Origin of the sequence: Arcicella rosea (assembly GCF_014204325.1) — a bacterium.
In the GTDB taxonomy this organism is placed as follows: Bacteria; Bacteroidota; Bacteroidia; order Cytophagales; family Spirosomataceae; genus Arcicella; species Arcicella rosea_A.
On record NZ_JACHKT010000024.1, the window covers coordinates 1 to 83,987 of the forward strand.

77 protein-coding genes and 3 tRNA genes are annotated in these 83,987 nt (G+C 33.1%); 37 read left to right on the plus strand and 43 right to left on the minus strand.

Annotated features, from left to right (window positions below; all coding sequences use genetic code 11):
* Positions 1 to 242: 242 nt before the first annotated feature.
* On the plus strand, positions 243 to 893 hold the full coding sequence (locus HNP25_RS15145) for a SanA/YdcF family protein (protein ID WP_229202884.1): 651 nt from the start codon (positions 243 to 245) through the stop codon (positions 891 to 893).
* On the opposite strand, the gene HNP25_RS15150 is transcribed toward HNP25_RS15145, so the two are convergent.
* The 3 genes from HNP25_RS15150 to HNP25_RS15160 all read right to left on the minus strand — a co-directional run bounded on the left by HNP25_RS15150 (position 872) and on the right by HNP25_RS15160 (position 4,156).
* Positions 872 to 1,636, minus strand: a complete 765-nt coding sequence (locus tag HNP25_RS15150) for an ABC transporter ATP-binding protein (RefSeq protein WP_184135440.1) — start codon at positions 1,634 to 1,636, stop codon at positions 872 to 874. The two genes, HNP25_RS15145 and HNP25_RS15150, sit on opposite strands and share 22 nt — an antisense overlap.
* 85 nt (positions 1,637 to 1,721) lie before the next feature.
* Positions 1,722 to 3,365, minus strand: a complete 1,644-nt coding sequence (locus HNP25_RS15155) for a hypothetical protein (protein ID WP_184135441.1) — start codon at positions 3,363 to 3,365, stop codon at positions 1,722 to 1,724.
* A 2-nt stretch (positions 3,366 to 3,367) separates the two neighbouring features.
* Complete coding sequence (locus HNP25_RS15160) at positions 3,368 to 4,156, minus strand: ABC transporter ATP-binding protein (protein WP_184135443.1); 789 nt, start codon at positions 4,154 to 4,156, stop codon at positions 3,368 to 3,370.
* A gap of 141 nt (positions 4,157 to 4,297) precedes the next feature.
* Here HNP25_RS15160 and HNP25_RS15165 point away from each other — a divergent pair, with 141 nt between their 5' ends.
* The 5 genes from HNP25_RS15165 (at position 4,298) to HNP25_RS15185 (ending at position 8,628) form a co-directional block, all read left to right on the plus strand.
* Positions 4,298 to 5,791 carry a xylulokinase gene (locus HNP25_RS15165; RefSeq protein WP_184135445.1) on the plus strand — a complete coding sequence of 498 codons (1,494 nt, stop codon included), beginning with the start codon at positions 4,298 to 4,300 and terminating at the stop codon, positions 5,789 to 5,791.
* A gap of 129 nt (positions 5,792 to 5,920) precedes the next feature.
* On the plus strand, positions 5,921 to 6,073 hold the full coding sequence (locus HNP25_RS22100; RefSeq protein ID WP_184135567.1) for a T9SS type A sorting domain-containing protein: 153 nt from the start codon (positions 5,921 to 5,923) through the stop codon (positions 6,071 to 6,073).
* A 16-nt stretch (positions 6,074 to 6,089) separates the two neighbouring features.
* Positions 6,090 to 6,878 carry an undecaprenyl-diphosphate phosphatase gene (locus HNP25_RS15175; RefSeq protein ID WP_184135446.1) on the plus strand — a complete coding sequence of 263 codons (789 nt, stop codon included), beginning with the start codon at positions 6,090 to 6,092 and terminating at the stop codon, positions 6,876 to 6,878.
* A gap of 2 nt (positions 6,879 to 6,880) precedes the next feature.
* Positions 6,881 to 7,594, plus strand: a complete 714-nt coding sequence (truB, locus tag HNP25_RS15180) for a tRNA pseudouridine(55) synthase TruB (protein ID WP_184135448.1) — start codon at positions 6,881 to 6,883, stop codon at positions 7,592 to 7,594.
* Positions 7,595 to 7,689: 95 nt separating this feature from the next.
* Positions 7,690 to 8,628 carry a bifunctional riboflavin kinase/FAD synthetase gene (locus tag HNP25_RS15185; protein ID WP_184135450.1) on the plus strand — a complete coding sequence of 313 codons (939 nt, stop codon included), beginning with the start codon at positions 7,690 to 7,692 and terminating at the stop codon, positions 8,626 to 8,628.
* An 87-nt stretch (positions 8,629 to 8,715) separates the two neighbouring features.
* On the opposite strand, the gene HNP25_RS15190 is transcribed toward HNP25_RS15185, so the two are convergent.
* Complete coding sequence (locus HNP25_RS15190) at positions 8,716 to 11,259, minus strand: ATP-dependent Clp protease ATP-binding subunit (protein ID WP_184135451.1); 2,544 nt, start codon at positions 11,257 to 11,259, stop codon at positions 8,716 to 8,718.
* A gap of 158 nt (positions 11,260 to 11,417) precedes the next feature.
* A complete protein-coding gene (locus HNP25_RS15195) occupies positions 11,418 to 12,044 on the minus strand; it encodes a WbqC family protein (protein WP_184135453.1) in 627 nt (208 codons plus the stop codon).
* A gap of 51 nt (positions 12,045 to 12,095) precedes the next feature.
* On the opposite strand from HNP25_RS15195, the gene HNP25_RS15200 reads away from it, so the two are divergent.
* Positions 12,096 to 12,998, plus strand: coding sequence for a lysophospholipid acyltransferase family protein (locus HNP25_RS15200; protein ID WP_310587175.1), 903 nt, complete (start codon positions 12,096 to 12,098; stop codon positions 12,996 to 12,998).
* Positions 12,999 to 13,020: 22 nt separating this feature from the next.
* Here the strand turns inward: HNP25_RS15200 and HNP25_RS15205 are convergent, their stop codons facing one another.
* On the minus strand, positions 13,021 to 13,605 hold the full coding sequence (locus HNP25_RS15205; RefSeq protein ID WP_310587174.1) for an L-threonylcarbamoyladenylate synthase: 585 nt from the start codon (positions 13,603 to 13,605) through the stop codon (positions 13,021 to 13,023).
* An 83-nt stretch (positions 13,606 to 13,688) separates the two neighbouring features.
* Here HNP25_RS15205 and HNP25_RS15210 point away from each other — a divergent pair, with 83 nt between their 5' ends.
* Positions 13,689 to 14,816 (plus strand): glycosyltransferase, encoded by a 1,128-nt coding sequence (locus tag HNP25_RS15210; protein WP_184135458.1) that lies wholly within the window; start codon positions 13,689 to 13,691, stop codon positions 14,814 to 14,816.
* Here the strand turns inward: HNP25_RS15210 and HNP25_RS15215 are convergent.
* From HNP25_RS15215 to HNP25_RS15240, 6 genes are all read right to left on the minus strand, one after another.
* Positions 14,813 to 15,760 carry a glycosyltransferase family 2 protein gene (locus HNP25_RS15215; protein ID WP_184135460.1) on the minus strand — a complete coding sequence of 316 codons (948 nt, stop codon included), beginning with the start codon at positions 15,758 to 15,760 and terminating at the stop codon, positions 14,813 to 14,815. The genes HNP25_RS15210 and HNP25_RS15215 overlap by 4 nt on opposite strands.
* A 21-nt stretch (positions 15,761 to 15,781) precedes the next feature.
* On the minus strand, positions 15,782 to 16,723 hold the full coding sequence (locus tag HNP25_RS15220; protein ID WP_184135462.1) for a YihY/virulence factor BrkB family protein: 942 nt from the start codon (positions 16,721 to 16,723) through the stop codon (positions 15,782 to 15,784).
* 19 nt (positions 16,724 to 16,742) lie between these two features.
* Positions 16,743 to 17,150 carry an acyl-CoA thioesterase gene (locus HNP25_RS15225; protein WP_184135463.1) on the minus strand — a complete coding sequence of 136 codons (408 nt, stop codon included), beginning with the start codon at positions 17,148 to 17,150 and terminating at the stop codon, positions 16,743 to 16,745.
* Between the two features lie 172 nt (positions 17,151 to 17,322).
* Complete coding sequence (gene mltG, locus HNP25_RS15230) at positions 17,323 to 18,363, minus strand: endolytic transglycosylase MltG (RefSeq protein WP_184135465.1); 1,041 nt, start codon at positions 18,361 to 18,363, stop codon at positions 17,323 to 17,325.
* A 140-nt stretch (positions 18,364 to 18,503) separates the two neighbouring features.
* On the minus strand, positions 18,504 to 18,752 hold the full coding sequence (locus HNP25_RS15235; protein WP_184135467.1) for a hypothetical protein: 249 nt from the start codon (positions 18,750 to 18,752) through the stop codon (positions 18,504 to 18,506).
* Positions 18,753 to 18,854: 102 nt separating this feature from the next.
* On the minus strand, positions 18,855 to 19,925 hold the full coding sequence (locus HNP25_RS15240) for an Ldh family oxidoreductase (RefSeq protein WP_184135468.1): 1,071 nt from the start codon (positions 19,923 to 19,925) through the stop codon (positions 18,855 to 18,857).
* Positions 19,926 to 20,277: 352 nt separating this feature from the next.
* On the opposite strand from HNP25_RS15240, the gene HNP25_RS15245 reads away from it, so the two are divergent.
* The 4 genes from HNP25_RS15245 to HNP25_RS15260 all read left to right on the plus strand — a co-directional run bounded on the left by HNP25_RS15245 (position 20,278) and on the right by HNP25_RS15260 (position 26,371).
* A complete protein-coding gene (locus HNP25_RS15245; protein WP_184135470.1) occupies positions 20,278 to 20,853 on the plus strand; it encodes a DUF502 domain-containing protein in 576 nt (191 codons plus the stop codon).
* Positions 20,854 to 21,002: 149 nt separating this feature from the next.
* Entirely contained in the window at positions 21,003 to 22,562 is a 1,560-nt protein-coding gene (locus HNP25_RS15250) for an FMN-binding glutamate synthase family protein (protein ID WP_184135472.1), read from the plus strand.
* 428 nt (positions 22,563 to 22,990) lie between these two features.
* On the plus strand, positions 22,991 to 24,883 hold the full coding sequence (locus HNP25_RS15255) for an ABC-F family ATP-binding cassette domain-containing protein (protein WP_409012522.1): 1,893 nt from the start codon (positions 22,991 to 22,993) through the stop codon (positions 24,881 to 24,883).
* Positions 24,884 to 25,072: 189 nt separating this feature from the next.
* Positions 25,073 to 26,371 (plus strand): type IX secretion system plug protein, encoded by a 1,299-nt coding sequence (locus HNP25_RS15260; protein WP_184135476.1) that lies wholly within the window; start codon positions 25,073 to 25,075, stop codon positions 26,369 to 26,371.
* Between the two features lie 54 nt (positions 26,372 to 26,425).
* Here the strand turns inward: HNP25_RS15260 and ychF are convergent, their stop codons facing one another.
* The 4 genes from ychF to HNP25_RS15280 all read right to left on the minus strand — a co-directional run bounded on the left by ychF (position 26,426) and on the right by HNP25_RS15280 (position 28,876).
* On the minus strand, positions 26,426 to 27,532 hold the full coding sequence (gene ychF, locus HNP25_RS15265; protein ID WP_184135477.1) for a redox-regulated ATPase YchF: 1,107 nt from the start codon (positions 27,530 to 27,532) through the stop codon (positions 26,426 to 26,428).
* A 5-nt stretch (positions 27,533 to 27,537) separates the two neighbouring features.
* Complete coding sequence (locus HNP25_RS15270) at positions 27,538 to 28,170, minus strand: Shedu anti-phage system protein SduA domain-containing protein (protein ID WP_184135479.1); 633 nt, start codon at positions 28,168 to 28,170, stop codon at positions 27,538 to 27,540.
* A gap of 14 nt (positions 28,171 to 28,184) precedes the next feature.
* Positions 28,185 to 28,451, minus strand: a complete 267-nt coding sequence (locus HNP25_RS15275; protein WP_184135480.1) for a hypothetical protein — start codon at positions 28,449 to 28,451, stop codon at positions 28,185 to 28,187.
* A 98-nt stretch (positions 28,452 to 28,549) separates the two neighbouring features.
* Positions 28,550 to 28,876, minus strand: a complete 327-nt coding sequence (locus tag HNP25_RS15280) for a DUF3276 family protein (protein WP_184135482.1) — start codon at positions 28,874 to 28,876, stop codon at positions 28,550 to 28,552.
* 330 nt (positions 28,877 to 29,206) lie between these two features.
* Here HNP25_RS15280 and HNP25_RS15285 point away from each other — a divergent pair, with 330 nt between their 5' ends.
* The gene (locus tag HNP25_RS15285) at positions 29,207 to 29,836 is read left to right on the plus strand and encodes a septal ring lytic transglycosylase RlpA family protein (RefSeq protein WP_184135484.1); all 630 of its coding nucleotides are present in this window, start codon (positions 29,207 to 29,209) and stop codon (positions 29,834 to 29,836) included.
* A gap of 26 nt (positions 29,837 to 29,862) precedes the next feature.
* Positions 29,863 to 30,762, plus strand: coding sequence for a DUF58 domain-containing protein (locus tag HNP25_RS15290; RefSeq protein ID WP_184135485.1), 900 nt, complete (start codon positions 29,863 to 29,865; stop codon positions 30,760 to 30,762).
* A gap of 12 nt (positions 30,763 to 30,774) precedes the next feature.
* On the opposite strand, the gene HNP25_RS15295 is transcribed toward HNP25_RS15290, so the two are convergent.
* The 3 genes from HNP25_RS15295 to HNP25_RS15305 form a co-directional block, all read right to left on the minus strand.
* Positions 30,775 to 34,449: a sensor histidine kinase gene (locus tag HNP25_RS15295; RefSeq protein ID WP_184135487.1), complete on the minus strand. Its 3,675-nt coding sequence runs from the start codon at positions 34,447 to 34,449 to the stop codon at positions 30,775 to 30,777.
* A gap of 301 nt (positions 34,450 to 34,750) precedes the next feature.
* Complete coding sequence (locus tag HNP25_RS15300; RefSeq protein ID WP_184135488.1) at positions 34,751 to 35,704, minus strand: methylenetetrahydrofolate reductase; 954 nt, start codon at positions 35,702 to 35,704, stop codon at positions 34,751 to 34,753.
* Between the two features lie 93 nt (positions 35,705 to 35,797).
* Positions 35,798 to 36,103: a hypothetical protein gene (locus HNP25_RS15305; protein WP_409012521.1), complete on the minus strand. Its 306-nt coding sequence runs from the start codon at positions 36,101 to 36,103 to the stop codon at positions 35,798 to 35,800.
* A gap of 231 nt (positions 36,104 to 36,334) precedes the next feature.
* Here HNP25_RS15305 and HNP25_RS15310 point away from each other — a divergent pair, with 231 nt between their 5' ends.
* A complete protein-coding gene (locus HNP25_RS15310; RefSeq protein ID WP_184135490.1) occupies positions 36,335 to 36,730 on the plus strand; it encodes an Hsp20 family protein in 396 nt (131 codons plus the stop codon).
* Between the two features lie 67 nt (positions 36,731 to 36,797).
* On the opposite strand, the gene HNP25_RS15315 is transcribed toward HNP25_RS15310, so the two are convergent.
* The gene (locus HNP25_RS15315; protein WP_184135492.1) at positions 36,798 to 37,274 is read right to left on the minus strand and encodes a hypothetical protein; all 477 of its coding nucleotides are present in this window, start codon (positions 37,272 to 37,274) and stop codon (positions 36,798 to 36,800) included.
* A gap of 221 nt (positions 37,275 to 37,495) precedes the next feature.
* On the opposite strand from HNP25_RS15315, the gene HNP25_RS15320 reads away from it, so the two are divergent.
* On the plus strand, positions 37,496 to 38,641 hold the full coding sequence (locus tag HNP25_RS15320) for a lactonase family protein (RefSeq protein ID WP_184135493.1): 1,146 nt from the start codon (positions 37,496 to 37,498) through the stop codon (positions 38,639 to 38,641).
* Between the two features lie 546 nt (positions 38,642 to 39,187).
* On the opposite strand, the gene HNP25_RS15325 is transcribed toward HNP25_RS15320, so the two are convergent.
* The 5 genes from HNP25_RS15325 to HNP25_RS15345 form a co-directional block, all read right to left on the minus strand.
* The gene (locus HNP25_RS15325) at positions 39,188 to 39,391 is read right to left on the minus strand and encodes a DUF3098 domain-containing protein (RefSeq protein ID WP_184135495.1); all 204 of its coding nucleotides are present in this window, start codon (positions 39,389 to 39,391) and stop codon (positions 39,188 to 39,190) included.
* A gap of 46 nt (positions 39,392 to 39,437) precedes the next feature.
* The gene (locus HNP25_RS15330; protein ID WP_184135496.1) at positions 39,438 to 40,319 is read right to left on the minus strand and encodes a cell division protein FtsX; all 882 of its coding nucleotides are present in this window, start codon (positions 40,317 to 40,319) and stop codon (positions 39,438 to 39,440) included.
* Positions 40,320 to 40,439: 120 nt separating this feature from the next.
* A complete protein-coding gene (locus HNP25_RS15335) occupies positions 40,440 to 41,030 on the minus strand; it encodes a bifunctional nuclease domain-containing protein (RefSeq protein ID WP_184135498.1) in 591 nt (196 codons plus the stop codon).
* Positions 41,031 to 41,192: 162 nt separating this feature from the next.
* Positions 41,193 to 42,158: an electron transfer flavoprotein subunit alpha/FixB family protein gene (locus tag HNP25_RS15340; RefSeq protein ID WP_184135500.1), complete on the minus strand. Its 966-nt coding sequence runs from the start codon at positions 42,156 to 42,158 to the stop codon at positions 41,193 to 41,195.
* Positions 42,159 to 42,258: 100 nt separating this feature from the next.
* Complete coding sequence (locus HNP25_RS15345) at positions 42,259 to 42,993, minus strand: electron transfer flavoprotein subunit beta/FixA family protein (RefSeq protein ID WP_184135501.1); 735 nt, start codon at positions 42,991 to 42,993, stop codon at positions 42,259 to 42,261.
* Between the two features lie 167 nt (positions 42,994 to 43,160).
* Between HNP25_RS15345 and HNP25_RS15350 the strand changes: the two genes are divergently transcribed.
* Complete coding sequence (locus tag HNP25_RS15350) at positions 43,161 to 43,487, plus strand: tetratricopeptide repeat protein (protein WP_184135503.1); 327 nt, start codon at positions 43,161 to 43,163, stop codon at positions 43,485 to 43,487.
* 147 nt (positions 43,488 to 43,634) lie between these two features.
* Here the strand turns inward: HNP25_RS15350 and HNP25_RS15355 are convergent, their stop codons facing one another.
* Together HNP25_RS15355 and HNP25_RS15360 are read right to left on the minus strand one after the other, a co-directional pair.
* Positions 43,635 to 44,456, minus strand: coding sequence for a purine-nucleoside phosphorylase (locus HNP25_RS15355; RefSeq protein WP_184135505.1), 822 nt, complete (start codon positions 44,454 to 44,456; stop codon positions 43,635 to 43,637).
* A gap of 75 nt (positions 44,457 to 44,531) precedes the next feature.
* Entirely contained in the window at positions 44,532 to 45,752 is a 1,221-nt protein-coding gene (locus HNP25_RS15360) for a BaiN/RdsA family NAD(P)/FAD-dependent oxidoreductase (protein WP_184135507.1), read from the minus strand.
* Positions 45,753 to 45,887: 135 nt separating this feature from the next.
* Here HNP25_RS15360 and HNP25_RS15365 point away from each other — a divergent pair, with 135 nt between their 5' ends.
* From HNP25_RS15365 to HNP25_RS15380, 4 genes are all read left to right on the plus strand, one after another.
* Complete coding sequence (locus tag HNP25_RS15365) at positions 45,888 to 46,865, plus strand: DNA/RNA non-specific endonuclease (RefSeq protein WP_184135509.1); 978 nt, start codon at positions 45,888 to 45,890, stop codon at positions 46,863 to 46,865.
* 221 nt (positions 46,866 to 47,086) lie between these two features.
* Complete coding sequence (locus tag HNP25_RS15370) at positions 47,087 to 48,064, plus strand: glycosyl transferase (protein WP_184135510.1); 978 nt, start codon at positions 47,087 to 47,089, stop codon at positions 48,062 to 48,064.
* A gap of 57 nt (positions 48,065 to 48,121) precedes the next feature.
* The gene (locus HNP25_RS15375; RefSeq protein WP_184135512.1) at positions 48,122 to 49,288 is read left to right on the plus strand and encodes a glycosyltransferase family 9 protein; all 1,167 of its coding nucleotides are present in this window, start codon (positions 48,122 to 48,124) and stop codon (positions 49,286 to 49,288) included.
* A gap of 222 nt (positions 49,289 to 49,510) precedes the next feature.
* Positions 49,511 to 50,581, plus strand: coding sequence for a hypothetical protein (locus HNP25_RS15380; RefSeq protein WP_184135514.1), 1,071 nt, complete (start codon positions 49,511 to 49,513; stop codon positions 50,579 to 50,581).
* Here HNP25_RS15380 and HNP25_RS15385 read toward each other — a convergent pair.
* The 11 genes from HNP25_RS15385 to HNP25_RS15435 form a co-directional block, all read right to left on the minus strand.
* The gene (locus HNP25_RS15385) at positions 50,578 to 51,750 is read right to left on the minus strand and encodes a glycosyltransferase family 4 protein (protein WP_184135516.1); all 1,173 of its coding nucleotides are present in this window, start codon (positions 51,748 to 51,750) and stop codon (positions 50,578 to 50,580) included. The genes HNP25_RS15380 and HNP25_RS15385 overlap by 4 nt on opposite strands.
* 115 nt (positions 51,751 to 51,865) lie before the next feature.
* Positions 51,866 to 52,420 (minus strand): WcaF family extracellular polysaccharide biosynthesis acetyltransferase, encoded by a 555-nt coding sequence (locus HNP25_RS15390; protein WP_184135518.1) that lies wholly within the window; start codon positions 52,418 to 52,420, stop codon positions 51,866 to 51,868.
* Entirely contained in the window at positions 52,417 to 53,322 is a 906-nt protein-coding gene (locus tag HNP25_RS15395; protein ID WP_184135519.1) for a glycosyltransferase family 2 protein, read from the minus strand. Before HNP25_RS15395 ends, HNP25_RS15390 begins: the two co-directional genes overlap by 4 nt.
* Before the next feature lie 6 nt (positions 53,323 to 53,328).
* Positions 53,329 to 54,471: a glycosyltransferase gene (locus tag HNP25_RS15400; protein WP_184135521.1), complete on the minus strand. Its 1,143-nt coding sequence runs from the start codon at positions 54,469 to 54,471 to the stop codon at positions 53,329 to 53,331.
* A gap of 2 nt (positions 54,472 to 54,473) precedes the next feature.
* Positions 54,474 to 55,526 carry an acyltransferase family protein gene (locus HNP25_RS15405; RefSeq protein ID WP_184135523.1) on the minus strand — a complete coding sequence of 351 codons (1,053 nt, stop codon included), beginning with the start codon at positions 55,524 to 55,526 and terminating at the stop codon, positions 54,474 to 54,476.
* A complete protein-coding gene (locus HNP25_RS15410; RefSeq protein ID WP_184135525.1) occupies positions 55,508 to 56,662 on the minus strand; it encodes a glycosyltransferase in 1,155 nt (384 codons plus the stop codon). Before HNP25_RS15410 ends, HNP25_RS15405 begins: the two co-directional genes overlap by 19 nt.
* Before the next feature lie 2 nt (positions 56,663 to 56,664).
* Positions 56,665 to 57,957: a hypothetical protein gene (locus HNP25_RS15415; protein WP_184135527.1), complete on the minus strand. Its 1,293-nt coding sequence runs from the start codon at positions 57,955 to 57,957 to the stop codon at positions 56,665 to 56,667.
* 87 nt (positions 57,958 to 58,044) lie between these two features.
* Complete coding sequence (locus HNP25_RS15420; protein ID WP_184135529.1) at positions 58,045 to 59,787, minus strand: hypothetical protein; 1,743 nt, start codon at positions 59,785 to 59,787, stop codon at positions 58,045 to 58,047.
* Positions 59,788 to 59,868: 81 nt separating this feature from the next.
* Positions 59,869 to 59,942 (minus strand) — tRNA-Arg (locus tag HNP25_RS15425).
* A 94-nt stretch (positions 59,943 to 60,036) separates the two neighbouring features.
* Positions 60,037 to 60,110: transfer RNA gene (locus tag HNP25_RS15430), tRNA-Pro, on the minus strand.
* Positions 60,111 to 60,147: 37 nt separating this feature from the next.
* A tRNA-Ser gene (locus tag HNP25_RS15435) sits at positions 60,148 to 60,235 on the minus strand.
* Between the two features lie 385 nt (positions 60,236 to 60,620).
* Between HNP25_RS15435 and HNP25_RS15440 the strand changes: the two genes are divergently transcribed.
* From HNP25_RS15440 to HNP25_RS15450, 3 genes are all read left to right on the plus strand, one after another.
* Positions 60,621 to 61,304: a hypothetical protein gene (locus tag HNP25_RS15440; RefSeq protein ID WP_184135530.1), complete on the plus strand. Its 684-nt coding sequence runs from the start codon at positions 60,621 to 60,623 to the stop codon at positions 61,302 to 61,304.
* A gap of 193 nt (positions 61,305 to 61,497) precedes the next feature.
* Positions 61,498 to 62,712 carry a pyridoxal phosphate-dependent aminotransferase gene (locus HNP25_RS15445; protein WP_184135532.1) on the plus strand — a complete coding sequence of 405 codons (1,215 nt, stop codon included), beginning with the start codon at positions 61,498 to 61,500 and terminating at the stop codon, positions 62,710 to 62,712.
* 182 nt (positions 62,713 to 62,894) lie between these two features.
* Positions 62,895 to 63,674 carry a queuosine precursor transporter gene (locus HNP25_RS15450; protein WP_184135534.1) on the plus strand — a complete coding sequence of 260 codons (780 nt, stop codon included), beginning with the start codon at positions 62,895 to 62,897 and terminating at the stop codon, positions 63,672 to 63,674.
* A gap of 102 nt (positions 63,675 to 63,776) precedes the next feature.
* Here HNP25_RS15450 and HNP25_RS15455 read toward each other — a convergent pair whose 3' ends face one another.
* From HNP25_RS15455 to HNP25_RS15465, 3 genes are all read right to left on the minus strand, one after another.
* Complete coding sequence (locus HNP25_RS15455; protein ID WP_184135536.1) at positions 63,777 to 64,505, minus strand: esterase family protein; 729 nt, start codon at positions 64,503 to 64,505, stop codon at positions 63,777 to 63,779.
* Between the two features lie 125 nt (positions 64,506 to 64,630).
* Complete coding sequence (locus HNP25_RS15460) at positions 64,631 to 65,236, minus strand: GDSL-type esterase/lipase family protein (protein ID WP_184135538.1); 606 nt, start codon at positions 65,234 to 65,236, stop codon at positions 64,631 to 64,633.
* Positions 65,237 to 65,400: 164 nt separating this feature from the next.
* Positions 65,401 to 66,144: a TrmH family RNA methyltransferase gene (locus HNP25_RS15465; RefSeq protein WP_184135539.1), complete on the minus strand. Its 744-nt coding sequence runs from the start codon at positions 66,142 to 66,144 to the stop codon at positions 65,401 to 65,403.
* A gap of 77 nt (positions 66,145 to 66,221) precedes the next feature.
* Between HNP25_RS15465 and tamL the strand changes: the two genes are divergently transcribed.
* From tamL to lptE, 4 genes are all read left to right on the plus strand, one after another.
* Positions 66,222 to 68,660, plus strand: a complete 2,439-nt coding sequence (gene tamL, locus HNP25_RS15470) for a translocation and assembly module lipoprotein TamL (RefSeq protein WP_476375297.1) — start codon at positions 66,222 to 66,224, stop codon at positions 68,658 to 68,660.
* 144 nt (positions 68,661 to 68,804) lie between these two features.
* Positions 68,805 to 70,220, plus strand: coding sequence for a tRNA (N6-isopentenyl adenosine(37)-C2)-methylthiotransferase MiaB (miaB, locus tag HNP25_RS15475; RefSeq protein ID WP_184135543.1), 1,416 nt, complete (start codon positions 68,805 to 68,807; stop codon positions 70,218 to 70,220).
* A gap of 59 nt (positions 70,221 to 70,279) precedes the next feature.
* The gene (locus HNP25_RS15480; RefSeq protein WP_184135544.1) at positions 70,280 to 71,623 is read left to right on the plus strand and encodes a sigma-54 interaction domain-containing protein; all 1,344 of its coding nucleotides are present in this window, start codon (positions 70,280 to 70,282) and stop codon (positions 71,621 to 71,623) included.
* Positions 71,604 to 72,116, plus strand: coding sequence for an LPS assembly lipoprotein LptE (lptE, locus tag HNP25_RS15485; RefSeq protein WP_229202885.1), 513 nt, complete (start codon positions 71,604 to 71,606; stop codon positions 72,114 to 72,116). The genes HNP25_RS15480 and lptE overlap by 20 nt, the downstream gene beginning before the upstream one ends.
* Positions 72,117 to 72,159: 43 nt before the next feature.
* On the opposite strand, the gene HNP25_RS15490 is transcribed toward lptE, so the two are convergent.
* Positions 72,160 to 72,519, minus strand: a complete 360-nt coding sequence (locus HNP25_RS15490; RefSeq protein ID WP_184135546.1) for a hypothetical protein — start codon at positions 72,517 to 72,519, stop codon at positions 72,160 to 72,162.
* Between the two features lie 76 nt (positions 72,520 to 72,595).
* On the opposite strand from HNP25_RS15490, the gene HNP25_RS15495 reads away from it, so the two are divergent.
* From HNP25_RS15495 to HNP25_RS15505, 3 genes are all read left to right on the plus strand, one after another.
* Complete coding sequence (locus HNP25_RS15495) at positions 72,596 to 73,303, plus strand: hypothetical protein (protein WP_184135548.1); 708 nt, start codon at positions 72,596 to 72,598, stop codon at positions 73,301 to 73,303.
* Between the two features lie 93 nt (positions 73,304 to 73,396).
* Positions 73,397 to 73,738 (plus strand): preprotein translocase subunit SecG, encoded by a 342-nt coding sequence (gene secG / locus HNP25_RS15500; protein WP_184135550.1) that lies wholly within the window; start codon positions 73,397 to 73,399, stop codon positions 73,736 to 73,738.
* 146 nt (positions 73,739 to 73,884) lie between these two features.
* Complete coding sequence (locus tag HNP25_RS15505) at positions 73,885 to 75,576, plus strand: glycosyltransferase family 39 protein (protein ID WP_184135551.1); 1,692 nt, start codon at positions 73,885 to 73,887, stop codon at positions 75,574 to 75,576.
* A 56-nt stretch (positions 75,577 to 75,632) separates the two neighbouring features.
* Here HNP25_RS15505 and HNP25_RS15510 read toward each other — a convergent pair whose 3' ends face one another.
* The gene (locus tag HNP25_RS15510; protein WP_184135553.1) at positions 75,633 to 76,346 is read right to left on the minus strand and encodes a hypothetical protein; all 714 of its coding nucleotides are present in this window, start codon (positions 76,344 to 76,346) and stop codon (positions 75,633 to 75,635) included.
* A gap of 347 nt (positions 76,347 to 76,693) precedes the next feature.
* Here HNP25_RS15510 and HNP25_RS15515 point away from each other — a divergent pair, with 347 nt between their 5' ends.
* From HNP25_RS15515 to HNP25_RS15540, 6 genes are all read left to right on the plus strand, one after another.
* The gene (locus tag HNP25_RS15515) at positions 76,694 to 76,972 is read left to right on the plus strand and encodes a co-chaperone GroES (RefSeq protein ID WP_184135555.1); all 279 of its coding nucleotides are present in this window, start codon (positions 76,694 to 76,696) and stop codon (positions 76,970 to 76,972) included.
* A gap of 168 nt (positions 76,973 to 77,140) precedes the next feature.
* The gene (groL, locus tag HNP25_RS15520) at positions 77,141 to 78,769 is read left to right on the plus strand and encodes a chaperonin GroEL (RefSeq protein WP_184135557.1); all 1,629 of its coding nucleotides are present in this window, start codon (positions 77,141 to 77,143) and stop codon (positions 78,767 to 78,769) included.
* A 228-nt stretch (positions 78,770 to 78,997) separates the two neighbouring features.
* Positions 78,998 to 80,251, plus strand: a complete 1,254-nt coding sequence (locus HNP25_RS15525) for an ATP-binding cassette domain-containing protein (protein ID WP_184135558.1) — start codon at positions 78,998 to 79,000, stop codon at positions 80,249 to 80,251.
* Between the two features lie 24 nt (positions 80,252 to 80,275).
* Positions 80,276 to 80,437 (plus strand): hypothetical protein, encoded by a 162-nt coding sequence (locus HNP25_RS15530; RefSeq protein WP_184135560.1) that lies wholly within the window; start codon positions 80,276 to 80,278, stop codon positions 80,435 to 80,437.
* Between the two features lie 244 nt (positions 80,438 to 80,681).
* On the plus strand, positions 80,682 to 81,512 hold the full coding sequence (locus HNP25_RS15535; protein ID WP_184135561.1) for a hypothetical protein: 831 nt from the start codon (positions 80,682 to 80,684) through the stop codon (positions 81,510 to 81,512).
* Positions 81,513 to 81,518: 6 nt separating this feature from the next.
* The gene (locus HNP25_RS15540) at positions 81,519 to 83,807 is read left to right on the plus strand and encodes a UvrD-helicase domain-containing protein (RefSeq protein WP_184135563.1); all 2,289 of its coding nucleotides are present in this window, start codon (positions 81,519 to 81,521) and stop codon (positions 83,805 to 83,807) included.
* Positions 83,808 to 83,987: the final 180 nt, after the last annotated feature.

Consider the following 83,987-nt stretch of genomic DNA (forward strand, 5'->3'; position numbering starts at 1 on the left):
AAGTAAATCACCTCAAATAAAATGAAAAATCCACCCAGAATATGAGTGGATTTTATTATGAATGAATATTGAAAAACAATTTTCAAGGAAAGCCAAAAAAGATAACAAAAGATATTTTATGAGTGTTTCACAAATTTTAAGTAAACACTTATTTTTAAATCTGACAATTACTTAATATATTTATAATCAGCAACTTCCACAATAAATGATTATTAGCACTGAAAAATACCTATGAAATATCATTGAGTGAACCATTAGATTTCACAACATCAGTAAAATGGTTCTTCAAAGGAATCATCGCATTGATTTTCTTTGCGTTGATTGGTATTTTAATGTGTAATATCTGGATTGTCTATTCTACTGATGACCGTAATTATTACAGTCTCGATAAATTACCTTCAAATGACGTTGGCTTAGTATTGGGTACAAGTAAAGCTGTACAAGGCGGAAAAACGAATTTATTTTACAAATACAGAATGGAAGCGGCAGCTCGTTTGTACAAAGAAGGTAAAGTAAAGTTTTTGATTCTTAGTGGCAATCACGACTCTGTTTTTTACAACGAACCCAACGACATGAAAAAATCTTTGATGCGTTTGGGGGTTCCTGAAAACGTGTTAATCCTTGATTATGCTGGTTACCGTACCTATGATTCTATCATTCGTTGCAAAGAAGTATTTAATCAGCAAAAATTTACGATTATTTCTCAACCTACACATAATGCCAGAGCCTTGTTTCTTGCCAATAATTTAGGACTGGATGCTGTAGCTTTTGCGGCTCAAGACGTACAATCGGGTTATAAAACTTACTTTAGAGAATATCTTGCTCGCCCAAAAGCGATTCTTGATGTCTATGTATTTGACAGAGCCAAGTATCAGGAAGCGGAAGAAGAATAATATCTTTCTTCAAACATTTTAATAGGCTCAATAGCACTTTTTACAAAATGTTTGATGTACTCATCTTCTTTTTCTTGAAAAATCTTTTCAGGCGTATCAATCTTTAATATTTTTCCTTGACGCATAATCGCAATTTTATCTGCCACTAAAAAGGCATCTAGTAAATCATGCGTTACCAATACGCAAGCAATACTTTCTTTTTTAATAATCTCGACAATTTTCGAACGTAAATGACTTCTATTGATAGAATCTAAATTACTAAAAGGTTCGTCTAACAATAAAGCTTTGGGTTCTTCAGCAATGGCACGAGCGATGGCAGTTCTTTGCTTTTCTCCACCAGATACTTCTCTTGGCTTTTTATCTTTAATCGCAGTAATTCCACAAAGTTCTAATAATTCGCTTACTCGCTTTTTTCGATATTCATGCGTATATTCAGTAAGAGCAAGGTCAATATTTTCCCAAATTTTATGTTCAGGTTTTAGTCGATAGTCTTGAGGGACGAGCTTAATATTAGGAAAATCTCTAATCAATCGGTTAAAAAATAAATCTATAGCTTCTTCATCCAGCCAAAGCTTACCAGCATCAGGCATGATATTGCCTGAAATAATGTTTAAAAAAGTCGTTTTTCCAGAACCACTCTCTCCTACTATTGCCAATATTTCACCCGCCAATACTTCTATGGAAAGATCATCAACAACAATTCTATTTTCGTACTTTTTGGTAATATTTTCTAATTTAAGCATCTATTACGTTAAATAAAATTCGGCTTAAGATTATTACAATCCTAAGCCGAAAATGATATTTTCAATATTTGATAAAGCGTTAGAATCACTCTTTAATCCTATCCCAGCCTATTTTTCGGTATTCTTTCAGCAAAAGTAAGGCAATTATTAGTAAGATGGGCGTTAAAGTAATTAAACCGTAGGTGGTTTTTCCAATAAAGTAATGAACAAAACCTAATATCGGAGCTACCAAAAACAAGAATAGAAACTTCAACCATTGATTCCCTTTTACTTTAGCATTAGCCATTTCCATTGAAAAAGGCAATGAAAATTCCCCCGTTAAGACATTTAAACTGATAAATAAAAGTGTACTTGACATCGCAAAAAGAATATCGTCAATCATTCCAAAACCAGCTTTTCCAATCAAAATAGCTCCAATAATAATAAAAATAGGAAGACCAACTTTAACTAATATTGATTTCAAAGAACCCAATAATACTTCTCCAGGATTTGTCAGTGGAGCAACACGATAAGCCCAAGAGGCTTTCCAGTCGTCGGAAATGTAGATTTGTTGAGAAAAAATCCAAATGAGGAACATGGTATAATATAAAATCATCAAGACATTTACATCTTCTTTTTGGCTTTGCGTAAAATAATTGTAGATAAAATAAATCAGCATTCCGAAGATTGGATAAGCTCTTACTTTAAATTTTCGGTCACGAGCGGTGATAATCCAAACCAATTCAAATGCTGATTTCTCCAAAGTTGTTTTTGTAAAAATTCCAGAAAGTACATTCAAAAAAGTACTTTTTTTCGCTGTTTTCACAGCTCTTTTTTCTGTAATTTCTGGCGTTCCTAAACCTGATAAACTTTTGGCAAAAAGTGGCGATAAGTAATTATTGATGATGTACAAAGAAGCAAAAGGCACTATTAATACCAAAAGAGTAAAAATCATGTAAGGCAATTCAAAGTGTTTTGCCACAAAAGCCTCCATCACACCAGCAAACCAAGCTGGAGGCACTAGATAATGCCACCATTTTATGACAATTTCTTGTGTTTCTGTGCCAATCAATTTATCTGTTCTTGCTATAAACTGATAGCCAACCGCTATAAAAACTGAAAAAGCAATTTGTGCATAACCAATAATATCTTTTAGTTTTTCTTCAGAAACTACTTTTGTCAATAATAAATATAAAATACTTGTCAGAAAAATGGTAATCAAGCAAAGTAAAATCACACAAATGAAGAAGAGTAAACCTGCTTGCCAACCAAATTTGAAAGTTGTAAAAACGATTGAACCTAAAGAATTAGCCAAGGTCAAAGCACCTAAAAATACAATAATATGAATCAAGCGAGCCATCCAAATTACTTTTCCCTCTACGGGGCGAGGAAGTAAAATAACATTATCACTTGTATCAAAAAGTACTTCAGCAAAATCTGAAATCATGTTGAAAGCTACCATAAACATGATAAAAGCGAAGCTCAACATCATCACTAAATAAACTGGTTGCTTGATGAAAAGTATCATCAGCCCATAAATAAAACTAAAAATTGCTTGAAAGAGTAATGATTTCAAAAATGTATTACTTTGCTCTTTTTTCTGTACTTGATTTCTTTGTAAACCATGAACTCGGCGGTTTTCCATCATCAATTTTACTTCAACGATGGCTCTTAATGAATGATAATCTACCGCCAGCCATTTGAAAAGCCATTGAAGTTTATCAAGAATATAAAGAATAAATTTTGTCATAATTATTGAGAAGATAAAGCTTGAATAAAATCGTCGGCACGGGTTTGATTTTCTTGATTTCCACCTGTCAAACTTCCAAAAACACTTTCAAGCGAAGCCACGGAACCTTGTGTTTTTAGTTCTTCAAAAGTACCATTAGCGACAATTTCACCATTATTGATGATTACGATACGGTCAGATAATTTTTCAACAACATCCATAATGTGCGAAGAATACAAAATTGTTTTACCAGCTTCTTTCAATTTTGCTAGAATCTCTTTTACCAAAATCACTGCATTAGCATCCAAACCAGAAAGTGGTTCATCCAAGAAAACAATTTCAGGATTATGAATCAAACCCGAAATCAATAATACTTTTTGTCGCATTCCTTTTGAAAATGTACTCATTCTGGTATCAATTACTTCACTCAATCCAAACAAAGAAAGTAGTTCTGTCGCTCTTTTTTCAATCTGAACATCTTCTAAATGATACAAGCGACCGATAAATAAAAGATATTCCATTGGCGTAAGTACTTCATAAAGCATGGCGTTTTCAGGTACATAACCAATGTGTTTCTTGACTTCCATTGCATCTTTGGTAACATCATAGCCCAAAATTGAAACTTCGCCAGAAAAATCGCCTAAAGTGCCAATTAAGATTTTTAAAGTAGTACTTTTACCTGCACCATTTGGACCAATGTAGCCAATAATTTCGCCTCTGTAAATATCAAGATTGATGCCTTTCAAGACTTCTTTTTCGCCATAGCTTTTTCGTAGATTTCGGATCGAAATAACGGGTTTAAGTTCTTCCATTTTTTTGTTTTGGTTTAATTTATGATTTAAAATAAAATATAACTAGAACACTATAGAACATTAGCGGTTTTTTCTATATTTTTGCAACAAGGTAGTCAATAAAAATTACCAAATAATCTCAATTACTTACAAACTCTGATTATGTTACTTTTAGGCTTAGATTTAGGTACTTCTTCCATCAAGGCATCTGTTGTAGATGGCTCAACAGGCAAGCTAGTTGCCTCCGCACAATATCCAGACACTGAAAACACCATTTCATCTCCTTTTGATGGCTGGGCAGAACAAGATCCAGAAATGTGGTGGACTTGCGTGCAAGAAGCGATTCAAAGATGTAATTCGTCAGGGAAATACAATCCTAAAGATATTCAAGCGGTCGGAATTGCGTATCAAATGCACGGATTAGTAATTGTAGATAGAAATCTAAGTGTTTTACGTCCTTCAATTATTTGGTGCGATAGCCGTGCTGTTGAAATAGGCAAAAAAGCTTTTGATAAAATTGGGCATGAAAAATGTCTTTCTAATTTACTGAATTCTCCTGGAAATTTCACGGCTTCTAAGTTAGCTTGGGTAAAAGAAAACGAACCTAAAATTTATGGCTCTATTTATAAAATCATGCTTCCAGGCGATTTTATTGCCATGAAACTCACAGGAGAGATTACTACTTCAAATTCAGCACTTTCGGAAGGTATCTTCTGGGATTTTCAAACCAATGGCGTTTCTGAAGATGTGATGAAATGTTACGGTTTTCCTGCTACAATTTTACCAGAAATTCGTCCATTGTTTTCAAATCATGGAGAAGTAAAAAGTTCAATTGCAGATGCTTTAGGTTTAAAAGCTGGAATTCCAGTTACTTATAAATCAGGTGACCAACCCAATAATGCACTTTCATTAAACGTCCTTGACCCAGGTGAAGTAGCTGCTACAGCAGGAACTTCAGGTGTGATTTACTCAGTTTCAGACAAAGTAAGTTATGATCCAAAATCAAGAGTAAATACTTTTGCCCATGTGAATCATGAATTAAATGGGCTTAATCGCTTAGGAACGCTATTATGTATCAATGGAACAGGAATTTTAAATCGTTGGGTTCGTGATAATGTAGCAAGTGGATTAAGCTATCAAGAAATGAATGCCCTTGCTTCAAAAGTAAATGAAGGTGCTGATGGTTTAAGAATTTTACCATTTGGCAATGGAGCTGAAAGAGTACTTGAAAATAAAGTAATTGGTGCTACTTTCCAACGTTTAAATTTGAATGCTCATGCAAATGCTCATATTATTCGTGCAGCACAAGAAGGAATCGCTTATTCTTTAAAATACGGCATGGACATCATGGCAGAGAATGGTACTTCTCCATCAGTCATCAGAGCAGGAAAAGCCAATATGTTTTTAAGTGATATTTTCTCGCAAACATTGGTAAATGTAACTGGCGTTGCTGTAGAATTATATGATACTGATGGTGCAAAAGGAGCCGCTTTAGGTTCAGGTATTGGGGTGAGATACTTTTCAAATCCAAAAGATGCTTTTGTGAATATGGAAAAAATAGGTGTTGTTGAGCCAGAAACTCAAAAAGCTTCAACCTATCAAGATATTTATCAAGATTGGAAAAATATTCTTGATAATCAATTGGCTAATGATTAATTGCTAGTTTGATAATTTCCCAGGACGCTTCACTATTTTTCAAAAAATAGTGAAGCGTTTTTTTATGACTTAAATCAAATGAGTGTACTCGTTTTTTAATCATACTATTGAAAGCAAAAGCTTGTATCCATCTTAGATTTTTTAGGAAATAAAGTATTTGAGCAACCTTTTTCAAATCAAGATTTAATTTCTTTGGATTTATCAGGCTTGAAAAAAGGGCTTTATCTTGTGATAATCAACAATAATCAAGAGATTTACAGTCAGAAATTTATTTTAGAATAAAATATCCCTTAAACCAATGTCAACAATTCAAGCAATTATACTTGCAATTATCGAAGGCTTAACTGAATTCCTTCCAATTTCTTCTACAGGACACATGGTATTGATGAGTTCTTATCTAGGCATTGAGAATGACAAATTCACCAAACTTTTTGAAGTTTGTATTCAACTTGGAGCTATTTTGGCTGTAGTAGTGTTGTACTGGAAAAAGTTTTTTGACTTTTCTAAATGGCAGTTTTATGTAAAACTTGCTTTAGCCGTTGTTCCTGCTTTAATTTTCGGAAAATTATTTGACGATCTTATTGATGAACATTTGGGTAGTCCTGTTTTTATTGCTACAGTATTGTTAGTTGGTGGTATCATTTTATTATTTGTAGATAATTGGTTCAAAAATCCAGTAATTACAGAAGAACCAGATATTAATAATGTAACAGCGATTAAAATCGGAGCGTATCAATGTTTAGCCATAATGTTTCCTGGTTTAAGTAGAAGTGCTGCTACAATTATTGGAGGAATGCAACAAAAATTAAGCAGAAGTTTAGCAGCAGAATTCTCTTTCTTCTTGGCAGTTCCAACAATGACAGCGGCAACTGGGTATAAGTTATTAAAATTCATCTCTGATGAGGGAAGTATTACAGGAGATCAAATTAAACTTTTAGCCATCGGAAATGTTGTTGCATTTATCGTTGCTGTTTTAGCCATCAAATTTTTCATTACTATTTTGAACAAATATGGTTTTAAATATTTTGGCATTTATCGTATCATCGTCGGAATCGTCATTTTAGCTTTGACGGTAGGCTCACATTAATAATGAATCAAGAAGAAATTATACAAAAGAATATCAATCAGACCTCTCCAGACCCTGGGGAGGTTTTATTGATTGATAAACCCCTTACTTGGACATCTTTTGATGTCGTTAAGAAATTAAAATTTGCTGGTAAATTCAAAAAAATCGGTCATGCTGGTACACTAGACCCACTAGCAACTGGTTTATTAATCCTTTGCACAGGAAAAATGACCAAGCAAATTGATTCTTTCCAAGCACAAGAAAAAGAATATTCAGGCACTTTTGTTTTAGGAAAAACAACGCCCTCGATAGACTTAGAAACAGCATTTGAAGAAGAGTTACCAATTGAACATATCAACGAAAATCTACTTCAAGATGCTTTAAGTAAATTTCAAGGGAAAATTTTACAGATTCCTCCGATTTACTCTGCCATTCAAGTAAATGGCAAAAGGCTTTACGAATTAGCCAGAAAAGGAAAAACAGATGCTGATATTGAAATCAAATCAAGAGAAGTAGAAATTTTTAAATTTGACATTGATAGCAGTAATTTTCCAGAAATTAGCTTCACAATCGTTTGCTCAAAAGGTACGTACATCAGAAGTTTGGTGCGTGATTTTGGCTTGGCTTGCCAATCAGGCGCTTATTTAAGTTCATTACGTAGAGAAAAAATTGGTAAATTTGATGTTAAAAATGCACTAACGATTCAGGAATTTATTGAGCAAAGAAAGGTAGATTAATAATTTAAAAATTATTGTAATAAGTAATAATGTAAAGAATAAAACGCTGTTTTCGTCCAACTCACAAAAAGACTTTGAACAGAGCAAATATAAAAATGCAAGTTTATCACGGAATACAGGAATTCAAAAAATTAGACCATGCGGTAGTCACTAGCGGAACATTTGATGGTGTACATCTTGGACATCAAAAAATATTAAATCGCTTGAATGAAGTAGCTTTACAGACCCAAGGAGAAAGTGTTGTCATTACTTTTTATCCACATCCACGAAGCGTTATTTCGTCTGATAATCAAACCATTAAGTTACTTTCTATACTTGATGAAAAAATTGAACTCTTAGAACAAAATGGTGTACAACATCTTTTGATAATTCCGTTCACCAGAGAATTTTCAGAGCTTTCATCCGAAGAATTTATCCAAAAAATTCTTATTGAAACCATTGGTACTAAAACGCTAGTGATTGGCTACGACCATCGTTTTGGAAAAAATCGTGAGGGAGGATTCGATTACTTAAAAACCAATGCTTCAAGATATGGCTTTTCAATAGAAGAAATTGCCCGTCGAGATATTGATAACGTTGGCATAAGTTCTTCAAAAATCAGGAAAGCATTATTAGAAGGAAATGTTCAATCTGCCGATCATCTTTTGGGTAGAAATTACTCTATTTCTGGGCTCATTGTAAAAGGCAAACAATTAGGTAGAACAATTGGCTTTCCAACTGCTAATATTCAAGTAAGGGAAGTTGCTAAATTAATTCCTACAGATGGTGTTTATGCCGTGAAAGTACATTACAACGATGAAACTTTTGGAGGGATGTTAAATATTGGTAATCGCCCGACGGTAGATGGTACTTATCAGACAATCGAAGTGAATATTTTCGATTTCAATCGAGAAATTTATGGAGAAAACCTTAGTGTAGAATTTATTACGAAAGTCCGAAACGAGCAAAAATTCAGTGGTTTAGATGCCCTAAAAGCACAAATAGCCAAAGACCAAGAGGTAATTAAAGATATATTACAAAGTACTAGAATTTAAACGACAAACAAAATATTATTTTTGCATACCAACAAAAAAGGTCGATTCAAATAAATGAACCGACCTTTTTCTATTTAAGATTACTCTTTATTCCTCTGTTGCAGTAGTTGCAAGAATTCTTGAAAGTGTTAATGTATCGCCTTCACCAGAGTAATCTGCTAAGATTACATCGCCATTGGCTAAATCACCTTTTAAAATTTCTTCAGCTACTGGATCCTCCAAATAACGTTGAATAGCACGATTTAGCGGTCTTGCACCATATTGAGAATCATAACCTTTTTCAGCAATAAAGTCTTTTGCTTTTTCGGTCAATTCAACCGTATATCCAAGATTTGTAATACGAACAAACAACTTATTCAACATCAAGTCGATGATTTGGTGAATATGTTCACGTTCTAATGAATTAAACACAATTACATCATCCAAACGGTTCAAGAACTCTGGAGAGAAAGCCTTTTTCAAAGCATTCTGAATAGTTCCTTTCATCGCTTCATCTACTCCATCAACTTTAGTTTTTGTAGAAAAACCAATGCCAGTTCCGAAGTCTTTCAAATCTCTTGCACCGATATTTGAAGTCATGATAATGATTGTATTTCGGAAATCTACTCTTCTTCCCAAACCATCAGTCAAAATACCATCATCTAATACTTGCAACAAGATATTAAATACATCTGGGTGAGCTTTCTCGATTTCATCTAATAATACAACCGCATAAGGTTTACGACGAATCTTTTCTGTCAATTGTCCACCTTCTTCATAACCAACGTATCCCGGAGGAGCTCCAACTAAACGAGATACACTGAATTTCTCCATGTACTCACTCATGTCAATTCTCACTAAGGCATCATCTTTATCAAATAAATATGTTGCTAAAACCTTCGCTAATTCTGTTTTACCTACACCTGTTGGTCCCAAGAAAATAAATGAACCGATTGGTTTTTTAGGATCTTTTAAGCCAACTCTAGTACGTTGAATCGCTTTTACAAGTTTAGCAATCGCAGGATTTTGTCCGATTACTTTTCCTTGTAATTCTTCATTCATGTTCAAAAGTTTTTGTCCTTCCGTAGCTGCTACACGATTTACTGGAATACCAGTCATTTGTGCAATTACTTCGGCAACACTTTCTTCTGACACTGTATAACGACGACGTTTGGTATCTTCTTCCCAATCACGTTTTGCACGGTCTAATTGGTCTAACAAACGTTTTTCACGGTCACGTAATTGAGCAGCTTCTTCGTATTTCTGCGATTTCACTACTGCATTTTTCTCTTTCTTGATATTTTCGATGGCTTCTTCCAAACGAACAATATCTTCAGGAACAGTAATATTTGAAATATGAACTCTCGCTCCTACTTCATCCATTACATCAATCGCTTTATCTGGCAAGAATCTATCAGAAATATAACGTTCAGATAATTTTACTGCTTGTTCAATTGCCTCATCTGTATAAGATACGTGGTGATGATCTTCGTACTTATCTTTGATGTTATTCAAAATTTCAATGGTTTCTTCAATAGAAGTTGCATCTACCATTACTGTTTGGAAACGACGAGCCAAAGCACCATCTTTCTCAATGTATTGACGATACTCATCTAAAGTAGTAGCTCCGATAACTTGAATATCACCACGAGCCAAAGCTGGTTTGAACATATTTGAAGCATCCAAAGAACCCGAAGCTCCACCAGCACCGACAATCGTATGCAATTCATCAATGAACAAAATCACATCTGGTGATTTTTCCAATTCATTCATTACTGCTTTCATTCTTTCTTCAAACTGACCACGGTATTTTGTACCAGCCACTAACGAAGCCAAATCTAGCGTAACAACTCTTTTTCCAAATAAAACACGAGATACTTTTTTCTGAACAATTCTTAATGCTAGACCTTCAGCAATAGCAGTTTTACCAACACCAGGCTCACCAATCAAGATTGGGTTGTTTTTCTTTCTACGAGAAAGAATTTGAGCTACTCTTTCTATTTCTTTTTCACGCCCAACAATTGGGTCTAATTTACCAGCTTCAGCAACTTTTGTTAAATCTCTACCAAAATTATCTAAAACAGGAGTTTTAGACTTTTCTGTTCCTTTATTAGTAGTAGAACTTCCTCCAGCTGCATTCCCACTCGCAAACATTCTTGCATCATCATCGTTGTCATCTGTATCAGATGGCCCAGATTTGATATTAGGGTTTGATTGATATTCCACCATATCCTTAATTAATTCATAATGTATCTGGAACTTCTCAAGAATTTGCTTAGCCAAATTATCCTCATCTCTGAGAATCGCCATTAATAAATGTTCCGTTCCAACAAGGTTAGTTTTAAAAATTCTTGCTTCCAAGTAGGTGACTCTCAACACTTTTTCGCATTGGCGAGAAAGCGGAATATCTTGCTTGTTTTTGATAGTGTACGTAGATCGAACCGTACTCTTTGTAGCTTGTTCTATAGTAACACGTAAATCATCAAGGCTTGTTCCACATTTTTTAATCAAATCAAGAGCAATGCCTTCGCCTTCTCTGATCATTCCTAAAATAAGATGTTCCGTCCCGATGTAATCATGCCCAAGCCTGATTGCCTCCTCACGTGCGAGTGAGATAACCTCTTTTACTCTGTTTGAAAATTTTGCCTCCATGCTTAGAGTTTTTGAGTTATAGCGTTATAAAACCTCAGAGTTCAGTTGGTAAGAGTGATGGGAAATTCCAATTATTCTTTACACTGAGGCTGAAGGTAATCTCTGTCTTTACTTAATAATTACTTTCAGTAAATATCTTCCAAATTAAATCTTTAACACTAATTGATTATTGTTTGTTCATTTACGATTGAGCTTTGAAGTATCTTTAAAGATTGGCTTCCCTGACAAAATAGTAAATCGAGAATGGATAAATTGGGTACAAATTCACTGCCAAAGTTCTGCCGATAAGCGATTGGTTGGTAAATCCCATTCTCCAAAAAATTGGTTTTGGGATGAATTTTACTCCTAAAATCCCCTTCTACATTCTTTTCGTATTTTTCTGTAAATATAATCTTTTTTTCGAGACGTAAAAGTTTAAGACAAATTGACAGTAATTCCAAATTCAAATCGAACAAAAAGTCAGGCTTTTTTTCGATAATATTTTTAAAATATTCTGAATAATATTCAAAAAAAGGGGATTTCCCGTAGGCTGAATGAATTGCTCCCCAATGGCGGCGAATCCAATCTTGATGATATTCTATCTTTAAATCCCGAATTAATACTTTCGAATTTCCATTTTTTACTGGGATAGACAGCGTATCAATCTTATTAGTTGTCTGAATTATACAACGATTTCGGTAACTTTGTTTTTCGTAATACTCGTGTGCTTCAATAACAATATTGTCGTGTTGAAGTAAACTCACAAAATATTCGAGGCTGGGTAAATATTGTAAATCAATTATCATTTCTCTAAAATACAGTAGAATGATTTAATTTCAAATTTTTATAACAAAATCATTCTATTTTCCAAGAAAAAATACAAATTCACAAAGGTTAATATGCTTTTCTTCAAGATTCTTTCTGTTTTACCATTTTGGGTGCTTTATGGCATTTCGGACTTTGCTTATTTTTTATTATTTAAAGTAATTAAGTACCGTAAAAAAATAGTAATCGAAAACCTTAGAAACTCTTTTCCTGAAAAAACAGCAGATGAAATCAATGAAATTGCTAAAGGCTTTTATCATCACTTAGCTGATGTTTTTATTGAATTCTTCAAAGGTATAAGTATTTCAGCAGAAGAAGTAACAGAGCGAGTGCAAGTAAATAATATTGAAGTTGTAAAAAAGTACTTGGATAATAACATTCCTATCATTTTTGTTGGCGGACACCAAGGAAATTGGGAATGGGCTATTCATTCTGTTAGCTTACAGGGCGTTAATTTAGATGTAGTTTATCAAAAACTTAGCAGCCCTTTTTTTGATAAACTTACTTATCAAATCAGAAGTCGTTTTGGAGCTTTTTTAGTAGAAAGAAAAGATACTATAAAAATAACGATTGAAAGGAAAGACAAAATCAGAGCTATTTGTTTAGCTGCCGACCAAATTCCTAGTCATTTGAAATCGGCATATTGGACAAACTTTCTAAATCAAGATTCTGCCTTTTTTACTGGACCAGAACGTATTGCTAGGAAGTTTGAATATCCAGTAATTTTTATGGAGTTTGTCAGGAAAAAGCGAGGATATTATGATATGAATCTTTCGGAAATTGCAAGTCCTCCCTACGAAAATCTTACTCCAAATGAAATTCTTGAGCGTTTTGTTCAAACACTAGATGCTTCGATTAAACAAAATCCGTCTTCTTACTTATGGTCGCATCGAAGATGGAAGCATAAAAGAAATCAAAACGATATAAACGCTTGATTCATCAAAAGCTTTTTCATTTTTACAAGAATAGCGATAAATCACCAAGTCCTTGACGAATAATTTCAAAATCATCAGAAGTAGCATCCACAATTGTTGAAGGCATATTATTGCCATAACCGCCATCAATCACAATATCAACCTGATTTTGAAATTTCTCAAAAATCAATTCTGGATCAGTAGAGTATTCTACGATATTGTCATCATCATAAATTGATGATGTAATAATAGGATTACCAAGTTCTTGAACAATTAACCTCGGAATTTCATTGTCGGGAATTCTAACTCCAACTGTTTTTTTACTTTGTGATAATACTTTCGGTACTTTATTATTTCCTTCTAAAACAAAAGTAAATGGACCCGGCAACGCCTTTTTCATTAATTTAAAGCAAGTATTAGATACTTTAGCATAATCTGCAATGTGGCTCAAATCATTACAAATAAATGAAAAATTATTCTTGCTTGGTTTTATTCCCTTGATTTGGCAAATTCTCTCAACAGCACGAGTATTGTGAATATCGCAACCCATTCCATAAACAGTATCGGTAGGATAAATAATTACGCCACCATTTTTTAGGCAGTCAACAATATGATTTATTCTTTTCATATCGGTGCCTTTTTCGTATAATTTTATAAATTCAGCCATAGTTTTTATCAGATTGTTTAATTTCTTGTACCTAAAATAACAAAATGTTCGCCTCTAAAACATCAAATAAAATAATAAAAGTACTTCATATTGCAACGGGAAACTATTCTCCCAGAGTCATTAAAGAAGTAAGCACCTTATCTGAAGACTATGAAGTATATGTAATTCAAGCTGTTAGGCTTGATGACGATGAACCAAAAGCCCATTTTTACCACATCAATTATTATCCGCAACTTTGGAAAAGAATCTGTTTTAATTTCCCTAAAATCCTGTTTTGGTATTTTAAAGTTCGTCCCAAAATCGTTCACATTCATGTGATTGAGTTAATTCCGATTGCTTATCTATTTTCTTTACTCAAGACAAAAATCATTTTTGACATCTATGAAGATTTTCATAAAAAGCTTCCAACAAAGCTGAAAAGCAAGATTCTTATATCATTGTTTTCATATTTTGACAAACTTGCTTCCAAACATTTCAACCTAATTTTTGCTGAAAACACTTATCTGACAAGTTATCTCAACATCAGAAAAAATCATGAAGTCATTTTAAATTATCCTAGAAAAGATGATTTTGAATTTATCCATTTCCAATTTAATATTTTAGAACCAGAGATTTTTTACATCGGACAAATCTCCGTTAATCGATGTATTGAACAACTCTTGGAGTCAATCTATCTATTAAAAAAGCTTTACCCAAACATCAAATTGAATTTGTTTGGATATTTTTCAAGCAATGATTTCCCTAAAAAACTGGAAGTTTTAATAAAAGAGTATGATTTAGAAGGAAATATTTTAGTGTATGGAATGACGTCCTTTAAAGAAGCAGCCGAAATTGCTAAAAATGCTTTTGTTGGAATCGCTTTACTCAAAGATATTGGTGATTACAGTATTTCCTATCCTACCAAAATGTTTGAATACATGGCTTCGGGTTTGCCTGTAATTACTTCAAATTTTGAACATTGTTTATCGGTAATTAATTCCACAAAATCAGGATTCAGTGTAAATCCTGAAAGTACTCAAGAGATTTTTGAAGCCATTCATTGGTTTATTCAAAACCCAAAAGAAGCGAAAGAAATGGGGAATTTAGGTAAAGAAGCGATCCGAAAACAATATAATTGGGAAAGCGAAGCTAAAAAGCTAGTAGAGTTCTATCATAAAGTATTAATTGATTAAGCTCTGAATTGGTTGTATTTCAAATATATAAAATTCAATGGAATCCTTTTTTGAATTATTACAGAAAGCAATTTACTCTTAAAAGTATGTCCTTTTAATTCAATCAACATTTTTATTACTTCTTCTCCTGCCTCAAAATCCTCTGTAAAAACACATTGTTTTAACACTAAATGAAGTCTTTTGATAAGTACTTTATTTTCAGTTTCATTGCGATTTAAGCTTAATATTTTAGCACAAACTTTTACGGTTGAAACAACCAAAGGATTCTCTTTTTGAACAAATCTGGAAGAAAGTGAAGTAGATACTTTTCGTTGAAAAGTTAAGATTTCTGGCAAATAAGCATACTCCCAATTTCTTGATGACCGAATCCAAAAATCGAAATCTTCGTAGGATAATGTTTCATCATAGCCATTCAAACTATCTAATACCTCGTTTTTTATCATCATCGTAGAAGGTAAAATAAAAGATTGTTCAATCAATTTTGAATAAATATTTCCTTCTGGAATACTTTGGTTTTTATCATATAAAGTGCTCAAAGTTTTTCCTTGCTCATCTATAAAAATGGCATTTGAAAACACTACACCATACGAATTACTCAATGATTCAAAATACCTTACTTGCTTTTCTATTCTGGTCTTTTCTAAGACATCATCAGTCGATAAATCAATGATATACTTCCCTTTAGCCAATAAAAGTGCTTGATTGAATGATTTACAATTGCCAATATTTTTTTCATTAAAAATCCATTGAACAGATGGATAATCTTGCATAAAAGCAAGTAGTTTTTGCTGACTATCATCTTCGCTCGCATCATCAACTACAATTAATTGAATAGCTTGATAAGTTTGATGAACTACTGAAGTAAGCGATTCTAGAAGAAATGCGGAATGATTATAACAGATGGCAATGACAGTAACAATAGGTTGTTTTTCAGGATTTTCCATCGTGTAGAAGTAACTGTTTAATTATGTTTCTGTTTCAATGACTTTTTTAGATTCGGTTGAACCGTATAAAGTTTCTGCAATACTTGCATTGATTTCAAAACCTAAAATCAAAACTAAAGCAACCAAATACAGCCAAACCATTAAGGCGATAAAAGTACCAATTGCACCATAAAGTTTATTGTACGTTGCAAAGTTTGAAAGGTAATAAGAAAACAAATTTGAAATAAGTATCGTAAGAATTGAAGCCGTGATAGAACCTGCATTGATAAATTTCCATTTTTTATGTATGGCAGGTGCCCAATAATAAATGATGGAAATCGTGATAAAGAACACTAAAAATATTACCAGATATGTAAGTAATTGTAAGGCGTAAAAAGTAAAATCTCGATTCATAATTCCTTCATCAAACAAGAAATCTACCATCAATCGACCCACAATCAAGAATCCTATCGCTACAATTAATACAAAAGTGAGTAGGAAATTCAACATCACTGCTATCAGCCTTGCTTGAATAAAACCACGTTGTTCTGAGGTTTTATACGTCAAATTAAAAGCCCGCATCAAAGCCATCATTCCACTTGTAGAAGCGTATAATGCAAAAATAAATCCCAGCGAAAGTACTCCTCCACGTGGTTTACTTACTATCTCAATAATGGTTTCTTGTGCTTCGTGGAAAATTCCTTTGGGCAATACTTCTGAAAGTAAAGCAATAATTTTTAAATCAAGATGATTGACAGGAATATAGGGAATTAGTGAGAAAAGGAAAATTATCGTCGGGAAAATCGCTAAAGTAAAATTATAAGCCACAGCCGCAGCACGAACATCAATATCAAACTGAAGAATTTTATTAATTAGTACTTCTAATACTTGATACAAAGTTTTTGCTGCATTTTCTAAATGATAAATCTTTAAGAAAAGGCGAAAACGGTAATAGAGTTCTGTATGTTTTATTTTTTCTAGCATTTATAATTTTTATAACCAACTAAGCAAAAAATGGGCTTAATCGGTCTAACAATTCTTTCGGGGCTGTTGTTAATCTATTATTTTCCATCTTTACAAAGACCAAAGTAGTTTCACCTTTGTGTACCAAAGTACCTTTGCTATTGAGAATTTCATAAAAGAAAACTACTCTAGCTGCTGGAATGTTTTTAATAGTAGTGCGTATAGTCAACAAATCATCGTACAAAGCAGGAGCAATAAACTTAGAAGTATTTTCATAAACGGGCATCATCACGCCAGAATCCTCCATTTCTTTATAGCTAAAGCCCAAACTTCTTAATGCCTCTACCCTACCTATTTCATAAAGTCTTGCATAGTTTCCATAATATACATAACCCATTTGGTCGGTATCTGCGTAGCGTACTCTGTATTGATAATCGTGTTGGTACATTGTTTGATTTTTTATTAGCTGTGAGGAATTAGCTTTGAGCTTTGAGTTGTGAGCAATGAGCTTTGGGCTAATTAGCTAGCTTTCTGCATTGCCCAAAAGCTATAATTGTTTAGTCTTCAACTATCTTTTGCTCAAAGCTCATAGCTCACAACTCAAAGCTGACAGCTCTCAGCTATTTCCTAATATTCAATTTATTCAAAGCTTCCTGATAAATGCGAGCATTGTTCAAATGGTCTTTGAATGTTTCGGCAAAATTATGGTAGCCAGAAAAATCTTCTTTAGCACAGAAGTACATATACTTATGATGCTCATAATTCAAGACGGCATCAATAGATGCTAAGTCTGGCAAGTTGATTGGACCGGGAGGCAAACCAACAACACGGTAAGTATTGTAAGGTGAATTTATTTGCAATAATGTCTTAGTTACTCTTTTAATAGAAAAATCTTGATGGGCAAAAATAACGGTAGGGTCTGCCCCTAATGGCATATTGGTATTCAAACGATTCATGTAAACCCCTGCTACTCTTGGCTTTTCATCTGCTTTTTTTGTTTCAGCCTCTACAATCGAAGCCATGATTTGTGCTCTGATTGGGTCTAAACCAATGGCTGTTGCTTTTCTCTTGCGTTCTTCCGTCCAAAATTTATCATACCAAGTTTTCATGGTATTCATTAACTCATCGGGACTTGTATTCCAATATACTTCATACGTATTTGGCAAGAACATACACATAATTGTTTCTTTGGTAAATCCGTACTTTCTCGCAACGGCAGTATCTTCTAACATTGTTGCCAAAGCGGTAGAATCAAATTCAAAACGATTACCAATTTTATGCACTAAATCTTTTTTCAAACGAATGTTATTAAAAGTAAGTTTAATGGCATCTTGGTTTCCAGAACGAAGTTTTTTGATTACTTCATAATTGCCCATGTCGGCTTTAATGACGTAACGTCCTTCACGAACATTATCTTTATACTTCAATAATTTTGCTAAAAACTTGAATGACAATTCGTCTTTAACAATCTTATGTTTACTCAAAGAATCCCAAACGGTTTCAAAAGTTGCTCCTTTCGGAATCAAAAGGGCAAAGCCTTTTTTCTCATCTACTTCGTAATTAGGCGTTTTTGTAATTTGCCAAATGTAATATGAAAACATTGTCGCAAATAAGGCGAATGCGAGAAAGAAGTAGCGTAATAATTTATTGTTTTGTTGCATTGTAATGATAATGAAGTAAACGAAAGCGTTTTTTTAAATGATTGTTTTATTTTAATGATATGTTTTTTTAGAATTGCGGTAACTTAATCTATCCAATTCTCATAGACTAGTCTTTCAATCCTCATCATCTAATAAATACTTTATTCTGCCCATGAAGTATCAATGTCTTTATTTGTTCTTGATTCTTCAATTATTTTTATCAATTCATCGCTTGTCTCTGGTAAATCAAGGCTTCCTGCTAAAGCATAAAAAGCCTTTTCATCCGAAACTTTATCAGTTGTATCTATTTCACTAGCACTAATTCTAAATTTAGCTTTCAACCTTTTAGCCAAATCTATAAAAAGCTGATAATCTGCCTGAGAACTTGGTTCAATGATGATTGTATTCATATTTTTAAAATAATGTTGTTTTTCAATAAAGTTACAATACTGTAATTATTGCAAAAGAAACCCTAAAACCACCATTAAAGATAAAACATTTTACCGCTATCCTTAAAACGCTATTCCAAATCTATCTGCTAAAGCTTGCAAATCTTTCACTACTGGTTCTAAAAGATTAATTCCATTGGCTTTGCGTTCAGCTTCTATTTCTCTTTCTGGGTCACCCGGTACTAATACTTTTTTACCTTCTACTGCTTCAGCTGCATGGAAACGGTCAATCCATTTATCCATATCTGCTTTAAATTCTTCTGCGGGACGGAAAGCATCAATTCTCATTGCTCCTAAGAAATGCCCTGTACCTTTTCCTACTTGTTCACCTGCGGTCATAAAGCCTGCGGTTGCAAATGGTGGAACCCAAGGGCCAAAGTTTGCTCCTGATAATACGCCTGAGAAAATATCTACAATCGCTCCTAAACCATAACCTTTATGCGAACCATGCTCACGGTCGCCTCCAAGTGGTAATAATGCACCACCATTTTTTACTGCATTTGAATCGTCAGTAGGATTTCCTTCTTTATCTTGAACCCAACCAATTGGTGCAGGTGAACCTTTTCTTTGTAAAATCTCCATTTTCCCATAAGCTACTGCGGTACTGGCAAAGTCTGCAACGAAAGCAGGGTTGTTCTTTGCTGGAACTGCTACTGCAATGGGATTAGTTCCTAAAAGTTTTTCTTTTGAAAAAGTTGGAGTTACCAACGGTGCGGCGTTTGTCATTGCCCAGCCAATCATATCATTGTCTGAAGCCATCATTGCATGATAACCTGCAATACCAAAGTGATTTGAGTTTTGTACCGAAATCCAGCCTGAACCTACATTAGTCGCTTTTTCCATTGCAATTTTCATTGCATAAGGTGCTACCACCAAACCTAAACCTTTGTCTCCATCAATTACTGCTGTTGAAGGGGTTTCATGAACAATTTTGATCTTTGGCGTTGGATTCAATCTTCCATTATCATACAAACGAACGTAGCCACTTAGTCTTGCTGTTCCGTGTGAATCTACGCCTCGTAAGTCAGCAGAAATTAATACTTTCGAGGCCAAATCGGCATCTGTTTCAGAACAACCTATCGAAAGAAATACATTTTTAATAAAGTTTTGCAGGTAGCTATATTCGTAAATCATAAATGAAATTGAGATTATTTTCTAAAAATTGAATGAATTTATGCTAATTCAAGGTCGGCAAAATTACGAATAATTGTTCGATGAAAGTCTTTTTTCGAGTAAAAAGCAGAAATATCACTAGGATTATCCAGTAAATCTGTCCAAACTTGCTTCGTTCAGGATGATTAATAAATGAAGATTTTGTATATTCTGTGTGAAATAAATACTTTCCTTTAGTAGAATCTCAATCAATACTTACTTTTGTGAGAAATTGAATAATAATAATAATATATCTGTTTCTTTTTAATCAAAGAACCCAGCTATCTGGTAAAACGTTAATCAAGTATCCATTGAGCATATAAATTTTAATAAAATGTCTTTCAGATTCAAAAGTATTACTGCCAGACTTTTTGGCTACTTCGTAAAAGGTTTATTTTTACTCGCTCCTGTTTACATAACAGGGTATATCATTTTCAACCTACTGAATTCATTAGACCAAGAATTTTACTTTTATTTCCGTGGAACTGGCTTAGTAATTATGGTAGCCATTATCATGATTGTGGGCTTTTTAGGTTCTACGTTCATTTCATTGCCTTTGATTCAAATTTTGGAAGAAGGTGTTTCCAAACTTCCTCTGGTTGGTTTAATTTACTTCTCTTTAAAAGACCTCATCGGTGCTTTTGTGGGCGATAAAAAGAAGTTTAATCAACCTGTAAAGTTTATCTTGAACAAAGAAAATGGTATTTTAAAGTTAGGTTTTATTACCCAAACCGACTTGTCTTTTTTAGATATTCAAGATGCAGTATTGGTTTACTGCCCACATTCTTATGCTTTCTCAGGTGAAATCTTTGTTGTGCCTGTTGCCAATGTTACTTTATTGAATATTCCTGCTTCTGATGCCATGAAAATGATAGTTTCTGGTGGAGTATCTCTATCTAGTGCCTCTTAATTTTTGGGCATTTCTATACAACATAAAGCTGCTTATTCAGTTAAATAATTTCAATGCATAATTGACTTTTAGTAATACTATGTTTTCTAATTTATCGTTTTCTAACATTCAAATAAAGTTTTTATCATTTTAAATTACTCTTATCATTTATGGTTCTCATAAGTATTTTTTCAAGTTTTTCTTGGTGGTTTATTATCCCAATTGCCTTACTCATTTTGGCACTTCGTGACATTCTTCAAAATCGTCATACCATCCAGCATAATTACCCTGTGGTCGGTCATATTCGATATATGCTCGAAAAAATTGGACCTGAACTCCGACAATATATTGTTGCTAACAACCGAGAAGAACTCCCTTTTAACAGAGGTGAAAGAGCTTGGGTGTATGCTTCTTCCAAAAAAGAAAATAATTTACAAGGCTTTGGTTCTGACCAAGACTTTAGTGCTGTAGGTTATATTTTTATTAAACATGCAATGCTCGGACACAAACTCTCGGCTAATCACCCCAATGAAAAAGACCCAAGTGCAGTGCCTTGCTCAAAAACTATTGGTGAATATCATAAACGTAAGCGTCCCTACAAGCCTTATTCTGTGGTAAATATTTCTGGAATGAGTTACGGTTCTTTGTCTGCTAAAGCCATTGAATCTTTAAACAAAGGAGCTTTAAAATTTGGTTGTTATCATAATACTGGAGAAGGTTCGCTTTCTCCATATCATAAATATGGTGCTGATGTAGTAGTAAATATTGGTACTGCATACTTTGGTGTAAGAGATGATGATGGTAATTTTTCGATGGAGAAATTGATAAAAATGACTTCGGAGAATCAATTCATCAGAGCATTGGAATTAAAGCTTTCGCAAGGAGCAAAACCAGGAAAAGGTGGAATGTTACCTGCTGCTAAAATCACGAAGGAAATCTCTGAAATCAGACATATCCCAATGGGTAAAGATGCCCTCTCTCCTGCATTTCACTCAGAGTTTTCAACGATTCCTGAAATGGTTAATTTCATTGAATCAATGGCCAATAAAACGGGATTACCTGTAGGAATTAAGTCGGCAGTAGGGAAATTAGAAATGTGGGAAGAACTTGCACAGTATATGGTAAAAACTGGAAAAGGACCAGACTTTATTACTATTGATGGTGGCGAAGGTGGAACGGGTGCTGCACCTCATGCTTTTGCTGATCACGTTTCTTTACCCTTTAATTATGGTTTTACAAGGGTTTATAAGATTTTTCAGAAGTATGAATTGACAGATAAGATTGTATTTATTGGTTCTGGTAAATTAGGTTTTCCTGAAAAGGCAATGATGGCATTTGCCATGGGTTGCGACTTAATCAACGTTGCTCGTGAAGCCATGATGTCTATTGGTTGTATTCAAGCACAGGTTTGTCATACCAATCGTTGTCCAGCAGGTGTTGCTACTTCAAGCCCTTGGCTACAAGGTGGAATCGACCCTGCCCTAAAAAGCGAGCGTTTTTATAATTATGTAAAGACATTAAACAAAGAAATTCTGGAGATTACTCATGCCTGTGGTTATGAACACCCTAGCCAGATGACGATGCAAGACGTTGATATGGTTATGGGCGATAATAATAAAACACAATCATTAGCAACAACTTTTGGATATAATAAAACTAAAGTACCCTTTGAAAGTGTAGAGCAACTATTACAAAGCCCTCATTTGGGGGGAGGGAAAGCGAGAGCTTAATTAATAATTGTAAAAGGGATGGTCTAACACCATCCTTTTTTATTGTTGAAGTACAAATTAGTATTGGCAACCTGACTGTTTGAATTATGAACTACAATCTGTAAATTAACAACCCAACTTCTTGAATTGACTGCACGACTGTTTGAATTAACAGCTTGACTGTTTGAATTAACAGCTTGACTGCTTGAATTAACGACTCAACTGTTAGAATTAATAACACGACTCTTTGAATTGACGACTGCACGACCATAATTAATAAAATCTATCACAAAATATTAAAAACGACGATGTGTTTTTTTGAGTTAATCCAATAAATATCGTTCATTCATCTTTCCATAACCTCAATTGACGGCTCTTTCGGCAATTTTCATTATCTTTGTAGTATGTTATCTATCAATAATCTTTCGTTTTATTTCGGTTCTCGCCCAATGTATGATGGGGCGAACTTACATATTAAGCCTAAAGACAAAATCGGTCTTATCGGGGCAAATGGTACTGGTAAATCTACCTTACTTCGTATAATAGATGGTGAATACTTACCCGATGGTGGCAGTATTTCTAAGTCAGGCGACTGTACCATTGGTTTTTTAAATCAAGACTTACTTTCATATCAGAGTGATGATTCTATTCTTTCAGTAGCCATGCAGGCTTTTGAAAGACAGAACTTTTTACAAGCTGAAATTGATAAGGTTTTACATAAGATGGAAACCAATTTTGAAGATGATGATGTCAATAAACTGGCTCGTTTTCAAGATGAATTTGATGCTTTAGGTGGATATACCATTCAATCAGAAGCAGAAGCCATTCTGGAAGGTTTAGGATTCAGCACTGATGACTTATCACAGCCATTACAGAAGTTTTCTGGAGGTTGGAGAATGCGTGTAATGTTAGCCAAATTGCTTTTACAACGCCCCTCGCTATTGATGCTTGATGAGCCTACCAACCACTTGGACTTACCGTCTATTGAATGGGTAGAAAACTATATTAATACCTATGAAGGAGCAATCATTGTCGTTTCTCATGATAGATTCTTCTTGGATAACACCGTCACAACAATTGTTGAAGTAGCAGGTGCAAAGCTGATTCCATATTCAGGCAATTACTCTTTCTATATGGAAGAAAAAGCTTTGAGAAATGAAGTGCAGAAAGGTGCTTATGAAAACCAACAACAAGCAATAAAGCAAACTGAAAAGTTTATTACTCGCTTCAAAGCAAAAGCGACTAAAGCACGTCAGGTACAATCAAGAGTAAAAGCTTTAGAGAGATTAGAATTGATTGATGACGTTTTAGACGAAAATGCGAAAGTAAACTTTAAGTTCAATTTCGGTACTCAGCCCGGTCGTTTTATCATGCACTTGGAAGATATTACAAAGGCTTATGGACCAAAAAGAATTCTTACCAGTACAAACGCAGTTATTGAAAGAGGTGATAAAATCGCTTTGATTGGTGCCAACGGTAAAGGTAAATCTACTGTATTAAGAATCATAGATGGTTCAGAGCAATTTGAAGGTGAACGCAAATTGGGGCATAATGTTATCGACTCATTTTATGCACAGCATCAGTTAGAAAGCTTAGACGTAAATAATACCCTGTTGGATGAATTGAAAATGACAGGAACAGGGAAGTTAGAAACAGAATTAAGAAGTATCTTAGGTTGTTTCTTGTTCTCAGGCGATGATGCTTTCAAGAAAATCAAAGTACTTTCAGGGGGCGAGAAATCAAGAGTAGCCTTGGCTAAAGTATTAATCTCTGAAGCTAACTTTTTGCTACTTGATGAGCCAACTAACCACTTGGACATGATGTCTGTAAACATCTTGATTCAAGCTTTACAACAGTACGAAGGTACTTATGTAGTGGTTTCTCACGATAGATTCTTCGTTTCTGAAATTGCTAATAAGATTTGGTATATTGAAGACGAAGAGATAAAAGTATATCCAGGCACTTATGATGAATATGAAACTTGGATGGAACAACGTAGAATAGATGGCACACTTCCAAAAGAAGGTTCTCCTAAAAAGACTGTTGAGAAAGTTGTAGAGAAAAAGCCAGTTTTAGATGATTTTGCCAAAAAGGAAGCACAAAAGAACCTGAAGAAGTTAAACCTTAAGTTGACTGATGCAGAAAGCTTAATCGCAAAATTAGAAGCAGAGAAAGTCGAGAAAGAGAAAACCCTTGCCGACCCAATTACGTTTAACAATGCTGATACTTTGAAAAAAGAGAATATTGCTTACCAAAAGATTCTTAATTCACTAGAAGAAGCAAATGATACTTGGGAAGCTGTAATGTTGGAGATTGAGGAAACAGAAAGTGTGCTTCAGTAAAATTCAATTATTAGCGACAAGCTTTGAATAATAATTTTCTAAAAACGCAAATAAACGGTACTCCCTGTTTTATTTGCGTTTTTGATTTTAAACCTTTGTTCCTTTACTTTCAGAATAATTTTAGTAGCCTTTCGTTATAACAAACATCTTTCTTTATCACTTAAACGCTCAATCCATTAGCTATTCTTTATGAAAATTTTAACTTCAATTTTCTTATTATTGATGTCATTTACCTTTTTTGCACAAAGAAAGAAAGCTGTACAATACGAGTCCAAAAAGATTATTTATGACAACCATACTTACGAACCTTACATTCGTACTGTTCAATTATATCCTTCTTTAAGTGCGACAAAAACACCTCAAGAAACATTAAACCCGCCTGTAATCAATTTACAGGAAAATCAAATTTTGAAACTAGAGTTTGATTGTTTAGCTCCTGAATTTCAGAGTTTCAGAGTAAAGGTATTTCATTGTAATGCAGATTGGACGCCTTCAGTATTAAATGACATTGAATATTTAACAGAATTCAACGATTTCCCAATTAACGATTATAGAAATTCATTTGCTACCAAAATTCCATATACCCATTTTGCTGTAGAAATCCCTAAGACCAAATTAGCAGGCAACTATTTGGTAATGGTTTACAAAAACCGTAGTGAAGATGACATTGTGCTTACTCGTAGATTTATGGTTTTTCAAAATCGTGTAGGCGTTGCTGGCAATGTTACTTTCCCGAACAATGTTCAGAAAAGGCGTACTCATCAACAAGTAAACTTTAGTATAAATTATAGTGGCTACGAAATTATTGACCCCAAGCAAGATTTGAAAATTATAATTCGTCAGAATTTTAGAGACAATAAGACACTTACTAATCTTAAACCTTTCATGATTGATTCCTACAATCGTAAAATGGATTACCAGTTTTTTGAAGGAGAAAACCAATTAGAAGGCAGCAATGAATTTAGGATGTTTGATGGAAGAAGTACTCAACAAAAATTAGTGAATATTGCTAGAATTGTTCAAGCAGAAAAAGAAAGTATCATAGAGGTTCGTCCCGAAAAACCACAAAATGGTTTGGCTTATGTAGCGACGAATGATTTCAATGGAATGTATGTGATAGATAATTATGAAACCAATCATGGTGATACTGAATCTGATTATGTAAGAGTAAGTTTTTTATTGAAAACGGATTCATTAGAAAACAAAAAAGTATTCATTAACGGTGCTTTCAACGACTGGAATCTTAACGAAGTAAACCAAATGCACTATGTACCTGAAAGTGGCGCTTATGAAGCTTTCATTCAGTTAAAACAGGGAGTTTACAATTATTTGTACATAACAAAAGACAATGAAGGAAATATCAGCGAAGCAGAACTAGAAGGCACACATTCACAAACTGAAAATGTGTATGAAATTTTGATATACCATCGCTCAATAGGAACAAGAGCAGATGCTTTAGTAGGTTATACTTTGATAAAAAACCAATAAAAAAAGCCTTCCAATCAATGTTGGAAGGCTTTTTCCTATCACTATATATTGTTATTACACGTTAAAACGGAAGTGCATAATGTCCCCATCAATTACAACGTATTCTTTACCTTCAACCGATAGTTTACCTGCCTCTTTACAAGCATTTTCAGATTTGTATTGTCGGTAATCAGCAAATTTAATTACTTCTGCACGGATAAAACCACGTTCAAAATCTGAGTGAATAACACCCGCAGCAGCAGGAGCTTTCCAACCTTTTTGGATAGTCCAAGCACGCACTTCTTTCACACCAGCCGTAAAATAAGTAATCAAATTTAACAAGTAATATGAACTACGAATTAATTTATCTAAACCTGATTCTGTTAAATTATACTCTTCCAAAAACATTTGACGGTCATCTTCATCTTCCATTTCAGCAATTTGAGACTCCAATGCTGCACAGATTACTACAACCTCCGCTCCTTCTTCAGCTACCGCAGCTTTCAATTGCTCAACGTATTCATTCGTGCCTTTAGCGATTGAACCTTCGTCAACATTGGCTACATAAATAACAGGTTTATCAGTCAATAAACATAAATCACCGATTGCTTCAAATTTAGCATCTGGCTCTAAACCTTGAACAGTTCTAGCAGATTTACCAGCTTCTAAAGTAGCTTTGTATTGTTGAAGAATAGCTAATTGTGCTCTAGATTTCGCATCACCAGCTTTGGCAGCACGTTCTACTTTTTGGATTTTTTTATCGACAGATTCTAAATCTTTTAATTGTAATTCATAGTCGATAATTTCTTTATCCGAAACAGGATTTACTCTTCCCTCTACGTGAACGATGTTATCATCTGAAAAACAACGAACTACGTGCAAGATAGCATCTACTTCACGAATGTTTGCCAAGAATTTGTTTCCTAAACCTGCACCTTGCGATGCTCCTTTTACCAAACCTGCAATATCCATAAACTCAATAACGGTTGGTAAAACTCTTTGAGGGTTTACCAATTGTTCTAGAATATTAAGACGTTCGTCAGGTACTGTAACGATACCAACATTAGGTTCAATTGTACAGAAAGGATAATTGGCGGCTTCCGCCTTATTTGAAGAAATTGCACTAAATAAAGTAGATTTTCCAACATTTGGTAAACCTACAATTCCACATTGAAGACCCATTTATATTATTTAATAAATTGCAAATATTTGATAAGTTGTTTTAAATCCTCTAAAAGTTCATCATAAGTGATACAATGAATCTTTTTTGAATTAATGATAGTGTTGCTTCTACGCCAATCAAGCCTTTCTCTATCAATTATATTGTCTAACGATGTTGCTCTGCCAACTATTAAAATTCCATTGTAACTTCTAATACGAGTACCGAATTTTCCTTCGAGAGAGCTTGTCTGTCTTAAATCTTCTAACTTCCAAAACCAATCTATTATTTGACTATAACCATGTTCAAATCTAACAGACCATTCTTTTTGATACTTTCCTTTCTTTTTCTTAAAAATACTATCTGACTTTCCATCTTCAAACTCCACAAATATAAATGAAGCTTTTTTGGCATCACCAATAACTAAATCGGCTTTGAAGTCACCGAAAAAATCAAATTCATAAGAAATTCTATTGATTTCAGCTAAGTCAGGAAAGTAACATTTACCAATTAATGCAGATAAGTTAGGTGATTGTTTGAAAAATGGCAAAAGCTGAGAGGATTCCTCCAATTCTTGATAAGTAGTTAATAGGTTTTCTAAAGTAAGTAATTCTTTTTCTACTGCTTTCCAGTCGATATTAATTTCTCTAAAGTCTTTCATTAACGCTCATTTTTCTATTTGCCAAAGCTTCCATTCAAAATAGCATGCACATGAAGCATATCAGGCTCTCTCTCAAAAATGACCTTATACTTACTTACATTCATTACATAGTATTTTTTTGAATCTCCTTCAATAGGTAACAATTCATAGCTTTGTTTTGGATTATTAGCCAAAACACTGTTTAATGAATGGTCTATTTCATTACGAGAGCTTTTTTTTAAGCTATCATAAGCAATTTCAGCAGCACGTTCCAGCTCAATATTTTTCAACAATCTTTCCATAACTGTCTAACATTAATTTAAACAAAGTTACAAGTTTAATCCTACAACAACAAAAAAGCCTCTGAAAATTCAGAGGCTTATACAATTCTTCAATTAGTTTATTCCCATTTCAAATCACTACCAAAACCACCTACCGCATCTTCATCTTCACGATTAAATTGTGTAAAATCTACATCTGGCAATAATTCATTTTTAACATGATTAACAGCTTCTTGTAGTCCTTCAACAAATTTATCAAAATCTTCTTTGTACAAGAACATTTTATGTTTTTCGTAAGCAAATCCATCATCTTTTTGATAACGGCGACTTTCAGTAATAGTAATGTAGTAGTCGTTTGAGCGGGTCGATTTCACATCAAAAAAATACGTTCGCTTTCCTGCTCTGATACGTTTCGAAAACAATTCTTCTCTTTCTCTTTCTTCCACTGTGCTATGACAATTTAGGGTTTACGGATTGGTAAAAATATAAATTTTCTGAATGTTTCAAAAGTTAATCATAAAAAATAATTTCTATTTCTTCATTTATCGTTTATATATCAAGTTTTGATGGTTTCATGCTTATAAATGTAAAATGTCTTTTATTTAAATCTATTGAAAGTAAAATTTTATAATTTTCTATGTTTGATTGCTGTTTTTCAAATTTCCAAACGATAAAATTAATATTTTTATTTCTCCCGAAAAAAGCTAGTTTTGTATTCCAGTTTTGGTAGAAAATGTGTAGAAAGCCACTCAATTTAATCCACTAAATCACACAAAATGTCAAAACCACTTCTAGGAATAATTATAACGCTCTGTATTTTCTGTTCTGTTGGTCATGGACAAAAATTAGGAGACGAATCTTACGGCATTTCCTCTTTTTACGCTCAGTATTTCTATCAAAAACCTACTTCAACGGGCGAAATACTTCAAAGAAATCAATACACTGCTGCCCACATGACTTTGCCCTTCGGAACGATGGTCGAAGTAACAAACCTTGCCAACAAACGTTTTGTGATTGTTAGAATCAATGACAGAGGACCATTTAAGCCTGGCAGGATTATTGATTTAACAGAAAATCCTGCAAAATGGTTAAAAATGACGAACAAAGGGCTCACAAAAGTTCGCCTGAAAGTAGTTGGTTTTGATGGAGACATCATGCTTGAACCTTACGATTCTTTGAGACTGGTTGCTCCTCCGCATTTTGAGCCTAAATTCTATCAAAATACTAAATTAAAATATCATCGTTATTATCGCCTCAAAAAAAATTGGCAAAAACGTAAATACCCAAATCTCAAACATAGACGTTTAAAAGTAAATTCTTATTTAAGGAAACTTTCAAAACAAAAAATAAAGGCTAAAAAAGAAGCACAAAAAACAAAAGTGATTCCTCCTAAAAAGAGTAAATAATTAGTTCAATCAACAATTTAAAAATCATGGATTTAGCACAAATACGCCAATATGGAAATATAGAATTCTTGGCCAAGCAAATGGTAGAAGGCTTTATTACTGGTCTTCATAAATCGCCATTTCATGGTTTTTCTGTGGAATTTGCCGAACATCGTTTATACAATAACGGCGAAAGTACTAGGCATATCGACTGGAAAGTATTTGCTAAAACAGATAGAATTTATACCAAACGCTATGAAGAAGAGACAAATTTACGTTGCCATTTAATTATTGACACTTCATCGTCGATGTATTATCCTGAAAAAACGAATGGAAAAATTGTATTTTCCACAATGGCTGCTGCGGCTTTGGCTTACATGCTTCAAAAACAAAAAGATGCAATTAGTTTAATTACTTTTTCTGATACAGTTGAAATCCAAACGCCAGTAAAATCAACACCATCGCACATTCATAAAATATTTCTGGATTTAGAAAACTTACTTCAAAAACCGAAGGAATATAAAAAAACGGAGGTTGCTTCGGTGATTCATCAAATTGCTGAAAATATTCATAAACGCTCGTTAGTCATTCTTTTCAGCGATATGTTTGATGATATTGACAATGCTGAAAAGGTTTTTTCTTCCTTACAACACCTCAAACATAATCTTCATGAAGTATTGATTTTTCATGTTACAGACAAAAAAACTGAATCAGATTTTGATTTTGAAGACCGTCCTTATGAATTCATTGATTTAGAAAGTAACGAAAGCATCAAGCTGAATCCTGCACAAGTAAAAGTGGATTATCAGAAAACTTTGCATCAATTTTACAAAGAACTAAAACTGCGTTGTGGACAATATAAAATAGATTTCATTGAAGCCGATATTGCCGAAGGCTTTGAACAAATCCTTTCAGCTTATTTGGTAAAAAGAGGAAAGATGAAGTAATTACTCCATCTTTTAAATTGCTAAAGGCAGCGTAAAGAAAAACTTAGTACCTTCATTTTCAACTGTTTCAAACCAAATACTTCCTTTAGCATTATCAACAACCCATTTTGCCAAAGCCAAACCAACACCAGAACCCTGTACTTTCGTTGAATAATCTAACATAAATATTTTTCCTTGGTTTGCCTCAGGAATTCCAATACCATTATCTTCTATACTGAAAGTTACTGCTTCAAGACCAACATTTACACCAATAATTACTGCTGCAATTCTATTTTCAGGAACAGATTGAATGGCATTCATGATTAAATTCTTAATGATGTTCCCTGTTAATTGGCGGTCTCCAACTACTTTTACTGGCTTTTCGGGAACTATCATCCGAATATGTTGTAGGGTATCGTCTTTGAAAAGATTAACTACTTTTTTGGTTTCATGGGCAAAATCAAATATTTCACTTTTGGGAATTGGCAATCTTGCAAAGTCTGAAAAAGAAGTAGCAATGTATGACAGATTATCAATTTGTCCTGTCAAAGATTCAATTTGGTCTTTTACTTGCGACATATCTAATTCTGTACCTCTTGAAATTTTACGCAATAATAACTGTAAAGACAATTTCATTGGCGTTAATGGATTTTTAATTTCATGAGCTACCTGTTTTGCCATTTGTTGCCAAGCAGATTGTTTGTTAGCATCAGTCAAGGCTACTTTAGATTCTTCTAATTTCACTAACATTTCGTTATAAGCCTTTACCAAAACACCAATTTCATCATCAGAACGCCAAGAAAGTGGTTCGCTAGGTTTGCTTAAATCTATTTTTCGTAATTTATTGGTAATCATCTGTAATGGAACAACCAAAAGGTTAGAAGCCAAGTAAGAAAACCATAATAATACCAAGAAAATAGTGGTGAAAGTATTCAATAAAGAGCCAATTACAGCACTTACTTCTTTAGTAAAATAAGTTTTTGAATCATAGAAAGGAATACAAACGATTCCTAATAACTTACCTTCATTTGATTTTAATTCTAAGTAAGAAGTTTTAAAAGATAAATCCCCGATGGCTTCATCTAAAATTACTTTCTTCTCTTTTTCTTCCATCAATTGTGTATATGCAATTGGATTAATATATGAAGCGATAAAACCTTGTTCAAAACTTAAAGGTTTGTTACTTGCTAATAATTGTCCTCTTGTATCAAAAACGCTGATGTACTTTTTAGTACTTACCGCAATACTGTTGATGGTATCAGACAAAAATTGTTTACTCATTTTCCCCTGAACATACCTATCAACTGCAGGCATCAGATTGATGCCTATGCTTTCTGTTTGGTTCAAATAACTATTCTCCTGGCTTTCCGAGAATTTTGTTCCGATAATACTAAGCGTAATACTTACTACCAAAATCAGTGGAAGTAGAAAAGCAATATTAAGGTAGATTTGAATCTTACTGGCAATATTGATATTCATCTTCGAGAACCCATATCTTAAAGCGTAAAAGAAAATAACGACGATAATCGTAAATACTAGTATTAAAAAAAGAAAAGAAAAATTGGCATAAATGGATGTAATACTTTGAGTTTCGGAAGAAACTACAATTGCTCTGCCATTTTTTCCAATAAAACCTACGTGTTTATAGCCATTTTCTTCAACACCCTCTTGAATAATTTCTTTTCCTAGTAAAGCCTCTTTAGACAATTTACTTTCATAATTGAATCCTTCTCCTCCTGTTTTTACAATTTTTCCATTTTCATAAATCGCAAAGCTATAATTATTAGCCTTCAATTTATCTCCTGAAATAATTGGCGATTCTCCATCAATTGAGCTTTCAGCAAATCCTTTCTTCTTTTTTAAATCTAAAATCACATAGCCAGTTGCTAAGTCTTCTTTATTTAAAAGTGGAATAAAATTAAAATATTGTTTCCCTGAATAAACCTCTAAATCATTTACAAAATATACACTGGCATTTTTTGTTTGGTATTTAGGAAGTTTGAAAATCTTTTCAAAGGTTTCATAATTCTCTATTTCATCTGTATTATCAAGTGATTTCCCTGTGTAATCAAACACAAAAACGCTAACGTCGTAATAAGAAAAATAACTATCTAATAAATTATGTTTGATATAATTTTCAACTTGCTCTTTCGGCAAAAAGTCTGATTTCAACAAACTCATTACTGTTGAATCTCTACTTATTACAAGACTTGCTTTACTTAGAAGGAATTCTGCTTTTTCATCATTTTCATCAAAATAACGTTTGGCAAATTGCTTTTTTTGAATAAAATCCTCTTCCACATTTTGTTGGCTAACTACATAATTTCCAATCCCAGCACATACTAATGCTGCACTAAAGAAATAAATGGAAGTTTGATAACGAAAAGTGTATAAATAATGCGGAAAGGAAGTAAAAAACAGGACAAACACATAAATACCGTGAATCCCAAAAACAATTAAATTGAAATCGGAGAAAATAATACAAATCAAACTAGCAAAGACAAAGGCCAATAATAAGGATGGATAAACCCATTTTGTGTTTTGTCTATTTAGCTTTATGACTAAAATGATAAAAAAATGACAGGTCAAGAAGTATGTTAATGAAATTAAAACATAAATCAACAATGAATAGAAAACTAGCGGTTTTTCCCAAATATCAATATTCAATGCCAAGCTCAATTCATTATTTGACTTTTGATAAATATCCAGCAGCACACCGTACATTAATTGGCTTAATCCAAAACTACCAATAAGAAGTACCACAGAAATAATGCGCTTGATAGGCTTCTGTAAATTCATTAACCATAAATACACACTCATTTTATAGAAGTAATTTATCAAATAAAACAAGATAATTACGATAACTATTAAATTGAGTATTAAGTCGCCCAAAGAAGGTGAGAAAATGGATACATTGAAGCATTCTGAATTAAAAAGTTCCGATTCGCTGAATATAGACGGAATTGAAAAAAACAACATGGCTATTCTTAAGAATAAAAAGAAAGCCACTAAAATGAAAAAAGCTACACTGTATTGACGACTATTATTGAAGTACCAAATCCAAGTAAATAAATATATTACCGTGAAGAGTAAACACAAAAGACCTGCGATAATAACTACTTCTGGAATGATAAAATGTTGGAAATTATCTGATTTATCAGATAATACTGAAAATAAAAATGTTTTAGAAGGCGTATAAATATTGAGTTGTACATTAGAAGCTGGAACGATACTAACCTCTTTCGGATCTACTTTAAAAACACTTTCATTGAAAACAGTTTTTTGTCCTTTTCCTCTGTACTCTTTTGAATAAGAGAGATTAATCATCGAAAAAACCTCGAAAGTATTAGCACCTACCGTCACCAAACGTCGATTCAAAATAAACTTTCCTGTTTCTAATTCTAAAGTTTTGGAGCTGTAATTCCCTTTGATAAAAGTATAATCGGGTACAAATTGGTAATCAGACCAAAAAATGATTTTACCATTTCTAAAAACAAAATATGGATATACAGTTGTGGTTTTAAAAGCACTAAATCTATTGCTTTTGGCATTGTTGAGTGTTGTGTAAACTTTATCTAAATCCGAATCTGATTGCTTGATTGCTTGATTTACTTTGTTTTGAACATCAAACAGATATTTTTCTTCAAATGTTTTACCAATTCCGTTCCCAACTACAACATATAAAAATGCTGCTATTCCAAAACACATAAAAGCAAAACTTAAAAAGATATTTCTTTTAAGGAAAAATGAGATAAGAAATTTAGTAAACGTATTATTCATAACATTTTACTTGTGGGCAATCTATTATTTTATCTTAATCGTAATCTTATTCAGACAAAAAATAGCACAAACATGGATTTAAAAATTTTATTTGACAAAGAAGATTTACTCATTTTATCAAAAATACTTTATTTTTTTAAAATAAATGTTTTTGGTGAAACAAAAAGAAGAGTCTATTTTTCAAAAGACTCTTCTTTTTTAAAATTAAAATATTTTTGGATGAAATTACTTAAAAAATCGCCTCAGCAATCTTCTTGGTACTTTCTGATTTGCTCATGGTATAAAAGTGTAAAATTGGGGCTTCAAAAGCCATCAATTCTTTACATTGTTGAATACACCATTCTATCCCAACTTGTTTAACGTCTTTATCAGTTTTACAATTTGTTACGGCTGTCACCAAATCTTCTGGCATATCTAAATGGAAAATTCGTGGCAAAACTGTCAATTGCTTCTTGGTTGCCAAAGGCTTTAAACCCGGAATAATTGGCACATTAATACCTTCTTCACGACATTTCTTCACAAAATCAAAGTACTTCTGATTGTCAAAAAACATTTGTGTTACGATATAATCAGCACCTAGTGCTACTTTTTTCTTTAAATAATTAAAATCGGTATTGAAGTTTGGTGCTTCAAAATGTTTTTCTGGATAACCTGCTACACCAATACAAAAGTTAGTTGGCGACGCTTGTGTTTCTTCATGCAAAAGTTCTCCATTATTCATGCTTACTACTTGTTGTAATAAATCGCTTGCAAAAGCATGACCGCCTTTTTCAGGTGTAAAAGCTGGATTTCCTTTCACTGGGTCACCACGAAGTACTAATACATTATCAATGCCCAAATAGTGTAAATCAAACAAAAAATCTTCCGTTTCTTCTTTTGTAAATCCTCCGCAAATTACATGAGGTACTGCATCAACATTGAAACGGTTCATCAAACTTGCACAAATACCTACCGTACCCGGACGTTTACGAATTGGAATTCTATCAATCTGACCGTTCACTATTTTTTCTAAATATTCTTCACGGTGATAGGTTACCTCAATAAAAGGCGGTTTAAATTCCATTAAAGGCTCAATGTTACTCATTAACGCTTGAATACTATCACCTTTTACTGGTGGAATAATCTCTATTGAAAACAAGGTTTTACCTTTTGCTTGCTCGATGTATTGGGTAATTTTGGTCATAATTAAGATAATAAATCTCCGTACTTACAGTGAATTACTTCAACAAAGTATCGTAGATAGCATTAATTTATTTTTTACAAAGGTAGGCAAAACTTACAGAGTCAAAAACTGCTTGACTAACATTTCCCACTCATCTGCCAATGAACCTACAAAAACTGACGTTTTTGCACGGGTGTACCAATATTTGGCATTCCAATTATCGCCTTCTTTCCTATGCAAGTAAGCGTGCAATTGGTCATAATGTTTTAATCCTTCATTGCTTTGGGCTACTTCATGTGCTTGCTCCCAATCGTCATTAGCATCGTACCAAAGTGCGACGAGTAATTCATGAACAGAAGAAGGCGGAGCAGGTTGAGCGAGCGTTGCTTTAAATTCAGCGTAAGTCATCGAATCTAACATTTTAAATGAACCATAAAGTTACATACTAAGTAGGTTCAAATAAAAAGTCGTTCGTCTATTTCTTTACAAAATGGCTTATTACTCTTTCTTAAAAAGGAAAAAAGAGACATAATGGCTGAACGACATTTAAAAACAAGCCGTTTTGTCTGATAAAATCCACTGGTATAAGTTTTGAAAGAAGATAGACAATCCAAAAAGAAATCTATACAAACCTTTAATAAATAAATGAAGATGAACAAGAAAATAGAAATTCCGAGAAATATATTAGCAGACATTGATTTCAACAATACTTTAAATGGCGGTAGAACAGAACCAAATATTGAGGTAAATCAAACTGAAAATGCTTATGAAGTTTTTGTTAAAGTAGCAGGTTTAAGTGCAGACCATTTACAAATGGATGTTCAAGATAACCGACTTTGGTTATATGCTTTACAACCTGTTTTGAAAAAAGCAGAAGATGATGAAGTACAGAATTTTGTACCACAAACCATCGGACAAATTATGTTGCCCAATTTTGTTGACCTAGAAAATATTTCAGCGAAGTATTATAACCATCAATGGAAAATTGTAATGCCAATTGATGAACACAGAAAAGGATTCAAGAAGAGAATTGATGTAGAAATCTAAGCAAATAAAAAGCTATATATAAGCCCTACGATTACGCTTCCGTAGGGCTTTTCTTTTTCTTTGAATCTTAGAAAGTATATCTTACAGATAAGGCAATTTCATCTGCCCAAAAACTACTGTAATTAATGATATTGATTGCTGGTTTCCAGTCTAAACTGACAGCCAAAGGAATAGTTCTAGCATAAGCTTCTAAGCCTAAAATCCCGTCCAAACCTAATACAGTTGTTTGGTTTCTATCCAAAAAGCCTGGACGTTTGTCACCCCAAACATACACGTGACCACCACCACCAATGAACCAGTTGAAATCTCTGGAATTGAAAGCCCTACCATGTACTTCATAAAGTCCAGTTAAGCCAAAACCATCATAACGGAATGAACCAATTACTTCGACTGCATCTTTGTTGTTTACAAAAGTTTTGAATGTAATACCATTAGTATTACCCAAACGAATACCTAAAGCTGACTTGTACTGCCCTTGAGCTTTTACCGAAGTACTTACACCCAATAAAACGAGTATAAAAGCACTGAATAAGAGTTTTTTCATGTAAATGTTGTTAATAATTTAATCAAAAAGCATTTGTAAATAATTATACCAAAGAGAATAATACTTTTTTGTGGAAAATAATCCTCAATAAATCTACAAAGGCAAATTCAAAAACATTTTGTTGAAATAGAGTAAAATCTATCCTTACAATACTCTACAAGTAAAGACTTGAAAATACTTATCTTTCAGCCATAATCGAATTCATCCTAAATCTCCTCATTATGAATATTAAAACTAAACTGCTATTAGTACTTTTTGTACTGTTCCAAAGCTTTGCTTTTGCTACTGTAGCGTACAATCAACCTCCCTCAAAAGAATTTTATTTATTAGTAGGCACTTATACTTCTGGAAAAAGCGAAGGAATTTATGTCTATAAATTCAATAGTGAAACAGGTAATTTCCAAGCAATTAGTATTGCTAAAAATCTAAAAAATCCAGCGTTTTTGGCAATTTCTCCTAATCAAAAATATGTTTATTCAGTTGGAGAAGTCAATAATGGCGGTGCAGTTTATGCTTTTGAATTTGATAAAACAAAAGGCGAATTAACCCAATTGAGTACACAATCTGCCAATGGTTCTGGGCCTTGCCATGTGGCGGTTGACAAAACAGGTAAATGGGTAATTGTGGGGAATTATGGGGCTGGAAGCCTAAGTATTTTGCCTGTAGAAAGCAATGGAGGCATATCTGCAGCAATTCAAACCATCCAACATGAAGGGAAAAGTATAGACGTAAACCGACAAGACAAACCACATGTGCATTCAATTAATATTGCTCCCAACAATTTAGATGTTTTTGTACCTGATTTAGGAATTGATAAAATCGTTACTTATCAATTGGATACAAAAACTGGAAAATTGAATGCGGGGAATCCAGCTTTCACCAAAGTAAAAGATGGCACAGGCCCTAGACATTTTACTTTTCATCCCAACAAAAAGTTTGCTTATGTTATTCAGGAATTAAGCGGAGATATCACAGGCTTTAATTATAAAAAAGGGTCGCTTGAGGCTTTCCAAACAATTAGTACTTTGCCAGCAGATTATAAAGATGGAAAGTCTTGTGCAGATATTCACATTTCGCCTGATGGTAAATTTTTGTATGGTTCAAATAGAATTCATGATAGCATTGCGATTTACGCCATCAACCAAAAAACTGGTGAGCTTACTTATATTACCAATCAATCGGTATTAGGGAAAAAACCAAGAAACTTCATGATTGACCCCACTGGAAAATTTGTTTTGATAGCCAATCAAGATAGCGATAATATTACAATTTTTGAAAGAGACCCTGTTAAAGGTACTTTGACAGCTACGGGTAAAGAAATCTCAGTTCCTAATCCCGTTTGTTTAAAAATGTTGGATGCGAAGTAAACTGATAATTAAAACTTAAACATGAGTCATCCCGAATTTTCTCACAAAAAAGTCAATTTTAAAAGATTTCAATGTTTTTTGGATTTATTCTCGTCCTTACTTTTTGCCTTGATGCAAAAAGTAACAAAAAAATCAAGAATTCCTAAACTCGCTTCGCTCAAACAGTAGGAATTCGTTGTCCATCAATCATAAAAAAGCGGTCTAAATTAGTTTTTCGACCGCTTTTTTATGATTTTAAAATTCGGGATGACTCATGTTTTTTGATACCAAAAGTATCAATCGACATACTCCGAGTATCTAAATCCATACTAAATACCGCAATTTCCCGCAAAAAAGTATCAAAATACATACTTCAAGTATCTTCATCCATACTAAACACCGCAATTTACCGCAAAAAAGTATCAAAATACATACTCCAAGTATCTTCATCCATACTAAACACCGCAATTTACCGCAAAAAGTATCACAATACATACTCTTATGAAAACAAAAAGCTCTCTTCAACACATTGGTTAAAGAGAGCTTTTTATTGAATATTTTCAGGATTTATGATTTTTTCAGAATGGCAAAAAATTCAATCGTAAAACCTGCCAAAACAATGATTGGGCCTAATGTCAAACCTAAAAACCCAAATCCAAATTCTTCTTTGTCTAAACTCATGATATAAAAGCCGATGAGAATAATGGCTATTCCTAGCAACATGATTAGATAATTTGTTTTTCCAAAAGGGAGTTTTTCTTTATTAGTCATTTTATATTTTTATTTTGAATTTCAAATGAAAGTTAATTGTGAATGTTTAATACAATTCATCAAGCGATAATCTTAAATATCTTTCTACCGACTGGAAAGTACTTAATATCCCCATCAAAGTACCAATGATTAAAATGCCCAAAAGTAAATAAATCATTTTATCCATTTCTTGTAATAAAACTAATCCTTCTACTTTACGCACTGCTAATTGTTGCAACAAAATCAAGCAAGAACTTGCCACTAAACCACTTGTTAGTCCTTGCAAAGCACCTTTTATAATAAATGGTTTACGGATAAAACCATTGGTCGCTCCTACTAATTGCATACTTCTGATTAAAAATCTTTGAGAATACAATGATAATTTGATGGTATTATTCACCAAAATAATGATAATCAAGAGTAACAACATCACAAAAACCGAAAGTACTAAATAGATTTTTGAAATATTTTTATTGACTTCATCTACAAAATTCTCAACATAAGCTACTTCGTGAACACCCGGAATTAATTCCAAAGCAACTTTAATTTCTTTTAATTTAGCATCGTTAAAATACTCTTGCTTAATCTTTACAGCATATAAATTATGAAGTGGATTATTATCGCCAAGTAATCTTCTATAATCCTCTCCCGACTCTTCAATGAATTGCTTTGCAGCTACTTCTTTGGAAATAAAATTGATTTGCGGAGAGTTTTCTTTTAGTAATACAAACTCTTTTTTGATTAATATTTTATAGATTGAATCTAGCTTACTAGTGGTCAAATCATCATCCAAATACACTTGTAACTCAACATTTTGTTTAACCAATTCTGCGAGTTTACGGGCATTAAGCGTCAACAAACCACACATTCCAATTAAGAAAAGTGCAATTGTTAAACTAATAACAACCATCACATTCGGAGTACTTCCTAGTTTCTTTATTTTAGCCATAATATCTTGAGGCAAAGCTTACAAACAAATTTACGATTTTTATATCGTAATGAAAGGCAATTAACGCTTTTTAACAAAAAGCCATCTGAGGTTTTCAGATGGCTTTTACTGGATTAATGTTTAATTTCTTTTGTCTAATTCATCACGAATTTTGGCTGCCTTTTCATATTCTTCATTTGCCAAGGCTTCTTGCAACATTTTATTCAATTGTTCGATTGGATTTTCTTTTAAAATCTCTCCGAAAGTCTTTTTCGGTTTAATTTCAGGCTCAATATCATCAATTAGAGGGTCTTTCGAACTTTCGTTGGTTGAAATACCTGCTTCTGATAATACATTTTCAAAAGTATAAATCGGAACATTGAAACGTAAGGCAATCGCAATGGCATCGGATGGACGAGCATCAATATAAGTATCTTTGATGCCATCAGTACAATGGATTCTTGCAAAAAAGACACCTTCTTTTATATCGGTAATTGAAATTTCACTGACTGAATAATGAAAAGTACGAGCAAAAGATTTGAATAAATCATGCGTCATCGGACGATTAGGCTCAATCTTCTCAATTTCAATAGCAATCGCTTGTGCTTCAAACATACCAATGATGATGGGCAATCTTCGAGGTCCAAACTCTTCTCCTAATATCAATGCGAACGAACCCGTTTGAGATGAACTAGGCGACAATCCTAATATTTCTAATTTTATTTTTTCCACTTTACAAATATATGCTTTTAATAATTGAGGGTTTTGCCATTAGCAGGGAACAAAGATATAAACCCCGATAAATTTAAAAAAGTTTTCTGGATATTCATTCAAAATAAAAGACCTGTGAAATTATAAAAATCACAGGTCTTCATCCGAGAAATTGAAATATTTTTACTTCGCAGCCAAAACCGCTTTGGTTAATCTTGGTAAAATATCAAAAACATCTCCTACGATTCCGTAATCAGCTGCTTTGAAAAAAGGAGCTTCTGGGTCTTTATTAATTACTACAATTACTTTGGATGAATTTACGCCAGCCAAATGTTGAATTGCCCCAGAAATACCTGCAGCTATGTATAAATTTGGAGAAACCTTGATACCTGTTTGCCCAACGTGTTCGTGGTGAGGACGCCAATCTAAATCTGAAACAGGTTTAGAACAAGCAGTTGCTGCACCCAAAGCATTGGCTAAATCTTCAACAATTCCCCAATTTTCTGGTCCTTTTAAGCCACGACCAGCCGACACCACTAAATCTGCTTCTGGTAATGAAATAGTACTTGAAGCTTTGTGCGTAGCAACGAGTTTTACACCAAAATCTGCATCAGATAAAGCTGGTGAGAAAACTTCAACTTTCGCCAATGCATCCGTTTCAACAGGACTCACAGCATTTTTTTTGATAGCAATAATTTTTTTATCGCTTTTCATCAAAACGCTTGCAAAAGCTTTCCCAGTGTAAATACTTCTTGTCACGACAAAACCATTTGAAAGATTTGGCAAAGCTGTTACATTAGAAACGATTGAAGCCTTCAATTTTGCAGCAACTCTGGCAGCAACGGCATCCCCCAAAGATGATTTTGCCAAAATAACAGTATCAGCACCATCCGCATTAACTGCTTCAGTTAAAACAGAAGCATAAGCTTGAATATTTGAAACCGCCAAACGAGCATCATTAGCATGAAGTACTTTGGTAGCACCAAAATTTCCAGCTTTGGCAAGTTCAGCTTCAGAGGATTCGCCAATGGCTAAAACGGTAGCAGTCGTTCCTTGTAATTTAGCCAATTCGGCTCCATAAAAAACTGCTTCGAGCGATGATTTTTTAATCGCTCCATTATCTAATTCGGTGAATATTATAACTGACATATTTTTTCAGATTTTTGATGGAAGAAAGTATCAATTTTGAATTGTGAATGATGAATGCCGGAGTTATTATTTTTGGCAATAACAATTCACAATTCCTAACTTACAAGACTTTTGCTTCAGTTTTTAAAAGAGTAATTAGTTCTTCTGCATTCTCAGCCAGAATCATTTTACAAGCACCTTTTGGAGCAGGAAGTTCATATTTATCAGTACTTGTCAAACCTTCTCCTACTGGCTCAATTACTTTCAAAGGTTTTGTTCTAGCCGTCATAATTCCTCTCATATTCGGAATTTTCCATTCTGCAATCGGTTCTTGACAACCCAGTACCAATGGCAAACTAGCTTCTAAATTTTCTTTACCACCTTCTATTTCACGAGTAATTTTTGCGGTACTTCCTTCAATATCCAATTTCATTACTGGCGATAATGATGGAATGCCAAGCAATTCAGCGACCAATCCATGTACAACACCGCTGTTGAAATCGATTGATTCACGACCCATTAAAATTAAATCGTACTTTTCTTGAGCAGCAATGTTGGCAATTTGAGTTGCTACAAAATAAGAATCTGTCGCTTCGCAATTAACACGAATGGCATCATCAGCACCAATAGCCAAACATTTACGAATAACAGGCTCTGCATCGGCTTCGCCAACGTTTAGTACTGTTACTGTTCCGCCGTGCTGTTCTTTTAATTCTACTGCACGAGAAAGTGCATAATCATCATAAGGCCCTGTGATGTAGGTTACGCCTGCTTTATTAAATTTTGTATCTCCGTCCGTGAACGAAATTTTCGCTGTGGTATCGGGTACGCTGGTTACACAAACTAAAATTTTCATCGTATATCGTTTATTTTTGTTAATCTTTTGAGTTTTGTTTCAAGGAAGATTACATAAATTTAACTTTTTAAGGTTTAATTTGTAGTATTCCTTATTTATTCACAATAATAACGAAAAGTTTTAATAATAGTATGCAAGCATACTATTATTTCTAAATATTTTATAAAATGTCATTTAACCGATTAGCTTTACTAAAACAGTTTTTGGAAGAAGAACCTGAAAACCCTTTCAATCATTACGCATTAGCCACTGAATTGTTAAAAAGCGATGCAGAAGAATCAGGTAAGATTTATAGGTATTTACTAAAAAACCATACCGACTACTTGCCTACTTATTATCATGCAGGTGCGTTATTTTCGGAATTTGGAGAAAATGAATTGGCAGAAAAAATCTATCAGGACGGCATTACTCTAGCCCAAAAATTAGGAAATGAAAAAGCTTTGAAGGAATTGAAAGGTGCTTATCAATTATTCTTGGATGAATTGGATATGTGAATGTAAGTTGTGAATTGTGAGGGCGAACTTAAAACATTTAAAAAGAACATTTCCATTCACATAATAATTTCGTCTGTTTTCTTTTGTCATGTAAAAATCAGCATAAGCAACTGATTGTAAGCTACCTATGCTGATAAAATTTCAAATTTAAGCTTCTTTTATCAAAGTACTGATAATTTTTGTCATCAAAGGTTCAGACTTGGCGGCTGCGGCAATAATTTTTTCTAAACTTGCTTTTTGTAAAGTTTCAGGAATTCCCATATCTGTAATGATTGACATTCCAAAACATTTTATACCCATTTGATGTGCCACGATAATTTCAGGAACAGTTGACATCCCAACGGCATCAGCACCTAAAATTCTCAGTAATTTATATTCAGCACGAGTTTCTAGTTGTGGGCCTGATGCCATTACATAAGTACCTTTTTGCACAGAAATATTCAAGGATTTTGCGATACTTTCGGCTTTTTCAATCAATGTTAAATCATAAGGGTCGCACATATCAGGAAAACGGTCGCCAAAACTAGGAATGTGTTTACCAGTCAATGGATTTTCTGGCATAAATAAGCTGATATGGTCTTGAATAATCATTAAATCGCCTACTTTAAACGCTGGATTCATCCCGCCAGAAGCATTTGAAACGATTAATTCCTTCACACCCAATTGTTGCATTACTCTAACAGGAAAAGTAACTTCTTTCATCGAATAGCCTTCATAAAAATGAAAGCGACCTTGCATACAAATCACATTCTTATCGCCGATTTTACCAAAAATCAATTTCCCTTGATGAAACTCAACCGTTGAGACAGGAAAATTTGGAATATCTGCATAATTGATACTTTGAAAAATTTCAATTTCATTAACCAATGCTCCTAAACCTGTACCTAAAATAATACCAAAATCAGGTTTAAAATCAGGTACTTGCTGCTTAATAAAGTCGGTGGTTTCAGTTATTTGTTGAGAATACATGATAATTTGACAATTTGAAAATGTGGTAATTTGAAGATTTGAAAATTATATTTTTTGAAAATAAAGTAAAATAAATTACATATTTTTCCCAGCAACGAAACCCGTTGTCCAAGCTGATTGAAAGTTAAAACCGCCTGTTACAGCGTCAATGTCTAAAATCTCACCTGCAAAAAATAGATTTTTGATAAATTTACTTTCCATTGTTAGTGGATTTACTTCCGTTAAATCAATACCTCCGCAAGTAACAAATTCCTCTTTGAAAGTGGTTTTCCCTTTTACTTTTTGTGGACAATTCAGCAAGTTTTCAATCAATTTATTAGTTGATTTATTCGAAATATCAATCCATCGTATTGTTTCATCAATTTCAGCCAGTTCACAAAATTTCTTCCAAAGTCTTGAAGGCAAAGTAAATTGAGGATTCGATTGAATAAGTTTTTTAGGACTTACTTTCTTTTGCAAAGTAAAATTTTCTCTGACTTGATTTTCAGAAAATTCAGGAATCCAATTAATTAGTGCTGTAAAATCATAATTTGCATCCGCTAACTCTCTTGCTCCCCAAGCAGAAAGTTTCAAAATAGCTGGACCAGAAAAACCCCAATGTGTTATCAATAAAGCCCCTTCTTGCACAATTTTCTTTCCTGCAATTCTAACTGAAGCGTGCTGAACACTAACGCCAGACAATTCTGTAAAAAGTGAATCTGGCACATTAAAAGTAAACAATGAAGGAACAGGTTCAATGATTTGGTGCCCTAAATCTGCCAACCATTGATAAGCCGATTTTTGTGGATTTCCTCCTGTCGTAATCAACAAAGCGTCACAATCTAACTTTTCTTCGCTCAAAAGCTGAACGCCAATTACTTTATTTTCATTTGTTAAAACAGATTTAACACCCGCAGAAGTAATGATTTTTACGCCTAAATCTTTCGCCTTTTTCTCTAAACAAACAGCAATCGTTTCAGAACTATCCGTATCTGGAAACATTCTACCGTCAGCTTCAGTCTTTAAAGTAACTCCTTGTTTTTCAAACCATTCAACCGTATTTTTTGCATTAAATTGATTAAACAAGTTTCTCAGAAAGCTCCCTCCTCTTGGATAAAACTTAGATAGCTGTTTATTATCAAAGCAGGCATGAGTAACATTACAACGCCCACCACCAGAGATACGAACTTTGTTTAAAACCGTTCTATTCTTTTCTAAAAGTATTATTTTCGCAGTAGGATTACTTTCAGCAGCAGATATTGCTCCGAAATATCCCGCAGCACCAGCACCGATTATAATTATATTTTTTTGAGACATTGATTAGTTTATCGAAGCCGTATTTGTTTACTTGCTCGAAAAGTAAAATTACGAAAAATGTTCTCTGAATTTTAATTTGAACATTTTCTAACACAATTATCATTAAAAGTGTGTGTGTTACACAACTTCGAAATCATGGGCAAAATCAAATTTTTAGCTTTTCTACTATTACTTGGTATTATTTTATATTACTGGGGCAAACCTTCGCCGATGAAATCTTTGCAAAATGATTTAGCAAATATTGGTAGTCAGAAAAAAAGTAAAGAAAAAGAAGCCTTAAACCAAGAAGAAGAAACAACAATTGAAGAGGAAACTAGCAGCTTTACAGATGATGTTTCTAAGAAAATTAAAGAAAAAGTAGAAAGCTCTGTTTTAGAAACAATCCAAGAAAAGGTTTTCGGGAATTCGAATAAACATGAAGGAAATAGCGACGGAGGAACTTTGGATGATTATATTCCATACTTCAAAAACAATACTGAAATCGTTAGGCATAAAGCTTTTATTTTAAATTATCGTGAAGAATATGAGCAAGCGTCATGGGTTTTACATCGCTTAGAAAAAGAGGCCGTGGATGGTCGTGAGGCTCGTTCTAATGAATTCATTGAAGACCCTTTGGTTGAAACAGGTTCAGCCCATACTCGTGATTATTCTCGTTCTGGTTATGACCGTGGGCATTTATGTCCAGCAGCAGACTTCAAACATGACAAGGAATTGCAAGACGAAACCTTCTATATGTCGAACATGTCCCCACAGAACCCTGATTTTAATAGAGGAATTTGGAGTAATTTAGAAGATAAAATCCGCCATTGGGTTATTAACAGAAAACAATTGATTATTGTGACTGGTCCAGTTTTGAAAAAAGGTTTGCAAACTATCGGAAAAAGTAATTTGATAGCAGTTCCAAAATCATTTTACAAAATTGTTTACGACCCAAGTACCGAAGAAGCTATCGCATTTATAATTCCGAACGAAGGTTCAACGAAATCAATTAAATCTTTCGCAGTTAGTATTAATGCCATTGAAAAACTTACTTCAATTGATTTTTTCGCAAAATTACCCGATGATTTGGAGCAAAAAATAGAAACTAATGTTAAAATTGAGGATTGGTTTTGAGCAACTTACTTGATAAAGAAGATATTTCATTTCTGTTCAGCGATAATGTCGTAACTTTATTTTCAAGTATATTATCTTTTATTCTAAACTGATAAGCATCATTTATGATAAAATAATGTATTAGACAAAGTTTGTTAATTAATAAAGCGTACCTATTTTCACATATTTATTTAAACCTATCAACTTCATCAGACAAATTTTGGCTTAATTTTTAAGAAATTATGACTTTAGCATTTACCATTTGTTCCATAAATTACCTTGCACAAGCACAGACTTTAGGGCAGTCTCTCCAAAAAACTAATCCTGATATTGAATATGTAATTGGTTTAGTTGACAGACTTGACCAAGTTACTTTAGATGCTGATAAAATTCCTCCTTTTCAACTTTTAGAAATTGACAAAATCGGTATTAATTGTTTCGATGAAATGTGTGAAAACTATGACATTACAGAACTCAATACGGCTGTAAAACCCTTTTTTTTTGATTACTTTTTTAAAAACAGGAAAGACCTTCAAAACGTTATTTATTTTGATCCAGACATCATTGTTTATCAAAAACTGAGTAGATTAACTGAGAGCCTTGCTGAAAAAAGTATCGTAATTACTCCACATATTTCTTCTCCGATTCTCGACGATTTTGACACAAAAGAAATCGCTCATTTGAATACAGGAATTTATAATCTAGGATTTATAGGAGTTGGAAGAAGCGAAGAAAGCTTACAAATGATTGATTGGTGGAAAGAACGCCTCAAAAATGATTGTAGAATAGATTTGTGCAATGGTTTATTTGTGGATCAACACTGGATAAATTTTGTGCCTATTTTCTATAAAAATTCAGTATTGATTGAAAAACACCCAGGCTATAATGTGGCATATTGGAATCTTCATGAAAGACAAATCACCAAACAAGGAGATACTTTTTACAGTAACCATGAACCGATTTTGTTTTTTCATTACAGTGGCTATCAACTTAGTAAACCCGACAATGTTTCTAAATATCAAGATCGTTCAACCTTTGAAAACAGACCAGACATTATTGAATTATTTAAAGATTATGCACAAAAATTAAAAGATAATTTTAATAATTATTATATTTTAATTCCTTGTTTTTATATTAAACCGCCCAAAGTAAAAAGGTATAAAAGAGTTCGAAAAGCTTTACAACTTCCATTTAGAAAAGTACTGACCTTGATTGATTAACTAATAGTAGTTTTTTGTATAACCTGTTTTTTTTATACAAGAAAGTGTTTAAAGATTATGCTAAAAAGAGAATATTGCGGAAATAGACCAACAAAACTTCGACTAAGAGTATTAGATATCTTTGTTGATTTTATTGTTTTTATCTTCCGAAAACATAAAAATAAAGCGTTCATATTACCTGAAAGAATTTTACTTTTCAACTTTGGGCATCTTGGCGATATGCTGATGATGGGCTACATGGTAGATGCTTTCAAGAAAAAGTATCCTAATGTTGAAATTCATATTGTAGCAGGAAGTTGGTGTAAAAATTTAATTGTAAACAATCCTTTATACGACAGCGTTTTTTTTATCAACCACTACAGAACAAACAGAAGTAATCTATCGCTTTTTGCTAAAATAAAATTGTATGTTATTGATATTAAAGACTTTTTAACAACACATAAATCATTACATTATACTCATTCTTTCGATTTTAGGTATTCAGGTTATAATGCTAATATGCTTTTACCATTTTTAAATGCTGACCAAAAAATAGGTTTTGGTACAAGAGGAATGGGCAGTTTGTTGGATATTGAGTATTATATGCTTCCAACGCCATTTCACGCTGTTGACCAGCAGATACAAAGTTTAAGAAGTTTAGGAATTGAACAGACTAGCAAAGACATCATTCCAATTCTTTCAATGGAGCTTGATGAAAATAAGAATTTCAATATTAGTGGAGAGTATTTTATCTTATTTCCAGAAGCTGGAACGAAGAATAGAATGTTCTCTAATAATTTTTGGATTTTCTTGATTGGCTATCTTTTGAATAGAAAATCTGAAGCGAAAGTAATGATTTGCGGGGTTACAGAATATTCAACTAAATTAAGAATGGAACTTGAAAAAAAACATCCTGAAAAAATTATTGATGCCGTTGGAAAAGTTTCAATCCCACAAATGATTCCTATTTTACAAAAAGCAGCTGGAGCTTTGACACTTGATTCATTTCCTGCTCACATTTCCTCAACATTAACTTCTACACTTTGCCTTTTTAAAGAAGGTACTGGACTTGAGTACTTTCCAATTAATGCAAAACCCACTTACATTATTCATGATCATAAATATTCAAAAAGTATTACTTCGTTCAGAGAACAAATGAAGATTCAATATATCCCTTCTTTAGATGAGCTAAGTTTACCAAAAGTAGCAACCTTGGCGATGAACGAGTTGTTTAACTTGAAGTAAAATTATGTATTGAACATAAATTCTCTCCAATTTGTCTATAATTCTGTATTGAATAAAACTAATTTATCAAAACGACTAAATTCGGCATCCTTTTTGTAATCATTAATTCGATAATAAATATAGGTTTTAAACGTATTATTTTCAGCGTTGAACATTACTAATAACATCTACTATAAATTGTTTTTATTTAGTTATAGCTTTTTTCGAATGGATACCAAAATCATGACAAATACTTCTGAATTAAATGAGTCTGATAAAACTTATCGAGCTTTGGAGAGTGCCATTTTGAAAATACAACGATTCACTAATAAGCTCGCCAAGAAATCAAATCCGAGCCATGAACTTCAAGCTTTCTGGGAACTGGGAGACCTTTCTTTGATGAATTGGATAAGTGATACTCATTGTTACATTAGTAGAAAAGGACAGAAATTACAGTTTTTGGCAAAGCCTTCAAAGTTAGAAATTATCAGTTTTCATCTTGAAGAAGGCGATAAACTTTTAATTTGTGGAGATTCACTAAGGAAGAAAATATCAGATAACGAAATTGATGAAATTCTTCAAAATAGTACTGGGGTTAAAGATTCTTGCTTGAATTTATTAAAAATAGCGAATATTGATACTCCATATAATGTTTACAATGTACACAATGTTGTAGTTTTAGAAGTTATTGATCAACAAAAAATAATTACACCAATCATTTCCGACGAGAATAATCCTTTTATCACCAAATCAAATGATAAATACTTATTTATTCCCATTATTATATTAGGCATTGGTTTATTAGCTTATTCTTACGGTAAAAAAAACACATTTGATATTTCTGGTATTTTCAATCGTCAGGCAAATCAAGTAGCTGTTGAAAATGATAGTATTGGTATCATCAAAAAAGATTCTCTTACTCCTTTTCAGTCTAATCAAGCTAGCGATAATTCGTTTGAAAATAATCCTGTAGAAGAAAATATTGAAAGCAATAGTTCTTTTGACGAGCCTAAAACAAAACCAATTACTAGTAAAGTAGAACCTTCAAATTCAGATTTCTCGAATACTGAACCTACAAAATCACCTCAAAAAACGGAGAAAAAAAACATTACTTTTAGCCCACAGAAAGAAGAACAAAATTATCATGCTCTGATAGAGCAAAAAGATAAATGGATAAGTATTAGAAGAGACTTACAAGATAAACATAATAATGGAGATTCTTCGGTGAGTGAACAATTAGACAATAGTAAGAAAGTCATTCAAAGAATTGAACAAAAACTGCAAGAAAGCTCAAGAAGAATGAACAAAAACTAAGCTTTGATTGCTTCTTGATTGATTGTTTGAACTTTCTTTTTGGGAGTTTTATTGGTCTTTACTTCTTTAGTTGATTTCTGTAACTGTTTTTCATTATTTTTTTTTAATAAATGTGCAACAAACATATACAGTCCGAACAAAGCACACAATAAGTAAAGTGAAGTAGTATTTTCTGCTTTTCTGCTAATGAAAACAAATAATAAAGTAGCAATAACCGTAAAACTCCAAAGTACCAACGAAGCTTTAAAATGAGTGAGACCGCTATCAATCAACAAATGATGTAAGTGATTTCTGTCAGCTTCAAAAGGTGATTTTTTATTTTTCAAACGGATAATAAATACTCTCAATGTATCAAAAATTGGTACAACCAACACAATAATGGCTAATATTGGTGCGGCAAAAGTACTGTTTGGGTCAAATCTATATTGGATATTTAGCTGAATAAATCTAACTGCAAAAAGGGCTAACACAAATCCAACAATCAAAGAACCAGTATCTCCCATAAAGATTTTAGAGGTTTGGGAAAAGTTAAATCTTAGAAAACCAAGTAAAGATCCAGACATTGATGCTGCTAAACAAGCCAAAGCGTAATGTTCATTTAAGTAAAACCAAATACCGAACAATCCTCCAGCTATCATTCCTATCCCGCCCATCAAACCGTCAATCCCATCAATCAGGTTAACAGCATTAATCAAAGCAAGAAAAACAAAAACTGTCAGCGGTAAACTAATGATATAAGGAACGGAGTAAATACCAAAAATGCCAAAAAGGTTTTCAATGCGTAAATCTCCAAGTACAACAACTAATAACGACGCAGCAATTTGGATATACATTTTCTTTTTAGGTGCAAGGATTAGAATATCGTCTTTTACGCCTAAAAAAAACAAAATTACGATAGCTGAAATAGAGAGATGTACTAATTGACCTTCATCAGGATTTTCCCATAAAAAGTAACTAATTAAAGTTGAAGCAAAAACTGCAACACCACCTAAAGTTGGCGTTGCAACTTCATGAGAGCTTCTTGCTACTGGGGTAGCTACCAAATTTTTAAGTCTAGAAATATTGATGATAACAGGAATTGCAGTAATTGATGTAGCACATGCTACCACTGCAGAAACAATGATATGGAAAAGGTTATTGTTATAAAATGTCCAAAAGAAGTTAGTCATCGTTGTAAATTATAAATTTCAAAATTTAGCGAAATGTGTCAGGATATATCCTAATAGGGTTAAAGTAGTACTATGCAACACAAATTACAATTAAAATATAAAAGCACCAAACGCTTTAGTCTGTGATATTTCTTTGTCTAACTTCTCTCGCAGGATTTCCCTGATAAATTGTATATGCCTCCATTTGCTTTGTCATTACAGAATTAACAGCTAAAACCGAATGAGATTTTGCCAATACTCCCGGACAAACAATGGATTTGGCTCCAATCCAAACGCCATCTTCTAAATGAATAGCAGCCACTCTTAAATCAAAAGTTGTTTTTGAATAATCGTGATTTCCTGTTAGTAACATTGCTCCTTGCGAAATACAAACATGATTTCCTAAACTCACCATCGTTAAATTATCAATCCAAACCATTTCTCCAATCCAAACGTAATCTCCAATTGATAAAAACCAAGGATATTTAATGGTTACTTGGGGCTTAATCATTACTCCTTTTCCTATTTTAGCTCCGAATAATTTCAACATAAAAACTTTAAACGACACTGGAAAAGGAATATTAGAATTGATTACAATAGCACTCACAATATGCCAAATTGTTCTTTTAATAAAACCCCCAGGTTGATACCAAGCATTATCGTACAGAGACAAATCTGTTGTTTTTTTCATTTCGTTAAATCTTTATTAAATTCTTCTTTGAAAAAATTTTCAATCGCTTTTTTGTCTCTTCCCACACGATGATATACTTCATACACTTTAGCATCTACTAAAAATCTATACCAGAAGCCTTGTAAAAAATGCCAAATGAATCCTTGTTTTCCATCTAAAAAACCTAATCTGAAAATGTAGCGATAAAGAAAATAGATAATCGGACGAATGAATAATGGAATTGAAGCATATTTCACTTTCAAAAATCTAGTTCTTTGTTCTTGTGATCCAAAGAAATTTGGCTCTACTGATTCAAAGTTTCTGAAATCGTACTTAATATTCAATAAGTCAATTACTTCATTTATTGCATAAATGTTATGTTTTTGAGTCCACCAAGTAAGATTATTTAAATTATGATCTACAAAATCATTTTTAAACTGCATTGTCAATCCACTAAACAGCTTAATATGCTCATCCATCCAACGCTGCTCACAAGTAGCCATACCATGTCGCCATATTCTTAAAAGCCAAATTGGATAATAAGCACCATGTTTAATCCATCTATTCATAAAAAACACTCTACGTTTTATATAAATACCATTGATGGTATTAGGTATCTTTATTAATTCATTTTTAATCTCTTCAGCTAATTCAGGTAAAACATATTCGTCTGCATCTATCCTCATATACCACTCTGTTTTAAAAGGGGTATTTTGTATGGCGAAGTTAATTTGAACAGCATGGTTAACCCAAGGCTGAAAAGTGATTTTTGCTCCAAGAGATTCTGCAATTTGAATAGTTTTGTCTGTGGAACCCGAATCAACAATAAAAATTTTATCCGTAAAAAGCAACAACGATTCGATACATCTTTTGATGTGTTTTTCTTCGTTGAAAGTAAGGATGATGACGGAAATATCTTGCATTAATTTTTATTTAGCAATTTTCTTAAACTCTTCAAACAAATTTTTGGCAACTAATTCTATATCATATTTTTCTTTTACCAAAGCTTTTCCATTGTTGGCTAAAAGTTCACAATATTTTTCATCATCAAGCATTTTGGTTAATCCATTTACAATACTTTCAGAATTCAATTCTACTAAATGAGCAGCATTACTTTCTCGAATACTTTCTCCAAAACCTACCCTATCTGATAATAAAGACGGAATTCCAGTAACTAGGGCTTCAAGTGTTGCAATCGAAAAACCTTCTGAATGTGATGGCAACACAAAAATATCGGCATCAGCAAAAGCAGCTAATTTATCTTCACCAACCAACATCCCTACCAATTTGATACTTTTTTGTAATGATTCCGTTTCAATAAATCGCTCTGTTTCGCTTAAATAACCATCGTCTGGTCCAGCCAAAACTAAAATACAATCACTCCTTTTACCAATAATTGTTTTAAAAGCTGGCAACAATAAATCTAAGCCTTTTTTAATATTTATCCTGCTTAAAAATAATATCAGTTTTTTATCTTTTGGAATATTGTACTTTTCCTTAAATGTGCCTTTTTCTGGAAGCTTTTCGAAATTTCTTATATTCATTCCATTCGGAATAATTTTAACATTTGGATGAGCGTGCCCTAAAAAGTTTTGTAAATCATTTTGTTCATCAAGATTATTGATTTGAATCAATTCTGTTTTATCCAAAACACTTTTCTGAAAAAGTACTCCAAAAAGTTTCTTCTTCCAATAACCATTTGCCAAAGCCCAACGGTCTAACAAACCATGAATTGTAACACATTTTGGTGTTTTAACGCCTGCTAAATACGGTGCTAAACCTGCAAAATGCCAAAGTCCGTGAATATGAATTACATCATATTCTTTTCCATGTTTTTTTATCCAAAAAAATAACTCAGGCGAAAACTCTGCCCAAAACTTTGCTAACCAATGTCTTTTACATACAACTATTTTAGCTCCTTCAGGTAAAGCATATAACTTTTGTCCTTCAGTAATTGGCGTTAGAATAGTTACTTCAGCACCAAGTTTTATTTGCTCAACAGCATGGTCATAAATAATTTTGGGCGGGCCGCCAATGTCCCAAGAATATCCACCAATATTGAGAATTTTCACGTTTATTTAGATTTCAATTTATCAGATAAAAATAAAGAAATAGGTTTTTCTATGAACCTATGAATAGTTAAGCTCGAACAAAGTATTACCAGAACAATAAAATAGTTGTAAAAAATCACACCATCCATACTTAATTTAAATCCTAACAATAGTGGAATTTTATTCAACAATAGTAACATAGGAAAATGAATTAAATATAAAACATAAGAAGCGTTCCCTACTAAAATTGAGAACTGAGGAACTTTTACTGTTCTATTTGATTCTAGATTTAGTAAGGATATTAAAATCAAGCCAGACGATAAACCAAAAACTAAAATCCTTTTTATATAGTCAAAATCGCTCACCTCATTGCCCCATATTAGGATTATTCCTAATGCCAGAATTAATATAATCAGTGATAAGATACTTGATAATTTTAATTTGTCATAAAACTTACAAATTAAAAATCCTAGCATAAATTCTATATTATAGCCGCTAAATATAAATTTGAAATATTTAGAACCAGATTGTTCTATTAATATTAAATTGAAAGCAGAAACCATCAAAATGCAAACTGGAACAAACCATAGTCTTTTTGAGATAATTAAAAAAGAAAAGATAAAATAGAAAAAAAGTTCATAACTAAGTGTCCAGCTAACGGCATTAATAGCGGGATGTAGAGGAAGTAATAAGTAAGTTTGAAAATATGAAACTAAGTTATGTGGATAATTTGCACCAAAAACCTCTCTATGAGAAATTATCGAAGTTAGCCAACTAAAAAAAAACATAACAGTAAGTATTATCCAATAAATAGGAAACACTCGTACTATTCTTTTAATCAAGTACTCCTTTAGCTTCGATGGGTTTCCAAAATATTGTTTACTAGTAAAGTGGATAATAAAACCACTGATGACAAAGAACAAATCGACACCAGCAAAGCCAAAACCAAAAAAATCTCCTAAAAAATCGACTGGAAAATTCTTTTTGATGTAGCCACCGATATGATAAAAAACTACCACAAAAGCCGCAAAACCCCTTAAAAACTGAATTGAATTAATTACTTTTTTGGATGACATAATTTTTGATAGCCCTGAAACATTTCTTTTGCCACATTAATGGGTGAATATTCTTGGATTATTTGTTTTGAAACCTCTCCCATTTTCATCAAATCTAGCTTTTTATCCATAAATTTCACCAATGTCTCAGCTATTTCGTTAACATTTTCTGGATTGAATGTGAATCCATTTTCAGATTCTTTTACTAATTCGGCAGCACAACCACATTTGTTTGAAACTGCTACAGGTAAGCCACAAGCCATCGCTTCATTGACAACCAAACCCCAAGGTTCGGAAAAACTTGGTAAAACTAACACATCGCTCAGTGATAAATATTGAGGAACTTGTTGCCAATTTACACCTTCAAAAAAGAAAATATTTTGTATCCCTAAATCTTGAGCATATTGTTTTAAAGTAGTTTTCAAATCGCCATCTCCAAGCATTATTAATCCCCAATCTTCATTTTTTTGTGCTATTTTAAAGGCATCAATCAGTTTAAATAAATTCTTAAACTCAATTAATCGACCTACAAAAATAAAATTATGTTTGGGTAAATTCAGTAAATTTTGCTTGTTCACTCTCTGCTGATAATTTTCCTTATAAATCTCTTCAAGTAATTGATTATCAACACAATTTCTATTAACCAACATTTGAGAAGCCTTTGCTCCCAACGTTAGCATATACTCTTTTGAAAGTTGACCAAAGTTAAAAAAACCATCAAAAAAATTTATGATGAACAATGATTTAAACAACTCTTTTGAAAAATCACGAGTATGGTCACCGCTTGTAGATTCATTAGAAAGTACGGTTTTTATACCTTTTAATTTGCAGTACCATAGCACAATCAATGAAGCCAAATCATAGTAGCCAGTCAGATTTACAACGTCTGGACGATAACTTTGAATTGTTTTTAAAATCCCTACAACTCTTTGTTTCAAACTTAAATCTTCAAGCAAACCATCGTGCAAAAGTTGATAGTTGTATTGATGTTTAAATAGACTTGTATCATCAAATTTTAACCTACTTTTTTCAATTCTGGCTAGCTGCAAAACCAAAAGCTTAAAATCTTTTTCTTGATTTGAAATCAACTGTAATTCGTTAAAAATAATGGCTTTATAATGAGCCCAAAGTTGATTATGAACAATTAAAACCTTCATTGTTAAGAAGTAAGAACAGGTGGTTGAACAGGTGAAAGTTTATCTTCAGATGAATTATTTTCTGGACTTTTCTCTAAATATTTAATTCCCAAAAAACGAATAGCTACTCCAAAAATAAACCAGTAAGAAGTTCCGTAAGGTTCACCTCCAGTAAAAATTCCTACAAAGTAAGTCATATAAAAGTATGCTATAAAACAAGCAAAGGGATTGATTTTCCACTTTAATGTATAGATAGCCTCTTTAAAAATCATGTAATTGAATAACGAAAATGAAACAATTCCTGCAACACCTAAATCTACAAATGTTTCAATAATCGGAACATCTACATAAATAAATCTAAAACCTCCACCGAGGATAAAAGCATAAGGTATTTCAGAAAAAATAAATATAATATTATCAATATTGTTTACTCTTCCTAATGCCGAGTAATCTACTGTTTTTTCATCTTGTAATCCAAAAGCTGTTAACAAAGCTCTTGAAAAAGTATCGATAAACGTATTAAAATATAAATCAATAATATCAACAATTCTTTGTTGTGTACTTATAAAGTAAATTGTTCCAGCTATAAACAAGAAAATACCTATTAAATTGAGGGGCTTAAAAATGCCTTTTATCACTGCTGTCAAAGATTCTTTTGTAACATTGAAGTATAAAAACAAAGCTACTGAAAATAGGAATGCTAGTAAAAGAGACCTTGCCTGAGCAAGAATAATTACAATTACTGATAAAATTATGTTAGCAAATGAAAGTAATTTCCAAAAAACACTTTTAGATTTTAAGAAAAAATAAGACGCAAAAAAACCCGCAAAAGCATTCCTTGCATATACATGAGGGTTTCCACTTGCTGTAGTTGTTCCATCACCAAAAACTACAGTTGCTCTTTGTCCGATAATGAATAAAGGATTCGTTGCCATTGAATAAATCAAGCATATACTTCCTAAAAAAGTAAGTAAAATAGCGACAGGCAAAAAATAATCAGCAATCTCGTTAGAAACACCCAATATCAAAAAAAAGAATGAAAAAATAAAAATAAAGTTCCCTATATCCCTTGTAAAAGCAGTTCGGTCATTATCATATCCAAAAAATGGGTTATAAAACAAACAAGCCAATAACGAAAGAATCAAGAAAAAACTAGCAACCCTAAAAATAGGAATATTAGGTTTGTAAAACTTTCTAAAAATATCTGTAGGAGAAATCAATAAAATTAAGCCTAAAAATAAACTCCCTATCGTAAAAGTTGAACTTCCTCCAAAGCCTAAAACTTCTTTGAAAAAGAAGATCAAAGGGTTTCCCATAAATAATATGAACAAACCAAGTGACTGTATCGAATATTTAAAATTAAAGTACGCTCTCATAATTACAAAAATAACAAATTTAAGCTGTTACTCAGCTAGTACTTTACTAAAACCTTTCTGTTCATACACCCAATACTTTCCTCCTCCGTCTTTCTCAAAAGCTTTAATTGGCTTGTATTTATCTAATTGCTTTGCACTTATCAAATAATGATACTGATTTTCCTCAAATTTTTGATAAGCTTCGTCCCGAACCATACAATGGCTCATCATACTACTTGTATCAAAGAAATAATAAGTATTAAATCGCTTTGATGAATCAGTATGAACGTTTTTTAATAAAATTTGATATTCAACATCCATCAATTTTTCATCTTCACTAGCAAAAGCTTGTGCAATAATTGGCAAAGCATTTACTTGTTGAGTAGCATCTGATACTTGAATTTTCAATAGTTTGCTTAATTTATCTACTCTATAAGCCTCACTGATATTGGCGTGTTTTTCTCTTTCCAAACAGGCTAAATTCTTTGGAATAAATCCATCGAAATCTAGCTCCAAAGCAATTGTCTCGTTATTATCTAAAGAATTAATCCATTTAATTGCTTCAGCTAAATTAATTTGCTCAGCAGTCATTCTTTTATTATTGCTATAGACTCCATAACCAGAATTTGCAATTAACAACAAGCAAAATACTGTTACCAAATATTTCTTTAAGTATTCCTTTTGCGTTTGAACAACTGCAACAAAGCCAAATCCAATTAAGATAATCGACATCATTGTTGCTGGAAAAAGATGTGAAGGATATAATTGAGCTGATTTCAACGAAGTAAATAAGAAAAACAACAAATTACCTATGTACATAAGTATAATTGTTTTAGAAGGATAAACTTTCAATAAAAACCAAGCTCCAACAACCGTACAAACAGAAAAAAAGATATTCGTAGGACTCGTTAAAAAGTCCAAAATAAAAGCATAATTAAAAAATGTTGGCATCGGGCTTTGGTGCATTTTGATAAAAATTACACCAAAAAAAGATTTCAATACCACAAAAGTATCCGTAAGTGCAAATGGAATAAAAGTAAACAAGGCGAAGAGAATTACTAAGAAATAATTCAAATATGTTTTAAACGCAATTTTTTGAGCACGTAAATGAACAGCTAAGCTTCCAATGATAAATGGAGTAATAAATAAGAAAATCAATCGCTGAGAAACAGTTACAATAAAAAGTATAACTATCGTAGTAGCGATTTGAGGAGTAATTTTCTCAGAAAATAAAATCCTGAGAATAATATAGATAAATAAACTTCCAGAGATCGCTTCTGGTCGGATAAGTGTAATAGTAACCCAAATAGATTCAACACTAATACATAATAACACCAATATTACTTTGGTATGATTTGTCAACAAAAAGTGAGTTGATTTCAGAATGAACCGAACAGTATTGAAAAGAATAATTCCAACAATGATAATTTGAGCTGCACGCTCCCAAAGAACAAATTCGTTACGATGATTTAAGTAATAATAAGCATTGTCATCAAAAACCTTCAAGAAATCAGTAATCTGGTGAAGTTCAGAGAAATGACTCACAATTTGTGACATACATTGAACAATAAATAGTGTATAAGCAATGAAGATACTTGGCAAGCCAGCCCATTCTAACGTTCGTGGAGTGCAACCATACCAAAGGAAAACGCCTGATTCACTAATAAAATGTTCGTCGGTAGTATAAGTAACTAATGGAGGAGGAGAAATAATTCCGTAATAAACACTCAGTATTGAAAATAACAACAGCGTTACAGTAGCGATAATCGGCAGATTTTTATAAAAGTTCATAGGATTAGTTTACATTATCGAAAGTATTTTCCTACAAAAAAACCGCTTAGAAAGCGAATCTAAGCGGTTTTTAATAAAAAGTGATTCCATCAGGATTCGAACCTGAGACCTACTGCTTAGAAGGCAGTTGCTCTATCCAGCTGAGCTATGGAACCTAAAAAAAATGTGTTAATCTGAGACTATGAAGATGAAAATCAAGGAAATGTAATTTTCAAATTCTCAAATCTTCAAACTAACACATTTAAAATGTCGGGGTGGCAGGATTCGAACCTACGACCTCTTGGTCCCAAACCAAGCGCGATACCGGGCTACGCTACACCCCGAAATATTCCCTTGCTAGAAATAATTAATACTTCTAAGCGGAGAGTGAGGGATTCGAACCCTCGGTACCCTTGTGAGGTACGGCAGTTTAGCAAACGGCTCCTTTCGGCCTCTCAGGCAACTCTCCTTAACACATTTAGTATCGCTTGTGATACTGTCGTTGTGTTTAGGTGATGCAAAGGTACGGCGATTTTTCTATTTCGCAAGCCCTCTCTCAAAAAAAAATTGAAATAATTTTCACCTTATTTGGTAACATTTTGTTACAAAATTGATAATCAAAAGGTTATTATACCACTTAGAAGCCAAAAAAATTTTAATATTTTTTCAATATTTTCATCTTGCTCATCTCATTTTTATAAAAATCAGCTTTTGTGTATAGGGGAAAACTATATTTTGCATGTCAATGTTCTATCAATAATCTTTAAAAATTCTAAGAAAAAATGATCCAGTACCTAAAAATATTATGCTACTCATGCTTATTTATATCTTGTTCTTCAATAAATATCATGAAAATGCGTCCAATTGAACAAGAAAGTATTGTTGATAATGGTAAAGAAATCGTTAAACAAGAAAATAATGAGGTAAAAATCGTGGTATCTTACGACGGACGTTATCAAAAATATATGGTTTTCGATGTTGAATTCTTCAATAATACTGATGAACCTCTTACAATTTCACCAAAAGATTTCAAAGCTATACCTCTTGATGTTAACAAAAATCAATTGGTTTCTGCAAACGGTCAATACACTTATAGTTATGAAGCTATAGAACCCGAAGAAGAGTTAGGTAAAGTACGCCAAGAAATGAATTATGAGGAAACCAAAATCAAAAGAGCAAAAACAGTCAATACTGTTTTATTCATAGGAGGCATTGTTGCAATGATTGCTAGTTCCTCGAATAGAAATCCAGAAAGAGCATGGCGAAATGCGAATATTGGTGAAACAATGGTACAAGTGGCACAAATCAAACGCATTGCCGACCATGAACATTATTATTCAAAAATGGATAAACTGAATGGTGAACAACATACTTGGCTAAATGAAAACTTCAAAGCAACTACTTTAGCTCCGCATAGTTCTATCCGTGGTGGTATTTTCTTAGAAGCAAATACTCAAGCAAGATACGTTCAACTAAACTATTCATCTGAAAAAAGTAATATCAATTTCTTATTTGAACAATGGTTTGAGAAACGGTAAAATAATACAAATTTGAAATTTTTATAAAGGTTTATTGAAGCAAGTTGGCTTTCAATAAACCTTTTTTGATTTTCAATTAAGTGTATTTGCTTATTTTTTCCCACCTTTGCAGACTTAAAATTGAAAATCAAACGATAGCTTATTTTCAACCTATTTGTTTGGCTTTCAAACAACAATGTAAAAATAATATTGCATGGAAATCTTAAAAAGTAGTCGCCTTGATTCGCTACGCTACGATATTCGTGGGCCAGTTTACGAAAAAGCTCTTCAATTACAACGTGAAGGCTATAAAATTACTTCGTTAAATATTGGCAATCCGGCGACATTTGGTTTTGAAACCCCTGAGGAAATCATTCATGATATTATCATGAACATTCGCAACGCACAAGGATATGCCGATTCCAGAGGACTTTTCGCCGCCAGAAAGGCAGTTATGCAATATTATCAGAGCCGAGGAGTAAAAAATATTGAAATTGAAGATATCTATATAGGTAATGGAGTGAGTGAGTTAATTTCATTAACAATGACTGCTTTGTTGAATCCTCATGATGAAATATTGATTCCTTCGCCTGATTATCCACTTTGGACAACCTCTGTTGGGCTTGCTGGTGGAACTCCTGTACATTATGTATGTGATGAAGCGTCTGATTGGAATCCTGATTTAAAGGATATTGAATCAAAAATTACTAAAAAAACTCGTGGAATTGTTTTGATTAATCCAAACAATCCGACGGGTGCTGTTTATGACAAAGAAATTGTAGAAGGTATTGTTAGACTTGCCGACAAACATAAATTGATTGTTTTTGCTGATGAAATTTACGATAAAATCCTTTATGATGGAGCTATTCATCACAGTACAGCGGGAATGTCGGAAGATACTTTAATTGTAACAATGGGCGGTATGTCAAAAAATTACCGTGCTGCTGGTTTCCGTGGAGGATGGATGATTTTGACGGGTGCAAAGCATAAGGCTAAATCATATGTTGAAGGGCTTACTTTTTTAGCTTCAATGCGTTTGTGTGCTAATGTTATTACGCAATATGGTATTCAAACGGCTTTAGGTGGTTATCAGTCAATTAATGATTTGGTTGCTCCAACTGGACGTTTGTATAAGCAAATGCACTTAGCTTGTGAAAAACTTGTTTCCATTCCTGGTATAACTTGTGTACGACCAAAAGGTGCTATGTACTTATTTCCAAAGTTTGATTTAAAGCAGTTTGATTTCAAAAATGATGGAGATTTCGTACTAAGTTTATTAGAAGATCAACGCATTTTGGTTGTTGGTGGAAGAGGCTTTAACTTCAAAGAACCAGACCATTTCAGAATCGTTTTTCTTCCACATTTAGAGCAATTAGAATTAGCGATGAATAAAATAGCACTTCATTTTGATAATCATCGTAAAAAGTAAATTTAGATTTTGGTCAAGATAGATTTTGGTAAGTATCACTTTCAGCTGCTAAATAAGTAATCCAGACCAACAATTTTTAACATAATTTGTTATCTTCGTAAAGAGGTTAGATTTTCAAACATCTAGCCTCTTTTTGTATTTATCTGACTTTCTATTTTTATCAATATTCATTCTTAAAAATAATGAACTCGAAATTTTCTATTCTTAGCTCAAAAAGAAACAAATTATTCATCTTCCTATTTGGTATTTTTTTATCAAATGCTATAGTTGCTGAAATTATTGGTGTTAAAATCTTTTCTGTAGAATCTACTTTTGGTTTTAAACCACTTCATTTGCAAACCTTTTTAGGGACTTGGGATATTAACCAAACGGCTGGAGCATTAAACTGGCCATTTGTATTCATTACTTCTGATATTATTAATGAATATTTTGGTAAAAGAGGCGTTAAAAGAGTATCCTATTTAGCGGCTGGGTTTATAGCCTACTGCTTTATTGTCATTTATGGTGCTACACTCCTTACTCCTGCTCCTTTTTGGTTAGAAGTAAATAAAGGCACTGACAATTTTAATATTGATTATGCTTTTGGGAAAATTTTCAGACAAGGTTTGGGCATTATTATAGGCTCATTAACCGCATTTTTGATTAGTCAGTTATTAGATGCTTATATTTTTCATGCCATTAGAAAAGTAACAAATGGCAAAAAAATCTGGTTACGTGCCACTGGTTCTACTTTGGTTTCTCAGTTGATTGATAGTTTTGTGGTAATCGGAATTGCATTTGTACTTTTTGGTAACTGGACAATTGATCAATGGCTTTCTACTTCATTAAATAGTTATTTGTATAAATTCTTTACGGCGATTTTATTAACGCCAATTATTTACTTGGCTCATAATTTGATTGATAAATATCTAGGAAATGAAGTAACAGATAAATTACAAGTTGAAGCAGCTTCTGAAGAGTAAGTTTTCGCTTTAATCATACAAGAAAATACACAAAAAAGCCATTAACATTCAAACTTAAAGTTTACGATGTTAATGGCTTTTTAAATGACAAAAATATTGGTCTTATAAATAAAGCTGAACCATTTTACGCCAGTATCGAGCTTTGTGAGCTTCTTCGTCCCAAACGTATAATTTATTGACTATTCCTTTTCGCCAGAGAATATCACTAAAATACTTATTGTTTTCAAGAAAAGCATCGTCTTCACCGATTGCCAAAATAAACTCTACTCGTCTAAGCTCATTAAGTATTTTTTCATCATTAATGTTGGGGATAAATTGAGCAGGATTGTTGTAATAAATATTTTCGTCATGATAACCATCAAACAAATCCTTGAAAACACCTACTTGCCAGGTTAAATCATAACGCCCGCTCATTCCTACAACCCTTGTAAAAAACTGCGGGTATTTAGTAGCAACATTCATAGCATGATAAGCCCCTAAACTACAACCCGCCGAAATCATTGTCATATCAGGATTGATTTCTCTGGTAAATGGCAATACTTCATTAATGATGTACTCTTCGTATTGCATGTGTCTCTGAATACGATAACTCGGCGAACGTTCAACACTATAAAGGCTTTCAGCATCTACGCTATCAACACAAAAAATCTGTAAATAACCTGCTTCTATTTTATCTTTAATGGCATCAATCACATGCCAATCTTCATAATCATAAAAACGAGCTCCACGAGTAGGAAAAAATAAAACCCTAGCGCCGGCATGACCAAAAACTAGCATTTCCATATCTTTCTGTAGATATTTACTAAACCATTTATGATATTCTCTTTTCATACTTTTCTAAAATTGTGGTTTAGAAATACTGATAAAAATTAAAATTGATTTGTAAGCATTACCAAAGAATGTATTGTGATACGCTTGATAAAAAAATGCTTTCTCAATCATGTTACATTTAGATTTTATTGTAAAACAAGCGTTGAAAGATGTCCAACAAGCTTATCTTTCAGTAAATCATGTCCTAACTTATTGAAATGCAAGCCATCAGACTGATAAAAACTGGCATTCGGACGATGGTTTTCATCTAAGTAAAGATTATAAATATCAATAAAATGCAATTGATTACTTCGCTGACTGATTTCTTTTTCAATAATTTTATTGGTATATTTTACTTGGTCGTTCAAATACCAACGTTGTGGACTCGGTTTTATGGAGATGTAAGTACAATCAATCACTCCAAATCGTCTTTGAATATTTTCAAATAACTGAAACAGAAAAAGATATATTTCTTCTGGATGACGATTGTTACTTAAATCATTGTCGCCAGCGTAAATAATTACCGAATTAATTTCTTCAAATTGAGCAAACACTCTATCAAAATACCAAGCGCATGCCGACAAAGTAGAACCTCCAAAACCTAAATTAACAGGAGAAAAATCTTTAAAATCATCATACAAACTATCCCAAAGGGTTATTGTTGAACTTCCATAAAAAGCCGTTTTGGGTTGATATGGTAATTTCAAATGCTCTTGCTCTAATCTTTTTACTTCGTCTTCGTACCAAAACATAGCTTTGAAATTTATATAAATGCAAAAAAAACAGAATTGCTTTTCACAGTGGTTAGTAAATAGTTAACAAATCATTACGGATTTATCTTGAATTTAAATTTAAATAAAATATTGAAAATCAATTAATTAAACTAGGTAAATTCATACAAAAACCTCAGATTTTATCATTTTCTTCTTCTAAGATTATCACAAATAACCGCAGTTGCTATTCCTGCATTCAAAGATTCGGCTGCACCGAAGCGTGGAATCGTAATTTTATCAGTCACCAAACGCTCTACTCCTTCAGAAATCCCATTGGCTTCATTGCCAATTACAATGTACCCAGCCTCTGCAAATTGTGTTTGGTGAACATTAGCTGAATCTAAAAAAGTACCATATACTTTCAGTTTATTTGCATTGAAGAACGTCACCAAGTCTGTGTAGTAAATGGCAACACGAGTAAATGAACCCATCGTTGAAGAAATTACTTTCGGACTATAAAAATCAACTGTTTCTTTTGAACATACAATTTTTTTGATTCCGTACCAATCTGCTACACGAATAATAGTTCCTAAATTTCCCGGGTCACGAATATCATCTAACACTAATACATATTCATTTTCTTGCGCAAATATTTCTTTGTTGGCTTTCGTTTTCACTGTAGCCAAAGCTGCATTGTTTGAACTAAACGAACCCACACGTTCTAATTCAGCTTGCGTAACAATTTCTGGACGAATGGGTTGTTTCTCTAAAAGGCTTTCGTTTTCTTTGTAGAAATCATCTGTCACAAAAAGTAATTCTACCTCAAAATCAGATTGAATAAGTTCGAGCACACTTTTTGCTCCTTCTACAATAAAAGATTGATGCTCTTGTCTAAACTTTTTTTGTTGAAGAGAATTAATGTATTTAATTTGATTTTTTGATAGCATCAGTTTTAAAATTATTGATTATTTATAAAATCTATATATCGTTATTATCCTTGAAAAAAACGTTTTTCCATATCTCTTTGTTTTCGATAATCATCTATTTATCAGGATGTTCACCAAAAGTCACATTAACTGACCCTTTGTTGTATTCACAGACTTTTAAAGGAAATAAAATTGTTACTACCGAAAAACTAGAATCCTTACTTCCACAAAGACCCAACAAAAGAATTCTCAAAACTCCACTTACTCTTGGATTGTATTTTCATCAACTTTTTGCACAAAACTTTTCTAACCAAAAGATAAAATGGCAAAAAGAACTTACAAAGTTAAACGAGGATTTCGACCGTGTATCAAATTCAATTGATAATAATTCTTTGGCTTTCTTAGAATTATCAAAAAAGAAAGAAAGTAAAGCTCAAAAACTTACTAAAAAAATCAACGAAGGTAATTGGGGAATGAGAACTTTTGGCGAAGCCCCCTCCTATTTTTATGAGGAAGATGCCAAGAAAAATGTAGAAAAAGTAAAAACCTATTTCAAAAATCATGGCTTTTTTAATTATTCCGTAAGCTACAAAGCGGATAGCCTTTTCTTTAAAAAAAGAAGTATTGCTGTTACTTATTTAGTAAACGAAGGCAATTACTATCCTTTTTACAAAACCGATTCTTTGGTTACGCCCGACAGAGCAATCTATGCAATTTTAAAGAAAAACCAATACCAAAGTCTGCTAAAAAATGGCAATCGTTTAGAAGTTGAAACTTACAATGCCGAAAAAGCTAGAATCGAAGAATTATTGAAAAACAACGGTTATTATCATTTTACAAAAGATAATATAAGTATCAGAATCAATGATTTGGACACAGCCATTACTAAAGGAATTGAGGCTATTACTTTTGTGCCAAACCCAGAGCGACCTCCACAAAACCCAAATTACAATAAATCTTATTTGCTTAATAAAGTAACATTTATTTCGGATGGTACTTCACCGAATATTCCGAAGGCAAAGGTGGATACCGTAGTTTTTGGGAACATTCAGTACTTATTCGTGAATAAAAAATTCTCTGAAAAGCTATTAGATACCAAAATTGATATTCGTCCGAATGAGCCTTACAGTCTTCAAAAAGTATCTTTAACGCAAAAGAAATTATACGGACTTGACCAATTTCAATTCACAAGAGTAAATTTTGATACAACCAAAGGTGTTTTGGATGCAACGATTTATGCTCGTCCATTGGATAAATATCAGTTCACTGCCGAAACTGGAGGAAGTATTTATAAATTGGTTTTGGGACCATTTTTCAATACTTCTTTTAAACTGCGTAATTTAAGAGGTAGTTCGAGTTCTCTCGAAACAAACTTTCGTTTTGGGTTTGAAGCCCAAGCAGGTTTTATTCGTCCTGACATTGTGAGTAGAAATTTAGAATTGGGTTTCAACTCTTCCATTATCATTCCAAAAATTTTAGCCCCAAATTTTATTGCTCAACGGCTGAATGATTTTACGCCTCAAACTCGTTTGGGTGGCGGGGTTGAATTTGTCGGGCGACAAGAATATAACCGATTAAACTTTAAAATTAACCAGACTTATTTGTGGAGACCTTCGCCAAATAAATTCTGGCAGGTTTCTTTGATTGACTTAAACTTACTTTCTACTTCGTACCCGAACAATCAGCAAGCTCGTGATTTCAAAAACTTTTTGGATAGCCTTCAACGCTTCGCAGGTAATAATTTGGGGCGGAGTTTTAATAAATCTTTCGTTTCAAGTATCAGTGCTTCATATACTTATACGGATAATCCTTATGGTCAAATCACAAAAGGAAATTATTTAAGAGTACTCTTAGAATCTGGTGGCACAACGCTTAATTTTTTCCCGAAAGGCAAAATAGGTTTTGTGGCAGACGTTTTTGGTGATAGCTTACAATTTTATAGATTTTTGAAAGTAAATGTTGATTATCGTCGTTATTTAGCACTCAATTCCCTCGGCAACTCCGTTTTTGTTTATAAAGTAAATACAGGTTTGGCTTATGCTTATGGTACAGAAAGAGGCTTACCTTATGAAAAAAACTTCTTTGTAGGTGGTCCAAACAGTTTGCGTGCTTGGAAGCCAAGAGGTTTAGGCCCTGGTTCTGCACAAGGTAATTTCGACCAACCCGGAAGTGTTTTGCTTGAAGCAAGTGCTGAATATCGTTTTAAAATTTTAAGATTTTACGGAGATTATAATATTAACGGGGCATTCTTTGTAGATGCAGGTAATGTTTGGCGTTTTCAAGGACAAAATACAGAAGGAATTACTGGTAGCGATTTTCAGTTTGATAGATTTTATAAAGAAATTGCTGTTGGAACTGGTTTTGGTGTTCGTGTTGATTTATCCTTTTTCGTTTTGCGTTTAGATTGGGCGGTAAGAATGCTAGACCCATCTTTGCCTGAAAACAATCGTTGGGTTTTATTTAAACCAAGTGAAAAACTGCCTTCTACTTATCGTAATCCATTGGTTTTAAACTTCGGGATTGGTTATCCTTTTTAATTACAACAATTTACTGACATTCTGTCAGACATAACAATATTTCTTCGTAATTTTGCCCTTCATCACAGCTTGTGATTCCATTAGTCCAAAAATAATTTTCACGTTTGCTCAATTATTTACAGCAAAATTCGTGAACAAAAAGATATGAGAAATTTAGAAATACTTACTGAAGAAGATAAAGAAACCTTAGACCTTCCACGTACTACGGTGGATGAAGTAGGAAAACAAAATAAAAAGAAGCTTTACATTGAGAGTTACGGTTGCCAGATGAATTTCTCTGACAGCGAGATTGTTACTTCGATTTTGCAAGAAAATGGCTACGCAACTACTTCTCTATTTGATGAAGCAGACGTTATTCTTTTAAATACTTGTGCCATTCGTGATAATGCTGAACAAAAAGTAAGAAATCGTTTAAAGAACTTTACGCATCTCAAGAAAAAACGTCCAAGTTTGGTCGTAGGAGTTTTGGGTTGTATGGCTGAACGTTTGAAAACGAAGTTTTTGGAAGAAGAAAAAATCGTTGACGTAGTAGCAGGACCAGATTCATACCGTGATTTACCTAATTTATTTGAAGAAGTAGAAGAAGGCAATAAAGCAATTAACGTTTTCTTATCTAAAGAAGAAACTTATGCAGATATTTCGCCCGTTCGTTTGAATTCAAATGGCGTAACCGCTTTTGTTTCAATCATGCGTGGTTGTGATAATATGTGTTCTTTCTGCGTAGTTCCTTTTACTCGTGGTCGTGAGCGTTCTCGTGACGTTTATTCTATCTTGAAAGAATGTCAAGATTTATTAGACAATGGCTACAAAGAAGTTACTTTGTTAGGTCAGAATGTTGACTCATACAAATGGGCTTCTGCTGATGGAACAGAAACGGTCAATTTTGCTCAATTATTAGAAAGAGTAGCATTGATTAATCCTTTATTGAGAGTTCGTTTCTCAACGTCTCATCCAAAAGATATTACCGACGAAGTGCTTTATACCATCAAGAAGTACGAAAATGTTTGTAATTATATTCATTTACCAGCCCAAAGTGGAAGTAGCAGAATTTTAAAATTGATGAACCGTACTTACGACCGTGACTGGTACATCAATCGTGTTGATAAAATTCGTGAAGTATTGGGCGAAGAATGTGGTATTTCTCAAGATATTATCGCTGGTTTCTGTACTGAAACCGAAGAAGACCATCAAGATACGCTTTCGTTGATTGAATATGTTCGCTACGATTACGGTTATATGTTTGCTTATTCTGAGCGTCCCGGTACGCCTGCGGCTAAAAAATTAGTAGATGATATTTCTGACGATGAAAAACAAAGACGTTTGGCAGAAATCATTGCACTTCAACGCAAAATTTCTCAAGAACGTAATGAAATGTCAGTTGGAACGATTCAAAAAGTATTGATTGAAGGTGATTCTAAACGATCAGCAGATTTCTTACAAGGTAGAAATGACCAAAACAAAATGGTGATTTTACCAAAAGGAAATCATCAAAAAGGCGATTATGTAAATGTAAAAATCACTTCATGTTCGTCGGCTACTTTATTTGGAGAAGTAGAGTAAAAAGAAATATCTGAGTTGTTAAAACAGGTTTTTTTCATTTTTACAAAAACACTTTTCAAATGCAAACTTCCGAACTACAATCCATAAAAGCCCGATTTGGTATTATCGGCAATTCTCCAGCATTAAATCATGCGATTGAGGTAGCCTCGCAGGTTGCCCCTACCGATATGACTGTGCTGATTACTGGAGAAAGTGGTTCTGGGAAAGAATCATTTTCAAAGATTATCCATAATCTTTCTGCCAGAAAACACGGACAATTCATCGCCTTAAACTGCGGTGCAATTCCAGAAGGAACAATTGATTCTGAACTTTTCGGACATGAAAAAGGTGCTTTTACTGGTGCAATTGATGCCCGAAAAGGTTATTTTGAAGTAACCGATGGCGGTACGATTTTCTTAGATGAAATCGCTGAAATGCCTTTGGGAACACAAGCTCGTTTGTTAAGAGTATTAGAAAACGGCGAGTTTATCAGAGTGGGCTCTTCTAAAGTTCAGAAAACAAATGTTAGAGTTGTTGCGGCAACCAACATCAATTTGATGACTGCCGTTGAACGTGGTAAATTCAGAGAAGATTTATATTATCGTTTGAATACTGTTCCGATTTTTGTGCCGCCCTTGCGTGACAGAGGAATGGATATTGAATTACTTTTCAGAAAATTCAGTAGCGATTTTGCAGAAAAATATCGTATCAAACCGATTCAGCTTACTTCTGATGCACAACAAATTTTATTGACCCAACGCTTTCCTGGCAATATCAGACAGTTGAAGAATCTTGCCGAGCAGATTTCTATTCTTGAAACGGATGATAGAATTATTGATGGTGAAAAACTAGCACATTATCTCCAAATGAATAATGGAAAAATGATGGGTAATAGTTTGGTAAGAAGAGATTTTGAAGCACAACAAAACGATAATTTCACCGAAAGAGAATTGCTCTACAAGATTCTCTTTGATATGCGAAAAGACGTTACTGAGCTAAAGAAAATGTTCTTAGAGGTACTCCAAAACGGTGAAGTAAATCCTGAAATTTTGAAACAAAATGAAAGCCTTTTTCAGAATATCGAAAAAGAACGTTCTTTTCCGTATCAGCCTAGTTTCCAAGCAGATTTTACCAATCCTAGAACTTTACCGCCTTCGGCGAATAATTTCTCGAACAATCAGCCTGATAACGAATTAACAATTATTAACTTAGGCAATAACAATCCAGAGAATAAAAATGCGTTCATAGACGTTACCCACGAAGCCGAAGAAGTATCTTTCTCGTTAGAAAAACAAGAAAAAGACATGATTATCAAGGCTTTACAAAAAAATAAAAACAAGCGTAAATATGCCGCACAAGATTTGGGAATTTCAGAAAGAACATTGTACCGAAAAATTAAACAGTATGATATTGAAGAAGAGTAAAATTAGCGTTGTTGCTCTTTTAAGTATAAGTATGTTACTTTTGAGTGGCTGTTATACTTTTCGTGGTGCTAGTTTAGACCCCAATTTAAAGACGATTCAAATTCAAAACTTTGCTTTTCAAACAGCAGGTGGACCAGCCAATTTGAGTTTGACTTTCAACGAGAAAATCAAAGAGTATTTTCAAAGAAACACTTCCTTGAAAATGACAAATAGTAATCCTGATTTGATGTTTGAAGGTGCTATCACTGCTTTTGATGTAGAGGCACAAGCACCCACAGCAAATGATAAAGGTGGTTTGAACAGGTTGACGATTCGTATTCAAGTGAAGTTTACGAATGCCAAAGATGAAAATAAAAACTATGACCAAGAGTTTTCTTTTTATCAAGATTTCCCTCAAACACAAACTATTACGGCGGCTCAAGGCACTTTAATTCCTAAAATACTTGACCAAATTGTATTGGATATTTTCAATAAAACGGCGGGAGAATGGTAAGTAATAATGATGAGTTGTGAATTATGAGTTTTAAAATATTGATTTAAAGCAAATTGATGACTCCTAAATCAACTGACACAGTTCTGTGAACACTCCCATCGGAAGACACAATTTGTGACTCCTGAATCACTTTCTCTGTATCAGAAGACATAATTTGTGACACTTGAATCACTTTTTCTGTATCGGAAGACATAATTTGTGACTCTTGAATCACTTTTTCTGTATCGGAAGACATAATTTGTGACTCTTGAATCACTTTTTCTGTATCAGAAGACATAATTTGTGACTCCTGAATCACTTTGTCTGTATCGGAAGACATAATTTGTGACTCCTGAATCACTTTTTCTGTATCAGAAGACATAATTTGTGACTCCTGAATCACTTTTTCTGTATTAGAAGACATAATTTGTGACTCCTGAATCACTTTTTCTGTATTAGAAGCCCATTACTCAAAGCTCAAAAAGATAGCTATTGATAAAATGACTAAAGAAACTTTTACATATTTGGTGGCTAACCTTTCAGAAGTTTCAGCACTTGAAATTAATGGACTGGAAGAAACCATTCAACAATATCCATATTGTTCGCTTGCTCATACTTTATTGGCAAAAGCTTATGAAAACGATGACCTTGCTAAACAAGCTAAATTGCGTAAAGCTGCTGCTTATTCATTAAGCAGAAATGCCCTTCGAAGAATCATGAATGGAACTTTTGCAAACCATTCGAACGTATCGACAACTGCAAAATTCGATTCTGATTTCTTGAGAAAACTAGAAACTATCTTGGAGGCAAGAGAAGATGAAGACAAACGCAAACAACAAGAGTATCAGCAAGAAGTATTGTCTGATAAAGAATTCTTGAGTTATTCAACCGTGGCAGAAGATATGTTGTTGAATGAAATAGCTCAGAAACAGCAATTGCAAAATACCATCATCGAAAACTTTTTATTGAAAGACCCAGGCCTCATTAGAAGTAGTAAAAGTCAGCTTGAAGCAATGGGTAAACAAGAAGATTTATCTTTAAATAGTGGAAAATTAGATAAAGGAATTGTGACGGAAAGCTATGCTAAAATCCTTACGATGCAAGGCAGGAAAGAGAAAGCAATAGGAGTTTATGAGAAATTAATTTTGAAATTCCCAGAAAAAAAGGCGTACTTTGCAAGCAAAATTCAAGAGCTATCAGAATTTTAAATTAACCATTCTTATTTAAGGACTTGTCAGCTCGTTTTAGTGAGTTTAAAAATATTAGAATTTCAATTTTCAAATTTTCAAATTAAATAAAAGATGTTCGGAGCAATTATCGTAGTTATTTGCATCATTGCAGTGTTATTAGTATTTGTAGTATTAGTTCAAAATCCTAAAGGTGGTGGTTTATCAGGTGAATTCGGAACGGCTGGTGCAAGCCAAATGTTTGGTGTTCAACGTACAGGAGACCTTTTAGAACAAATTACTTGGGGAGGTGCAATTACTATCGCTTTATTAGTTTTAGCTACTAAGTTTATCACTCCTACTGAAAGTGCTGAAACCTTCAAATCAGTAAATACAGAGGCAGCTTCTAAAAAAGCAGGTATCCCAGCAGCAGCACCAGCATTAGGAACAAACCCAACTGATACTTCAAAAAAATAAGATTTATCACATTAAATAGTTTTCGGAATATCGTCTATCCAAGACATATTTTACAATTAAATTAATTAGAATAGCCATTTTAGTTAAGATAGTTAATGCGAGACTTAATGAAAAAATATCAATACTTTATTTTAGCAAGCATACTAATGCTTGCTTTTTTTTTACGCTTTCATAACATCGGCGAACACGGATTGGCTGGTGATGAAAAGTATTCTCTCTTCGTAAGTCAGTTTACAAGTTATGAAGGGAACAATCAGAAAGACTCTGTTCGTAAACCTAAAAATCCTTACTTTACTCCTCAAGAATTTTGGTCGGAAAAAGACTATTATGATTTCTTCGATTCAATTGCTCGCTTAGATACAGGCAATGGCGCACTTTATACTTATTCATTGCATTATTGGACGAGTGCCTTTGGTTTGTCTGACCAAAGTTTGAGATTTCCGTCACTGATTTTTAATTTATTGACGATTTTAGTCATCTTCGCTTTCGTCAAAACACATTTTCAATCTGTTCGTTTAGCACTTTTAGCTTCTTTCTTAGCAGCGATTTCTCCTTTTTATATCAATTATTCGCAGGTAGCTCGTAATTATGCTTTGCTTTATTTCCTTTCAATTTTAGCGACTCATCTTTTGTTGTTAATCATCAAGAAGGAAGAAAAAGCCGAAAAACCTATTGGATATTACTTACTTTATGGCTTAACAGTATTGGCTTGTGAGCTTTGTCATTTTTCTACTTTCCCTTTATTTTTCATTCATGGGTTATATGTAGTTTTTCATGTAAGAGTTTTACGTACTTGGATTCGACTGAGTTTATCAATGATTATTCCTTTTATTGGCGTAATACTTTGGTTAAAATCAGATGGAGGAAAATGGCTGTTCGATTATGTGCAGAACAGTGTAAAAACCTATAATTATCTCGCTCAAAATTCCCCTGATGAATACCTTGCAGTAGCAACAGTAAAGAATATTGCCAGACAAATTCGTCATGTAATTTCTTGTGCTTTTATCAGTAGCGAAGGGCTTTACCTTCATTTAACAGGCTTAAGAAACACTTTATTGACCATTGTAGCTTCGCTAACAGGAATCGTAGGTTTTATAATGATAAAATCTGAAAAGCTTAGAATTGCACTTTGTACATCAATGGCGATTGTAATATTAGTATTTTGTACTGTTGCCAAAGTGCAGTTTTTGGTATTAGGACTAAATATTGTCTTAGTATTTATCTTGATAAATCTTATTTGGAAGAATAGAAAAAAAGCAGAAAACAACCTAATCTTGTTTCTAGTCTCTTTAATTGTTTTACCTTTTATTTTCTTGATATTTTTCTCTTGGCAAGATGGTAATACTTTCAGAATTATGCCAAGATATGTTGGTTACTCCTATTCTTTCGGCATTATCTTAGTCGCTTTGTTAATCAGAGAAATTTGGTATCTGAAATCGGATGTAAAGTATGTTTTACTGGCAATTTGTTTCGTGCAGTGTTACTTATTGACGGGCATTATTCAAAACATTTGGCAGGATAATCCGCCAAGATATTTTATGAGTTTTGCAGAACCACGCAAAAATAATCCATATCACTTGGTGGCGAATAAAATTCTACAAAATTATGCTGAGGGCGATACTGTGTTGTATTCAAATCATCAAGATGCTACGCCGGGTGGAAAAGATATTCCTACTTATTCAGTTGTTGATGCACAGCTTACTAATTTTTACTTGCCTAAAAACTCGCAGATTATTCAAAGAGTAAATCAACAAGAGCCTGAAAAAATTATCTTGAAAAAGAGAAATGGAACAGAAATTATTCTCTTTGATTTTGAAGGAGTAAGATTTAGATATTAAACACAGAAAACAAAAGGTGATGGAACAAATAATTCCATCACCCTTTTTGCTTTTTCTCAATTAGTTACAACTTCCACTACTTTCTTTTTGGCAATTGGCAAAAAGGTTTCTTCCAATGGCAACACATATTTTGATTCTACCAAATAAGTAGCTGGATTAGGAAGATGTTTGTAACGTTTTACTAAATCTATTTTAATGTTCTCGAAAGTACTCAATGCACTTTTTTTAATAGTTTCTACATAAAAGGTTTTTAAGCCTCGCAATCGTTCATGCTTATTTTCAAAAATTGTTAGATTGTACTGATAAACCCTTGTTTCGTGAATAATGGGTTCATGCAATAACAAGTAACCATCATTTTTGTAAAGTGGCAAAATCCCAATTGGTGCAATATGAATATCCTTTTGTACTTCTTCTACAATCTGCTCGCCTTCATACAAAGCATTTTTAAATCTTGGCAAAGCATATTCCATGATTGATTCAATCTCAGATAAATACTCACTTTGGGGTTGATTAGAAAACTCATATTCAACATCCAAACTTTCAGGATTAACGCCTTTAATCCTTTTGGGAAATTGAATACTCATCTGGTCAATGCCATCCTTGAAATACATAGAATAATCGTAATGATACTGTAAATCTCGTAAGTCAGGATATAACTTCTTACTTTTAAAATTACTTTTAACCTGTTGCAAATATGCCAGTAACACATATTTCTTGTACTCAAAATCAATGAGTCCAGTGGTTAGCCAATCTTTCTCTAAGCTTTTCATAGGCGACATCATTTAGTGAAGGATTATTGTTAAAAAAACAGACTAAACTTAAAAGCATCCGCTTTTGCTTTAGTATAATAAAATTAGCGATTTCTGCGAAAATGCCAAGATTTCTGAAAAGTATTTTAAAGTCTGTCAAATAGTTATTTAAGTTCAATCTTAGATTTCTATTTTATATCAAAACCTGACAATTTTACCGTTTTTCAGACAATGGCACAAAATGTGATGAAATTGATGTGTTGTATGCAGAATTACTTTGATTTTTTTGAAATTATTTACAAAAATCAAATTGCATTTCAACAATTACCTAAAAAATCAAATACAAAAAATAACTTATCAAAAAAACAATGTCAACAGTTAGTATCAAGCCTTTGGCTGACAGAGTTCTGGTAGAACCAGCAGCCGCAGAAGAAAAAACATCATTTGGGATTATCATTCCTGACACTGCTAAAGAAAAACCACAAAGAGGAATTGTCGTAGCAGTTGGTTCTGGTAAAAAAGATGAACCATTGACAGTTGCAGTTGGCGACACTGTTTTATACGGTAAATACTCAGGAACTGAAATTGCAGTAGAAGGTAAAGATTACCTTATCATGCGTGAAAGCGATATTTTCGCAATTTTGTAAGAAGTGATTGGTAAATAGTGATTGGTGATTAGATTTTATGCAACACAATCATTAGATACCACAACTTAAAACAAAAATTCATTAAAATATTTTTTGAAAAAATATGATTAGTTATGGTGAAATATTTGTTCTATTCACCAATCACTAATCACTAATAACTTAAAAAAAATGGCAAAAGAATTATTTTTTGACACAGACGCAAGAGACAAACTGAAAAAAGGCGTCGATACTTTAGCTAACGCTGTTAAAGTAACTTTAGGACCAAAAGGTCGTAACGTAATTATTGACAAAAAATTTGGATCACCGTCAATCACTAAAGATGGTGTTTCAGTAGCGAAAGAAATCGAATTAGAAGACGCTGTTGAAAATATGGGTGCTCAGTTGGTGAAAGAAGTAGCTTCTAAAACTGCTGATCAAGCTGGTGACGGTACTACAACTGCTACGGTTTTAGCTCAAGCGATTTATACTATCGGTTCTAAAAACGTTGCTGCAGGTGCTAACCCAATGGATTTGAAACGTGGTGTTGACAAAGCAGTTACGGCTGTTGTTGCTTCGTTGAAATCTCAATCTAAAGCAATCGAAACTTCACAACAAATTGCTCAAGTTGCAACTATCTCTGCGAACTCGGATGCTACAATCGGTACAATGATTGCTGATGCGATGGACAAAGTTGGTCGTGAAGGCGTTATTACTGTTGAAGAAGCTCGTGGTACTGAAACTGAAGTTAAAACAGTAGAAGGTATGCAGTTCGACCGTGGATATTTATCTCCATATTTCGTAACTAATACTGAGAAAATGGAAGCTGAATTAGAGCGTCCGTTCATCTTGATTTCTGAGAAGAAAGTATCTTCAATGAAAGAATTATTACCAGTATTAGAAGGCGTTGCTCAAACTGGTCGTCCTTTATTAATCATTGCTGAAGATGTTGACGGAGAAGCTTTAGCTACTTTGGTAGTTAACAAAATCCGTGGTGCACTGAAAGTTGCTGCTGTTAAAGCTCCAGGTTTCGGTGACCGTCGTAAAGCTATGTTGGAAGATATCGCAGTATTAACAGGTGGTACTGTAATTTCTGAAGAACGTGGTTTCAAATTAGAAAACGCTACAATTGAGTACTTAGGACAAGCTGAAAAAATCATCATCGACAAAGACAACACTACTGTTGTAAACGGAGTTGGTGCAAAAGATGGTATCGAAGCTCGTGTTAACCAAATCAAAGCTCAAATCGAAAATACTACTTCTGATTACGACCGTGAGAAATTGCAAGAACGTTTGGCTAAATTGTCAGGTGGTGTTGCTATTCTTTACATCGGTGCTGCTACTGAAGTAGAAATGAAAGAAAAGAAAGACCGTGTTGACGATGCTCTTCACGCTACACGTGCCGCTGTTGAAGAAGGTATCGTTGCTGGTGGTGGTGTTGCTTTAATCCGTGCTATCAAAGCATTAGACGGTTTAACTGGTGACAACGAAGATCAAACAACTGGTATCAACATTATCCGTCAGGCAATTGAATCTCCATTGAGAACTATCGTTGCTAACGCTGGTGGTGAAGGTTCAGTAGTTGTGAACGCTGTTAAAGCTGGCGAAGGTGACTTCGGTTATAACGCTCGTGAAGACAAATACGAAGATATGATTGCTGCGGGTATCATCGACCCTACTAAAGTAACTCGTTTAGCATTAGAAAACGCTGCTTCTATCGCAGGTTTACTATTGACTACTGAATGTGTTATTGCTGATAAACCTTCTTCTGAAGCTCCACACGCACATGGTGGTGGCGGCGGAATGGGTGGAATGATGTAATATCAGTTCTGAGTTGAGAGTGTTGAGTTAGGAGTAAAAAAACACTCCTCACTCAACACTCTCAACTCAACATTCAAAAAACTCCTCATTGGCAATGCTTTTGAGGAGTTTTTTTATTTATTTTAAATATCAAGACTTGTATCAATTTATTGAAAGACAAATACGATTAACATATTTCAGATAACTGATAACTTGTACGAAAGTACTTAAAATCAAGCGGTTTATTTTATGAAAAACACCAAACATTGGGCAATATTCTTATCAAACAGTGCCAACAAACAAGTATTTATTCAACAATTGCTATCTCGGAAAGCTACGGGAATTTTTGAAGATTTAAACAAGGCAAACGGTTTGTTGTTTTCAAGCCTGACGGTCAATGATTTTATTGATGAAGAAAATCGTCATGGGTTTACGGCTGTAACCAAACATCTTGACAGAAGTTTGAAGTCGATGTCGAGCGGAGAACAGAAAAAAGCTTTGTTGAATTACTTGGTTGCACAACAGCCCGATTACTTGATTTTGGATAATCCTTTTGATAATTTGGATGTAGCGGCTCAAGCTTCTTTGTTAGAAATGCTCCATGAAATTGGTACACATACTTCATTGATACAGCTAATCAATCGTGAAAGAGACTTATTGTCTTTCATCACAAATGTTGTAAGTATTGAAAAAAATAATCAATTAGTTGTACACGAAGACCTTCAAACTTTTCTTGAAAATTATAGAAAAAATCAAACTTCCTCTTTTTCAGGAGAAATCCCTCCTCCTATCAAGCATTACGATTTGCCCAATCCAGCATTGATTAAGTTCAACAAAGTAAATGTAAGTTATGGCGAAAAACATATTTTAAAAGACATCACTTGGACAATCCATAAAAATGAATTTTGGCATTTAGTCGGGCCAAATGGTTCTGGAAAAACTACCATGTTGTCGATGATTACGGGCGATAATCCCAAAGGATATGGGCAGGATTTAACCCTTTTTGGTAGAAGAAAAGGAACTGGAGAAACGGTTTGGTCGATTAAAAATAACATCGGCTACGTTACACCTGCCATGACGGATTTATTTACCGCAAGCCATACTTTAGAGCAAATGTTGATGTCTGGCTTTTATGATTCTATTGGTTTATACCATAAACCTTCTGATTTACAAATTAAATTAGCCAAGCAATGGCTAACTTTAATTGAGATGGACAAGCTCTGTAAAAAGCCTTTTTTTAGGCTTTCGACAGGGCAACAACGCATGGCTTTAATAGCCAGAGCGATGGTAAAACATCCGCCTTTATTAATTTTAGACGAAGCCATCGCTGGTTTAGATGACCACAATGCCTCACTGGTTATTTCATTAATCAATAAAATTGCCAACGAAAGCGAAAGTACCATTTTGTACGTCTCGCATCGCAATGAAGCAGAGCTTTTTCCAAGAAATATCTTTCAATTATTTCCTTCTGAGGAAGGCTCTGCTGGAGTGGTGATGAAGTAGCAAGAGCATCATTTTAATACTCGAATGAATCAATTCAATACTCGTGAGCATCGTTTTATTACTCAAATGAATCAATTCGATGCTCGTGGGTATTGTTTTAAGACTCGAATGAATCAATTAGATGCTCGTGAGCATTGGTTTAATACTCGATTGAACCAATTAGATACTTGTCAATCTACTTTATGAAAAAGAAGTAAAAGCATTAAATTAAAAAGCCCATCGACAAACGACGGGCTTCAAATCTTTCACTTAATTACGTTTCTTGAAGTATAAACTTGCAAGAAAGAGGCTTGATTAAGCATTATAGTATTAATTTAACGCTATTTTTGCTATCATTCACATTTTAAAGCTATTATTATAATAAATACTTTTCCAGTTGAAAAAATACTATTTCTAATTTATCACTACTTAAATATTCTAAATTCAAATTGTGAGAAAAATATATAACACTAAGATTATCGGATGCTTCGAGCAAGGGACAATCCTTAATGGCTGTATTGCTGAAAACTATTATCAAGTACCAGCTTTGGGGATAATAATTACACCTCGTTGTGATATAGGTAATAGTAAAGTTTCAACAATTCACTATTTACCAATTGTAAAATTAGAAGATTGGATTAAAATTGATTTTTGGGTAATTTTTTCAAATAGAACTAAAAATGAAGTACTAGGTAAACTTTACTCAATTCTAGAAAAATATAATTTAAGTCGCAACTTAGTTAAATTATTTAGTCCAGGACAATTATTAGATACACTTCAGCAAAAAATTAACAAACCTGAAGATTTGGATAAATTCAAGGTTTATTTAATCGACATAGACCAATTGTCAAAGGAATTTCATCAAATTGACGGTAAAGAAGTAAAAAGATTGATTCAGTGCTACCACAAAGTTTCTAAAAATATTTTCAAAGAGTTGAAAGAAAATAAAATCAAAGAATTCTATCTTCTGGAAAGCTGGGAAACTAATTTTGAATATTATGTGGTATCATTACGAGAAATAAGGAAGTTGACATTCTCTCTAGCAAGTAAAATCTCACATGGTATATTTTTTAACCAAATATCGGAGATTGAGTTAAGTAGAAATGATATTTACAAACATTTGACTTCTGATGAATTTATTTGTTCGGTTGCTACTCTTAAGTCCCCTCACATTGAGCATTTGATGCAGCAGTTTTTTTGGAATTTTGGTAGAATTGGTGTTGAAAACCATCAAGAAAATCTTGAGTCAGCCTTTCATGAAAAGGCTATAACCTTAATATAAAACATTATGAACTACATTTTTATATCGTATGATGCAATAAAGGAACTTGCATCAGTTCATAAATTCCAGAGTTCGGAATTTAATGAAAGTCTTGAAATATGTCAAATATTGAAGGGTGAAAAAGACTCTTGGAATTGGTTGAATCTAAAATTCACAAGAAGTGATAAAGGAGGTTTTTTTTATACAAAACGTCCAGACTTAAAGAAGGGGATTATTTTCGATTTGTCTACATTTAAGGGATTTGAAAATGAAAAAAATGACCAACTTATCACTATTTTTCAAAAAGTATTAAAGTTCGCTATAAGATACTTTGAAAAATTACCTCCAGTAACTTGTGAAAGACACATAACTGGCACAAGTATAAGTCTTGTATTTCCATTTCCTTGGGTAGCAACCAAAGATGTATATAGAATCACAATTGATAGAGATGCAGAAACCGTAAGATATTCAAAAAGAGGAAAACAATTTTTATTAGTTTTCGCTGCTGGTCATTCGGATAATTTGCAAGATCATATATCTTATACTAACTTAAATAAGGCTGTAGAAGAATCCACAAATATTTGTAAGGCAGAGTTTGGAGTTAATGACTCAACAAATGAAGACCCTGAAAAAATTCGTGCTTTGCAACTTACTCAATTAGAGTCTCAAAACGATTTATCTATTGTATCAAATGTAGGTTTTTCAAACTGGCAATATTACCTAACTAATAATCAGAAGTCCTTCATTTTTAAACCTATATCTGGTCCTGAAAGACTTGAGGGAGCTGCAGGAACTGGTAAGACTCTTACTATGATTCTTAGATGTATTAATTTATTAAAACAAAATTTTGAATCAAATAATGAATTTCATTTATTATTTATTACACATTCTATTTCAACAAAAAATCAAATACTTGATATCTTTCACTCAAATTTTGAGGAACTTGATCTGTTTTTAGAAAAAAACCATTCTCCTGTCAGTTTAACAATTACAACTTTACAAGAATGGTGTATTAGATTTTTGGGTGCTAATATAGGTAGTTCTGAGTATTTAGATAGAGATGCTCAAGATTCTAAATCTTTACAAAAGTTATACCTTGAAGAAGCTTTAAATAAAGCAGTTAATTCAGACTACTCTTCATTCAAACTGTTTTGTTCTCAACAGTTTATAAATTTCTTTGACACTACGGAAAAAGAAGAATTGCTGGAAATGATTCAGCACGAAGTAGCTGTCACAATAAAAGGCAGAGCAAATGAGGACATAGAAAAGTATCAAAAACTTCCTCGGTTAAAATATTCTATACCTTGTAAACAAGAAGGCGATTTAAATTTTCTTTTCTTGATATATCAATACTATCAGAGTATGTTAAAAATAACTAATCAATTCGATAGCGATGATATTATTCTAACGTCTCTTGGGCAACTCAATACTCCAATCTGGAGGAGACGTAGAGAGAAAGAAGGGTTTAATGCGGCATTTATCGATGAGACACATTTATTCAACCTAAATGAACTTTCTATTTTTCATTACCTTAACAAAGAAATAGATAAACAAAATATCGTATTTACAATTGATAAATCTCAAGCAGTCGGAGATCGAGGTCTTGTTGATGATATACTTTTTGATGCTTTGGGTTTAGACACTTTAAAAGACAATAACTCTCAAAAACTTCACACTATTTTTAGGAGTTCACCTGATATAGTAAATTTAGCCTTTACAATTTTATCATCAGGGGCTACTTTGTTTACTAACTTCGAAAATCCTTTAGAGAAAGCCTCATTTAATTTCACTGAAAAGGAAGAACAAAAGTCCAAGCCTCCTCGTTATATCCTTAAAGAAAGTGAGGAAATATTGATAAAAGCTGCTTATACGGAGGCTGATAATATGAAAAAAGAGCTAGATACTCAAAATTCTAAAATTTTGATTGTGGCTACAACTGAATTGTTACTCAATAAATTACAGCAGTATGCTAAGCAAATTAATAAACCAATTGAGGTTTTAAAGAGTAGAGGTGATCTCGAAACTGTTAAGTCGGCAACCAAAAGTAACAGGTTTTTAGTATCTGGTATAGATTATGTTGGTGGATTAGAATTTGACGGAACAATAATTGTTGGGGTAGATAAAAGTAGAGTTCCACCAACTTTAGTTGACAGTTTTACGGAATCATCTCACTTCTTAAACTATGCTTGGCATAATAGAATGTATGTTGCTGTTACACGAGCTAAATATGCTGTAATACTAATGGGAGAAAGAAGTAGAGGTCCAAGTAAGCTCTTAGAGACTGCAATTGAGAATAAGATACTACTCGTAGAATAGGTGTTAAACCTTAGAAATACTTTTCAATATACATAAATAGAAACAAAAAAGGAAGCCCGAAAGCTTCCTTTTTTGTTTCTACTTAGGCTTTCCTTGAAAATTGTTTTTCAATATTCATTCATAATAAAATCCACTCATATTCTGGGTGGATTTTTCATTTTATTTGAGGTGATTTACTTG

Bases quoted from the DNA above. Each gene is read 5' to 3' on its own strand.
- HNP25_RS15445 (WP_184135532.1), top strand. From the start codon at position 61,498: ATGGAAATCTTAAAAAGTAGTCGCCTTGATTCGCTACGCTACGATATT.
- HNP25_RS15340 (WP_184135500.1), bottom strand. From the start codon at position 42,158: ATGTCAGTTATAATATTCACCGAATTAGATAATGGAGCGATTAAAAAA.
- HNP25_RS15285 (WP_184135484.1), top strand. From the start codon at position 29,207: ATGTCAAAACCACTTCTAGGAATAATTATAACGCTCTGTATTTTCTGT.
- HNP25_RS15315 (WP_184135492.1), bottom strand. From the start codon at position 37,274: ATGAAAAAACTCTTATTCAGTGCTTTTATACTCGTTTTATTGGGTGTA.
- HNP25_RS15395 (WP_184135519.1), bottom strand. From the start codon at position 53,322: ATGCAAGATATTTCCGTCATCATCCTTACTTTCAACGAAGAAAAACAC.
- HNP25_RS15270 (WP_184135479.1), bottom strand. From the start codon at position 28,170: ATGAAAGACTTTAGAGAAATTAATATCGACTGGAAAGCAGTAGAAAAA.
- HNP25_RS15480 (WP_184135544.1), top strand. From the start codon at position 70,280: ATGCAAACTTCCGAACTACAATCCATAAAAGCCCGATTTGGTATTATC.
- HNP25_RS15260 (WP_184135476.1), top strand. From the start codon at position 25,073: ATGAAAATTTTAACTTCAATTTTCTTATTATTGATGTCATTTACCTTT.
- HNP25_RS15305 (WP_409012521.1), bottom strand. From the start codon at position 36,103: ATGTTAGATTCGATGACTTACGCTGAATTTAAAGCAACGCTCGCTCAA.
- HNP25_RS15325 (WP_184135495.1), bottom strand. From the start codon at position 39,391: ATGACTAATAAAGAAAAACTCCCTTTTGGAAAAACAAATTATCTAATC.
- HNP25_RS15420 (WP_184135529.1), bottom strand. From the start codon at position 59,787: ATGAACTTTTATAAAAATCTGCCGATTATCGCTACTGTAACGCTGTTG.
- HNP25_RS15365 (WP_184135509.1), top strand. From the start codon at position 45,888: ATGGGCAAAATCAAATTTTTAGCTTTTCTACTATTACTTGGTATTATT.
- HNP25_RS15205 (WP_310587174.1), bottom strand. From the start codon at position 13,605: ATGAAAAGAATAAATCATATTGTTGACTGCCTAAAAAATGGTGGCGTA.
- HNP25_RS15505 (WP_184135551.1), top strand. From the start codon at position 73,885: ATGCTTGCTTTTTTTTTACGCTTTCATAACATCGGCGAACACGGATTG.
- HNP25_RS15250 (WP_184135472.1), top strand. From the start codon at position 21,003: ATGGTTCTCATAAGTATTTTTTCAAGTTTTTCTTGGTGGTTTATTATC.
- HNP25_RS15370 (WP_184135510.1), top strand. From the start codon at position 47,087: ATGACTTTAGCATTTACCATTTGTTCCATAAATTACCTTGCACAAGCA.
- HNP25_RS15235 (WP_184135467.1), bottom strand. From the start codon at position 18,752: ATGAATACAATCATCATTGAACCAAGTTCTCAGGCAGATTATCAGCTT.
- HNP25_RS15215 (WP_184135460.1), bottom strand. From the start codon at position 15,760: ATGGAAAATCCTGAAAAACAACCTATTGTTACTGTCATTGCCATCTGT.
- ychF (WP_184135477.1), bottom strand. From the start codon at position 27,532: ATGGGTCTTCAATGTGGAATTGTAGGTTTACCAAATGTTGGAAAATCT.
- HNP25_RS15380 (WP_184135514.1), top strand. From the start codon at position 49,511: ATGACAAATACTTCTGAATTAAATGAGTCTGATAAAACTTATCGAGCT.
- HNP25_RS15540 (WP_184135563.1), top strand. From the start codon at position 81,519: ATGAACTACATTTTTATATCGTATGATGCAATAAAGGAACTTGCATCA.
- HNP25_RS15495 (WP_184135548.1), top strand. From the start codon at position 72,596: ATGACTAAAGAAACTTTTACATATTTGGTGGCTAACCTTTCAGAAGTT.
- HNP25_RS15290 (WP_184135485.1), top strand. From the start codon at position 29,863: ATGGATTTAGCACAAATACGCCAATATGGAAATATAGAATTCTTGGCC.
- HNP25_RS15190 (WP_184135451.1), bottom strand. From the start codon at position 11,259: ATGGAGGCAAAATTTTCAAACAGAGTAAAAGAGGTTATCTCACTCGCA.
- HNP25_RS15345 (WP_184135501.1), bottom strand. From the start codon at position 42,993: ATGAAAATTTTAGTTTGTGTAACCAGCGTACCCGATACCACAGCGAAA.
- groL (WP_184135557.1), top strand. From the start codon at position 77,141: ATGGCAAAAGAATTATTTTTTGACACAGACGCAAGAGACAAACTGAAA.
- HNP25_RS15350 (WP_184135503.1), top strand. From the start codon at position 43,161: ATGTCATTTAACCGATTAGCTTTACTAAAACAGTTTTTGGAAGAAGAA.
- HNP25_RS15220 (WP_184135462.1), bottom strand. From the start codon at position 16,723: ATGCTAGAAAAAATAAAACATACAGAACTCTATTACCGTTTTCGCCTT.
- HNP25_RS15515 (WP_184135555.1), top strand. From the start codon at position 76,694: ATGTCAACAGTTAGTATCAAGCCTTTGGCTGACAGAGTTCTGGTAGAA.
- HNP25_RS15185 (WP_184135450.1), top strand. From the start codon at position 7,690: ATGCAAGTTTATCACGGAATACAGGAATTCAAAAAATTAGACCATGCG.
- miaB (WP_184135543.1), top strand. From the start codon at position 68,805: ATGAGAAATTTAGAAATACTTACTGAAGAAGATAAAGAAACCTTAGAC.
- HNP25_RS15410 (WP_184135525.1), bottom strand. From the start codon at position 56,662: ATGAAGGTTTTAATTGTTCATAATCAACTTTGGGCTCATTATAAAGCC.
- HNP25_RS15295 (WP_184135487.1), bottom strand. From the start codon at position 34,449: ATGTGTTTTGGAATAGCAGCATTTTTATATGTTGTAGTTGGGAACGGA.
- HNP25_RS15375 (WP_184135512.1), top strand. From the start codon at position 48,122: ATGCTAAAAAGAGAATATTGCGGAAATAGACCAACAAAACTTCGACTA.
- HNP25_RS15360 (WP_184135507.1), bottom strand. From the start codon at position 45,752: ATGTCTCAAAAAAATATAATTATAATCGGTGCTGGTGCTGCGGGATAT.
- HNP25_RS15155 (WP_184135441.1), bottom strand. From the start codon at position 3,365: ATGACAAAATTTATTCTTTATATTCTTGATAAACTTCAATGGCTTTTC.
- HNP25_RS15310 (WP_184135490.1), top strand. From the start codon at position 36,335: ATGAACAAGAAAATAGAAATTCCGAGAAATATATTAGCAGACATTGAT.
- HNP25_RS15490 (WP_184135546.1), bottom strand. From the start codon at position 72,519: ATGTCTTCTAATACAGAAAAAGTGATTCAGGAGTCACAAATTATGTCT.
- HNP25_RS15355 (WP_184135505.1), bottom strand. From the start codon at position 44,456: ATGTATTCTCAACAAATAACTGAAACCACCGACTTTATTAAGCAGCAA.
- HNP25_RS15240 (WP_184135468.1), bottom strand. From the start codon at position 19,925: ATGATTTACGAATATAGCTACCTGCAAAACTTTATTAAAAATGTATTT.
- HNP25_RS15510 (WP_184135553.1), bottom strand. From the start codon at position 76,346: ATGAAAAGCTTAGAGAAAGATTGGCTAACCACTGGACTCATTGATTTT.
- HNP25_RS15415 (WP_184135527.1), bottom strand. From the start codon at position 57,957: ATGGGAAACCCTTTGATCTTCTTTTTCAAAGAAGTTTTAGGCTTTGGA.
- HNP25_RS15300 (WP_184135488.1), bottom strand. From the start codon at position 35,704: ATGACCAAAATTACCCAATACATCGAGCAAGCAAAAGGTAAAACCTTG.
- HNP25_RS15330 (WP_184135496.1), bottom strand. From the start codon at position 40,319: ATGGCTAAAATAAAGAAACTAGGAAGTACTCCGAATGTGATGGTTGTT.
- lptE (WP_229202885.1), top strand. From the start codon at position 71,604: ATGATATTGAAGAAGAGTAAAATTAGCGTTGTTGCTCTTTTAAGTATA.
- HNP25_RS15165 (WP_184135445.1), top strand. From the start codon at position 4,298: ATGTTACTTTTAGGCTTAGATTTAGGTACTTCTTCCATCAAGGCATCT.
- HNP25_RS15450 (WP_184135534.1), top strand. From the start codon at position 62,895: ATGAACTCGAAATTTTCTATTCTTAGCTCAAAAAGAAACAAATTATTC.
- HNP25_RS15460 (WP_184135538.1), bottom strand. From the start codon at position 65,236: ATGTTTTGGTACGAAGACGAAGTAAAAAGATTAGAGCAAGAGCATTTG.
- truB (WP_184135448.1), top strand. From the start codon at position 6,881: ATGAATCAAGAAGAAATTATACAAAAGAATATCAATCAGACCTCTCCA.
- HNP25_RS15255 (WP_409012522.1), top strand. From the start codon at position 22,991: ATGTATGATGGGGCGAACTTACATATTAAGCCTAAAGACAAAATCGGT.
- secG (WP_184135550.1), top strand. From the start codon at position 73,397: ATGTTCGGAGCAATTATCGTAGTTATTTGCATCATTGCAGTGTTATTA.
- HNP25_RS15530 (WP_184135560.1), top strand. From the start codon at position 80,276: ATGAATCAATTCAATACTCGTGAGCATCGTTTTATTACTCAAATGAAT.
- HNP25_RS15440 (WP_184135530.1), top strand. From the start codon at position 60,621: ATGCGTCCAATTGAACAAGAAAGTATTGTTGATAATGGTAAAGAAATC.
- HNP25_RS15225 (WP_184135463.1), bottom strand. From the start codon at position 17,150: ATGTACCAACACGATTATCAATACAGAGTACGCTACGCAGATACCGAC.
- HNP25_RS15525 (WP_184135558.1), top strand. From the start codon at position 78,998: ATGAAAAACACCAAACATTGGGCAATATTCTTATCAAACAGTGCCAAC.
- HNP25_RS15385 (WP_184135516.1), bottom strand. From the start codon at position 51,750: ATGACTAACTTCTTTTGGACATTTTATAACAATAACCTTTTCCATATC.
- HNP25_RS15195 (WP_184135453.1), bottom strand. From the start codon at position 12,044: ATGATAATTGATTTACAATATTTACCCAGCCTCGAATATTTTGTGAGT.
- HNP25_RS15245 (WP_184135470.1), top strand. From the start codon at position 20,278: ATGTCTTTCAGATTCAAAAGTATTACTGCCAGACTTTTTGGCTACTTC.
- HNP25_RS15465 (WP_184135539.1), bottom strand. From the start codon at position 66,144: ATGCTATCAAAAAATCAAATTAAATACATTAATTCTCTTCAACAAAAA.
- HNP25_RS15210 (WP_184135458.1), top strand. From the start codon at position 13,689: ATGTTCGCCTCTAAAACATCAAATAAAATAATAAAAGTACTTCATATT.
- HNP25_RS15320 (WP_184135493.1), top strand. From the start codon at position 37,496: ATGAATATTAAAACTAAACTGCTATTAGTACTTTTTGTACTGTTCCAA.
- HNP25_RS15175 (WP_184135446.1), top strand. From the start codon at position 6,090: ATGTCAACAATTCAAGCAATTATACTTGCAATTATCGAAGGCTTAACT.
- HNP25_RS15275 (WP_184135480.1), bottom strand. From the start codon at position 28,451: ATGGAAAGATTGTTGAAAAATATTGAGCTGGAACGTGCTGCTGAAATT.
- HNP25_RS15390 (WP_184135518.1), bottom strand. From the start codon at position 52,420: ATGAAAAAAACAACAGATTTGTCTCTGTACGATAATGCTTGGTATCAA.
- HNP25_RS15455 (WP_184135536.1), bottom strand. From the start codon at position 64,505: ATGAAAAGAGAATATCATAAATGGTTTAGTAAATATCTACAGAAAGAT.
- HNP25_RS15160 (WP_184135443.1), bottom strand. From the start codon at position 4,156: ATGGAAGAACTTAAACCCGTTATTTCGATCCGAAATCTACGAAAAAGC.
- HNP25_RS15150 (WP_184135440.1), bottom strand. From the start codon at position 1,636: ATGCTTAAATTAGAAAATATTACCAAAAAGTACGAAAATAGAATTGTT.
- HNP25_RS15405 (WP_184135523.1), bottom strand. From the start codon at position 55,526: ATGTCATCCAAAAAAGTAATTAATTCAATTCAGTTTTTAAGGGGTTTT.
- mltG (WP_184135465.1), bottom strand. From the start codon at position 18,363: ATGCAACAAAACAATAAATTATTACGCTACTTCTTTCTCGCATTCGCC.